The organism is Flagellimonas oceanensis (assembly GCF_003992595.1).
GTDB classification, from domain to species: domain Bacteria; phylum Bacteroidota; class Bacteroidia; order Flavobacteriales; family Flavobacteriaceae; genus Flagellimonas; species Flagellimonas oceanensis.
Map to the genome: position 1 here is coordinate 1 of NZ_RZNA01000022.1, position 115,343 is coordinate 115,343.

Annotated in this window: 97 protein-coding genes, 1 tRNA gene, 1 pseudogene and 1 riboswitch (1 of these 100 running past the window's edge); of the genes and pseudogenes, 38 read left to right on the forward strand and 61 right to left on the reverse strand. The window is 44.1% G+C overall.

What is annotated here, in order from left to right; all coding sequences use genetic code 11:
- From EO132_RS19200 to pnuC, 6 genes are all read left to right on the forward strand, one after another.
- A partial coding sequence (locus EO132_RS19200) for a beta strand repeat-containing protein (protein WP_164732290.1) occupies window positions 1-3,155 on the forward strand: 3,155 nt, incomplete at its 5' end.
- 13 nt (window positions 3,156-3,168) lie between these two features.
- Window positions 3,169-8,562: a DUF8202 domain-containing protein gene (locus tag EO132_RS06415; protein WP_127137092.1), complete on the forward strand. Its 5,394-nt coding sequence runs from the start codon at window positions 3,169-3,171 to the stop codon at window positions 8,560-8,562.
- Window positions 8,563-8,691: 129 nt separating this feature from the next.
- Window positions 8,692-9,933 carry a gliding motility-associated C-terminal domain-containing protein gene (locus EO132_RS06420; RefSeq protein ID WP_127137093.1) on the forward strand — a complete coding sequence of 414 codons (1,242 nt, stop codon included), beginning with the start codon at window positions 8,692-8,694 and terminating at the stop codon, window positions 9,931-9,933.
- 6 nt (window positions 9,934-9,939) lie between these two features.
- Entirely contained in the window at window positions 9,940-10,854 is a 915-nt protein-coding gene (locus EO132_RS06425) for a PorP/SprF family type IX secretion system membrane protein (RefSeq protein WP_127137094.1), read from the forward strand.
- 15 nt (window positions 10,855-10,869) lie between these two features.
- Complete coding sequence (locus EO132_RS06430) at window positions 10,870-13,086, forward strand: OmpA family protein (protein WP_127137095.1); 2,217 nt, start codon at window positions 10,870-10,872, stop codon at window positions 13,084-13,086.
- Window positions 13,087-13,206: 120 nt separating this feature from the next.
- Window positions 13,207-13,779, forward strand: coding sequence for a nicotinamide riboside transporter PnuC (gene pnuC / locus EO132_RS06435; protein WP_235856396.1), 573 nt, complete (start codon window positions 13,207-13,209; stop codon window positions 13,777-13,779).
- Window positions 13,780-14,075: 296 nt separating this feature from the next.
- Here pnuC and EO132_RS06440 read toward each other — a convergent pair whose 3' ends face one another.
- From EO132_RS06440 to EO132_RS06460, 5 genes are all read right to left on the reverse strand, one after another.
- Window positions 14,076-16,271 (reverse strand): PepSY domain-containing protein, encoded by a 2,196-nt coding sequence (locus EO132_RS06440; protein WP_127137097.1) that lies wholly within the window; start codon window positions 16,269-16,271, stop codon window positions 14,076-14,078.
- Window positions 16,272-16,283: 12 nt separating this feature from the next.
- Entirely contained in the window at window positions 16,284-16,781 is a 498-nt protein-coding gene (locus EO132_RS06445; RefSeq protein ID WP_127137098.1) for a DUF2271 domain-containing protein, read from the reverse strand.
- 10 nt (window positions 16,782-16,791) lie between these two features.
- Complete coding sequence (locus EO132_RS06450; RefSeq protein ID WP_205780326.1) at window positions 16,792-18,297, reverse strand: ankyrin repeat domain-containing protein; 1,506 nt, start codon at window positions 18,295-18,297, stop codon at window positions 16,792-16,794.
- Between the two features lie 109 nt (window positions 18,298-18,406).
- Window positions 18,407-19,765 carry a hypothetical protein gene (locus EO132_RS06455; protein WP_127137100.1) on the reverse strand — a complete coding sequence of 453 codons (1,359 nt, stop codon included), beginning with the start codon at window positions 19,763-19,765 and terminating at the stop codon, window positions 18,407-18,409.
- Window positions 19,766-19,786: 21 nt separating this feature from the next.
- Window positions 19,787-22,204, reverse strand: coding sequence for a TonB-dependent receptor (locus tag EO132_RS06460; RefSeq protein ID WP_127137101.1), 2,418 nt, complete (start codon window positions 22,202-22,204; stop codon window positions 19,787-19,789).
- A 121-nt stretch (window positions 22,205-22,325) separates the two neighbouring features.
- Here EO132_RS06460 and EO132_RS06465 point away from each other — a divergent pair, with 121 nt between their 5' ends.
- A complete protein-coding gene (locus tag EO132_RS06465) occupies window positions 22,326-23,312 on the forward strand; it encodes a helix-turn-helix domain-containing protein (RefSeq protein WP_205780327.1) in 987 nt (328 codons plus the stop codon).
- Window positions 23,313-23,427: 115 nt separating this feature from the next.
- On the opposite strand, the gene EO132_RS06470 is transcribed toward EO132_RS06465, so the two are convergent.
- Window positions 23,428-25,266: a S41 family peptidase gene (locus tag EO132_RS06470; RefSeq protein ID WP_127137103.1), complete on the reverse strand. Its 1,839-nt coding sequence runs from the start codon at window positions 25,264-25,266 to the stop codon at window positions 23,428-23,430.
- A gap of 160 nt (window positions 25,267-25,426) precedes the next feature.
- On the opposite strand from EO132_RS06470, the gene EO132_RS06475 reads away from it, so the two are divergent.
- Both EO132_RS06475 and EO132_RS06480 read left to right on the forward strand, forming a co-directional pair.
- Window positions 25,427-26,437: a sensor histidine kinase gene (locus EO132_RS06475; RefSeq protein WP_127137104.1), complete on the forward strand. Its 1,011-nt coding sequence runs from the start codon at window positions 25,427-25,429 to the stop codon at window positions 26,435-26,437.
- Window positions 26,438-27,139 (forward strand): LytR/AlgR family response regulator transcription factor, encoded by a 702-nt coding sequence (locus tag EO132_RS06480; protein WP_127137105.1) that lies wholly within the window; start codon window positions 26,438-26,440, stop codon window positions 27,137-27,139.
- A gap of 63 nt (window positions 27,140-27,202) precedes the next feature.
- Here EO132_RS06480 and EO132_RS06485 read toward each other — a convergent pair whose 3' ends face one another.
- From EO132_RS06485 to EO132_RS06495, 3 genes are read right to left on the reverse strand one after another with little or no spacing between them, the layout of a single operon-like run.
- Window positions 27,203-27,874 (reverse strand): DUF6624 domain-containing protein, encoded by a 672-nt coding sequence (locus EO132_RS06485; protein WP_235856394.1) that lies wholly within the window; start codon window positions 27,872-27,874, stop codon window positions 27,203-27,205.
- A gap of 28 nt (window positions 27,875-27,902) precedes the next feature.
- The gene (locus EO132_RS06490; RefSeq protein ID WP_127137106.1) at window positions 27,903-28,973 is read right to left on the reverse strand and encodes a serine hydrolase domain-containing protein; all 1,071 of its coding nucleotides are present in this window, start codon (window positions 28,971-28,973) and stop codon (window positions 27,903-27,905) included.
- 1 nt (window position 28,974) lies between these two features.
- The gene (locus tag EO132_RS06495; protein ID WP_127137107.1) at window positions 28,975-29,409 is read right to left on the reverse strand and encodes a MarR family winged helix-turn-helix transcriptional regulator; all 435 of its coding nucleotides are present in this window, start codon (window positions 29,407-29,409) and stop codon (window positions 28,975-28,977) included.
- 258 nt (window positions 29,410-29,667) lie between these two features.
- Between EO132_RS06495 and EO132_RS06500 the strand changes: the two genes are divergently transcribed.
- Entirely contained in the window at window positions 29,668-29,991 is a 324-nt protein-coding gene (locus EO132_RS06500; protein ID WP_127137108.1) for a hypothetical protein, read from the forward strand.
- A gap of 4 nt (window positions 29,992-29,995) precedes the next feature.
- Here the strand turns inward: EO132_RS06500 and EO132_RS06505 are convergent, their stop codons facing one another.
- Window positions 29,996-30,937: an NAD-dependent epimerase/dehydratase family protein gene (locus EO132_RS06505; protein WP_127137109.1), complete on the reverse strand. Its 942-nt coding sequence runs from the start codon at window positions 30,935-30,937 to the stop codon at window positions 29,996-29,998.
- A 64-nt stretch (window positions 30,938-31,001) separates the two neighbouring features.
- Between EO132_RS06505 and EO132_RS06510 the strand changes: the two genes are divergently transcribed.
- Both EO132_RS06510 and EO132_RS06515 read left to right on the forward strand, forming a co-directional pair.
- Entirely contained in the window at window positions 31,002-31,499 is a 498-nt protein-coding gene (locus EO132_RS06510) for a hypothetical protein (protein ID WP_127137110.1), read from the forward strand.
- A complete protein-coding gene (locus tag EO132_RS06515; RefSeq protein WP_127137111.1) occupies window positions 31,489-31,989 on the forward strand; it encodes a nuclear transport factor 2 family protein in 501 nt (166 codons plus the stop codon). The genes EO132_RS06510 and EO132_RS06515 overlap by 11 nt, the downstream gene beginning before the upstream one ends.
- 6 nt (window positions 31,990-31,995) lie before the next feature.
- Here the strand turns inward: EO132_RS06515 and EO132_RS06520 are convergent, their stop codons facing one another.
- The 3 genes from EO132_RS06520 to EO132_RS06530 form a co-directional block, all read right to left on the reverse strand.
- Window positions 31,996-32,706, reverse strand: coding sequence for a hypothetical protein (locus tag EO132_RS06520; RefSeq protein WP_127137112.1), 711 nt, complete (start codon window positions 32,704-32,706; stop codon window positions 31,996-31,998).
- A 70-nt stretch (window positions 32,707-32,776) separates the two neighbouring features.
- Entirely contained in the window at window positions 32,777-33,586 is an 810-nt protein-coding gene (locus tag EO132_RS06525) for an SDR family oxidoreductase (RefSeq protein WP_127137113.1), read from the reverse strand.
- Entirely contained in the window at window positions 33,579-35,849 is a 2,271-nt protein-coding gene (locus tag EO132_RS06530; protein WP_127137114.1) for a M28 family peptidase, read from the reverse strand. The genes EO132_RS06525 and EO132_RS06530 overlap by 8 nt, the downstream gene beginning before the upstream one ends.
- Window positions 35,850-35,971: 122 nt before the next feature.
- On the opposite strand from EO132_RS06530, the gene EO132_RS06535 reads away from it, so the two are divergent.
- Entirely contained in the window at window positions 35,972-36,442 is a 471-nt protein-coding gene (locus EO132_RS06535; protein ID WP_127137115.1) for a CBS domain-containing protein, read from the forward strand.
- A 1-nt stretch (window position 36,443) separates the two neighbouring features.
- Here the strand turns inward: EO132_RS06535 and EO132_RS06540 are convergent, their stop codons facing one another.
- The 4 genes from EO132_RS06540 to EO132_RS06555 are packed head-to-tail and all read right to left on the reverse strand — an operon-like array spanning window position 36,444 to window position 38,629.
- Window positions 36,444-36,797 carry a hypothetical protein gene (locus EO132_RS06540; RefSeq protein ID WP_127137116.1) on the reverse strand — a complete coding sequence of 118 codons (354 nt, stop codon included), beginning with the start codon at window positions 36,795-36,797 and terminating at the stop codon, window positions 36,444-36,446.
- A 9-nt stretch (window positions 36,798-36,806) separates the two neighbouring features.
- Window positions 36,807-37,379, reverse strand: coding sequence for a pentapeptide repeat-containing protein (locus EO132_RS06545; RefSeq protein WP_127137117.1), 573 nt, complete (start codon window positions 37,377-37,379; stop codon window positions 36,807-36,809).
- Between the two features lie 21 nt (window positions 37,380-37,400).
- Window positions 37,401-37,892 (reverse strand): DUF6265 family protein, encoded by a 492-nt coding sequence (locus EO132_RS06550; RefSeq protein ID WP_127137118.1) that lies wholly within the window; start codon window positions 37,890-37,892, stop codon window positions 37,401-37,403.
- A gap of 38 nt (window positions 37,893-37,930) precedes the next feature.
- Window positions 37,931-38,629: an SIMPL domain-containing protein gene (locus tag EO132_RS06555; RefSeq protein ID WP_127137119.1), complete on the reverse strand. Its 699-nt coding sequence runs from the start codon at window positions 38,627-38,629 to the stop codon at window positions 37,931-37,933.
- A gap of 123 nt (window positions 38,630-38,752) precedes the next feature.
- Here EO132_RS06555 and EO132_RS06560 point away from each other — a divergent pair, with 123 nt between their 5' ends.
- Window positions 38,753-39,889: a glycerate kinase gene (locus EO132_RS06560; protein WP_127137120.1), complete on the forward strand. Its 1,137-nt coding sequence runs from the start codon at window positions 38,753-38,755 to the stop codon at window positions 39,887-39,889.
- Here EO132_RS06560 and EO132_RS06565 read toward each other — a convergent pair.
- The 4 genes from EO132_RS06565 to EO132_RS06580 form a co-directional block, all read right to left on the reverse strand.
- Entirely contained in the window at window positions 39,886-40,488 is a 603-nt protein-coding gene (locus tag EO132_RS06565) for a GNAT family N-acetyltransferase (RefSeq protein WP_127137121.1), read from the reverse strand. The genes EO132_RS06560 and EO132_RS06565 overlap by 4 nt on opposite strands.
- 108 nt (window positions 40,489-40,596) lie before the next feature.
- Complete coding sequence (locus EO132_RS06570; protein ID WP_127137122.1) at window positions 40,597-41,067, reverse strand: hypothetical protein; 471 nt, start codon at window positions 41,065-41,067, stop codon at window positions 40,597-40,599.
- 53 nt (window positions 41,068-41,120) lie between these two features.
- Window positions 41,121-41,615 carry a Dps family protein gene (locus EO132_RS06575; protein ID WP_127137123.1) on the reverse strand — a complete coding sequence of 165 codons (495 nt, stop codon included), beginning with the start codon at window positions 41,613-41,615 and terminating at the stop codon, window positions 41,121-41,123.
- 231 nt (window positions 41,616-41,846) lie between these two features.
- Window positions 41,847-42,089 carry a hypothetical protein gene (locus tag EO132_RS06580; RefSeq protein ID WP_127137124.1) on the reverse strand — a complete coding sequence of 81 codons (243 nt, stop codon included), beginning with the start codon at window positions 42,087-42,089 and terminating at the stop codon, window positions 41,847-41,849.
- Window positions 42,090-42,288: 199 nt separating this feature from the next.
- Between EO132_RS06580 and EO132_RS06585 the strand changes: the two genes are divergently transcribed.
- Window positions 42,289-42,621, forward strand: a complete 333-nt coding sequence (locus EO132_RS06585; protein ID WP_127137125.1) for a single-stranded DNA-binding protein — start codon at window positions 42,289-42,291, stop codon at window positions 42,619-42,621.
- Window positions 42,622-42,764: 143 nt separating this feature from the next.
- A complete protein-coding gene (locus EO132_RS06590; RefSeq protein WP_127137126.1) occupies window positions 42,765-43,166 on the forward strand; it encodes a hypothetical protein in 402 nt (133 codons plus the stop codon).
- A 78-nt stretch (window positions 43,167-43,244) separates the two neighbouring features.
- Here the strand turns inward: EO132_RS06590 and EO132_RS06595 are convergent, their stop codons facing one another.
- The 7 genes from EO132_RS06595 to EO132_RS06625 all read right to left on the reverse strand — a co-directional run bounded on the left by EO132_RS06595 (window position 43,245) and on the right by EO132_RS06625 (window position 54,594).
- Window positions 43,245-44,798, reverse strand: a complete 1,554-nt coding sequence (locus EO132_RS06595) for a M20/M25/M40 family metallo-hydrolase (RefSeq protein ID WP_127137127.1) — start codon at window positions 44,796-44,798, stop codon at window positions 43,245-43,247.
- Window positions 44,799-45,127: 329 nt separating this feature from the next.
- Window positions 45,128-45,970: a phosphatase PAP2 family protein gene (locus tag EO132_RS06600; protein ID WP_127137128.1), complete on the reverse strand. Its 843-nt coding sequence runs from the start codon at window positions 45,968-45,970 to the stop codon at window positions 45,128-45,130.
- A 30-nt stretch (window positions 45,971-46,000) separates the two neighbouring features.
- A complete protein-coding gene (locus EO132_RS06605; RefSeq protein ID WP_127137129.1) occupies window positions 46,001-46,903 on the reverse strand; it encodes a histone deacetylase family protein in 903 nt (300 codons plus the stop codon).
- Window positions 46,904-49,036, reverse strand: coding sequence for a Tex family protein (locus EO132_RS06610; RefSeq protein ID WP_127137130.1), 2,133 nt, complete (start codon window positions 49,034-49,036; stop codon window positions 46,904-46,906).
- Window positions 49,037-49,149: 113 nt separating this feature from the next.
- Window positions 49,150-51,225 carry a methionine--tRNA ligase gene (gene metG / locus EO132_RS06615; RefSeq protein WP_127137131.1) on the reverse strand — a complete coding sequence of 692 codons (2,076 nt, stop codon included), beginning with the start codon at window positions 51,223-51,225 and terminating at the stop codon, window positions 49,150-49,152.
- Between the two features lie 143 nt (window positions 51,226-51,368).
- Complete coding sequence (locus EO132_RS06620; RefSeq protein ID WP_127137132.1) at window positions 51,369-53,087, reverse strand: DUF1501 domain-containing protein; 1,719 nt, start codon at window positions 53,085-53,087, stop codon at window positions 51,369-51,371.
- 10 nt (window positions 53,088-53,097) lie between these two features.
- A complete protein-coding gene (locus EO132_RS06625; RefSeq protein WP_127137133.1) occupies window positions 53,098-54,594 on the reverse strand; it encodes a DUF1800 domain-containing protein in 1,497 nt (498 codons plus the stop codon).
- 171 nt (window positions 54,595-54,765) lie between these two features.
- Here EO132_RS06625 and EO132_RS06630 point away from each other — a divergent pair, with 171 nt between their 5' ends.
- From EO132_RS06630 to EO132_RS06640, 3 genes are all read left to right on the forward strand, one after another.
- On the forward strand, window positions 54,766-55,125 hold the full coding sequence (locus tag EO132_RS06630; protein ID WP_127137134.1) for a YraN family protein: 360 nt from the start codon (window positions 54,766-54,768) through the stop codon (window positions 55,123-55,125).
- Between the two features lie 56 nt (window positions 55,126-55,181).
- Complete coding sequence (locus EO132_RS06635; protein WP_127137135.1) at window positions 55,182-55,841, forward strand: aspartate kinase; 660 nt, start codon at window positions 55,182-55,184, stop codon at window positions 55,839-55,841.
- Window positions 55,842-55,941: 100 nt separating this feature from the next.
- A complete protein-coding gene (locus tag EO132_RS06640) occupies window positions 55,942-57,897 on the forward strand; it encodes a DUF3352 domain-containing protein (protein ID WP_235856395.1) in 1,956 nt (651 codons plus the stop codon).
- A gap of 407 nt (window positions 57,898-58,304) precedes the next feature.
- Here EO132_RS06640 and EO132_RS06650 read toward each other — a convergent pair whose 3' ends face one another.
- The 4 genes from EO132_RS06650 to EO132_RS06665 all read right to left on the reverse strand — a co-directional run bounded on the left by EO132_RS06650 (window position 58,305) and on the right by EO132_RS06665 (window position 66,633).
- On the reverse strand, window positions 58,305-59,732 hold the full coding sequence (locus EO132_RS06650; protein ID WP_127137137.1) for a KAP family P-loop NTPase fold protein: 1,428 nt from the start codon (window positions 59,730-59,732) through the stop codon (window positions 58,305-58,307).
- Window positions 59,733-59,778: 46 nt separating this feature from the next.
- Entirely contained in the window at window positions 59,779-63,168 is a 3,390-nt protein-coding gene (mfd, locus tag EO132_RS06655; RefSeq protein ID WP_127137138.1) for a transcription-repair coupling factor, read from the reverse strand.
- A gap of 163 nt (window positions 63,169-63,331) precedes the next feature.
- Entirely contained in the window at window positions 63,332-63,964 is a 633-nt protein-coding gene (gene pdeM, locus EO132_RS06660; protein ID WP_127137139.1) for a ligase-associated DNA damage response endonuclease PdeM, read from the reverse strand.
- A gap of 206 nt (window positions 63,965-64,170) precedes the next feature.
- Window positions 64,171-66,633, reverse strand: a complete 2,463-nt coding sequence (locus tag EO132_RS06665; protein ID WP_127137140.1) for a ligase-associated DNA damage response DEXH box helicase — start codon at window positions 66,631-66,633, stop codon at window positions 64,171-64,173.
- A 98-nt stretch (window positions 66,634-66,731) separates the two neighbouring features.
- On the opposite strand from EO132_RS06665, the gene EO132_RS06670 reads away from it, so the two are divergent.
- Window positions 66,732-67,160, forward strand: a complete 429-nt coding sequence (locus tag EO132_RS06670) for a tellurite resistance TerB family protein (protein ID WP_127137141.1) — start codon at window positions 66,732-66,734, stop codon at window positions 67,158-67,160.
- Here EO132_RS06670 and fbp read toward each other — a convergent pair.
- Window positions 67,157-68,164, reverse strand: a complete 1,008-nt coding sequence (gene fbp, locus EO132_RS06675; protein WP_127137142.1) for a class 1 fructose-bisphosphatase — start codon at window positions 68,162-68,164, stop codon at window positions 67,157-67,159. The two genes, EO132_RS06670 and fbp, sit on opposite strands and share 4 nt — an antisense overlap.
- Before the next feature lie 113 nt (window positions 68,165-68,277).
- Here fbp and EO132_RS06680 point away from each other — a divergent pair, with 113 nt between their 5' ends.
- From EO132_RS06680 to EO132_RS06690, 3 genes are all read left to right on the forward strand, one after another.
- Complete coding sequence (locus tag EO132_RS06680) at window positions 68,278-68,760, forward strand: GNAT family N-acetyltransferase (protein WP_127137143.1); 483 nt, start codon at window positions 68,278-68,280, stop codon at window positions 68,758-68,760.
- Window positions 68,761-68,785: 25 nt separating this feature from the next.
- Window positions 68,786-70,036 carry an aspartate kinase gene (locus EO132_RS06685; protein ID WP_127137144.1) on the forward strand — a complete coding sequence of 417 codons (1,251 nt, stop codon included), beginning with the start codon at window positions 68,786-68,788 and terminating at the stop codon, window positions 70,034-70,036.
- Between the two features lie 78 nt (window positions 70,037-70,114).
- Window positions 70,115-71,935: a GNAT family N-acyltransferase gene (locus EO132_RS06690; RefSeq protein ID WP_127137145.1), complete on the forward strand. Its 1,821-nt coding sequence runs from the start codon at window positions 70,115-70,117 to the stop codon at window positions 71,933-71,935.
- On the opposite strand, the gene EO132_RS06695 is transcribed toward EO132_RS06690, so the two are convergent.
- The 13 genes and pseudogenes from EO132_RS06695 to EO132_RS06755 form a co-directional block, all read right to left on the reverse strand.
- Complete coding sequence (locus EO132_RS06695) at window positions 71,932-72,423, reverse strand: GNAT family N-acetyltransferase (RefSeq protein WP_127137146.1); 492 nt, start codon at window positions 72,421-72,423, stop codon at window positions 71,932-71,934. The genes EO132_RS06690 and EO132_RS06695 overlap by 4 nt on opposite strands.
- Before the next feature lie 83 nt (window positions 72,424-72,506).
- Window positions 72,507-72,893, reverse strand: coding sequence for a YtxH domain-containing protein (locus EO132_RS06700; protein WP_127137147.1), 387 nt, complete (start codon window positions 72,891-72,893; stop codon window positions 72,507-72,509).
- A 53-nt stretch (window positions 72,894-72,946) separates the two neighbouring features.
- Window positions 72,947-73,333, reverse strand: a complete 387-nt coding sequence (locus EO132_RS06705; protein WP_127137148.1) for a VOC family protein — start codon at window positions 73,331-73,333, stop codon at window positions 72,947-72,949.
- Complete coding sequence (locus EO132_RS06710; protein WP_127137149.1) at window positions 73,330-73,788, reverse strand: DUF1801 domain-containing protein; 459 nt, start codon at window positions 73,786-73,788, stop codon at window positions 73,330-73,332. The genes EO132_RS06705 and EO132_RS06710 overlap by 4 nt, the downstream gene beginning before the upstream one ends.
- Before the next feature lie 59 nt (window positions 73,789-73,847).
- Window positions 73,848-74,780 (reverse strand): 2-hydroxyacid dehydrogenase, encoded by a 933-nt coding sequence (locus EO132_RS06715; RefSeq protein WP_127137150.1) that lies wholly within the window; start codon window positions 74,778-74,780, stop codon window positions 73,848-73,850.
- A gap of 18 nt (window positions 74,781-74,798) precedes the next feature.
- Window positions 74,799-75,164: a cupin domain-containing protein gene (locus EO132_RS06720; protein ID WP_127137151.1), complete on the reverse strand. Its 366-nt coding sequence runs from the start codon at window positions 75,162-75,164 to the stop codon at window positions 74,799-74,801.
- Between the two features lie 13 nt (window positions 75,165-75,177).
- Window positions 75,178-75,543: a nuclear transport factor 2 family protein gene (locus tag EO132_RS06725; protein ID WP_127137152.1), complete on the reverse strand. Its 366-nt coding sequence runs from the start codon at window positions 75,541-75,543 to the stop codon at window positions 75,178-75,180.
- 23 nt (window positions 75,544-75,566) lie between these two features.
- Complete coding sequence (gene mgtE / locus EO132_RS06730; RefSeq protein WP_127137153.1) at window positions 75,567-76,919, reverse strand: magnesium transporter; 1,353 nt, start codon at window positions 76,917-76,919, stop codon at window positions 75,567-75,569.
- The gene (rsmA, locus tag EO132_RS06735) at window positions 76,906-77,775 is read right to left on the reverse strand and encodes a 16S rRNA (adenine(1518)-N(6)/adenine(1519)-N(6))-dimethyltransferase RsmA (RefSeq protein ID WP_127137154.1); all 870 of its coding nucleotides are present in this window, start codon (window positions 77,773-77,775) and stop codon (window positions 76,906-76,908) included. The genes mgtE and rsmA overlap by 14 nt, the downstream gene beginning before the upstream one ends.
- An 18-nt stretch (window positions 77,776-77,793) precedes the next feature.
- Window positions 77,794-78,102 carry a gamma-glutamylcyclotransferase family protein gene (locus tag EO132_RS06740; protein ID WP_127137155.1) on the reverse strand — a complete coding sequence of 103 codons (309 nt, stop codon included), beginning with the start codon at window positions 78,100-78,102 and terminating at the stop codon, window positions 77,794-77,796.
- A 3-nt stretch (window positions 78,103-78,105) separates the two neighbouring features.
- The gene (locus EO132_RS06745; RefSeq protein ID WP_127137156.1) at window positions 78,106-78,423 is read right to left on the reverse strand and encodes a DUF4286 family protein; all 318 of its coding nucleotides are present in this window, start codon (window positions 78,421-78,423) and stop codon (window positions 78,106-78,108) included.
- A gap of 90 nt (window positions 78,424-78,513) precedes the next feature.
- Window positions 78,514-80,271, reverse strand: coding sequence for a tetratricopeptide repeat protein (locus tag EO132_RS06750; protein ID WP_127137195.1), 1,758 nt, complete (start codon window positions 80,269-80,271; stop codon window positions 78,514-78,516).
- A gap of 104 nt (window positions 80,272-80,375) precedes the next feature.
- A pseudogene (locus tag EO132_RS06755) lies at window positions 80,376-80,522 on the reverse strand (serine--tRNA ligase); the annotation flags it as partial.
- A gap of 91 nt (window positions 80,523-80,613) precedes the next feature.
- Here EO132_RS06755 and EO132_RS06760 point away from each other — a divergent pair.
- The 3 genes from EO132_RS06760 (at window position 80,614) to EO132_RS06770 (ending at window position 82,039) form a co-directional block, all read left to right on the forward strand.
- The gene (locus EO132_RS06760; RefSeq protein WP_127137157.1) at window positions 80,614-80,805 is read left to right on the forward strand and encodes a hypothetical protein; all 192 of its coding nucleotides are present in this window, start codon (window positions 80,614-80,616) and stop codon (window positions 80,803-80,805) included.
- Window positions 80,806-80,895: 90 nt separating this feature from the next.
- Window positions 80,896-81,336 carry a hypothetical protein gene (locus tag EO132_RS06765; RefSeq protein WP_127137158.1) on the forward strand — a complete coding sequence of 147 codons (441 nt, stop codon included), beginning with the start codon at window positions 80,896-80,898 and terminating at the stop codon, window positions 81,334-81,336.
- Window positions 81,337-81,355: 19 nt separating this feature from the next.
- Complete coding sequence (locus EO132_RS06770; RefSeq protein WP_127137159.1) at window positions 81,356-82,039, forward strand: hypothetical protein; 684 nt, start codon at window positions 81,356-81,358, stop codon at window positions 82,037-82,039.
- Between the two features lie 192 nt (window positions 82,040-82,231).
- On the opposite strand, the gene EO132_RS19735 is transcribed toward EO132_RS06770, so the two are convergent.
- From EO132_RS19735 to EO132_RS06785, 4 genes are all read right to left on the reverse strand, one after another.
- On the reverse strand, window positions 82,232-82,420 hold the full coding sequence (locus tag EO132_RS19735; RefSeq protein WP_417935841.1) for an Arm DNA-binding domain-containing protein: 189 nt from the start codon (window positions 82,418-82,420) through the stop codon (window positions 82,232-82,234).
- A 395-nt stretch (window positions 82,421-82,815) separates the two neighbouring features.
- Window positions 82,816-84,087 carry a serine--tRNA ligase gene (serS, locus tag EO132_RS06775; protein ID WP_127137160.1) on the reverse strand — a complete coding sequence of 424 codons (1,272 nt, stop codon included), beginning with the start codon at window positions 84,085-84,087 and terminating at the stop codon, window positions 82,816-82,818.
- Between the two features lie 50 nt (window positions 84,088-84,137).
- Window positions 84,138-85,454 carry an HTTM domain-containing protein gene (locus EO132_RS06780; protein ID WP_127137161.1) on the reverse strand — a complete coding sequence of 439 codons (1,317 nt, stop codon included), beginning with the start codon at window positions 85,452-85,454 and terminating at the stop codon, window positions 84,138-84,140.
- Window positions 85,455-86,384: a bifunctional riboflavin kinase/FAD synthetase gene (locus EO132_RS06785; protein WP_127137162.1), complete on the reverse strand. Its 930-nt coding sequence runs from the start codon at window positions 86,382-86,384 to the stop codon at window positions 85,455-85,457.
- A 58-nt stretch (window positions 86,385-86,442) separates the two neighbouring features.
- Between EO132_RS06785 and EO132_RS06790 the strand changes: the two genes are divergently transcribed.
- Window positions 86,443-90,234 carry a zinc-dependent metalloprotease gene (locus EO132_RS06790; RefSeq protein WP_127137163.1) on the forward strand — a complete coding sequence of 1,264 codons (3,792 nt, stop codon included), beginning with the start codon at window positions 86,443-86,445 and terminating at the stop codon, window positions 90,232-90,234.
- Window positions 90,231-90,911 carry a hypothetical protein gene (locus EO132_RS06795; protein ID WP_127137164.1) on the forward strand — a complete coding sequence of 227 codons (681 nt, stop codon included), beginning with the start codon at window positions 90,231-90,233 and terminating at the stop codon, window positions 90,909-90,911. The genes EO132_RS06790 and EO132_RS06795 overlap by 4 nt, the downstream gene beginning before the upstream one ends.
- 3 nt (window positions 90,912-90,914) lie before the next feature.
- Here the strand turns inward: EO132_RS06795 and pth are convergent, their stop codons facing one another.
- The 3 genes from pth to EO132_RS06810 form a co-directional block, all read right to left on the reverse strand.
- Window positions 90,915-91,544 carry an aminoacyl-tRNA hydrolase gene (gene pth / locus EO132_RS06800; RefSeq protein WP_127137165.1) on the reverse strand — a complete coding sequence of 210 codons (630 nt, stop codon included), beginning with the start codon at window positions 91,542-91,544 and terminating at the stop codon, window positions 90,915-90,917.
- Window positions 91,545-91,630: 86 nt separating this feature from the next.
- Window positions 91,631-92,269, reverse strand: coding sequence for a 50S ribosomal protein L25/general stress protein Ctc (locus EO132_RS06805; RefSeq protein WP_127137166.1), 639 nt, complete (start codon window positions 92,267-92,269; stop codon window positions 91,631-91,633).
- A 19-nt stretch (window positions 92,270-92,288) separates the two neighbouring features.
- Window positions 92,289-93,230: a ribose-phosphate pyrophosphokinase gene (locus EO132_RS06810; RefSeq protein ID WP_127137167.1), complete on the reverse strand. Its 942-nt coding sequence runs from the start codon at window positions 93,228-93,230 to the stop codon at window positions 92,289-92,291.
- Window positions 93,231-93,390: 160 nt separating this feature from the next.
- Between EO132_RS06810 and EO132_RS06815 the strand changes: the two genes are divergently transcribed.
- Window positions 93,391-93,472, forward strand: a tRNA-Leu gene (locus EO132_RS06815).
- 55 nt (window positions 93,473-93,527) lie between these two features.
- Here the strand turns inward: EO132_RS06815 and EO132_RS06820 are convergent.
- Genes EO132_RS06820 through EO132_RS06830 form a run of 3 tightly spaced genes read right to left on the reverse strand, consistent with a single transcriptional unit; the run spans window position 93,528 to window position 97,581 of the window.
- Window positions 93,528-96,092 (reverse strand): TonB-dependent receptor plug domain-containing protein, encoded by a 2,565-nt coding sequence (locus EO132_RS06820; protein WP_127137168.1) that lies wholly within the window; start codon window positions 96,090-96,092, stop codon window positions 93,528-93,530.
- A 3-nt stretch (window positions 96,093-96,095) separates the two neighbouring features.
- Window positions 96,096-97,016 (reverse strand): FecR family protein, encoded by a 921-nt coding sequence (locus tag EO132_RS06825; protein WP_127137169.1) that lies wholly within the window; start codon window positions 97,014-97,016, stop codon window positions 96,096-96,098.
- A gap of 43 nt (window positions 97,017-97,059) precedes the next feature.
- Entirely contained in the window at window positions 97,060-97,581 is a 522-nt protein-coding gene (locus EO132_RS06830; RefSeq protein ID WP_127137170.1) for an RNA polymerase sigma factor, read from the reverse strand.
- 113 nt (window positions 97,582-97,694) lie between these two features.
- Here EO132_RS06830 and EO132_RS06835 point away from each other — a divergent pair, with 113 nt between their 5' ends.
- From EO132_RS06835 to EO132_RS06860, 6 genes are read left to right on the forward strand one after another with little or no spacing between them, the layout of a single operon-like run.
- Window positions 97,695-98,138, forward strand: coding sequence for a thioredoxin family protein (locus EO132_RS06835; RefSeq protein WP_127137171.1), 444 nt, complete (start codon window positions 97,695-97,697; stop codon window positions 98,136-98,138).
- 10 nt (window positions 98,139-98,148) lie between these two features.
- Window positions 98,149-99,192, forward strand: a complete 1,044-nt coding sequence (locus EO132_RS06840; protein WP_127137172.1) for an FAD:protein FMN transferase — start codon at window positions 98,149-98,151, stop codon at window positions 99,190-99,192.
- 8 nt (window positions 99,193-99,200) lie between these two features.
- A complete protein-coding gene (locus tag EO132_RS06845) occupies window positions 99,201-99,410 on the forward strand; it encodes a DUF4266 domain-containing protein (RefSeq protein ID WP_127137173.1) in 210 nt (69 codons plus the stop codon).
- Window positions 99,373-100,917 (forward strand): DUF3570 domain-containing protein, encoded by a 1,545-nt coding sequence (locus EO132_RS06850; RefSeq protein WP_417935839.1) that lies wholly within the window; start codon window positions 99,373-99,375, stop codon window positions 100,915-100,917. Before EO132_RS06845 ends, EO132_RS06850 begins: the two co-directional genes overlap by 38 nt.
- A 13-nt stretch (window positions 100,918-100,930) precedes the next feature.
- On the forward strand, window positions 100,931-102,898 hold the full coding sequence (locus EO132_RS06855) for an LTA synthase family protein (RefSeq protein WP_127137174.1): 1,968 nt from the start codon (window positions 100,931-100,933) through the stop codon (window positions 102,896-102,898).
- Window positions 102,895-103,782 (forward strand): diacylglycerol/lipid kinase family protein, encoded by an 888-nt coding sequence (locus EO132_RS06860; protein ID WP_127137175.1) that lies wholly within the window; start codon window positions 102,895-102,897, stop codon window positions 103,780-103,782. Before EO132_RS06855 ends, EO132_RS06860 begins: the two co-directional genes overlap by 4 nt.
- A gap of 23 nt (window positions 103,783-103,805) precedes the next feature.
- Here EO132_RS06860 and EO132_RS06865 read toward each other — a convergent pair whose 3' ends face one another.
- The 5 genes from EO132_RS06865 to EO132_RS06885 all read right to left on the reverse strand — a co-directional run bounded on the left by EO132_RS06865 (window position 103,806) and on the right by EO132_RS06885 (window position 109,651).
- Entirely contained in the window at window positions 103,806-104,333 is a 528-nt protein-coding gene (locus EO132_RS06865; RefSeq protein WP_127137176.1) for a PAS domain-containing protein, read from the reverse strand.
- Window positions 104,330-104,713 carry an acyl-CoA thioesterase gene (locus EO132_RS06870; protein ID WP_127137177.1) on the reverse strand — a complete coding sequence of 128 codons (384 nt, stop codon included), beginning with the start codon at window positions 104,711-104,713 and terminating at the stop codon, window positions 104,330-104,332. Before EO132_RS06870 ends, EO132_RS06865 begins: the two co-directional genes overlap by 4 nt.
- Window positions 104,700-105,083, reverse strand: coding sequence for a cysteine-rich CWC family protein (locus tag EO132_RS19740; protein WP_417935840.1), 384 nt, complete (start codon window positions 105,081-105,083; stop codon window positions 104,700-104,702). The genes EO132_RS06870 and EO132_RS19740 overlap by 14 nt, the downstream gene beginning before the upstream one ends.
- Window positions 105,005-107,320, reverse strand: a complete 2,316-nt coding sequence (metE, locus tag EO132_RS06880; protein ID WP_127137178.1) for a 5-methyltetrahydropteroyltriglutamate--homocysteine S-methyltransferase — start codon at window positions 107,318-107,320, stop codon at window positions 105,005-105,007. The genes EO132_RS19740 and metE overlap by 79 nt, the downstream gene beginning before the upstream one ends.
- A gap of 162 nt (window positions 107,321-107,482) precedes the next feature.
- Window positions 107,483-107,687, reverse strand: a riboswitch (cobalamin riboswitch).
- A 98-nt stretch (window positions 107,688-107,785) separates the two neighbouring features.
- A complete protein-coding gene (locus tag EO132_RS06885; RefSeq protein ID WP_127137179.1) occupies window positions 107,786-109,651 on the reverse strand; it encodes a hypothetical protein in 1,866 nt (621 codons plus the stop codon).
- Window positions 109,652-110,058: 407 nt separating this feature from the next.
- Here EO132_RS06885 and EO132_RS06890 point away from each other — a divergent pair, with 407 nt between their 5' ends.
- From EO132_RS06890 to EO132_RS06900, 3 genes are all read left to right on the forward strand, one after another.
- The gene (locus EO132_RS06890; RefSeq protein WP_127137180.1) at window positions 110,059-111,333 is read left to right on the forward strand and encodes a ribonucleotide-diphosphate reductase subunit beta; all 1,275 of its coding nucleotides are present in this window, start codon (window positions 110,059-110,061) and stop codon (window positions 111,331-111,333) included.
- A 3-nt stretch (window positions 111,334-111,336) separates the two neighbouring features.
- Entirely contained in the window at window positions 111,337-113,127 is a 1,791-nt protein-coding gene (locus EO132_RS06895) for a ribonucleoside-diphosphate reductase subunit alpha (RefSeq protein WP_127137181.1), read from the forward strand.
- A gap of 217 nt (window positions 113,128-113,344) precedes the next feature.
- On the forward strand, window positions 113,345-115,343 hold the 5' portion of the coding sequence (locus EO132_RS06900) for a T9SS type B sorting domain-containing protein (RefSeq protein WP_127137182.1). 1,343 nt of this gene lie beyond the right edge of the window; only the first 1,999 of its 3,342 coding nucleotides appear in the window; the start codon lies at window positions 113,345-113,347; the stop codon falls past the right edge of the window.

Consider the following 115,343-nt stretch of genomic DNA (forward strand, 5'->3'; position numbering starts at 1 on the left):
ACACGGCGGTGGTCCCATTGGCTGACATCGCTGCGGGGGTGGATACCAATACAACGAACAGTAGCTTTTCGATAGTGGGCACGGACCTGGTAATCGAGGACAGTGAGGGCAATACGGTGAGTGCTTCTTTGGCTGACATCGCAGCGGGTGTGGACACGGATAACCAAACGGTAACGGACTTCAGCATCGTCGGCACGGATTTGAGCATTACCCTTGAGAGCGGCAACACGGCAGTGGTCCCATTGGCTGACATCGCAGCGGGAGTGGACACCAATACAACGAACAGTACCTTTTCGATAGTGGGCACCGATCTAGTGATCGAGGACAGTGAGGGAAATACGGTGAGCGCCCCATTGGCCGACATAGTAGCGGGGGTGGATACCAATACGACCAACAGCACCTTTTCTATAGTGGGCGCTGACCTAGTGATCGAGGACAGTGAGGGCAATACGGTGAGCGCCCCATTGGCTGACATAGCAGCGGGAGTGGACACCAATACGACCAACAGCACCTTTTCGATAGTGGGCACTGACCTTGTGATCGAGGACAGTGAGGGAAATACGGTAAGTGCCCCATTGGCTGACATCGCAGCGGGTGTGGACACGGATAACCAAACGGTAACGGACTTCAGTATCGTCGGCACGGATTTGAGCATTACCCTTGAGAGCGGCAACACGGCGGTGGTCCCATTGGCTGACATCGCGGCAGGAGTGGATACCAACACGACCAACAGCACCTTTTCGATTGTTGGCACCGACCTTGTTATCGAGGACAGCGAGGGCAATACGGTAAGTGCCCCATTGGCTGACATCGCAGCGGGGGTCGATACCAATACAACGAACAGCACCTTTTTGATAGTGGGCACCGACCTAGTGATCGAGGACAGCGATAACAACGCATTGAGCGTTCCATTGGCTGACATCGCGGCAGGGGTGGATACCAACACGACCAACAGCACCTTTTCGATAGTGGGCACCGACCTGGTTATCGAGGACAGCGATAACAACACATTGAGCGTTCCATTGGCGGACATCGCGGCAGGAGTGGACACTGACAACCAAACGGTGACGGACTTCAGCATCGTCGGCACGGATTTGAGCATCGCACTTGAGAGAGGCAACACGGCGGTGGTCCCATTGGCGGACATCGCAGCGGGGGTGGATACCAATACAACTAACAGCACCTTTTCGATAGTGGGCACCGACCTAGTAATCGAGGACAGCGATAACAACGCATTGAGCGTTCCATTGGCGGACATCGCGGCGGGGGTCGATACCAATACGACGAACAGCACCTTTTCGATAGTGGGCACCGACCTTGTGATCGAGGACAGCGATAACAACGCATTGAGCGTTCCATTGGCGGACATCGCTACGCAGGAAACCCTTACGAAGTTGGTAGACAACGGAGATGGTACCATTACTTATACGGATGAGGAAGGTGTCGGTTCCAATATTGATTTAGCAACAATCGTTGGGACATTGGAGACCCTTACGGAGTTGGTAGACAACGGGGATGGCACCATTACCTATACAGATGAGTATAGTGTGCCAACGGATATAGACCTGAATAATATAGTTGCCTCCGTGGAGACCTTGACCCGCTTGGTGGATAATGGGGATGGAACCCTGACCTATACCGATGAGGACGGTGTCGGCACCAATATTGATTTAGCAACCATTGTTGGAACATTGGAGACCCTGACAACTTTGGTGGACAATGGGGACGGTACGATAACCTATAGAGGTGAGAATGGGTCTGTGACCGATATTGACCTTACAACGGCTGTAACTTCCTTGGAAACCGTAACCTCGATATCACAAGATGGGGGTGCGGGAACGATTACGTATAACGATGAGAATGGAAATCCCACGGAATTGGACTTGAACGCTATGGACATAGATAATCAAGATTTAAGTCTAAGCGGTGTCAATTTGAACATCACGGATGGTACAGGTGTGGACCTGACCCAAAAAATTACGCTTCCAATGCTGGCTAGTACAACAAACCCAAACTCTGGAATTTTTTGGGATGGTTCGCAATGGCTTTACCAAAGACGGGTGAAATCAGTAAACAATATTGCTCCGGATTCAGATGGTAATGTTGCAATACCCGTGGGCAATGTGTATACCGGCCCAACGACAACAACTGCAGATATTGATGTGAATGAAATAGGAGGTACACCTAATGAAGGTGATATTTACATAGTAAATAGCTCTGCTGCTGATGCAAGCCAAGTCGGCCGAACATATATATATGATAGTGACACAACAAGTTGGGTGGAAATTGACCCCTTCAATGCCGCTTTATATGATCCAAGATATGTGAATATTTCAGGTGATACTATGGCTGGAGACTTGAATATGGGTTCAAATGCAATCACAAACCTTACAGCTCCCGTGGCAGGATCGGATGCCACAAACAAATCCTATGTGGATGGTTTTGATATTACTGATTTGATAGTCGGAAATAAAGTGGCGACCGTAACAGAAGCTGATGGAACAAGTTATGATATCAATGAAACGATTACCATGGTTTCCCAGGATAATACAACAGGGATAATCACATTTACCGATGAGGCAGGGAATACTGATGATGTTGTCAATTCCGGGGAATTATTGAATGTAGTAAGTGAAGAACCTGTGAATGGTAATGCCATCAAGGTGGGATCGGATGGAGGAGCCTATATCAATCCATTGGTAAAAGAAGTATATAGTGCAGAGTATGCAGGAGCTACATTATATGCAGATGGAACGGACAATATTGGAGTTTTGACTTCCGACAATACTGGGGCTTCAGGTAACTATATGAATTACTATGAATGGTCAAGTTCAGAGGCCACGGTACAGGATTATGATGTCATATTTAGATTTACGTTGCCCAATGATTTTGCAAATTGGGGAACAACGCCCATTGAAATTGATTTTCAGGCCCAAGGAAGCACAACATTCTCAGCATCAATGTTCCTTGAGGACGGAACATCCGAAGGAACTATCGGACCAATATCTTCTACAAATTGGACAACGACATCGATTAGCCCCACCTCCATGGGGGCTGGACAAACTGCTGTCATAATACTAAAGATGACCAGTGCAGCCAATGATGGGGACCAAAAAGTAAGGATAGGCGATATAACCCTTAATTATCTCAAATAAAACATCACTGATCATGTGGAATATTATGGTGAAAATCGTGGTGGGAATGTATAAGGTGATTTTGTTGATCTTTATTTTGCTGATGCCCTTAATGGCGGATGCAGCCATATTTACAGTGACCAATGTAAATAATTCGGGTGCCGGTTCCTTGAGACAGGCTTTATTGGATGTCAATGCTTCCGGAGCGGGACCACATACGATCAATTTTGACCCCTCATTGAGTGGACAGACCATTTTATTATCCTCAAGCTTACCGCAATTGACGGTTTCCGATGTGACCATAGATGGGGATATCGATGGTGATGGCAACGGTGATATCATCATCGATGCAGGTTCTGGCGACAATACCAGAAATATATTTTGGGCCAATGGTGGAGGGGATAATGCTACTTTCAAAGGATTCATTTTGCAGGATACCGGTTATGAACCCTTTCGTTTTGATGGCGATCCTTCGGGTATTACCATCCAAGATATCGTCTCACGCCACAATGATGGGGACTATTTCAACCAAGCCATATATTTCGAGGGGAATGCAGTTGACTTGACTGTTTTGAACTTTACCCACAATAATCCACAATCTGGCCAGAACGGTATCCGAATTACAGGGACCGCTGAAAACATTCTGATCGATGGGTTCAATTATCAAAATGGTTCGGGGGGCAGTGCCATTGCCATTCGTTTTGTTGGTGCAGCTACCAATATCACTATCCGTAATTCCATCCTTGACCTTGATCGTTTTGAATCGGACAACGATGGGGACTATGGTATATATTTCCAAAATTCCGCATCGGGCGTAACACTGGAAAATGTGACCATCAATGAGGCCGATGTGGATGGGGTCAGAATATTGGATGCAGATAATCTTACAGTTGACGGCTGCTCGTTTGTCAATTGTTACGATGGTATTGAGTTTCAAAACAATTATGCCCGTACAAACAATATTATACGGAATAGCGTCTTTGATAATAATTCAAGGGGTGGCTTGGTAATCAATGTGGCCAATGCAACCACGGAGTTTTCGATTTCGGGAAACACCTTTTCCAACCATACGACCAATAATGGCCATGGTGTCTGGTTGTACAACAATGGGGGAACAAAGGATATTGGCATAACCGATAATACATTTTTCAATAATAATGTAGGTATTTACAATGAACAGGCGGATGATGTGCTTTATTCCCAAAACTCGTTTTATAACAACCGGGTCGGAATTGACAATGTAGCCAATAATGGCAACAATGATTATGAACTTGAGGACGGGGATGTGCCTATACTAACATCTTCTGTGGATGTTGGGGGAGGCAATTACGATGTAAGTTTTACACTCCCGGACTTTTGTACCGACTGCGATGTTGAACTCTATACCAATGAAGCATCGGACGGACCATATAATGGGCGCACTTATATACAAACTGTTGGTAATCTTGCGTCTGGAAGTCATATGGTTACGGTAAATAGCGGAGGGAATACTACCGGTTTTTGGACTGCCCTGTTGACTGATAATACAAACGGCTCAACATCGGAATTTAGCGATGTTTTTAATATTATTCCAATCGGACCAGGAGGTGTTTTTGCAGGACTTCGTTTATGGCTTCGTGCGGATATAGGGACTACACCCTCCACTACAGGAACATTAACAGAATGGGAAGATTTAGCGCTATCCAATAATGCCAGCCAATTTGGCTCAGTACCATTGCCCTCTGTTATTGATGGTAGTTCTACTCTATTTAATTTTAATAAAGCTGTTGAATTTACAGCAACCAATCAAAAAATAGGGAATATTACTTCTATTACTTTAGGCACGAGTAATTATGACATCTTTAGTCTCACTAAAGAGGGTATGACGGGAACTCGATTTTTTAATATTGGCCGAAACAATACTACAATCAACGGATATAACTGGGATTCTCCTGGGTTAAATACCAATAGCAGTATTACTATTAGAAATACTGGTGGTACACTACGATATAATAACAATCCTGGTGGTGGATTCAGTACAACTATTCCTTCTATTACCTATAACAAATTTACAGATGTGTCCATAACAAAAGGGTTCAATGGAGCAGACACGGGAGGTGTAGCTACCCATGCATCAACAGGGGCGCCTGTTGGAGGATATACCATTGGGAGCAATAGGGGTACGGGAACTGGAGGAGATGATTGGGGGTTTGTAGGAACAGTCGGTGAATATATAGCCTATAACAGAAATATTTCAGCAACAGAGCGAAGACAGGTTGATACTTATTTGGCAATTAAGTATGGTATTACGCTAGATTTTAACGCAACAATTAGTGATTATTTAACGAGTGACACTTCAATTATATGGAGTGCTACAACCAATGCTGGTTATAACAATGATATTGCAGGAATAGGCAGGGATGATGATTCTGCATTGTCTCAAAAACAGTCCAGATCCGTAAATGCCGATGCCATTGTAACCATAGGCTTGGGGGAAATTGCCGACAGTAATTCAGCCAATACCAACAGTTTTTCAGCTGACAAAAACTTTTTGCTATGGGGGAACAACAATGCCAGTACGGACATACAAGATACTGAAATGCCAATTACAGCCAATGCGCTTTACCGTATGGCCAGAACATGGAAAGTACAGGAGACGGGCAGTGTAAATAATTTGACCATTGCTTTTGACGGTATTTCTGAAAGTGCCCAGGATATTGAACTATTTGTAGATACGGACGGTGATGGGGATTTTACTAATGCCATGGTCATTTCAGGAGGTTCTATGCTAAATGGCAAAGCTACTTTTAATGGGATAGATTTGAATGATGGCGATATATTCACCATAGGGTATTCCGCTGCTGCACCGGGAGGTGTTATTTCAGGATTGAATGTTTGGCTTCGAGCAGATATGGGCGTTACAGGAACCACATCGGTTTCAATCTGGGAAGATCAAAGTCCGACAGATAAGTCTGCCGATATCCCTACGGGCGACCCGGCATTGTTGAGCAATACCTTAAACTTCAATCCTGTAATAGAATTTGATGGCAACGACTATTTTTATTTCTCTGCCAGTCCTTTTGTTACCAGTTACACAGCGGCCGAGGCCATAACTGTTGTCCAAGATGACAGTGGATCGGGCAACAATGGGCATCCCTATGATTTTGGAAGTAATTCTCGGCGATTTCACTACACCCAAGGTAACATCTTGTATCAAGGTTCCTTTACCAACAATAGGTTGGGATTTAACCCGGCCAATAATACGATTTCCGATGGCAAGACCGGCGTGTCAGGGATTGTAGGGGATTTTGTGCAAACCTCCGATTGGAACATATACGGTACCTACAGTGAAACCGATAATTGGGGCATCCAGTTTAATGGACAGTTCAAGGCAACTTCGGCCAGTAATGTGGTCAGCTTTAACCTAGCTGCCGGCAATGAGCATATTGGTGCGGTAAGCGGAGCAGTATTTCATGGGAAAATAGGTGAGGTGATTTTATATGACCAAGTGCTTACCGAAACGGAACGTTTAAGGGTAAACTCTTATTTGGCACTTAAGTATGGTATTACCATCAACCAAGCAACCCCAGCAAATTATGTGGCAAGCGATGGAACCACCGTCATATGGGATGCCTCGACCAATGCCACCTACAAAAATGATATTGCAGGTATAGGTCAAGACGATACTTCGGCTTTGAACCAAAAACAGTCCAAATCCATAAATGAAGATGCCATTGTAACCATAGGTTTGGGTGAAATTGCCGAAAGTAATTTGGCCAATACCAACAGTTTTTCAGCTGACAAAAACTTTTTGTTATGGGGGAATGACGATGGTGACACCTCATTACAGACCACGGACATGCCCCTTAGTGCCTCTGCGGTTTATCGTATGGGACGGGAATGGAGCGTACAAGAAACAGGAGCTATTTCCAACCTTAACATAACGTTTGACATCAACCCATCAGCAATTGACCCGGAGCTATATATAGATTCTGATGGGGATGGGGATTTCACTAATGCCACTGTTGTTGCCGGTACGGTTGTGGACGGAAAGGCTGTTTTTTCAGGCATAGATTTAAATGATGGGGATCTGTTTACGATAGGCTATTTTATTGCTTCTCCAGGAGGGGTAATCAATAATCTTGCGGCATGGTATAAGTTCAATGAAGGGGTTACGAGCGCTGGCGAAGGAACCGGAGTGTCCGGCATCATGGATATGAGCGGAAATGGGTATGACCTTTCTGAAGGGAGCGGAGGGTCTCAACCTACCTATGTGGAGAACAGCTTGAATTTCAACCCTGGAGGCAATTTTGATGGAGGGAATGACCGTTTGAACGGAAGACACCTTAATTTTGTAGAAGAAACCGACCCCGTAACCATGATTTCGGTTTCCGTACCTACCTCATTCGGAGGGGAAAGACGCACGATCAGTGTCGGTGGAGGTTATGATCGTCCTGGACTTGGGTATCAAGGAGCTGGAGGAAATATGCAAATACGGGTGACCGAGGGCAGTCCTGTCACGGTGGAACATTCAGTAGCTTTGACCCTGAACACCCCCTACATCTTACTTAGCTCCGTTACCAACGGTTCAAACCCTGGACAAGCGTTAATGTCATACAATGGATTGAACAATGAGGAAACTACCGTCATGTCAGATGGTATTTATCCATTGGCCAATGCTGCTTCCGAAGGTTATATAGCTTTAGGTAATGAACCTAATACATATTCAGATGATCATGTCGGCTTTATCAATGAGGCCATCATTTACAATCGGGTTCTTGAACCCTATGAAAAGGAACGCGTCTATTCCTATCTCGCCATCAAATATGGCATAACCCTGAACCAAGATTATTATGCAGGGAATTGGGATGGCTCAACGGGAACACGGCTTTGGGATATGACTTTCAATGCCTTGTACAACAATGATATCGCGGGTATTGGTAGTGATGATAGCTGGGCCTTGAATCAGAAACAGTCCCAATCGGTTAACGGGGATGCTTTGGTAACAATTGGTCTGGAAGGGATAGAAGCCGACAATGTTTCCAATGTCAATGCCTTTGATACAGAAAGTAGCTTTTTGGTCTGGGGGAATAACGATGGTAGTACAAGTGCGGTAAATGCAGGAATTCCGCCGGTTTTTGCCGAAAAGCTAACAAGGAACTGGTTGATTGTGGAAACAGGTTCGGTCGAGGAGGTCTTGGTCCGAATCCCAAGTGCACTGGCCAATGGTTTTGTAGATGCTTCAGATTTGGCCTTAGTGGTAGCGGATGATGAAAATTTCACCTTCAATGTACAAAGTGTTCCCTTAGTTCAAAACGGAAGCTATTTAGAAGCCTTTTTCAATTTTGAGGGGTCCAAGTATTTCACTTTTGGAATCATAAGTTCAGGTGACTACATGAGACATGGAAAATATTTTCAAGGAGGAGAAGAAAAACCAATGAAATTCTAGCATCAATGGTTCCTTAAATGTTGTTTGGTTGACAATAATTTGACTGTGGTTATACCAATGCTAGGCAAGAGAGGAGCAAGGGGGTAGGGAAACCTCCCTTCCCCATCCTCTCTTAAAAAACATTATAAAATGGACAAAAAGAGAAATTTGGTATTGCTCGTCGCACTATGTGTCGGCTCTTTTATTTGGGGGCAAACCTCCAATACAGGTTTGTTGACCATTTTGCCAGATACGGAGGTCAGTGTCCTGGACAATCTCGAGAACACTTCTTCGGCAATGCTTTACAATGATGGTCAACTCTATCTTTCGGGCAATACTTTAAATGAGGGGGATTGGACCTACTCTCTGGATACGGGCACAACGCATTTTGTTGGACAAGTGAATCAGCTTGCTACAGGGGGGCAGATGTATGAATTATACAATACCGCATTCGATATGATCGGTGATTCACCAGAGATTATTGTAGATGCTACCTGGAGTTTGAATGGGAACTCCAATTTCATCAACGGTGTAGTTCAAAACCGCTCAGAAGGTGGTGTTGTGGTTTTTGAAATCGGAGCAACCCACGAGGGCGCTTCCAATACCAGTTTCATAGATGGAACGGTTCTAAAATCGGGTGGAGAAGGATTTGATTACCCGATTGGACACCTTGGCCACCACCGTAATGGGGAAATTACAGGAACAGGCAATCCATCAGACCTGATATCGGCCATGTATTTCTTGGACAATAGTAATGATGTCCATCCCCATGATCTTGCTGTTGGGGTTATTGAATTTATTGATGACAAGGAATATTGGGTAATGGATCCATTGGAAGGAGCAGAGTTTGTTTTCTTGACCCTTGGATGGAATGAAGACACTACGGCACAAGAATTGCTTGAAGACCCTTCTTCAATACATATTGTTCGCTGGGATTCCGATTTGGGCCTTTGGGTGGACGAAGGTGGGGTGGTGGATGAAAACAGGGGAACCGTTACCACGATTTCCGAGATTTCAGGCTATGGCATGTTCACTTTGGCAAAGGTCAAAAAGGAGGAAGTCCTCGCAGAGGGATTGGTCGTGTACAATTCCGTTACACCCAATCAAGATGGGACCAATGATTTCTTTTTCATAGATGGTATTTCAAAATATCCAGATAATGAATTGGTGATTTTCAATCGTTGGGGCACCAAGGTATATGAGACGAAGGGATATAACGAAACAGACAACGTGTTTCAAGGCTACTCACAAGTGCCATCAACCTACCGGGTCGAAGATAAATTGCCCGCAGGAACTTATTTCTATGTCCTGCGCTATAGTTATGAAGGTGGAGAAGGAACCCCTAAAATGCAGAAAAGAGCTGGATATCTATATATAAACACGAATGATTAATTGATTATGAAGATAAGAGTAAGTCCTATCCTTTCCATTTTGTTTTTGTTGTTATCCGGAACGATATCCGCTCAACAGGAAATACAGTTCACACAATATATGTACAATACGGTCTTGGTCAACCCTGCTTACGCCGGAAGTCGGAACGCTCTGAATATAAGCGGAACTTACCGTTCGCAATGGGTTGGCTTGGAGGGTGCCCCCCGAACACTTTCTTTTTCTGCCCATGGACCGGTACGAAACCGGTTGGCACTTGGCATTTCAGTGCTCAGGGATGAGATAGGGCCCGCCATTGAATCTTCCTATGTGATGGATATGTCGTATACCTTGGATTTACGAAGGGTAAGGTTGGCATTCGGACTTAAAGCGGGTATGTCCAACTTGGATGTTGATTTCAATCGATTGAATACATATGATCCAACGGATGTGGACCTTTCCCAAAACATAAATCAGATTTCGCCCCAGTTCGGTGTGGGGGCATACCTTTATTCCCAACGCTGGTATTTGGGCATCTCCTCCCCAAATGTCCTGCAAACGGACCACTACGATCAGGTAGCGGTATCAACCGCTTCGGAGCGCTTGCATCTATATACCATAACCGGCTATGTTTTTGGGGTTGGCGATAATATAAAGATCAAGCCTGCCGCGCTATTGAAAATGGTTTCGGGATCTCCATTGTCATTGGATATTTCCGCTAATGTAATGCTGGATGAAAAACTGATATTGGGAACATCCTACCGCTGGAATGCCTCCATTAGTGCCATGGCAGGTTTTCAATTGAGCGATGATCTTATGTTGGGCTATGCCTACGACTTTGATACCACTGAAATTTCAACGTATAATTCGGGATCCCACGAAATATTTTTACGATTTATGATCTGGAACAGAAGAAGTGGTAAGGTTTCCCCTAGATTTTTCTAAAACCCATAAAGTCACATGAAAAAAATAATTCAAGCTATTCTTATTTTAAGCGCAACGCTTTCCATGGGTCAAGAACTTAAATTGGAGAAGGCCACGGCGGATTTTGATCAATTGAACTATATCGATGCAAAGGAAATCTATCTTCAAGTGGCGAAAAAGGGATATGGATCCGAGGAAATGTTCAAAAGACTTGGCGATATATATTATTTTAATGGCGACTATGGGGAGGCTGAAAATTGGTACCATAGACTTTTTGATGAATATGAGGTTTCAGACCCTCAGTATCTTCTTCGTTACTCTCAAACATTGAAATCCCGTGGCAATGATAGCTTGGCAGCTAAGACCTATGACACTTTTTTGGAGAAATCGGGTGTACTGGATGATGACCTGGCTTCCTCGGTGGACTACAGGCAAATCATAGCAAAAAATTCGGGCCGCGTCGATTTAATTCCAATTCCCTTTAATTCGGATGATATTGACTTTGGCACCTTTGTGCAAGGGGACAATCTTTATTTTTCATCTTCCAGGAGCAAAGGCCGTACAAAGGTCATAGACACATGGAGCAGCTATCCTTTTTTGGATATTTATGAGGTAAGAATAAAGAGCGGGGATTTCGAATTTGGAAGACCCAAACCAATCAAAGGAACCATAAACGAAAAGTTTCATGAGTCTACCCCGGCCCTTACCAAGGATGGGTTGTCCATGTATTTTACCAGAACCAATACATCCCCAAAAATTGAAAGGAAAAAGCGGGAAGTTGACCATTTGAAAATTTACAGGGCCACCCATGTCAATGGGAAATGGAAGCAAATAGAGGATCTTTCAATCAATGGAGACAATTATTCAACGGCACATCCAACACTATCTCCAGATGGCAATATGCTTTATTTTGTCAGTGATATGCCTGGAGGCATTGGGGAAACGGATATATATTCCGTGGTTATCAATGCAGATGGTAGTTTGGGAAAGCCGGTTAATCTTGGACCTTCCATCAATACCAAAGGAAGGGAGTCATTTCCTTTTATTACACAGGATTACGGTCTTTATTTTGCTTCTGACGGTCATTTTGGGCTAGGGGGCTACGATATTTTCTATGTAGACCTTAGGTCATCCAAAAAGGGACTGTACAATCTAGGAGAGCCTACCAATGGGCCTTTTGACGACTACGGTTTTTGGATGGACGATACGACAAAAAAAGGGTTCTTCAGTTCCAATAGGGATGGAGTGGACAATATCCATGGTTTTGTGGAAAAGCAGTCGGTAACAGCTGCTTTTGAACAAGAACTCTCGGGAATCATCTCCGATACCAAAACAGGAGAACCTATAGAAGGCGCAAAGATTACCTTATTGGAAGATAATCTCAATATCTTGGAAAGTGCCCGTACCAATGCCAAAGGAACCTATGATCTCATAAGAAATATCAGAGAGGACTATACCATCAGGGTGGATAAGGAAGGGTATGATAGTACTGACAAATATGTTCCCAAAGGACTTGGGTCCCCTCTTAACCTTATGATGAACAAGAGTTCATTCAAATCCATTTCAGGAGAGACCGATGCGGATTTATCGGATGTGCTCAATTTGAACAAGATTTACTTTGATTTCGATGACTACTCCTTAACGGATGATTCCATGGTTGAACTGGAGAAAATAGTTCAGGTACTGGAACTACACCCGGACATCAAAATTTCAATAAGATCCCATTCAGATAGCAGGGGAACGGCATCCTATAATCTGAAGTTGTCAGAGAAAAGAGCCAAAGCCACCTTTGATTACTTGGTGGAAAACGGTATTCCGGCATCTCGATTGAAATACGTGGGGCTTGGAGAAAAGTATTTGTTGAACGATTGCGGTAAGCGAGATGATTGCTCCGAGAAGCAACATCTCATCAATAGACGTACGGAATTCATAATTGGCCATGATGCCCATTTTGATCTTGAGGAAAACGGTTCTCAAAAAAGCAGTGATGATGAAGCAGATGAATGGCAACTGGAAGAAGATGTAAAGAAGGGATTCTATTTGATCGCAAATGCTTTTAAAACGGAAAAGTATTTCAAATCATTCATGGCTCAATTACAATACAAAGGATTGCGGCCAGGTGCTTTTAGAAAAGATTCTTTTCTGTATGTCCACTTGGGATACTTTGAAAATTTTGAAGAAGCAAAAAAAGAATTAAATCGATTGAAAGAAAATGTTTATCAGGAAAAGCTTTGGGTTTATGAAGTAGAATGAGTTGTGGTTAGGAATCCACTGATGGGTTCGTCAACATAATGGAGTCTTGATTTTCCAAGTGTGATAGCAGGTTTGGTCGGAAGTTTAATTAAAATGGAGCCATACGCTGAACTGTATTTGATGCCATTCCTTGGGTTCATCTTTTTTGTAATCCAAGCTTATTTGGCAAGGCAAGGCAATTACATTAATTACCTTTTTGGAATTTGTTCCATTTTAATCCATATGTGGCTTTTTTGGGAATCTCGATTGTATGGAGAGATTTTGATGACACTTGTTTTTTTGTGCGTAATCATTTACGGTTGGATTAGTTGGGTCAAAAGAAAAGGACAATGGGCATCTTCGATTACATATTCTACCTGCCATGAGCATAGGGTTTCTAACCTGATCGTTATGTGCTGTCTTTGTTTCTTTTCATATGTACTACGTCAGCATACTAACTCCGTGGAGCCCTATTGGTATGCGATGGTTTGCGCTTTTGCCTTTACGGGTATGTGGTTGATGGCCAAAAACAACATAGAGAGTTGGATTTATCTCAATATTGGCGGTTTGATGGCAGTCCCTCTTTTTGTGTACAGGGGTTTGTACATTTTTGCTGGCCTGACCGCCGTATTTTTGGCCATTGGTATTTCTGCATACGTCAGGTGGAAAAAAAGAATGAACAATAGCGGCGAGGACAAACTTGTGAAAACCTGAGAAATGGACTTGTTTGGATATTGACTTCCCACTGAGAATTCCATTGAGCAAACTACAATTGGTAAAGAATACTTTCATGACAAGGGAGGAGGACTACGGATATACCATAACATTAACTCTTATGATCAGCTTTATGTGCCGGTTTAAGGATATTTGCAATCATGAAGGATTAACCGCTTACAAAAGTTCACAAGTCGGCAATATTTTGAAATCAATAAGTGATAGCCCAAATAAAACCAAGGGCGGGAAAAAGGTTCGATTTTTTTTGCCACTTTTGATTTCCGAATCAATTAGTGTCAATAGCAGTCCATTTTGATCTGACCTTTGTTCTGATAGTAACTCAAATCCCTTGCCAAGTGGTATTTGCAAATGCTTTTCAGTTCGCTCATGACTTCACGCTGCATGGCGATAGAACCACAGATCATAGCATACCCCCCTTTGTTTAGGGTTCTGGCAACTTTGTCCCCATCTTTTTTTATCAAATGTTGTACATAGACCTTTTCGGTCTGTGCACGGGAATAAGCAGGGGAAAAGCTTTGAAGTCTTTTTCTGCGCTTTGCCTCATCAATATAAGGTCGGTAAAGCTCGAATGATTCAGGTGTTCTACCCCCCCAGTACAAGTGCATTTTCCGTTTGGGGGTATTGGTGGCGATCATCCCCAAAAAAGGTCCGATGCCCGTACCCGTTGCTATGAGCACGACATCCTTTGTGTTGTTGGGCAAGTGGAAATGTCTGTTTTTGGCCACTGCCGCGCTCAAAACCTGACCTTCCTCGAGCTGACCCAAAAGATTGGAACAAATCCCGTTGGGATGTTTTTTGACACTGATCGCCAATGTGTTCTTTCCAAAGTGGCCAATGGAGTAAAGACGCTCGCGCCCATCTTCTTTCGGCGTTATGGATAGGAGGTCGCCCGAGACCGCTCTTCTGCCTTTCACATCCCTTAGCGTGAGTAGAAAGGCGCTTCCCCCTTCGAGCTCAGACCTATGGATCACCTCAAAATCTGAGACCCGGTTTTTGGTAAGTGAAATCTTTGGTTTTTCAAGCTGGAGTGTCAAGCCCATTGTGGGAGCCCAACGGTTTGCCCAATTTGAAAAAGACTCGAAGGATTGGTCGTTCACGGTGTGAACCCCTTCCATGGCACTTGATTTTGGGAGGCTTTTCAAGGCCCCGAATGCTTCATGGGCAAATTGGCAATAATTAGGATAGGCCGTGGATCCAAATCCGACAATGGAATAGGTAAAGGGGCGGTTCTGTGGTGTTTTTTTCAATAATTCGAGAAACCGATTGGCGCTCGCGGGCGCTTCCCCCTGGCCATAGGTAGCGGTAAAAATCGTGAGGTGGCTCATTGTTTTGAACTCGCCATAGTCGTTCATCAAGCCCAGGAAACTCTTAGTTCCGGCCTTCAGCAATTGCCTGTGGAATTCTTGGGCGTATTGCAATGTGGTGCCCCCCTCTGTCCCGACCAATATAATATGGTCACAGTCATTTTTGGCATGGTTGTTCTTGATTCGGATTCTGGGCCTCTTAAAGTAAATGATAAAACCGGTGATGATCAAGAAGGGAACGGACAGGCTACCAAGGCCTAAAATGCCGCTCCAAACAATGCTGCCTTCCCCAGTGTGCAGAACCGTCGCCCAAGAGGAAGCAATGGCCGCGAATGGATATTTCTTTTCGGTAATGACCTCCCCATTGAATTGGTTCATTAGAATCTCCCTGTCCTTAAGGCGGAGGGTATAGTAGTCCTCCACAAATTCCGAAAATGGATATTCCAACTCCCTTAGCTCTCCCAGGTAGGTGTTGTTGAGCAGGGCATACTCTTGGAGGGATTTGTTCGGCATGTCCGTCAACGATTCATAATCCACCTTGTGCACCATTTGTTCCTGTGGTATCAGGTTGAAACGGAGCAGGGACAGGTAAACGCCAGATAGGGAGAGGATGACAATGGGCAATAAGGTTATACGGGAGAATACCACATGGTTGAACTGTGAAAAGTTTTCGTGTACCACAGGGGCGAAAAAGTACCTGATGCCCCCTTGTCTTTTGGCAATCAGAACAATGCCGGACACAGCGATCAGGACCAGCAATAGGGATGTCGATCCGATGAGCAGACGACCAGGTGTTTTGAGGAACAAGGAACGGTGTAAACTGGTACTGAACTGAAAGATAGGGGCCCTCTCAATAAGTGCTCCCAATCTTTCCCCGCTGAATGGGTCGACATAAAATCGTTCGTCATTACCATCAATAATGGCCGAGACGCTGACAAAACCATTACGATCACGTGAAATGGAAAGAATTTCATCGTATTCGGCATTAAGGTTAGTCAGTGTCTCGGTCAATGTAAGCCCGTCCGCACCATCAATACGGTATGGACGTGCTTTGTTCGATATGGGCTCTACCGCCAGGATAACCCCTGTAACCGATGCGACCAGCAAAAACAAAGAAGATACAATAGCCAGAATCAAATGGCAATAGCGCCATACCGAAAGAACCATAGGGGATTGATATCAATTTGGAACCATTCGTATATAACGGATGTACCCCTTTCCTTCTACCTTGTTCCTAATGGTTGATGAGTTGAGGGCTATCTCTGCATCCACGGTGTAGTATTCTTGGTTTTCTACTGCGGATTCAAATCGTATTTTGTGACCGTTGTCCACCTGGGATGAATCCACGGCCAAAGAGATGATGTTCCTTTCCCCATTGCCCACGGTAGCACCTGTGACGGCGTCTATGTTTTCATTGGCCCCATGGCTGAAAGCCCACCATTGCTTAAGGTCCGGGAACCATTCCGGATCGTCCCCCTGTACATACAAAGTCTTGACATAATTGCCTTGTTCATCGATCAGGGAAACCACGACATACGCTTTTTCGCCTGAATAGTTGGCCATTTGTATCATACACTTGTAGGATACCGTTGATGGTATTCGCACAAAGGAAGATGAACATAAAAAAATCAAGGCTATTGTAAAGAGTGAAGGTAATCTGTTTGTTTTTCTTTTCATGGTTGTTGGATTAATTGAGAAAGTCCAGGCTTGCGTTGTTGCTGGCCAACAATTCATTCTCTTGGGCCAAATCGTATGCGGTTTCTCCAAAATCGGTAGTGGCGGTGAGATCGGCGCCTTTGGCGATCAAATACTTTAGTATCTCGGTATTACTGGATTTCATGGCGGCATAATGCAAAACCGTGTTTCCTTGACCGTCTTTTGCATTGATGTCCGCACCAAAACCTTCGACCTTTTTCAGCAATCCCAAATTGTTTTTGGCGATGGCCAAATGCCAGATGGTACTCTTGTCCGCTTGACGCTCGTTAAAATCAAACCCCGTCTTGCGCATTGCCTCGACTTTCTCATCAAAATCGCGAGGGTTGCCGCGTGTGGCAAAAAGATAGTAGGCCAAATTGTATCCCTCGTTGTCCAATACATTGGTTTTGGCCCCTTTGGAGATCAAGTGGTTTACAACCTGCGCACTGTTGTTCTGTATGGCCAACGTTAATGCGGAGTGCCCTTCTTGGTTCGTATGGTTGATGTTATCCGTTTTTTCTGCCAGATATTCGATCACTTTCAAATTGTTTCGCACGGCAGCGTTCAATAAGGGGGTGTTTCCCTGGTTATCGGCTGCGTTGGGATCAACGCCCTTGTCGATGAAATGTGCGTAGATGGCCAGATTGTCTGAGGATCGGGAAAGGTTGTGCAAAGGTGTTGTGCCTTCCCGGGAAGTAATGTTGGCATCGAGTCCAAGCCCTTCGAGATATTTGAAAACCTCAATGCCATTACCGGTCCCTCGGCCGCCTCTACTGGCGAAAAGAATGGCGTTTTCATTGGTTTTTGTGTTTTTTTCGGTGGAAACCCCTCTGGATACAAGAGCTTTCAATACATCGATATTTCCACCTTGGGCGGCAATGTTGAATATGCCGTTTCCGTGATCATCCGTTGAATGAAGGCTAAGTCCTTTACGTACGAAATAGTCAATGAGATCAAGGTTTTTAGCCCTTGGAGCGGCCACCAACAGTACATTGCGGCCATCATGGTCTTTTTCATTCTTCAGGTCGGCCCCGTTTTCGATAAGGAAATCATAGATTTCCGGATCGGTTTGTCCCCCTGCGGCCGTAAATTGGGTCAAGGAGTATCCATGGGAATCTTTCAAATCCGTTCGGGCCCCTTTTTTGACCAAGTATTTCATGATCTTTAGGTCTCCTCTGGACGCTGCCCAAAAGATATAGGTCCTAGAATCGTGCGTGCGTTTGTTGACATCATTGCCGTTTTCAATAAGGTGATGGATTGTGGCCACCGGATTTCCGGAAAAAATGGCAAAGGTCGTTGGGTCGAACCCACCTCGGTTGGCTTCGGTAATGGAGTGTCCCTCGGCGATCTTGACGTCAATGTCGTCGATGCTTGGGTGTGAGGCCCAATATTCCCTATCCATGAATGGATTGTCATCAATTTCCTGGGCGGCACCGGTGGCGGAGGCCATCAGGACCATGGTTCCGAGAACGATGGATTGTATGGTATGTATTTTCATTTTTGATTCTTTTTGGATTTTTCGAATGGAATTGTTCCCGTAGTGGAAAAACTCTGTGGGGGTAATTACCCCCACAGAGCCTAAATCTTCAAAATGAAGCTGCAAAGGTTTAGAAGGTGCCGATAAAATGGCTTCCTTCCACATTGACCAATTCAGCACCTTGGATGACCTCACCGGTTTCGGTATCGATCACGTAAATGTTTCCGTTTTCCCCAACAGGTGCCTGGGTCACATAAATTTCCGTTCCATCGACCACGAAACCTTGATATTGGAACAGGTAAAAGTCCGGGTCATAAGGAATGGCATCGATCCTTTCAGCAGTTTGCGCCTCTAGATCGATCAATGCGAAAAACCCTTGTGCCCCTGCGACACCTTCAGCGGAACCTGCATGGCGGTACGCCAAGACTGCTTTTCCGTTTGAGGCTGGCCTCCAGGCCAGTATGTAGGCGTCTTCCACACCCAAGGCCTCGTCCAAATTGAAATCATAGGAGTCGTCGTATTGGTTGTCCGCATCTATTTTTAGGATGTGGGAGCCTTCTGGGTCCCCTTGGTTGGCCTGATAGACGCTTCCGTTGTAAAGAAATGCATTGATACTGCGGTATCCGTTCGTATTGCCATGTCCCACAGTGGATGTGATCACGGATGGGTTCAACAGTGATGGGTAGTCCAATACTATGGTCTTAGATCCCAAAATCTCATAATCACTGTCCCTTTCAGCAGTTTCAGGGTCCACCTTGCTCAATCGAGCGCCGATATAAAGTTTGTCCCCGGCATCGTTCAGTACGGGCATATCGATTCTCGATATATAGTAACCATTGGCCTCTTCTTCTGCGCTTAGGGCGATACTGTGCTCTTGGAACTCATTGATCTGTGAATTGGCCAAATCCAGGGTCAGAACACCCATGGTCGCTTCGGTACGAAGGTAATTGCCCTCTTCATCGAATTGATGTTCCGTGGAAACATATACGGCCGAGCCGGTCTGGTCGCCATCGAACAATTTGATCCATCTTGGGGCCGATCCCACGTAAGGGGCAATACTGATTTCCGTTCCCGTCTGTGCAAAATCCTGACCACCTTCCACAGTGTACTTGGTGTAATTGCCACCGGTATCCCCGGCATAGCTGATATTGAAGATGGTGTTCCCGTCCTCGGAGGACTGTAGTCTGGCTGTTCTGTTGGATGGAACGATGAACCCATTGTCAAAGGGCTCAACGGATATGGTTGGATCTTTTGCATCTTCGCTGTCAATGGCATAGATCAATGTTCCCCCGTTTCCGTCACCTGGGTTTTCCCCCATTCTGGCCGCGGCAACAGTGATCCACCTTGTTTCTTCCACTGGTTCGCCATCGCCATCGCCATCGCCGGGAGGTGTAGTGCCCCCGTTGTCGTCACTACTGCATGAGGCACAAAGCGCAACTATCATAAAAACAGATGCTAAAAATTTAATGTTCAAAAATTTACGTTTCATTTCAAATGATATTTTAAGTGATTAAATGGAATTGATTATATAGTTTAATTTCAGGTAGAAAGCCCTTCCCGGCTTTTGAACGGAAAGGTTGTCATATACAGGTTTGTCAAATATGTTTTTGATGTCAAAGCTCATAATGAACCTATTGTTGGGGAAGGTGTAGCTAAGCCCAATATCCTGAGCCAATTGTTCAGGTACTTTAAAAAAGTCATCCCCTACGGTATTGGAGCCCTGCGGGACCAAATAGGAAAACTCCCCCGTAAAGTACATGGTGTAGAACAGGTTGAGTCTTGAATTCTTTTGTATCACATCCCTGAAGGAATACCTGGCACTTCCGTTCATGGTGAAGAACGGGGTGTTGGGTACATCGATTTCCACACCCCTGTTCTCAACGGTCAAATCGAAACGGGAAAGATTGAAGTTGACCCCAAAATTGTTGTTGTGGGTATAATCGAATTGTACATCGAATCCCCTTGAGGTACCGCTCCCTTGATTCACATAGAGAATAAGCTCATCGTCCACGTTGAGGGATGTTTCAATGGGCAGACCGATCCTGTCCTTGATGTTTCTGGTAAAGAAGTTGGTGGAGACACTGAAATCGTGTTTTTTGATGGAAAAGGTCCCCAAGCGAAATCCAAGGTTGTAATTGTTGCTCTGTTCCGGATCAATGCTTGAATTGGCCACAACATTGTCCCCATCGTTACCGAATATTTCCGTTTCGTTGGGAAGGCGTACGGCTTTCTCGGCCGATGTCAAAAGTGTTATGTTGGGCAAAAGTGCATAGGACAGTGCAAAACCGTACCCATCATATTCCTTGTTGCTGCTCACCACTTCATCCACCACCTGGTTGTTTCCTTCCGCATCCGTTTCAATGGCAGGATCTGAACTGATCGTTTTTTGTTGATAGTGCTTGCCAAAGAGGCTTGTCTTCAATCGGTTCTCAAAGGCACTCAGTTCATATGTCAGGGAAAAGATGTTCTTTCGCAGGTCACGGGTTCCGGAAAATGTGTTTTCCAGAACGGACCGCAGTTCATCGCTGTCTTCCCTGTCGATACTACTGAATACATGGTTCAATAAAATTTTGTGGTTGTTGTTGATGGAGTAGGACAGCCCAGAGCGAATGGATGCCACATTGCGTTCGATCTTGGCCAGTGTGGGGCCTCCTTCTTGCTGTGACCCCCAAGAGTACCGGTATTCATCCCCCCTAAAGTCAATGGCCCTTTCCCCGTCCCAACCGTAGGCCCAGGCCACTGTATCGTTCACGGCCCTGTTGCGTTTTCCGTACAAACCGTGTACGTTCAGGTCCAGACCTTTGGTAAACAGATCGGTCTTGCGATAGGTAAGGTTGGCCAAGAGGGCATCGGATTCCATGAACCTGTCCTTGTAGGGGGTAATGGTCATGAATGCCCCATGCTGGACTTCTTTGTAGTCATCGGAACCGGTAATCCCGACAAAAAACTGATCGGCCCATGTTACATCGGTGAAACCAACCTGTGCCATACCACCGGTGGATCTATATGCATCGTTGAAACGCCTCGCGGTTATGGGTGTCTGAACCCCACCAATGCCGGTTACGACAACACTTCTGCCCGAAACTTTGTAATCATTGTCGGAATAATTGTGGAAAAGGGATGCCTTTACCGTGAAACCAGACCCATCAAAGCGGTATGTACCGTTTGCATTGGCCTGGAATGTGTTGAACGATCCATAGGAAACGGAGGCATTGAAGTTGTTTTTTGCCTCTTGATGCAATTGGATGTTGATGGCGCCCCCCAATGCGTCATCGGCAAGGTGACCTGGGACGACACCTTTGTATACCTCGATTTGTTTGATCATGGATGGCGGGATACTGTTCAAGTTGAACGAAGACCCATAGGTTGAGATGGGAATACCATCAATGAAGATGCGAACCGCATTCCCGGAGAGTCCATTCAAGGAGTATTCAACATTGGAACCCAACCCACCATTTTGACGTATTTTGACCCCCACAGTGGTATTCAACAATTCGTTGGCCTGTATGTTTCGTAAACCGGCTTCCTTGGTCTCCACGGCATTCACTGCAAACCCCTCGGTTTCCAGCACGGTTTTCCTGGACTTGCCGTTAACTGTCACCCCGTCCAGGGTTTCGGTGTTCTCTCGAAGGACAAAATTCAATTCTACCCTATTGTTCCCGGCACTTGTCTCAATGTTCCTGTAAGTTTTTTGATAACCGATGAAAGAAACGGCAACCTTATGTTGTCCATAGGGTGCAATGATCTCGAAATTGCCCTGTTCGTCGGTCAAGGAACCGAACTTTGTCCCCTCTATCAGTACCGTGGCGTATGCCAGCGGGCTGCCATCTTCTGCAGTGATTTTACCGAAAATAGCGCTGTCTTTTGTATTCTGTGCATGTGAGAGTAAGGCGCCAAAAAAGAAGATGATGAAAAAATTCCTGCCCATTCCTGTAATTAATTATTATTTTTATTAAGATTTAATCTAAATAAGTTAGGTTTGCAAATCTAGGGCGGAAGTTGGTTGGGCAATACCGCAAAAGGAAGTTTTAAGTACGCAAATGGAAGAAATGCAGTCGGTCTTAAAAAGTGATTTGTTCGAGGACAGTATTTATCAAAGGAAATACCCCAAAGACTTTTTTACCGGTAAGTTGATTGAGAACCGGATTGAAATCAATTCAAAGGGCGTTTCGGGGACGATCCATGAAACCCAATTGGATGGGATTTTCATGGTACATAAGGATATCATTGCCCCTAAAGGTTATCACATTGAGGTGTCCAATGATTTTTCCATGTTCGCCCTGCATTTTGAGATCACGGGCAGCTATACCTATACTCCCTTTGAAAGAAAAAGACCTCTGTTAAGGATAGGGGATTTTCAATATAACATGTTCTATCTGCCATTGACCAACGGTCTTCTCCAATATACGGGAACCCCCAGACGAACCTTGGAGCTTTTTTTCACCTCGGGCCTGATAGAAAAGTTGGTAGGTCAAAAGTACGGACAGGTTTTGCGAAAGATTGATGGTGCCATTGAACAGGGAAGACCATGTGTGTTCTGGAAACAGCCGAGACCGATAACACCGGAATTGGGCCGTACAATCGAGCAGATCATAGCCTGCCCGTTCAGTGGCCAATTAAAGAGGACCTATTTGGAATCGAAGATCACGACCCTATTGTTGGAACTTTTGCTCGATGCGAATGGTAAAAACAACCCGGGTCCAAGGATTGGTCTGCCCCAATCCGATTTGGACCGTTTGCATATGGTGGAGCTGTATATTGAAACCAACTTGAACAGGGGATTGAATATCCCTGAACTTACAGTTGTGGCAGGTTTCAATAGTTCAAAGTTGAAACGGGATTTCAAACGCGTATATGGTACCACCATTTTCAAATACATTACCAAACTACGAATGGAGACCGCCAGTGATCTGATCGTGAACAAATGTCTGACGATAGCGCAGGCCGCACATGAAGTAGGGTATTCAAACCCACAACATTTCACCAAGGCCTTTAAGCGGACACTGGGCTATTTGCCGAGTGAACTCAAAAGGTGATTTCCTGCTTACCTACTTTGATCAAAGGGCGGTAAGATGGATGGGCCCATTGATTTTCATCGTGATGTGCGGATTGATACGTTACCGACCATGAACATTTTAAAATGGACCGAACTCACATATCATTGATCGTTTCCATAAGTTGATGCAATTGGACATCGGTCCCATGCAAAGCTTGTTCGACTTTTACCGGGATAGGCATGTCCGGTTCTGTACCGTTGCCATCCAATGTTTTTCCATTTCTTTGAAAGGAAAGCATGGTTGAGACCCTGAGCCGTATGTTGGAATTTTTCAAATGGATCCTTTTTGAGTTTCCGCTGGAGCCATCCGTTGTCACACCCACAATGTTGACATTGGGCAAGCCCTTAAAGGCGCTGGCAAAAACGGAAGCGGCACTGAAACTGTGTTCGTTGACCAGTATGTAGATAGGATGCTTGTAATCTGGAGCTCCACTTTTCAGGACCATATAATGGGGCTGACTGAACTTTGAAGAGTCGAATCCCCTTTCCGTTGCAAAGCTCTTGGAAAATTCATCAATTGCCTTTCTGTCCAAATCATCGAAGTGGTTGGAGTCATATGTATATAATAATCGGTTGGACATTGAGCTATGAACGGTCTCTCTTTTGTTCGTTCTCAAGTAGGCCACATTGGCGACCCATGGGGAGTGGGATTCAGGAATGATATGCCCAGCAAATTTTTGTATCAGATCTCTGGTTCCCCCTGGATTGAACCGAAGGTCAACAATAAGGGCCTTGGTGTTGGGTAAATTGCCCAAGACAGAATCAAGGTGTGCTTCCAATCCGGGCACATCATCAAAACTGAACATTTGTGGGATTGAAAAGTAGCCTATGTCGCCTTTTAGCAATTTGAAGATGCCTTGAAAATTTCCCTTGGCTATGTCCATGCCATTGTGATGAATGTTCCGCTCAATATGGGATTCATATCCTAGCGGGGTGTTGACCAAATTGATCGTTTCCGTGATATCTGTCTGGCCATTGGTAAAAACAGTTTCAATTTTTGCCGGTGGTTCCAGGTTGTTTTTAAAATAAAGGTCTCCAAGCTGCTGCACCTCCAAAAGTCCCCTGGAAAGTTTAGCCTGTTTTGGGGCCTTTCTGGACCTATATGCCATGGAATCGATGAAAACCTCCATGGGGATTCCGTTGATCGACCTTACAAAGGGGAAATCCCCATGCAGATATTCATAATTGCCATCAACCTCTGTAGCCCGTAGAGCAATCGTTTTGTTGTTTAGCGGAGCCATGGAAAAAGGCAATTGCAGGTTATGGGTTGCATGGTTCTTCCTTTCAAACCATTCATTTTTCACACTGGAATGGCGATCTCCGATTTCGGCCATTATTTTTGCCAATTCATGTGTGAGGTAATTGATGCCCACGCTATCCATGGATGTTGAAATGATCCTGGCCTTCAGGGAATCAATGGCAGTTTTCATGTCGTAATCCGTTAAATGGATATAGGAGGATTTTCCTTGGAGAATTCCGTAAAACTGATCGATGTCCTCAACTGCTTGGGAATACGTCATATTTTTAAGTGCCTTCCTTTTTCTACGCTCTTGATTGTACAGATATACCTTTTGTCTGTTCTCCAGGGAATAGGTTCCCGTAACTTGGATTTGATTTGAGTCCTTTTCAAGGACGAGTGCTACTTTTTGGCTGGGCGGCGTACCCATTTTGGTCAAAACTTCGATCAAATCTTCCGAAAATCGTTTTTGCCATTTATCATCGAACTCCTTTTTGCAAAAATCCAAGAGCTCTTTGGTCGTATGGTTGTCCAATTTTACCAAAGTGAACCATTCATCCTTGAACTTTACCATAGGTTGATCTTCATCGGTCCATTTAACGGCTGTAAATGGAGAGGCTTTTTCCAAATTCAATGTTTGGCCTAATGAAACGGAAGTGAATAGCAAAAACATGAGCAGAGAGAAATAGGATTTCATTTTTTCAATCTTAAAATTTCCACAAACGTACCCGACCCTGACCTCCGATAAAAAAGTTATCGACCAAACCGGGTTGATTACAGACAGCCCCTATCCCATACTCGACTTTTCTGAATGGTATTTACCTATATTTACTTGGCGGACATGTACCGTTGATCTTATGAAGCAATTATCAGAAACCACGATTAACAAGATAAAGGCAGTTTTCAATACCGGGTTCATATCGGTCATGGCCATGTACCTTTCCAAAAGGGCTTTTGATCTTTTGCCCGATAATTGGCTGTTTTTTATCACTAGCGATGCCATGGAGAATTTTATTGCCGTCTGCATTGCTTACCTCGTTTATTTCCATGTGTTCCGTTTGGACTCCCTTTGGCAAAAGGTGGGGTATCTCATATTTTCAGCTTTGGTTCTTTTGGGATTGGCCCTGCTAAAGGACCTTAGGACCGATGATGTCATTTTCTTTGATGATACCTTTGGTCAATTTACTGGTTTTTTGGGACGGACATTGCTGTTTTATCTGCTATTGTACTTTATGGACAAATTGGACGATCTCTACAACTACAAAAAGTTGAGGGACGAACTGGACACGGCCAAGGCGCAATTGCTCAGAAATCAGATGCACCCACATTTTCTGTACAACGCGTTTAATTCCTTGTACAGCCTATCATTGAAAAATAACGAAGACGTATCCGAGTATATCATGAAGCTCTCCGGAATGATGCGCTATTTGACGGACGATACAGGAGAGGGCAAGGTGCCCATTGTAAAGGAGCTGGATTTCATCGAAAAGTACATAGCTATTGAGAAATTGCGATTTGGTAAGGATGCCGCTATTGAGTTTGAAAGTGACAAAGCTGTGATGGTAGATCGATTCATTGAGCCATTTCTTTTGATCCCTTTGGTGGAAAATGCCTTCAAACATGGGTTTTATACCAATTCCAAGGATGCTTTTGTGAACATCCAATGCGATCTTGATGGCAATGAACTTGAATTTTCAGTGAAAAACAGTGTTTTCAGGAAACAGCATTTTCAGCAAAATGACAGAACGGGAAAAGGGCTGAACAACTTAAAACAACGTTTGGACCTTTTATATAACGGCCATGCAAATTTGGCCTTGCATAGCGACTCCGATTCCTATACAGCCAAACTTAAAATAAAGTTAGACTAGATGAGCCTTTTCAAAACCGTGATAATCGATGATGAACCTTTGGCCATAGATGTTATCGGTCACTACCTGGAACGTTTCCCCGATTTTGAATTGGTGGGTTCATTTACCGATTCGGTCGAAGCATTCAATTACTTAAAAGAGGGTCATCGGGTGGACCTTGCTTTTACGGACATTGCCATGCCCGATATCTCTGGAATAGAGTTGGTCAAACTCTCAAAAGGCCCTACCAAGTTCATAATGACCACTTCTTACAGTGAATATGCCGTGGAAAGTTTTGATCTTGAAGTCGTAGATTATTTGATGAAGCCCATTGCGTTTGAACGATTTGCAAAAGCATTGGAGCGCTTTGAAAAATCAAGTAGTGCGGACAACGTGGAAAAGCTTACTCCCTCTCTTTTTGTGAAGGATGGTGAGGAATACATAAAAATACGGATAGATGACATCGATTATATCCAAGGGCTGAAGGATTACGCCAAGATTGTCACCGGGAACAATCACTGTTTGGCACTTAAGACCTTAAAGTCCATAGAAGATGGTCTAAGGGCCTATGATTTCATGAGGATTCACAAATCATATATTGTTCCGTTGAACAAGATCGTCCAGTACAATGGCAAACGTGTGTTGATCAATAATGTTGAGGTCCCTGTGGGAAGTAGCTACCGGGACAGACTCAAGCAATTCATTCAGGACAATGGATTTTGAGGTCCATCGCAATTGCAAAAGGAGTTGTCGGTCAGCGAGTGTTTCCCAATAGTTTGATGGGATTCAATGTTTTTTGGTTTCAAACTCCGCAGTTCTTTTTACCTGATCTTCCAAGTTCCATTCCAAGGGGAACCTTCTGTTTTTTAAATACTCGGCCATTGGTTCCAATCCGATTTCAGCACGTTTTTTGTCAACATTTTCCGGGTCTATGATGGGCCAAACGTCGAAGGATTCCGTTTCGGGATAATATTTGATCTGTCCCCCGTAAATTTGAAGCTGCCCACGATCCGTCGCGATTCTGTCTTCCGTTCTTGCCAATAACCAAGGGCTCAATTCTTTGTTTTTGACAGCTTGGCGCATTAAAGGAAGGTATTTCAAACGGGTTTCGGGGCTACTGTGCTGTAGCACATTGCAAATGGTCAAATTGCCCTGCTCCCCGATCTCATTCAAACTCGGCCATCCGTCCTTCAAGATCTTTGCTACTTTTTGTTCGTTGATCAGATGGTTCTTTTTATAGATGGACTGATATTCTTTATACATATTGGATTGGTCGCCATAGGCATGAAATGCCGAATCGCGCTTTCTGATGGGGATTTGTTCGGTTCGCCAAATCGTGTCCAATGTTGCCGCTAAATCAACTGTTTGTGGTTTCACTTGGACTTGTTGTTTTGGTTTGCTTTTTCTGTCACAGGCCATTGACATGGCCACAGCCAATAGGATCGCTATTCTCAACATCTTCATTTTGGGTTTGATGGGTTTGTATCTACTGGGCATCGAATATTTCAACCGCTTTTCTGACAAGCTTCATTTGGGTTTGAATGGAATTCCTTCTCCTATAAACGCTATTGGTTTTAAAGGCCAGAACAACATCGATATTTGGATAAACCGTGATGTTCTGGCCCATGGCACCTTGTGCCGAATAGGCATTTTCCAGCTTGGGGTCGTCGGTGTTTTCCAAGAGCCACCACATATAGCCATACCCCAAATCAATTCCGTCGTTCTTGAGTACCGGTACGCTTTTTTGTGCTTCGGCATAAGAGGTCCGTTGTTTTATGACCTCTTGCACCCAGTCCTTGGGGATTAGCTGTGTGTTTTTCCATTTCCCGTTGCGCAGCATTAGCAGTCCAATACGTGCCATGTCCCTTGTGGAAAACCACATATGGTATGCGGGAAACTTGGAGATATCGCTATTCCCGCTTTTTTCTTGGAGAGATCGGTCCCAATCTTGCATTTGCAATGGCGTGGCCAATTGTGATTCGATTTCGTCATAGATGTTTTTTTGGGTCTCTTGCTCAAATATGTGTCCCGCTACATTGAAATCCCAATTATTGTACAGCCAATGGCTTCCTGGCTCAACAGAACCCCTGTCAGGGGCAAATCTTCTGAAATCACCGCCATTGGAGCCCCTTAGATATACCCCTGAACGTGCCGAGATCAAATCCCTTACCGTTGCCTTTTTCTCCATGGGCAGAAGCTCGGTCACATCGGTGATGTCCAGTTCCCCCAATGTCCTGTCCAGGTCAATGGTACCGTTCTCCACATATTTCCCGTACAATAGGGCAAGCACACTTTTTCTGCAGGATGCGATATAACTGTTTTCTTTGATATCCCCATATTCAAATACAATTTCCCCTTTGTGGACCAGGACCAAACCGGTTATGCTGGTGCTATCGATAATATATCTCGTAAAATTCGACCTATCCGCATCCGGCCAACCCATTGCTTCGGGGTTTTCAGCTCTTGACCAAGTTTCATCGGGATATGTTTGTGCTATGCTCTCACAGCTTACTAAGATGTAAGTCAAACAGCATATGATCCACATCGTTCTTGCCATATCAATAGTTGTTTAAGTTTGATATTATTTTGTTGAGTGTTGCGTCCAGCTGCATCAATTCTTCTTGGGATATTCCGGCAAATGCCTTTTTTCTGTTTGAAACGATTACCGGGGCCAATTTTTCCAGTACTTCCTTCCCTTTGGGTGTAAGTTCAATCTTGAACCTTCTACGGTCATCAGGGTTGATCGACCTTTTGAGGAATCCCTTGCCGACCATAAGGTCAATCATCCGTGTTAAAGAGGCATTGTCTTTGAAGACCAGTTCGGCTATTTCGTTCTGACTTAGCTCAGGGTGGTCATTCAAGTATTGGAGAATCAATTTTTGATCGACTGTAATATCATCGACCACTTCCAAAAAATGCTGTTTGGAGAACTTCCTATACGTTTTAATGGTGCGTTCGATGGTATAGAAAACCGTTTTTGCAGGAATCTTCATGAAATTGTTTGATGCAAATATAATTGATATATCAATTAAATATATCAAAGTCGATTATTTTATTGTGGGTATGGGGAATTGTGTTTTTCGTAATTTTTGATGCTACCACTTGTTCCTTTACCCTTTTTTAATGCCCTTTTCAAGTTAACATCATTTTTGGTCGATAAAATTGCACCAATTTTGACAACCCAAGATTTTTTTTATAATTTTTCAATACAATTTTTATTCTAACTTAGAACAAGAAGTAACCACAACATCATGGATAACCTCAAACGTGTAATAGTTGATTATAAAAAACTCACATCGGAAGTGCTCAAACTTTTGGTGGAAAAATATCCCGATGGATACGGAGACGACGATGTGATCAACTTCAAAAACCTAAAAGGGGAATCCATAGAGGCGGTGGAAGTATCCACGGATGACACCAAATACCTTGTGAAAATCAGCTCCAAGCTGGAACGTACCATGGCCGACTTTGACGAGGACGATGATGAAGAGGGTTTTGATTCCGAGGATTACGAAAAAATCCCCGAGGACGATGATGACTTTTCGGACTCCGAAGAAGATGATGAGGATGAATAAACCCCTACCTCTTTAAATTTCCAAGCATTTCCTGGGTCGTTTGATCTAAATCAAACCTTGGTTCCCAGCCCCATTCTTTTCGTGCTGGGGCATCATCGATGCTGCTGGGCCAAGAGTCGGCGATTTCCTGCCTGAAATCTGGAGCATAGCTTATTTCAAACCCGGGAATGTGCTTGGCAATGCTCTCGGCCATTTGTTTGGGGGTAAAGTTCATGCCCGCCAAATTATAGGAAGACCGTACCTTTATTTTCTCCGAAGGACTGTCCATTAAGCTGATGGTGGCCCTAATGGCATCGTCCATGTACATCATCGGAAGTTCGGTGTCACTGTCCAAAAAGCATTCATACGAACCTTTTTCGAGGGCTTCGTGATAAATCTCCACGGCATAATCGGTAGTACCTCCTCCAGGCATGGTTTTCCAACTTATCAGCCCCGGATATCGAACACTTCTTACATCGACACCGTATTTTTTATGGTAGTACTCGCACCACCTTTCCCCGGATTGCTTGCTTATGCCATATACCGTGCTGGGCTCCATAATGGTACTCTGCGGCGTGTCGTTTTTTGGTGTGTTTGGGCCAAATACCGCTATACTGGATGGCCAAAACACTTTGGATATTTTCCTTTCCTTTGCCAAATTGAGCACGTTGAACAGGGAATTCATGTTCAAGTTCCAGGCACGCATCGGGAATTTCTCCGCAGTGGCGCTGAGCATGGCGGCCATTAAATACACTTCATCAATTTCGTAATGCATGACCACATCCTCGATCGCAGCATAGTTGGTCGCGTCCAAAAGTTCAAAAGGTCCCGATTGCATCAAAGCTTCGTTGCCTTCACGAATATCGCTGGCAATAATATTTTCAGCTCCGTATTTGCTACGTAGTTCAAGGGTAAGTTCAGTTCCAATTTGGCCACATGCGCCTATGATCAATATGGGTTTGTGCATTAAAATAGAAGTTAATTTAGTTTCGTGGCAAAGATACCCTTTATTAAAATTTGTACATTCGCTTATGCGAAAATTGTTAAGCATTCTTATAGTGATTTCGGTTTTGGGCGGATGCAAAAAAGCCGAGAAGACCACAGCTGAGGTGGACACGGAGGCATTGGAATTCAACTACCAAAAAATGCCCGATAAATCCGATATAAACCCCGATGCTACGGCCATTGTTGAAAACTGGCAGCAATTCAAGGATTTGAATGCCAGTGTGGATGTGCTGTACAAAGCAACCAACAATGAGGATTTGGCCTTGGCCATTGATGACCTTATTGAAAAAGAGAAGAACATGTCCAATGGAAGATATCCAGAGCCATTTGATACCTTCCAAGTAAAGAGCAGGCAAACGGTAATGCGAACCTTTCTATATAAAGTGAAGGCAAGTATTCTGGAAAACCAGCCGACCACGGAGCCAACGGTCAAAGTGTTGGAAGCCTACAACGATATGCGCAATCAATTGAATGTGATCATGAACAGTCAGTTGGACAAAAAATTGATTTTAGATGAAACATAGGATTTTTGCCTTGGTACTTTTCATGGTCTCCATGACCATCTTTGCCCAGGATACAGAAAAGGAAAAGATCAACAGGGTTTTGGATGGGTGGCACTTGGCTGCCGCCGAGGCAGATTTTGATGCATATTTCAGCAAAATGACCCAAGATGGGGTGTTTATAGGGACCGATGCCATGGAAAACTGGCAGAATGAAGAATTCAGGGCATTTTCCAAACCTTATTTCGATCAAGGGAAAGCATGGAGTTTTACCGCCGTGCAGCGTAACATCTATCTCGACGATGACGGTACTTTTGCTTGGTTTGATGAACTACTGGACACCCAAATGAAGATATGTCGAGGTTCTGGGGTGCTTAAAAAAGTAAATGGGCAATGGAAAATTGCCCATTATGTACTTTCAATTGCAGTGCCGAACGACAATGTGTCCGAACTTATCAAAATCAAGGAGGAAAAGGATGATCAATTGCTTCAAGAACTAAAAATGAAGCAATAGCCAACGCTAGTTTTCTTCTCCCTCTGTTGTTGAATTGGCTTGTGCCTTTCGGGATTCCAAAGCTTGTTTGCTCAAACTCGCCAAGTTGAAGTTGGGTGCGATTTTAAGCGCTTCGTCAATGGAGACAATGGCTGCATCAATGTTTTCCTTGTCCTTGTTGAATGATACCAAACCTTTTAAATGGTAAAAAGCGGCCTTCAAAGGAACTTCGTAGGGTTGTTGTCTCTCGTAAAAAGCATATTTCATTTCATCGGTGGCGTTCGCGATCCCGTATTCAATATTGGTCGAAGCACCATCCATATCCCCAGTTTGAATCTTGAGGTCGGCCATTTCATAGGCCAAGTAAGGAGAGGGTTTTCTTGTGTTGAGTTCTTCAAAATGCTCCAGAGCCCTTTTGGGTTGGTTCAAGGATTTCAACGAAAAAGCCTTTACCTGTACAGCAAGGTCGGAATCATCGGCATTTTTATCCACACCAATGGTGTTCAGGGCTTGCATGTGCTGCCCGTTGTTCATGTAAACAAAGGCAAGGGTGTCCCTTCGTTGTTTGGACGGATTCAGTACGTTCAAATGTGTCAATGCACTGATTACGCCGGTTACATCACCTTGCATGCGCATTTCATTGTAATAGGCCTTGTAATGTTTTACAAGAGCGTCGTTGGTTTGGGAAATACCACTAAAGCCCACCAATAGGAGCAATAAGAGTACAGTCTTTTTCATTGATCTTCAATTTAGTGCGCCAAATCTAACAAAATATTCCCAACCCGGCTGTTAAGAATTCGATAAGGAATCAGTAAATCACGGGCGTTTTGAATGAGTGCCCTTTGCTTGTGAGATTTTGGCTCACTACTATTTTGCCTTTTTTATCCGATAGCTCCGTTTGATAACTTGGGGCAGGGAGCCCTCTTTTCTGGGCTTCTTCAAAATAGTACACCTGTTTTTGGGGATGATGTGGGTATACCCCGTTAAAGATTTCTCCCCAATACCCATGCTTCAAAATGGTTTGAATCAGATGGATGCAGTCGTGAAGATGTATCAGGTTAATGGGATTGTTGCCTCCAGTTAGATGTTCCCTGCCGGAAAGAGTGGTCACTGGATGGCGGTCCGGGCCTATCAAACCTCCGAACCTGATGATGGTGGTTTTGAAATTGGCCTCATTCTGAAACATGGCTTCACATTCCACCAATTGTTTGCCTGATTCCGTTGTGGGGCGGGTAGGGGATTCCTCGGAAACCTCTCCCTCAGCATTTCCGTAAACGGCGGTACTGCTCACAAAAATGACGTTGGAAACGTGGCTTTTTTTGATTTCCGCAATCAGGAATTTCATCTTTTCCACAAAGCTCTCGGTATGCTTTCCCCTTAATTTTGGTGGTACATCGATGATCAAGGTGTCGATATGGGAAAGGAACCCTTCGATATTTCCTTGGATTCCCTTTTCGGATAAATTGACCTGGAAAGCAGTAATCCCTTCATTTTCCAAAACCTCCAATTTATCTGATGATGTGGTTGTTCCTGAAACTGTATACCCATCTTCAATTAATTTTTTGGCCAAGGGAAATCCCAGCCAACCACAACCTAAAATGCCTATGCTCTTATTCAAATCGCAACGTTTTTATCGTCAATATAGCATCATTTAGCACAAAAGGGGTGGGGATACTGTTTTTTGGTCGTTCCGGAATACTGAAATCGGGATGGGTCAAGAGGTCGTTCGAAGCCTCGTACAATGTCAGTTCCAGAACAGCGTCTTTTGGGAATTCCAATTGCAGTTCCGTGAAATCATTATTGGAGATGTAGTGTGTTACCAACTTACTGCTTCGGTTCTCCAAAAAATGGGAAGACAATTCGATGCGATTCACTTTGGCCTTGCTGAATTCAACGGGATTTGCGAATACCTCAAGACGGTTTACGTTCCTTTTGGGCGTAATGCAAAGTTCAATAACCCTGTTCGCACCGATGATGGTGTCCATAACGGTATCAACGTAAGGCATGGGTATGTCTTTTTTGGGTGCATCGGCCACACGGCTCAAATTCGTACGGTATTTACTGGAAATCGTCTTCGCTTCGGGCTTTTTACCATTATCCCCTAAAAACTGACCGTTCCAACTGATGAGTTCATGGTCATAAGTGGCCCATTGGGAGGAGTTTTCGTCGGCATTGTATACATACAGCAGACTGCTTGGTTTTGGTCTTTCCTCATTGAAATCGGATTGGATATGACTTGAGATTCCGAAAGCGAAGAAGAGGAACAAAAACAGATATGCCAATCTGCCCTTGCTTTTCAATTGACCGAAAAATGGAAGGACCAAGAAAAACAACAAAGTTGTAAATATTGTGGCGGCCACCATCATTTTTAACCCAAGGCCCACAGGAAACATTTTGATGAACGGGGAATAGATCAATACGGCGGGCAATGCCAAAAACACCATCAAAAATGGATTTGGTTTCTTTTGGCTGATGGTAACTAAAAGCCCCGCCAACAAACCGAATAGGGGAACTATGAAAAAGCTGGCTCCTTTTAGATACTGCGCCACCAATCCGCAAATGATCAGCCAAATAAAAATGGGGGCCACCAATAGATTGGGGGTGCTGGTTTTCCTAAATTTATGATAGGTGTAAAAACAGATGAACAGGGAAAACATTACATATACCACAATATATGTGTGACCATTGTAGGTAAACCCATGCAGCATATCCTTAAAGCTCGGATACCACCAAGTGATGATGGTCCAACAAAAATAACCGGCCAGCCCGTTAATGATCAGAGTAAGCAAAACAGGTACAAACCCCTTGAAAATATCCTTTACATTGAGCTTCCCTTTTTTGAACCCTGTAAACAGCAAGAGCATAAATGCCAGAACTGCAAGGCCGAACATGGGCCATATCCATTCAAAAGGGTAGGAGATAAGTTTAAAGAAGGGCATATTGAAATACACAAGGTCGTCCAAACTTTTTAGGTTGTCCAAATCAGCATCACTGAAATAGGAAAGCAACGGCATTAAATAGCTGCCTTGGTGAGCCAAGGTGTTTCGGTCCAATCTTTCATAATTGTCCAAAGCTGTGTGATAATCAAAATGATCATCGATAAAGGCAAAGTTGAAGCCTTCGATGTCACCATCTTCCCTAAAAACGGTCAGATCTGTATCGTTCGGGAGCATTTTGTAGATACTGTACATTAGGGAATTGGCCACGGGATATTTTGGATTGGCCTTTGTGAACTCCTTGATCAATGTGCCATTGCCCCGATTGGTTTCAATTAGCATGTAACTAGGGCCCCCGCTTCCCCGTGCTTCAAAATTAAGGGCAAGCCCCACATCTTTTGCCCACGGATGCTTGTTCACAAAAAGGTCGGCTCCGTTGAGGCCGAGTTCCTCGGCATCGGTAATGAGAATGATAATGTCATTTTTGGGTGTTCTGTTCTCGCTCAAGAATGCACGAACACCTTCCAGAATTGTGGCAACACCGCTTCCTGCATCGCTGGCCCCGTAGGAAGAGTGTGGATTGCTATCGTAATGTGAAAGTAAAAGGAGGGCTTTACCTTTCCCACTTCCCTGGATCCTGGCCAAAATATTGGTCGCCTTGCTCAGATTGCCCCAGTCACCGGCGGTATATCCTTCTTGGATAGTGGTTTCCAATCCCATGGTGTTCAGTTCCGAGATGATATAGTCCTTGGTCCTTTTATGGCCTGGAAAACCTACGGCATGGGGCTCTTTGGACAATTGTTTTACATGCTCCAATGCCCTGTCGGTGGAAAAGTCTTCCAGCGCAATATCCTCATTGGTTTTGTAGGAAGGCATTAGGGATTCAAAACTCCAATATGCAGCAAAAAACAGCAGAATCAGGGCAAGGGTTCGGGAAAATTTCATGGTGTAGCATTGTTGAATCTTAAATGTATGAAATTATGAAAGGTTCTCATATTATGATAGTTAAAATTAGGTTATTCGCTAAAAAAGTCTATATTTATTATTCAACTTTAAAATCTAACCTTATGGCAATCAAAAGTTTTCAAGGCGTACGATGCAAAGAGGAGGCTAAGAAGAAATACAATGCCCCGATTTTGGTGGAGGATTACATGACCAAAAAATTGATCACCTTTTCTCCAGACCAATCCATTTTGGAAGTGATGGAGACTTTTGCCAAGCACCATATCTCTGGTGGGCCCGTTGTGGATAACAGTGGTTTTTTGGTGGGAATCATCTCGGAGGCGGATTGTATGAAGCAAATTTCGGAAAGTAGATATTTCAACCAACCTATTTTGGACAAAGAGGTGGAGCGGTTCATGACCAAAAATGTGGAGACGATTCCGCACGATATGTCCATTTTTGATGCAGCAGGTGTTTTTGACAGACACAATAGGCGTAGGTTGCCCGTAATGAAGAACGATATTTTGGTCGGTCAGATCAGTCGAAAGGATATTGTTGTGGCTGCACTGAAACTGAACGCGCAAAGCTGGAAATAAGCTATTCTCTTTTCACGATCATAAAATAGTCGTTGTCGAGCGGTAAATAGCCAAGATCGTAAACGAAAAAGTAGGTGCTGCCCTTTTTGGTGGTGTAAAGGTTAGTGATGTACTCAAAATCAAAACCTTTGTCCAGCAACTGCATTTTCGTGGTCTTTGTTTTACCGTCCCTTAGCGGAAAGCTGTCGAGTATCCTGTAGTTCTTGCGAAGCTTGTTGTTGATATTGCGCACCAAGTTTTTGCTGTCCCGGTTCAACAGATTGTTGTAGGCGTTCCTACAATGATCGGAACAGTACTTTTGATCGATACGGCCCAGTAGCTTTTCACCGCATACCAAGCATTTTCTTTCAGGCATAGGATAGGATTAGGTAACCACAATATCATACTTTTTTAGCAAACCGATCAATCCATCTTTGCTGAAACGGGTTTTCTTTACTTGGTTGATGGATGGGTCTATATTGAAATGTATAGCAGAAGAAAAATCAGCTTGTTCCAAATTGGTATTGTCGAAAATGGCGTTTTCAAAATCACAGTTCGGGAACTTGGATTGTTTTAAATCCGCCTCGGAAAAGTCTGTTTGATGGAACTTGCAACCTTCAAAATCAGTGCGGGGCAAATCCATGCCATGGAAAGATGCCACGGAAAGATTGCATTCCATGAAATGGAGCGACAACAAAAGGTGGTTGCAGGTTTCAAACTGGACCCCCACCATTTTACAATTGTTGAAAGTCACATCATTGAAAGTGGTATGGGCTATATTGGCGTTGGTAAGGTCGCAACCTTCAAAAGTACATTCCACAAAATTTTGGTTGTCCAAAAAGCTCTCGGAGAACAAACAGTCCAGAAAATGGCAATTTTCGTAATTGCCCTTGGGCAGTGGATTTTGAGTATAATCCTTTTTTATGAATTCTTTGTTTTCCCAAAACGATGTGGACATTGCTCCTCGGTTGAATGATTCTTATTTGGCTTTTGTATAGGCAAATAGAACTTCATCCGTCTTGCCCTCATCTTCGATTAGGACCCAAATATTCATTTGGTCGTCACTTATTTTTTCCATCGTGAGTCCTTCAAAATACACCTTGTTCGGCTCCAATTTTACCAGTTTGAAATCTATGGTCTCGTTTTTTTCCTCCCAGCCTCTCATATTGCCATCAAAATGCTTGAGTTGGAGAATGAGGGATTCATCCAATTGCTGAATGTGTCCCGATTCGTAGAAGGATACTTTGTCATCATTGACCATTCGAAAGACGAACATCATGGAATTGCCCAAAGGCGCACTCCAGATTTCTTCGGCAATGCCACCGAAGGCCTCTCCGGTCCAGTGGCCCTCTATCCAAGAAACCTCTTCCAAATTTGCCTTTGGGGATGATTGGCCTTCCGCCAGTTGCAGGGTTTCTTGCGCGGAAACAAGTCCTGCGCTGAACATTAAAATAAGTGCGATCGATTTCATAATTGGTTTTGTTTGATTGATGATTGAAAGCCTTGCCATTAATTGGACAAGGCGAATTTTACGTTCACAGAGGTTTCTACCTTTATTTTTTCAAAGTCGATATCCAAGGGTTGTGCTTGGCCCATATCTGCGGAAACAGCTTTCATTTCCATTCTAGGGGCTTGATTGTATCTTGGGTAATACTGGGAATTGTCGGCAATATGGATGGCCATGCCCACTTTTTGTCCCAGTGGCTTTGTGAGTGCTTCGGCTTTTTTCATGGCTTTTTCAACTGCCCTTGTTTTAAGTTCCAATTCCAGTTCGTCCATTTTGGAGTATTCGGTTTTCTCGATACTGGTGTTGGCGATGTCCAATTGTTCCAGGGCCATCATTACCTCGCCCAATTCTTTACCGGAATAAACGAGAAGGGAGTACTGTTTGCTTTTGAGCACTTCTTTTTGCCGCAAAAAGTATTTTTTGAAGTTGCTACTGGCATCTTTTATGACCAGTTGCTTCTCTATGTCAATGCCCAAAGCCTTGAAACGCTGTGCCATTTGATTTTCCTGTTCCTCCACCGAAACGCGGCCCTTGGTGTCCTTTTCTTGAATAATGATGTTCAGGTAAATCTTATCAGGAGTGACCATGGTGTCCACTTGTGCTTGGGTTTCCAGATAAGGGGTGTCCAAAAAGTTTTTGGATTGGGCAGAAATTGTCATAGTAAATAAAACTGTTGCTATAAATAAGATTGCTTTTTTCATGATGTAATTTTATTAAAGGTAAATACTTCCCCGTTACATTCAAAACCTGTGCCGCATTGCATTTTATCCCCGTGTAGAGCAAATTATCTGGGTTAACTCGATTAACTTGAGTACATTGTAGGGATGAAATTTATTTTGGCACCCGATAAATATAAAGGTTCCCTTACAGGACGCGAATTTTGTGAAACCGTTGCCCGAGGTATCAAAAAAGTTTTTCCAAATTCGGAAATGATACATAGACCTTTGGCCGATGGTGGTGATGGCACCATTGATGTGGTCGCGGATTATCTCAATGCAACGAAGGTTTCCGTGACCGTATACGACCCACTTTTCCGGGAGATTACCACGCAATACCTGCTTTCAAAGGACAAACAGACCGCTTTTATAGAAATGTCCGAGGCATCCGGCTATAAGTTGCTGCAAAAGTCCGAAATGAACTGTATCAACACCACTACGTTAGGAACCGGTCAAATGATTTTGGATGCCCTTGAAAAAGGCGCAAAGAACATTGTGCTGGGTATTGGAGGCAGTGCCACAAATGATGGAGGCATGGGTATGGCAAAGGCCTTGGGATATTCGTTCTTGGATGCTAAGGGAGATGAACTGGAACCTATTGGAAAGAACTTGGGCATGGTAAAGGAAATACAAAGCAATCGTGTGACCTCTAAACTGTCCGAAGCCAAAATCCAAGTGGCCTGTGATGTGAACAACCCTTTTTATGGAGAAAATGGTGCTGCCAAAATCTATGGAGCGCAAAAAGGTGCGTCGGAAGAAGAAATAGCGTTTTTGGACAAAGGCTTGGAAAGCTTTGCATCAGTGTTGAAATCCACTTTTGATGTTGATGTGCAGGACATCGATGGGGCAGGAGCTGCAGGTGGAGTAGGTGGGGGTGCTGTGGTTTTTTTGAATGCTGAACTGGCTTCTGGTGTTGATTTGGTAATGGAATTGGCCAATTTTGATGAGGTGTTGGAAGGCGCTGATTGGGTGATTACGGGAGAAGGACAGCTGGATGGTCAGACTTTTTCGGGAAAAACCATCAATGGGGTAGTGCAATCCGCGAAAAAACATCATGTTCCCATTGCGGCATTCTGTGGTTCCATAGATGTATCCATCGAAGAAATGAAACGGATGGGATTGGATTATGCGGTTTCCATTCTGAATCAAATTGGGAGCTTGGACGATGCCAAAGCTAAGACGGTAGGGAACCTTGAGTTGGCCAGTTATAATTTTGCGAACTTATTGAAGCTGAGCAAGGGCTAGCCCAAATAGCTTTTGCCCATTTTAAATTCCAAAGACTTTTTTACGGTGTTCCATTCGCTGTCCAGAATGGAGAATACCACGGTGTCCCTTAGGTTTCCCGACTCATCAATTCGATGGTTTCTTAAAATACCGTCTTGTTTGGCCCCCAACCGGAGAATGGCATTTCTGGAGGGATGGTTGTGAAAGTGGGTACGGAACTCCACAGCTATGCAGTTGAGGTTTTCAAAAGCATACTTTAGCAAAAGGTACTTGCACTCCGTATTTATTCCTGTTCGCTGTACTTTTTTGGCATACCAGGTGGCGCCGATCTCCACACGTTTGTTTTTTGCGTCCACATTCAAAAAGCGGGTGCTTCCCACAATGGTGTTGGTTTTTTTGTTGATGATGGCAAAGGGCAATGCATTTCCAGATGCCTGCTGGGACAGGGCTGTGTCCAAATAGGAATCTATGGTTTTTGGGGAGGGCACGGAGGTGTACCACAGTTCCCAAAGCTTACCGTCCGATGCGGCAAACGCCAAGTCCACTTTTTGCGATTTCTGCAGGGGGACGAGCTTTACCAATTCGCCTTCCAATTGTATGGGACGTAACCAAGAATCCATAGGTTGAATTTAAAGTTCAAATATAAGTTTTAATCCTTCGATTCAAACAAAGAAAAAGCCAGGGAAAATCCCTGGCTTCTCATCAATCAAAAAACGAAATTATATCAACTATTTCGATTCAAATTCCTCGATAATAAAGAAGTTCTTATTCTTCTTGTTCACGAGATAGTTGTTCTCCAGCACATTGTAGTGCATGGATTTATCATCAACATTGATGTCAAATCCGTTATCGGTCTGTACAACTTCAAAGTCATTGTTTTCGGTACCTTTATATTTAAGTACCATGTAGTCATCATAGTTTGCGTCGGAATCACTGTCAATGGCTACCAACTTCGTTACAAAAGGCGAGGAGAGTTTTCTGTCTTGATTGACCATTCCTCTATCCTTTTGGTCCAACGCCATTCCGTATTTTCTGCGTTCCATAACTTTTACGCTGTACTCTTTTTCCACTCCGTTCTCGGATACGGTAAAGGTCTTCATCTGTGTAGTGGCCTTCATGACCCCGGAGTTTTCAGTTTGCCCATAACCGGCAAAGGCTGTTAAAGTTGCGAATGATAGTATTGTGAATAGCTTTTTCATAGTCTTATTTTTAATGGTTAATACATCAGTTTTCTGGATGGATTGCTTGATTCTTACTTTAAGTAAGAAGTAAACATCCAGTGTCTTTTCTCCAACTCGGTCATGAATTCGGTCAGCATGTTTTCTGTGACAACGTCACCGGTTTCGAGGGATGCATTTACGGCATCCAACATGTTATTGTGCAAGATTTCGTAATCGTGCAATACTTCTCGAACCATTTCCAGAGCGGAGAGATTTTTATCTTTCTCTTCAATTTTGGAGAGTTCCATGGTTTTTTTCAGGGTAAAATTGTTTTTTACACCAAAAACACGAATACGTTCTGCTACGATATCGATGTTTTCTTTTACCATGTTATATTCATTTTCAAACTCCTCGTGAAGTTCAAAAAAGTCTGGTCCTTCAATGTTCCAGTGAAAATTTCTTAGTTTATTGTAGAATACTTGATAATTGGCCAACAATGTGTTCAAACTGACCACGATCTCGGCGGTTTCCAAGTAAGTGAATCCCAATTTTTTGAATGTTTTATCTTTTGCTTTAATAGCTTCCATATAATAGATTTTTTGATTTGTTCACTGTAAATGTACAAGTCACTGCCCAAGAGGCTTGATGGTAATGATGTAATTTTTGATGCAATAGATTTTTGAGCTACCTAAAAGGGTTAATCGACCTTATTTATGCCCGTATAGCCATGATTTTTGTAGAAATCATCATCATAAAACACATATATAAGATATGTGTATATTGTTTGAAATCAAGTGTTTAACGTAATTTAACGCTAATTATGATTTGTTTTGGTTTGATGAATCACTATCGTCTCGAATGATGAATCCTTGGCAGAGCGCATCATAAACTTCAGATGAGATATCTGTCAAATATTCCTTCTCTTGACCAAATACCTTTTGGGGATCTCCGTGGGCAAGGTCTTGTTCCTGAATATATACAGTTTCGGCTATGTCGTACATTTTTTTACAGAAACTGAATCTTTTGATGACTTGATACTTATATATGGTTCTGATATGCATTAGGTCGACGGTTTTGGGTTATCCAATGGGACACAGGATTATCTTATAAGTCACTTTTAAGTAGTTGTAATTGATTACATACGTTTACAAACGAAAGCAAATGATTGCAAACCGAATATGGTTTTTGGGAGCCTCTAAGTTTGCCCTGTCGGACAATGAGAGTTCGATAGTTGAATGTTTAAACTTAAATCTTACTATTATGAATTCACTCAGAAACAAAGTTCAATTAATCGGTAATCTAGGGAACGATCCAGAAATCATCATGTTGGAAAATGGGACCAAACTGGCCAAGTTTTCCATAGCCACCAATGAATCATACAAAAACGCCAAAGGAGAAAAGGTAACGGATACGCAGTGGCATAATATCGTAGCTTGGGGCAAATTGGCTGAAATAACCGAGGGTTTCCTCTCCAAAGGCAAGGAAGTCATGATTGAGGGCAAACTCATGAACCGCTCCTATGAAACCAACGAAGGAGAAAAAAGATACATTACCGAGATAAAATGCAACGAATTGCTGATGCTTGGCAAGTAAGTTGACGAGATTAATTACGACAAAAAGGGGGTAATGTCCCCTTTTTTTGTTTTTTGGATTAGGGTAAATGCATTTTCGGTTGTTAGATAACCAAACGCCAGAACTTTAGTACATGAACAACGTATTGATTAAAACTCACACAAATGAGATTAAAAGCTCAGCTTACAGTTCTATTTACTTTGGCGTTGGCGGCCTCCGCCTCGGCTCAGGACAACCTGCCTTTTTATGAAGAACAAGCTCGAAAAGATGCCCAGCGCGAACAGTCTTCAACCTTTTCCAGTTTAGAGGACGAAAAAGACTTTTGGTACGACCAGGTTCGGTATGAAAAAGAATTAAAAAAGCAGCATAGCACTGCATATAGGGCCTATATGGAAGCAAAAAGGATTGCATATTCCAAGCATGCCGAAGAATGTAAAAATGACTGCACCCATAGTGACTATTACTATCAGCAAGCTAGTTTTTACTTTACAGATAAGAATGATGAAATCTTCCCTAAGGAAGCTATTGATGGAATAGTCCAAGTGGCTTCCCCACGAATTTTTTAAATGTGCATTTTAGTTGGTTAATTGAAAAGCGCCCCGATTTTGGGGCGCCTTTTCTATTATGTTAAGTAAGTTTCTCCATTAATTCTGACCACCATCACGTTCTGGAGAACGGGGTGTGGGCCATTCCAATTGTTCGCCTGTTCTGCCGCTTATGGGCAGTACAGCTTTTTCTCTGGATGTTTTTTCGGGATGCTCACTGGCCATGTAAGCCAGAATAGCTGTTAGAATCGCATTGTTCCGAACATCATCAAAAACGATTTTATCGTACGTGTCCCTGTTGGTGTGCCACGTATAGTTCCAGTAAGACCAGCTTAGGGAGCTCAAACTGAAAGCAGGGGCTCCAGCCGCTTGGAAAGAAGCATAATCCGATCCGCCTCGTGCAGGAGTTCCGGGAAAAGTCGTTTCGATTTCATCAGTGATTTCCCTTGGCACTTCGTGCAACCATTTTCCGAGATAATCATAGGAATCCAAAAATCCACCACCCGAAATACGGACCACTCTACCGGTTCCATTATCTTGGTTGAAAACAGCTTGTACGCCGTCAACGATTTCAGGGTTGTCCTCAACAAAGGCCCTGGATCCGTTCAACCCTTGTTCCTCACTTCCCCAATGTCCCACAAGGATGGTACGTTTTGGGTTGGGATAGGCTTTTTTCAAAATGCGCATGGCCTCCATCATGACCAAAGTTCCCGTTCCATTGTCCGTAGCTCCTGTTCCTCCGTCCCAAGAATCAAAATGTGCGGATAGGATAACGTATTCATCAGGTTTTTCGGAACCTTTAATTTCAGCGATGGTGTTGAATGTAGGTACCTTGCCCATTTCTTTGGATTCAGCTACGACATGAAGCTCTGGCTTTTGCCCTGATTCCACCAATCGATACAACATTCCATAGTCTTCCAGTTCCAAATCCACAGTTGGGATTTCCTTGGTATAGGCACCGAAGATTTTGTTCACACCAAATCCTCTGGACCAATAAGAGGCAACGATGCCAACTGCTCCTGCTTCTTCGAGGGCAATAGGAAGACTACGTCTGTTCAATCCAGTGTTTCGTATGTTTTGGTTCCAAGCATCATTTTGCTCGTCACGTTCCTTTTTCATTTTTTCAAAGGACTTTTCCGTAGCGAACTCTTCCCAATTATAATCAGGCCTTCCTGTGGGTTGTGGCATGGAAATCATGACCAGTTTACCTTTTACGTTAGGCAACCAGTTCACAAATTCCAAAGAGTCGGATACGGTCGGTAAAACCACCAACTCGGCAGTGACCCCTTTTTTTGAAGTGCTGGGACTCCAGGCCAATTGGGTACCCCTTAGGCTCTGTACCCTGGGGTGTACCATATCAATATGGGTAATTCCGCGTTCCCAACCTTTCCATTCGCCCCACTGTTCGTTGCGGGCTGGAATTCCCCAGCTTTCGTACTTGGCAACGGCCCAGTCATGGGCGTTTTTCATTTGTGGTGTACCTACCAGTCGGGGTCCAATACCATCCATTAATTGGTGGCCGAGTGTTTCCAGTTGAGAGTTTTGGTTGGCTTCTTCAATGATTGCTTCAATCACTGCATCCTTGTCCTGTGCCAGCAAAGAGATACTGGAAGCCAGAAAAAGTGTAATTAAAAGAGAGGTTTTTTTAATCATGGTTAAATTAGTTTGCCCTAAAAATAGTACAAATAAAGGAACCATGCTTGGTAAAGACCATAAATAAAGGGATATGCGAAGGTGTCTTACGCTACTTTTTTGAGAAGATCGAAGCAAGGACATTTTTTACAGCGCTTACTTTCACTTTTCTTGTATTTTTTGCAGCACTTGGATTTTACTTTACCAGTTGGCGGCAATTCTCGAAGCTTTGCCTTTTTGAGTTTCTTTTTGTCCTTTTTCTTTCCCATGGATAGAAGTGAAATAGGGGACGAAAATAATTATTTTAAATCAATCTAAATAATATTTAACACAATCGAGGCACCAAATCATTAAAAATGAAGGGAAACGCCCAAAGTGTTCGGTCCAAAGGAAAGATTCCAACTTACATTTTTAGGCTTTTGATCATTGTACTTTTCGTCGTATTTGGAATCCAGATATTTATCGATTGATTCCACAATGAAGATGCTGAGTACAGTACTGAAAGCCACATCGGAAACCCAATGAAAATCATCCATCACACGTACAAGTCCCGGAATCATCCCGATAGTGTAAAGACCGCCCTTCACCCAAGGATTCTTGAACTGCTTGGCAATTGCATAGGCATTACTGAAAGCCAACATGGCGTGGCCCGATGGGAATGAGTCGTAATCGTAGACCCGATCTAAGTGCAATGGATCAAAGGTCGCGGAACCAGCTCCGCTTTTGGGCCGGGCCCTACCAATGATACGTTTGCTCACTTGTTGAAGAAAGCCACCTGCCGTAGCTGAAGAGATCAAAAGCACACCGGTTCGTCTCAGCTTTTCATTTTTGGTAAACAAGCCTGCAAGGTAAACCCCACCGGTCAGCATGTAATTGTTTTCAGGACTCCCGTACTCATGACCGTAGTCCATGATGACATCCGGTATATCCTGATCGAAGCCGTTTTTCCATCTATTGAACTCATCGTCCACGGTAAAAAGGAGCAAGGTTCCCCCCGTTAAATAGCCAAAATTGGCCCAATCGTTCCCTTTCCAATGGAACGGGCGTGAATAGGAGTATCCCACTCCCCCGAACATATTCCCCACATCGTAGGTAAAGTTGTTCCAAAGGTTTTTCTCTTTTTTGGGTTGTAATTCTTGACCTGTCATACTAATGGTCACTAAAATAAAAGCGAGGTATCTAAAAAATCTCATGAGGCTATAAAACAAAAGTAGTCGGCAAAATTAGGCATAAATATCTTCTGCCAAGCGAAAAGTGTTGGCATGTGCCTCGACAATGATTCTAATCTCGGGCGAATAACCGCCACCCATACTGCATTGCACAGGGATTTTGGCATCATAACAGCTCTGAAGCACAAAACGGTCACGTTCCTTGCAACCATCCAATGCCATGGATAGGGTGCCCAATTTATCGGTTTCCAGCACGTCCACCCCACATAAATAGAAGATAAAATCAGGCTGAACCCGTTCCAGTAATGCTGGCAATGTCTTTTTAAGGATGCTCAGGTATTCTTGATCAGTGGTGCCTTTTTCCAAAGGAATGTCCAGATCAGAGACTTCCTTTTTAAAAGGATAATTGCCCTTGCCGTGCATGGAAAAGGTAAAAACCGAATGGTCGGTCTCAAAGATTTCGGCGGTGCCATTGCCTTGATGCACATCTAAATCCACAATCAATATCTTTTTGGCCAATTCATGGTTCAAAAGATACCGGGCACCAATGGCTTGGTCGTTGAGCATACAAAATGCCTCCCCTCTGTCCGAGTAGGCATGGTGGGTTCCTCCTGCAATGTTCATGGCAATGCCTTGTTCAAGGGCAAAATGACAACCTTTAATGGTGCCATCTGCGATGATGCGTTCGCGTTGAACAAGTTCGTCACTTAAAGGAAAACCAATTTTTCTGGCCTCTCTTTTGGACAGTTCCAAACTCATCAAATTTTGATAATAGATCTTATCGTGGGCTGCCAAGATATGATGGTCTTCAGGGAATGAGGGTTCAAAAAAATTATCCTCGGTACAGGTGCCCTCGTAAAGTAATTGCTGTGGCAGCAATTCGTATTTGATCATCGGAAAGCGATGTCCTTCGGGCAATGGGTGTTTGTAAATGGGATGATAGGCTATTTTGAGCATTTAGGAACCGTGTTTATGCAGTGCCAACTGTATCCGTTTTCGAGCTACATCCACATCCAAAACTTTCACCACAATCTGCTGATGAAGGCTCACGTGTTCATTGACATCCTTCACAAAAGTATCCGAGAGATTGGAAATATGAATCAATCCACTCTCTTTGATGCCGATATCCACAAAGCAGCCAAAATTGGTAATGTTATTGACAATGCCAGGTAACAGTTGACCCTGATGCAAATCGGTAATTTCCTTGATGTTCTGGTTAAAGGTGAACACTTTGGCCTTTTCCCGAAGGTCCAACCCAGGTTTTTCCAATTCTTTTACAATATCCTCAAGGGTCGGCATTCCAATGGAATCAGTGCAATAGGTTTTTAGGTCGATGCTTTTTAGGGCTGTTTGATTCCCAACGATTTCATGGAGGGAAATACCTTGCTCCTTTGCCATTTTTGATACCAGGCCATAACTTTCAGGGTGCACAGCGGAATCATCCAAAGGATTCTTGCCATTTTTGACGCGCAAAAAACCCGCACTCTGTTCAAAGGCCTTTCCGCCCAAGCGAGGCACATCTTTGATTTCTTCCCTGCTTTTGAAGGCTCCGTTTTCATTCCGATGACTGACAATATTCTCTGCCAGTTTCGGACCAATGCCCGAGACGTAGCTTAAAAGGGGCACACTTGCCGTGTTTATATTCACGCCGACGGAGTTTACACAGCTTTCCACCACCGTGTCCAAGGATGTCTTTAATTGGGTCTGGTCCACATCATGCTGGTATTGTCCGACTCCAATGGACTTAGCATCGATCTTGACCAATTCGGCCAAAGGATCGGCCAAACGCCGACCAATGGAAACCGCTCCTCTGACCGTAACATCGTAATTGGGGAATTCCTCCCGTGCAATTTTGGAAGCCGAGTAAATGGATGCCCCTGCTTCACTCACTACAAAAACATCGATATCCTTCTTAAACGGGACACGTTTCACCAATTGTTCTGTTTCGCGTGATGCTGTTCCGTTGCCAATGGCAATGGCCTCGATTTTATAGGCATCCACCAAGGAACTCAATTTTTTGATGGCCCCAGAACTATCCCGCTGTGGGGGGTGTGGATAAATGGTTTCGTTATGTTTAAGATCTCCCTGTTCATCCAAACAGACTACTTTACAGCCAGTTCTATAACCAGGGTCAATGGCCAAAATTCTTTTCTCCCCCAAGGGGGCACCGAGCAACAATTGCTTTAAATTTTTGGAAAAAACCTGAATGGCGGCAGCATCTGCTTTTTCCTTGGCCGTATTCAGAATTTCCTTCGACAATGATGGGAACAAGAGTCTTTTGTAGGCATCTGCAATGGCCAGTTCTATTTGTTCTGCACAGGTATTATTGGATTTGATCAAGCGTCTTTCCATGCTTTGAAGCGCACGTTCATCGTCAATTTCGACTTTAACCCTTATGAAACCTTCCTTTTCCGCTCGCATAATGGCCAAAAAACGGTGCGATGGACAGCGTTTCAAAGGTTCGCTCCAATCAAAATAGTCACGAAATTTTTGAGCTTTTTCATCCTCTTTTTTGGTTTTGACGACCTTGGTGGTAAACAAGGCGTGCCTTTCCAACTGACCCCGCAATTGGTTACGGATATCGGTGCGCTCATTGACCCATTCAGAGATAATATGTCGGGCTCCTTCGAGGGCATCATCTTCGTTAATGACATCCTTGCTGAGGTATTGGGAAGCAATGTATTCAATCTCATCGCTCCGTTGCGCCATAATGATTTTGGCCAAAGGCTCCAATCCATTCTTGCGTGCGGTCTCGGCTTTGGTCTTTTTACTTTTCTTGAACGGGAGGTAAAGATCTTCCAAGCTGGTCAGGTCGGTACAATGTGAAAATTTGGCTTCCAGTTCCGGGGTAAGCGCACCTTGTTCCTTAACAGCTTTGATGATGGCGGCTTTTCGCTTTTCCAATGCCTCGAACTGGTTTTTGAATTCGACAATGGAACCAATCTCGACTTCATCCAAATTTCCCGTTAGTTCTTTCCGGTATCTAGAGATAAAGGGAACGGTGCAATCTTGATTTAAAAGAGAAACGGTGTTCTCCACACTTCTCTCCGAAAGATTGGTGTGGCTTACGATATAGGGGACAAGTTGCATGATATTTGTTTAGTAGTTGTCACTTCGAGCGCAGTCGGGAAGTCTTTCCATCCAATTAATTTTTTAATATGGGTCTCGACTGCACTCGACCTGACAGTTTCTTTGGAAATGAATTAATTTATGGTTTCTCCGTTGCTCACACCATCTTCATCAGGATTTACAAAAACGAGTTTTCCGTCCTTGTTCTCCGTCATCAAGATCATGCCCTGGCTTTCCACACCACGTAGCTTTCTTGGGGCCAAGTTGGCAACAACGGTTACCTTTTTGCCCACAATATCCTCAGGTTTAAAACTGTTCGCAATACCCGATACAATGGTTCGTGTGTCCAATCCCGTATCCACTTTCAATACCAAAAGCTTATTGGCCTTGGGCATTTTTTCGGCTTCTATGATGGTTCCCACACGCATATCCAATTTGGAGAAATCATCAAAGGTAATAGTGTCTTTTTGTGGAATTACTTCTTTGTCCATTTGGGCATTTGCTTTTTTGGTGGCTTCCAATTTGTCGAGTTGTTGTTGAATTTCCTTGTCCTCGATTTTTCTAAAGAGCAATTCGCTTTTGTTGATGGTGTGTCCTGCCGGAAGTAAAGCTTCTGCCGTGGCAACGCCATCCCAGTCGGTTTCTACAGCGCTTGAACCTAGATTTAAGATTTTCTTCAATTTTTCTGAAGTAAACGGTAAAAAGGGCTCACTCAAAACCGCTAATCCCGTCGCGATCTGAAGTGCGACGTACATGATGGTCTTTACCTTCTCCTCGTCCGTTTTAATGAGCTTCCATGGCTCTTGATCCGCCAAATATTTGTTGCCCAATCGTGCCAAGTTCATCAATTGCTGGCTCGCCTCACGGAAACGGTAACGCTCCAAGGATTTGGATAGGGTATTTGGGAATTCCCTTAAGGCTTCCAAGGCTTCTTTATCAAAAGCTGTAAGTTCAGCGGGTGCCGGTACTTCGCCTCCATAGTATTTATGTGTCAAAACAGCCACTCGGTTCACGAAGTTCCCGAAAATTGCAACCAGTTCGTTGTTGTTCCTAGATTGAAAATCCTTCCAAGTAAAATCATTGTCCTTGGTCTCGGGCGCATTTGCGGTCAACGCATAACGGAGCACATCTTGCATGTCTGGAAATTCCTCCAAATATTCGTGCAACCAAACCGCCCAGTTTTTGGAGGTGGAAAGTTTGTTCCCCTCTAAGTTCAGAAATTCGTTGGCAGGCACGTTGTCCGGTAAAATGTAATCACCATTGGCCTCCAACATACTCGGGAAGATGATACAGTGGAACACAATGTTGTCCTTGCCGATAAAGTGTACCAGTTTTGTATCCTTGTCCTTCCAATAAGGTTCCCAGTCCTTTCCCTCACGTTCAGCCCATTCCTTTGTTGAGGAAATGTAGCCAATGGGCGCATCGAACCAAACGTACAATACTTTTCCTTCGCCTCCTTCTACGGGAACGGGAATCCCCCAATCCAAGTCACGGGTTACGGCGCGCGGTTTCAGCCCTTCATCTATCCACGATTTACATTGTCCGTACACATTGGGTTTCCAATCGGCTTTGTGCTCTTCGAGAATCCATTTTTTCAGGAAGCTCTCGTATCGGTCCAATGGCAAAAACCAATGTTTGGTCTTTTTCAAAGATGGAACGGTTCCGGTTATGGTGGACTTTGGATTGATAAGGTCAGTGGCATTCAGCGAGGACCCACAGTTTTCACATTGGTCGCCGTAGGCTTCTTCGTGACCACATTTGGGACATGTCCCGATAACGAATCGGTCCGCCAAAAACTGTTTGGCCTCATCATCATATAATTGTTCGGTCTCCTCTTCGATGAAGTCCCCTTGCTCGTACATTTTTTTGAAAAATTCCGAAGCGGTCTCATGGTGGACCTCTGCCGAAGTTCTAGAGTAGTTGTCAAAAGAAACACCAAAGTCAACAAACGATTTTTTGATGATGCTGTGGTACTTGTCTATGATTTCTTTTGGGGTAACGCCTTCTTTTTTGGCCTTCATGGAGATGGCCACACCATGCTCGTCACTGCCACACACAAAGGCAACATCGTTGCCCTTTAATCGTAAGTAACGGGAATAAATATCGGCAGGGACATATACGCCGGCCAAGTGGCCAATATGGATTGGGCCATTGGTGTAGGGCAATGCCGCGGTAATGGTATATCTAGAAGGAGATGTATTTTGAGCCATTTAAATCTAATTAGGCCCCAAAAATACTGATTTTAACGGGATACACATAAAAAACGAAACCCTCGAAAATGCGACCCGATTTGGGGTGTGGGGTACATTGTCGAAGGGTTCCGAAAAATGAATTGAAATGTGTACTGTTTTCTTTAGGTTATCATCACTGATTTGCTCATCTTTTTCTCTCCTACCGAGATGCGATAGATGTATTTTCCAGTGGATAGACTGTCACGCATGCGCTCGCGTATGTTGATGTCGACCTCGCCTTCCAACATCATTTCATTGAACAAGGTCCCTACACGTTGCCCCAAAATATTGAAGAGTTCGATATCCACGTGGGCGGCTACGGGCATTTCCAAATGGATGTGTGGGTTTCTCGGTGATGTGGGAGGGTATATGGCAGCGTGTTCTATACCGTCCAAAATATCAATGTTTGGATTGTTGGGGTCTTGACCTGGCGGTGTTTCGGGCAGTGTTGGAGGGGTGTTGTCCGATGCGATTTCATCAAATGTCTCACCACTACAGTTAAAGCCCAAATCGATGGCTTGATACGGGTGTCCCAATAAATGCTGTTCCACAGACTCCCTTGGAACGCAAAGCCATTCGGCCAATACGGTTCCGTAAAGGTTTCTGAAGTCCATGGTGTATTCCAGGTTCCCTCGGTTGTTGGGTTCGTCCAATGAAGGATGGTCGCCCACAAACGCACTTCCGCTCAATCCCGATCCAAAGAAAAGGGTGGGGGCGGCCTTACCGTGGTCTGTGCCATTGGAGCCATTTTCAAAGATCCTTCGACCAAACTCGGAAAAGGTCATGCTCAACACTTTGTCATCCTGTTCGGTAAAAGCAAGATCTTCGTAAAAGTTGTTGATGGCAACGGATAGATTGGACATCAACCGTTCATGCACTATGGGTTGATTTCCGTGGGTGTCAAATCCCCCCAAAGAGATCATATAGACTTTTGTGCCCAAATTTCCTTTGATCAAACGAGCCAAGAGCGCCAATTGCCTGGCAAAGCCATTATCCTGATATTCCACTTGATTTTGACCGGCCATATAGGCATCATGAATGGTGCCCGCATATTCGTAGGTAGTATTGGCAACGCCACGTAAAAAGCGTAATTGATCTCCGTACATACAATCACCAAATGGGGCATTTTCTATATCGTAAAAGGCACCAGTTTCCGCAATTTGCTCCAATTGATCCACATTATTGGTCACAAAGGCATAATTGGTTTCCTCTCCTTGAAAGATCATATTGGCCAAGTTCCCAATTTGAATGGCTGCCGGGGCTGCAGGTGGATGTATCAGGTAATCGGGGTAAAGTTCCTCGAAATGTCTTCCCATCCAACCGGTGTTCTCTCCAGAGAACCCGGTCGTGGTCAAATCGGTATTGGCAAAAATATCGGAGCCAGTAAAATGGGACAGACTCTGGTTTTCGTAACCAACGCCATGCACGGCTTTGAACTGTCCGTCTCCCCAAAGTGGTTCTAGGGCACTCATATAAGTGGGCACCCCAAAATCATCGGTAAGTTTCAGGACCTTGCTTTCCGGGATATAGATGTTGGGCCTTGCATTGGCATAGGTGTCATATTGTTGAATGGGGATCACGGTACTGAGACCATCGTTCCCTCCCGATAAACGAATCAGGATTAAAATATTGTCGGTTTCCGCAGCTGCGACTGCAGCAGTTAACGGCGATGGAGAGGAAGCCGAAATCATATGGCTTCCCAAAAACATGGAACCCGATCCTGCAATGCCCAAAGCTTGGACAAAGGAACGTCTGCTCCATTTTTTGTGTTCCAAATCGTGGCCTTCGTGTTCGAGACCTTTGTGAGGGGATTTATCGTGGGTATGGTGATTATCGCACATGATGATGGGGTTATTTGAGTTGAAATTCGGGTTCACGGGACAAATGACGTAATAAAAGGTACACTTGTGATGGTCCGGTTTCCCAGGCAAGTAAAGTCCATGAAGGTGTTGTGCCTCCTTCATAATAATTAATGTCAACATCGCTCCTGAAAGCGAGGTATGCTCTCTCGTAGTCGGCGTCGGTCAACAAACCCTTAGGTACAAATTTTTCGATAATGGGTTTGGCCACTTCGTCCGGATTATTGCTGTTAAGTCCAGCATTACCGGAAAGCTCTAGGCCTAAGTCCCTGAATTGTTCAGGGTTATCCTCATAAAACCGCTGCAAATAAAATTCTGCGGTCAACCATCGCCCAATGATAAAGTTGGTGTTGATCCACGTTCGATTTCGTTGCCATCCTTCCACTTCCGGTGGTTGAAAAAATTCTTGGCCAATCAGGGCACAGGAATCGATCATGTTCAAAATCGTTATATCATCGTAGGTGAAGCCGGTTTCTTTCAATAGATTGAAATAAAGATCGGCTGGACTTTTAATAATGACCCCAATGGCGGTTTCATCAAAAAAGTGCTGACTTTTGAAAAGTTGGCGGAGTACGGGAGCTATCTCAAACCCGCTGCTGATAAAAGTCTGGGCCAGACCATCAATGATTTGAGGAGCTATTCCCCCATCATCATTTGTGGAATCAGGATGGACGAAGTACTCGTATAATTTTTTACAGATGAACCATCCTATTTCGTCAGGTCTTTGGTCGAAAAGGATATCAATGACATCATCATACCCCCAATTTCCAGTCTGACCAAATATGGTTTTGTTATCGGTATTGAATTCTGTTGGGTCAAAAGTGACTTGGGTACATCCTTCTTCTCCCCGCTCGGTATATCCGGATATGGCAGCAGCGGTTTGAATGATATCTTCTTCGGTATAATTGTTTCCTTCGCCCAATGTGAAAAGTTCATAAAGTTCACGCGCGTAGTTCTCGTTGGGATTGTCCCCACGGTTGCGAACACCATCCAAATAATAGAGCATGGCACTGGTAAGCCCAATTTCACTGGTAAAGGTTTTAAAATTACCCAAGGCATTTCGTTGTAGGCAATTGATGTAATAATAGAGAAATCCGGGACAGTTATAAGTGCTCAATTGAGTTACAAAATGGTTGCTCCAGAAAAAACTCATTCGGTCCAATAACTCATTGTCGACAATGGCGTTTCCGTAGGTGGCGGTAAAATCTTCAATTTGTGCCCTCCGCATTTGTCTGGCCAAGTCATCATCAGCGGGATAGTTGGTATTGTTCCAATCCGCCCATTCAGGAGCTGGAATGGTTGGCGCGGCAAGCGCTTGATCCACTAAATTATCGACGAGGGCTCCCGCTGTCTGTCCAACAGCGTCACTTATAGTCTGTGCTGAAGCACTAAAACCAAGCCTTCGGTACAAGTGGGCCGCACGTACCTCGTCCAATGGAGTAGTGTACGGCGCCAAGGTTGAGGAATTACAATTGATAAAGTACTCCATAGCAGTGTCTGGCGTTAATATGGTACATAGTTTTTGGGGTAACTATATGCTTATGCTAGTGTTGGATGTGGTTCAATTGAGCCAACAAATTACAATCTTAACGCTCCAAAGTCCATGAACAACCAAATTTTTCGATGAAATGCATAAATTTTTTAGAATTTTACAAATTGTATGGCCAAGCACAACACATTTGGAAAATTGGGAGAGCAAAAAGCAGTCGACTTTTTGAAGGCTTCAGGTTACGAGATCAGAGCACTCAACTATCGGTACCTCAATGCCGAAGTGGGTATTGTTGCCGAGAAGGATGGCTTCTTGATCATCGTGGAGGTAAAGTCAAGGAATATAGGCTTTCTGGAAGATATATCCCATGCGATCACATCCAAAAAAGTAAAACTTTTAACCATGGCAGCGAACCATTATGTGGAAGAATTGGATAGGGATTTGGAGGTTAGGTTTGATGTGATTACCGTAGTAAAAAATGTAGATAAATTTGACATTGAGCACTTTGAAAATGCATTTTATCATTTTTAACCATTTGTTTGTTTTATAACAATATGTTAGTTTTGTTCAAAACCAACTGGAAAAAAATGAAAACAATATCCGCGGTAGTGGAGCACTACATCAAGAAAAAGCCCTTTTTACAAACGGCTTTGGCACAAGGAATTATCAATTTAACTTCTTTGTCCAGACAGATAAAACCTGAAATCGCCGAGGAATTGGGTAAAGATGTGAAAGATGGTGCCATTGTGATGGCGCTCAAGCGTCTTTCCGATGATCTGGAATTCAGGGCGACCCATAAGATCGTAAAAGTGCTCAAGAACATCGGCGAAATTACCGTGCGTTCCAATCTAACGGATTATACCTTTTTGGCCTCGGATACCATATTGGGGCAGCAGGCAAGACTTCTGGAGGAAGTGAATGCCAATCAGGATGTATTTTATACTTCTTCGCGTGGGGTGAACGAAATCAATATTGTGATCAGTAATGTGATGGACGGGGTAGTGGAAAAGTACTTTAAAATGGAGCGCTGCACCCAAAAGGCAGAGGGCCTTTCCTCCATTACCGTAAAGTTGCCAGCGGAGAACGTTTCAGTACCCGGAATCTACTATTTCATCTTTCAGCGATTGGCCTGGGAGGGCATTGTGCTTTATGAGGTAATTTCCACCACCAACGAGTTTACGATTTTGGTAAACGATGAGCAAGTGGACGTTGCTTTCAAAACAATAAAAGACCTGAAATCACTGTAAATCGGTTTTCCTTTTTAGGACCTAAACTAAAAAGTCATCTTCTTCGTTGTAGAAAGAGACACTTTTTGGAAAAATGACCAAAAAAAGGATTCTTTTCGGTATGCTGGGCCTATTAGCGCTGTACCTGTGCTACTTGGCCTATATTTTTATACTTTCTCCCAAGACCAATCTCCAATCCATTTACCTGATTCCGAAGGATGCGGTTTTCATCATTGAATCGGAACAGCCCGTGGAAAGTTGGGAAAAAATCAGCCAGAGCGAAGGATGGCGCCATCTTAAAAAGAACGACTATTTTTCAGAGCTTACCGAGAACATTCAAAAAGTGGACACGGTTTTCAACGACAATCATAAACTCTTCGAGTTTTTTGACAACCGTTCCCTGTTCATTTCCATCCACATGATTTCCCCTAAGGATTATGGGATATTCTATGTGCTGGATTTAAAGCGCATTGCCAAATTGCAACTGCTCAAAACTTATTTGAACACCTTACTGGATGATGGTTATGTATTGAGCAAACGGACCTATCACGATCACGAGATTTTGGAAGTCCACGATCGGGAGAGCAAGGAAACGATGTATTTGTCCTTCATCAAAAACCAATTGGTGGCTTCGTATACCCATACCTTGGTCGAAGCTTCCATAGATCAGTACATGGAACCTGTATTGGGTCGTAATCTTAATTTTTTGGAAATCAATCAAAAGGTGGGGCATGAGGATTTGTTCCGAATGTACGTCCAGTACCATTATTTTGATGATTACATTAAAATGTATTCCGATAGACCTTCCGATTGGGTAAAGCGCGTGAGCGAGAACTTTTTGTTCTCTGGTTTTTATTTTGATTTGGACGAAAACAGCACTTTAACGGCCAACGGATATACCAACATCAGCGCCGTGAACGAATACTATTTGGAAGCGTTGCAAAAATCGGGTAAGGCAGAACGTTCCATTCCCGAAGTAGCTCCCAACAGTACAGCACTCTACATCAGTTATGGGTTTGATAGCTTCGCTGAGTTCTATAAGAATTTTGAAATGGTCCAGCAGAACGACCCAGAGCAGTTCGAGAATTATCAAGCGGGAATTGCCAAAGTGGAGAAGTTCCTTAAGATTGATGTAAAGGAACATTTTGTGAGTTGGATAGGGGACGAAATTGCCGTACTCCAAATCCAATCCCACATTACCAAAGGTAAGAATGATGTTGCACTCGTCCTCAAGGCTAATGATGCCGAGGATGCCAAGACCAATCTGGATTTTGTTGTGGAACAGATTCGCAAAAAAACACCCGTAAAATTCAAAGCGGTAAATTATAAGGACTACGAAATCAATTTCCTGTCCATCAAAGGTTTCTTTAAGATGCTCTTGGGTGGAAGGTTTGATGAGTTTGACAAACCCTATTTTACCCAGATTGATGACTTTGTGATTTTCAGTGATAGCCCCAATACCCTAAAGGGTATCATTGATAAAGTGTCGGAGGGGGATATTTTGGCGACTTCGGAGGAGTTCAAAAATTTTGATGGAAAGTTCGATTCCGAGTCTACCGTGTTCGTGTACAGTAATGTGCCTTTGCTATTTGATAATATGTATGCCCTGGCCGATACGCCCACCAAACAAAAAATGCGCAAGAACAAGGATTTCATCATTTGTTTCCCTCAGGTGGGATTGCAGTTGACGCCCGAAGAAGACCTGTTCGAAAGTAGATTGGTGCTCAATTATCAGGATGTGGAAGAAGTGAAAAAAGCGATCGGTCTTCCGAAAAGCACCAATACAACGACTCCCAAAAATCAAAAGACGGCCTCATTGGAAATCACAGACGCCGTTTTTAACCTGAGCCCCATTTATCCAACGGATTTGAATGCCAAATCCTTCAGTAAAGAATATGCCAACGGAAACACACGGTTTGAAGTGGACCTGAAAGACGGTCTAAAACATGGTCGCTACGAAGAATTCTACACCGACGGCACCCGAAAAATCCGAGGCCGCTTCCGTAATGACGAGCAGGTAGGCACCTGGCGCTACTATGATAAAGAAGGGGAACAAGTGCACAAGAAACGGTTTTAACTAGTACTGTCATTCCTTGCGGATGCTGAGCAAAGTTGACACAGAATCTCATCCAAATAGGTGTTTGCTGAAAACTATCCTTGATGTTGTGGTGGATACTTTGGAGTTGGATTTTTTATTTCCAAGGAGGATATGGCCCGATTCGGTATTCTTTTCCTGAACAATGGGAAATGGCAAGATGAACAGATTATCAGTGAGCATTTGATCAAAAAAGCTACAATCCCATTAGTTCCGAACGTAAACTAGGGCTATATGTGGTGGACCAAAAAAGTGGATTGGTCATCGTGGCCCGATGGTTGGAGCCTTCAAAAATTGGGGGCGTAAAGCAGGTGTACAAGGCTTTTTAAAATATTTTTATGTCAAGTTCTTGATTGAACAAGATTCAATATTAATAAGTTGCATATTTGTCATAATAGGAACCTCTTTGTTAAATCTATACTTTCAATAATTATATTCAAATGGTAAAATCTTTCTTCACGAGAGTAGTCTCGAGTGATTGCATTGATGTTTGCACTCAGGTTATTAGGGTCCAAGTTTTTATTCAGTTCTGAATTTATCTTTAAGGTTATATTATCATTTAAGTCTTCAGTTTTTTCAAAAAGTTTTTCATTGTTAGATCTTGGAAGATATTGCCAATAATTATATAACAATTCGCTTTCGAAAAAGGATAAAATGTGATATTTATCTTGAGGCCAACCCTCAAGAAACAAGTCTTCAAAAAAGTCATTTAACTCTTGTAAGCTTGCGGTTTTGTTTTTCATTTTGCGATAAAAATTATTGTCTGATAATTTTAAGGTTACCATAAAAATCAAACTTATTGGCAAAATCATACTTCTTTTGTCTAAAGATTTCAAGCTAACAGAAATATGGCCTAAAATTTTTTCCATTTTTCTCAATGAAATGTTTAAGGAATTCTGAATACTTTCTAAAAATAGAATAGTATAGTCCAAGTCATATTGATACCCATGGATCCCTTTTCGGTTGCCAAAAAAGTCCTTTAATCCATAATTATCTACAAGAAACTTTATGTATCTCTTATTATCAGGTTTAGGTATTGAATACTCTAAGTCTATAAATCGTCTTAGATATTCGTTGGAATCTATATTTTCACTACCATAAGCACCACAAATAGCATGTCCAAGTTGTTCCTTATCAATGGATAGGACAAAAACTATCCCATTTACATTGAAAAGATGTTTTATCTTTTCAAGTACTTTTACTGAATAATCAGGTCTACACCTGTCTAATTCATCTATGAAAAAGATTAATGGCTTATCATTATCTATTTCCTCTAAATATTCTTTAAGTGAACTCCGGAATGCTTCTATTCCTTTTTTCTTTTCTTCATATTGTTCTAGATTCTTATGTAATGAATCCAGGGAATAATCTCCAAAAGCTCCTATCATTAGTTCAACTGCTTTATCACCGGTAGCTTTGCCAACAGCATGCTTTAGAAGCTCAATTCCAGCCCCTTTTAATACGGGAAGTGCATTTTTTAAAACTTTCTTAAATTTTTCTCTACCCTGACTTTCAAATTGTCTTAATTCTGATAGTAATGCAATAATAACCTCTTCCTGAAAATCATTATTCCAAGCATTAAAGTAAATTGTCTCAAACCCTTCGTTTTTCAAAGACTGTTTCCACATTTTTAAAAATGTGGTTTTACCAGTTCCCCATTCATTATTGATTGCAAGAACAAAACCGTCACTATAGTTTGAAACAACATTAGTAAGTACAGAGGCGTATTTCCCTCTTTCTAGAAGGCAATTTAAGAAAGGGTCTGTTGTTCCATCTTTTGGGATGTCAATTTCCCTACTTTTTAAAGAATTTGCCATTTAAGATTAGTGTTAGTCTTTTAAAGATATGAATCTCTTAACTAAACTATAAAGAAAGGACAGAATTATTGAAAGGCTCCAAAGCCTTCAGCGCCTTATCCACACTAGTGATTTTATCAAAAACCAACAATAATCGAAGCCCGTTCCGCGTCTGTTTTTCCTTGAGTTTTACCAGTTGCGGATGTGTTTGCGCATATTGCAATATTTGAGTAAACACCGCACTTTGGTAAAAGCTGGATTGCTGGTCGGCAATAAAGTAACCGATGAACTTATCCTTTTTCATAATGACTTTTTCCAAACCAATATGCGTGGCGATCCATTTAATACGAACGGAATTCATCAAATCCAGGGCAGGTTCTGGTAACTCCCCAAAACGGTCCACCAGTTGTGCTTCAAACTTTTGAAGGCCTTCCTCATCCTCTACATCGTTCAATTGGGTATAGAGGTTCAGGCGCTCGGTAATATTGTTGATGTAATCATCTGGGAACAACAATTCAAAATCCGTGTCGAGTTGCATCTCCTTAACGTATACTTTTTCCTTGTCGCCTTCCACTTCATCATATAATTCCTTGAACTCATTTTCCTTAAGTTCATCAATCGCCTCGGACAGTATTTTTTGATAGGTCTCAAACCCGATTTCATTGATGAAACCACTCTGCTCCCCTCCCAACAGGTCTCCCGCTCCACGAATTTCCAAATCCTTCATTGCAATATTGAAACCACTTCCCAAATCCGTGAATTGTTCCAGGGCCTCGATACGTTTGCGAGCTTCGGTGGTCATCACTTCGTACGGAGGGGTAATGAAGTAACAGAATGCTTTTTTGTTGCTTCGGCCCACACGACCGCGCATCTGGTGGAGATCGCTCAGCCCAAAATTATTGGCATTGTGAATGAAAATGGTATTGGCGTTGGTCACATCCAGGCCACTTTCAATAATGGTGGTGGAAACCAATACATCAAACTCCCCGTTCATAAAGGAAAGCATCAAGGACTCCAATTTTTTTCCTTCCATTTGTCCGTGGCCGATTCCAATTTTGGCATCGGGCACCAAACGTTGGATCATCCCTGCCACCTCCTTGATGTTCTCAATACGGTTATGGATAAAGAACACCTGTCCACCTCTTTGGATTTCGTAGGACACCGCATCGCGGATAATATCTTCGTTCAACCGAATGACCTGACTTTCGATAGGGTATCGATTGGGTGGCGGTGTGTTGATGACCGAAAGGTCCCGAGCGGCCATCAAACTGAATTGGAGGGTCCTCGGGATAGGGGTGGCCGTTAAGGTAAGCACATCCACATTTTCTTTGATGGAACGCAGTTTTTCCTTGACCGAAACCCCGAATTTTTGCTCTTCGTCCACAATCAGTAGTCCCAAATCCTTGAACTGAACGTTTTTGTTCACCAGTTGATGGGTACCGATGATGATGTCGATTTTACCAGCGCCTAAGCGCTCCAATACATCCTTTTTCTCTTTGGCGGTACGGAAACGGTTGAGGTAATCCACCGTTACGGGCATTTCCTTTAAACGTTCCCTGAACGTTCTGTTGTGCTGAAAGGCCAAAATGGTGGTCGGTACCAAAACAGCGACTTGTTTACCGTTGTCCACGGCCTTGAATGCGGCCCGAATGGCAACCTCTGTTTTTCCGAAACCAACATCGCCGCAGATCAAGCGGTCCATTGGGCGTTCACTCTCCATATCCTTCTTGACCTCTTGGGTGCTCTTTTCTTGGTCAGGGGTGTCCTCGTAGATAAATGAAGCCTCCAGTTCGTGTTGTAGGTAGCTGTCGGGAGCGTACTGAAACCCTTTTTCCAATCGACGCTTGGCGTAGACTTTGATAAGGTCGAAGGCAATTTTTTTGACCCTTGCCTTGGTTTTTTGCTTCAGTTTTTTCCAGGCAGCGGAACCCAACTTGAAGATTTTCGGGGGGGCACCGTCCTTGCCATTGTATTTGGATATTTTGTGCAGCGAGTGGATGCTGACGTAGAGAATATCCCGGTCGCCATAGATCAGTTTGATGGCTTCCTGTTTTTTGCCCTCCACATCGATTTTTTGCAGTCCGCCGAACTTACCGATACCATGATCAATGTGCGTCACATAGTCCCCAATTTCCAGTTTGTTGAGATCCTTCAGTGTGATGGCCTGCTTTTTGGCATAGCCATTCTTTAAATGGAACTTGTGGTAACGTTCAAAAATTTGATGATCTGAGTAGCAGGCAATTTTTAAATCTTGATCTACAAACCCTTGGAACAACGGAAAAATGATGGTTTGGTAGTGCACCGTCTGATCCACTTCATCAAAAATGTCGTGAAAACGCTTGGCCTGCTGCTCTGTGGAACAGAAAATATAGTTGCTGTAACCCGCATCCCGATTTTCGTTGAGGTTTTCAATGAGCAGGTCAAACTTTTTATTGAAGGAAGGTTGTGGTCTGGTGTTGAATTGGATTTCGTTACCCTGAACTTGTTTCAGGGTCTCACTCGAAACTCCGATGTGAATACACAAATAATCATTCAACTGCTCTTTCAGCAAAGCCGAATCCAAAAACAATTCCTTGGGTTGGGCGTGTTTGATTTCTTTGCTCAACTTATCAAAACTTTCCTTTGCTTTTTCAAAAAAGGAATCGATGCGGTCGTAAATCAGCGCAGGATTTTTGGCAAAGACCACCGTTTTATCTGAAATATATTTTAAGAAACTTTCCCGTATTTCCTCCGTGAACTTATTTTCCACGTTCGGAATAATCGTGATTTTCTTCACTTTATCCGTGGAGAGTTGTGTTTCCACATCAAAAGTTCGAATACTTTCCACTTCATCCCCAAAAAACTCGATCCGGTAAGGCTCATCGTGCGAGAAGGAGAAAACATCCACAATACCGCCTCGAACCGAAAATTCTCCAGGCTCGGTCACAAAGTCCACTCGCTTGAACTGATATTCAAATAACACTTCGTTCAAAAAGTCCAACGAAATTTCGTCGCCGATCTTTATCTTTTGCGTGTTCTTGTCCAGTTCCTTTCGCGTGACCACTTTTTCAAAAAGCGCATCGGGATAGGTAACAATTACGGCAGGTTTTTTTCTGGAATTGATGCGGTTGAGCACTTCGGCACGTAGCAACACGTTGGCATTGTCCGTTTCTTCAATTTGATAGGGCCTACGATAACTTCCAGGGTAAAAAAGCACATCTTTTTCTCCGATTAACTGCTCCAGATCGTTCAAGTGATAGGCAGCTTCCTCTTTGTCGTTCAGAATCAATAGAAATGGAGATTCAGCTGATTTGAAAGCTTCTGAAATCACAAAGGAAAGTGAAGAGCCCACAAGTCCTTTGATGTTGATTTTACGTGAGGCTTGGGCGTCGTTGTGTTGAGTTTGGGCAATCCTGTCCCTCAGTTTCCCAAGTTGGGGAGACTGTTCAAAAAGTTGGGAAATCGGGGTTTTGGTCAATCCAAAAAACTTTGCGGCAAAGATAGACCGCGAAAAGTTTTACTAAAAATGTTTTTTGGGGTTTCTTTTCGTCATACCGAACTTGTTTCAGCATCCCACTTATAGGTAATCGTGTTAATCGGCAGTGTCATTTCGAGCGGAGTCGAGGGGGCAGTCGAGACATCTAAACCTTAATAACACTGTTCTCCACAATGGCATATACCTCGTCTGAATCCTTAGGGTCGAGGGAATGGGTTCCTGTAAATTGACCGAATGCGGGAAGAATCATTTGATTTACAGATTTGAAAAAACAGGGCAACTTGATGCGTTCCCGGCCAAAACCTCTCAGTTTTATGGACGGATGTATGTGTCCGCAAAAGGTAAAATACCCTTTGCGTTCCTCGGGATGATGAGTCAATAGGAAAGAATCAATGACCAACTCTGAAAATATGGAAACCACTAGTTTCTCAAATTTTTCTGGGGCAATGATGTCGTGGTTGCCCGCTACCAAAAGTATTTCGGCAGGTGTCTTTGCCACCCAATTTTCAAACAATTCCCACTCCTTGTTCAACGATGAATGAAAGAGGTCGCCCAAAAAACAGATTTGAAAAGGTTGAAAATCGGACACGATTTTATCGAGTAGCAAAAAGTTTTGGTGAATGGCCTTTCTCGGAACGGCCGCTCCGAACTTTCTGAAGTGGGATACCTTGCCCAAATGTACATCACTGATCAGCAAGAGTGATTTCTCTTCCCAAAATAACCCGCCCAAAGGGTGGAGTTGAAATTTTTGGTTGTGTATTTGAATATTTTGCACCATTAATATCAGATACCGCAAAGGTAGTTCAATTGTTATTTCGAACCGAGCGAAGCAAGTGTGAGAAATCAAGTTTTAGATTTCTCAATCGTCGTTACCCTCCTCATATCGAAATGACCTTCTTGCGTCATGCTGAACCTGTTTCAGTATCCCTGTCGGATGAGATTCCGTGGCGGGGCACGGAATGACAAGAGGCTTGGGTTCGATGGTTATTTGGTCAACTTGGCCATCATTCGTTGAATACGGTCCGCCAATTTTTCGTTGGACAGTTTTTCCCGTAACCTATCGGTGATAATGGGGAAGGAGAGGGGCGTGGGTTGCGAACATTGTTTCCATACGATTTCTTGTTGTGCGATTCGCTCCAAGGCCAAACGCATACGACCTTCTTCCAATTGGTGCTCAAAGGTTTCGGTGTAGGCTTGCTGATAGAGTAAATTATCATCCTCAAAATCACGAAAAACATCAAATAACAATTCCGAACTGCTTTGCAGGTGTTTCATTTTGATGCCTTTTTCGGGATAGCCCGTAAAAACCATACCGCTGATAACGGCAATATCACGGAATTTTCTACGTGCCATTTCGTTGGAGTTTAAACTTTTTTGAAGGTCGGACAACATATATTCGGGTGTAAAAAGGTTGTTGTCCAAAATTTCCTGAATGTCAATTTCCCTGTCTGATAGCAATTCAAAACCATAATCGTTGAATGCAAGGGAACAGGTTATTGGTGCCAGCAAGCTGATACGATAGGCCAACAGGCTGCTCATTCCCTCATGGATGGCCCTGCCCTCGAAGGGGTAGAACATATGGTGGTAGCCATCGCGGGTCTTGAAGGTTTCAATCAAAAATTGATGGGGCTGTGGCACAATGCTTTCTTCTCGTTGTTTGGCAAACATGGGATTCAATGCCTGGATTTCTTCCGACTGTTCCGAAAACTCCAACTCGGCGGTATACAGCTCTTGACGCAACAGTTCCGACATCTTTGCGGAGAAGCTCAAACGTCCACCCATCCAACTGGGCACTTTATTGGTCCTTTTTTTGGAGTTGCGTACATGGGCCGCCATTCCCTTGATCCTTATAAATTCCAGGTTTCGACCAGCGAAGGTAAAAACATCGCCCGGACTTAACTTGGAGATGAAGTATTCCTCGATACTGCCAATGTATCCTCCTTTTTGATAGCGCACAGAAATAGTGGCGTCGCCCACTATGGTGCCAATCTGAAAACGATGCCGCATGGCCACCGCCCTGCTGTTCACTTTAAATTTGCCATCTTCTTCGACCTCTACTTTTTTGTATTCGTCGTAGCTCTTCAGACTTTGACTGCCCATCACCAAAAAATTAAGCAGCCATTGCCATTGTTCCTCGGTCAAGGTTTGGTAGCAAAATGTTTGTTTGATCTCGGGGTAGATCTCATCAGGATAAAACCCATCGGAAACGGCCAAGGTGGTCAAATATTGGATAAGTACGTCAAAGCTGTTCAAATAGGGGATGCGGTCTTCCACAGCGCTGTTCAACACCGCTTTTTGCATGGCCGAAGCTTCGACCAATTCTATGGCATGGGTGGGTAAAAAATGAATCACACTTTCCTTGCCCGGTCTGTGGCCACTGCGCCCAGCTCTTTGTAAAAAACGGGCTACGCCTTTTGGACCGCCGATTTGGATTACCGTTTCCACAGGTGCAAAATCCACTCCCAGGTCTAGGCTCGATGTGCAGACCACTGCTTTTAGACTTTCGTTACGGATGGCCTGTTCCACCCAAAGACGGGTTTCTTTGTTGATGCTTCCATGGTGCATGGCCATTTCCCCGGCAAATTCCGGATACTTCTCCAGTATTTTCTGAAACCAAATCTCACATTGGCTTCGGGTGTTGGTAAAGAGCAAGGTGGTTTTACTGTTATTGATGATGGGTACCACCTGATCCAAAAGGTGCAGCCCCAAATGTCCGCGCCAAGGAAAGGTTTCCATTTCCTTAGGAACAATACTTTTTACCGTGATTTTTTTATTGAGGTTGGCCTTGACCAAAACCGAATTTTCCAGTTCCGGCGATGTTGGGCCCAACAAGACTTCCCGGGCTTGTTCCAGATTCCCAATGGTGGCCGATATGCCCCAAATTCGTAACTCCTTGCAGATGGTTTTTAATCGGGAAAGCCCCAATTCCATTTGAACGCCCCGCTTGGTACCCAAAAGTTCGTGCCACTCATCCACAACAACGGCGGAACAGTCCTTGAAGGTTTTTTCGTAACCTTTGGAGGATAGCAACAACTGTAAACTCTCTGGAGTTGTGATCAATAGGTCGGGCATATGGGTACGCATTTTTGCCCGTTCTTTTGCCGAGGTATCCCCTGTACGAATTCCAACGGTCATTTGTGTTTCCAAATCTTGGGTGATGCGCTCCGCCGATTGTTTTATTTCTTGTGAAAGCGCTCGCAATGGGGTAATCCAGATCGCTTTCAGCCCTTTTTTGTGTTTAATCTTATAATCGGGATGGTTTTTGATGTAATTGAGCACGATCGGAAACCAAAGCGCATAGGTTTTTCCGCTTCCCGTGGGGGCATTCAAAAGGCCGTGTTTGCCATCCAAAAAGGCGTTCCAACTCTCTTCCTGAAAGGGAAAGGGTTTCCAATTTTGTTCTTTGAACCAATTTTCGGCAATATGAAACAATTCAGAATCTTGCAGGGCTGTAGTGCTTTGGATTGAAAAATACGAATTTCTTTATTGGGTTTGTACCCACTATTTTGTGATAAGATTTATATTTGTGCCACAAAATTTGAGATATGCCGATTTTAGATCTATACGAGCACGGAGACCATAAGAAGAATTTGGCCCATTTTGCCACATTGGCAAGTTTGGCTGCGGTGGATGGGGAAATCAATCCGAAGGAGATGGCCGTTTTGGAAAAATTTGCCTTCAAACTCAATATCAGCGAGGATGAATTCAAGGTGGTCATGAAGAAGGAGAACAAATATCCCATCGAGACTCCGCACAGTGGCGAGAAAAGATACAAAAGGCTATTTGAATTTTTCCAGATTATCTTCTCTGACCACGATATCGATGATGAAGAGCGTAAGATTGTGGAAAAGTATGCCGTGGGCCTTGGTTTTTCCCCAAAGTCGGCTGCAGAGATCATCGATAAATCCATAAAGATCTTTACGGGTAACATCCCATTTGAGGATTACCATGAATTGGTAAAGCGGGAAGGCTAGGACCTCGCCATAAATTCTTCCGCTTTTTCCACCATTTTTTTACTTCCGCAGAAAAAAGGAACACGTTCGTGCAACTCGGTTGGTTGTATGTCCATAATGCGCTGGTAGCCATCACTTGCCTTGCCATTGGCCTGTTCGGCCAAAAAGGCCATTGGATTGCACTCGTACAATAGGCGAAGTTTACCATTTTGGGCTTTGCTACTTTTGGGATACATATAAATACCTCCCTTGATCATATTACGATGAAAATCGGAGACCAATGAACCGATATATCTTGAGGTGTACGGTCTGTCCCCTTCTTCCATTTGGCAGTACTTGATGTAATCCTTCACTCCTTGCGGAAAATGGATATAGTTTCCTTCATTTACAGAGTAGATTTGACCTGTTTCTGGAAATTGCATATTGGGATGGGATAGGTAAAAGGTCCCCAAAGCGGGATTCAGTGTAAAGCCATTTACCCCATGTCCCGTGGTGTACACGTACATCGTGGAAGTGCCATAAATGATGTAGCCCGCGGCAATCTGGTTTTTGCCCGGTTGCAGGAAATCTTCCAAAGTTACCGGTGTTCCAACAGGCGTAACCCTTCTGTAGATGGAAAAAATGGTGCCCACCGACACGTTCACATCAATATTGGATGAACCATCCAGAGGATCTATCAAAACCACATATTTGTTTTGATGCTGCTTGTCAAAACTGTTGATACTGATAAAATCGTCTTCCTCTTCCGAAGCGATTCCACAAACGATCTCACGGTTCTTCAAAGTTTGAATGAACTTTTCATTGGCCAGAACATCCAATTTTTGTTGGTTTTCCCCTTGAATATTGGTTTCGCCTGCGGCGCCAATGATGTCCACAAGCCCGGCTTTGTTCACTTCGTGATTCACTACTTTTGCGGCCAAACGGATACCGTTAAGCAATCTTGAAAGTTCCCCGGAAGTGTATTGAAATGATTCTTGGTTGGCGATGATGAACTCGCCCATGGTTAGTCGTTGTTTGTCAAACATTGGGAAAGACTGTTTTATTTGAGGACAAATATCGGGCATTTTGTGAAACTACAACGTTTTCGAAGGACTTTAATTGTGTAATTTTATAACTTTGAGTTTTATTTGTAACAATTATGGAATATACGATCAGAGAGGCCCAACAAGAAGATATGGAACAAGTGTTGAACTTGGTTCAAGAACTGGCCAATTATGAGAAAGAACCCGATGCTGTTGAAATTACCAAGGACGATTTGGTAAAACACGGATTTGGCGAAGAGAGGATGTTCCATTGTTTTGTTGCCGATACTCCAGACGGCATCGCGGGCATAGCCTTGGTCTATTCAAGGTATTCCACATGGAAAGGTCCGGCGATCCATTTGGAGGATTTGATCGTGTCCGAAAGAATGAGGGGAAGTGGCTTGGGAACAGCTTTGCTGGATGAGGTGGTCAAGTACGGAGCTGGTTTGGGCGTAAAGCGTATTTGCTGGGAAGTATTGGATTGGAACGAACCCGCCATCGAGTTTTATGAAAAGAAAGGGGCCAACGTTCTAAGGGATTGGGATGTGGTTCAATTGGATGAAAAAGGAATTAAAAATTATATGGAGAGCCTCAACTAGGCATCCAAAAGAATAGCATACATACATGAGGGTATTTAAGTTTGGAGGAGCATCGGTCAAAGATGCAGATGCGGTCAAAAATGTAGTGAACGTTTTACAGGAGGTGGGTTACCAAGATACTTTGGTAGTGATTTCCGCCATGGGCAAAACCACCAATGCCATGGAAAAGGTGGTGGAATCCTATTTTAACGATAAAGATGAGGTAAATGCCTCAATTCAAGAGGTAATTGATTATCACCATGGGATATTGTCCGATCTTTTCCCAAACCAAAATCACCCCGTTTATGCAAAAGTGAAGGTCCTTTTTGAAGAGGTCAAAGGTTTTTTGGCTTGGAACAAATCGCCCAAATATGCTTTTGTATATGACCAAGTGGTCTGTTATGGAGAATTATTGTCCACCACCATCGTAAGTGCCTATCTGAATGAAATTGGCATCTCCAACGAGTGGTTGGATGTCAGGACACTTATTAAAACGGATAATACCAACCGAGACGCCCAAGTGAATTGGGAGCGTACACAGCAAGAAGTTGTTTCCCTAGTGGACGTGTCGAAATTGAACATTACCCAAGGATTTTTGGGTAGTGACGACAATAACTTTACCACGACATTGGGTAGGGAGGGCTCCGACTATTCCGCTGCGATTTTGGCCTATTGCCTCAATGCGGAATCCGTAACCATTTGGAAAGACGTCCCCGGGGTATTGAATGCCGACCCCAGAAACTTTGAAAATGCCCAATTGTTGGATAAGATATCATACCGTGAGGCCATTGAACTTGCGTTTTACGGAGCTTCGGTAATTCACCCTAAGACACTACAGCCATTGCAACGTAAGGAAATACCTTTGAAAGTAAAGTCGTTCGTCAATCCCAGGGACAAAGGGACCACGGTGGGCAAAGGGAATGGCATTGAGCCGAAAGTCCCCTGTTTTATCGTGAAGAAGAACCAGGTGTTGCTAAAATTGTCTTCTCTTGACTTTTCTTTTATCGTGGAGGATAACATCAGTGAAATCTTCAAGCTGTTCCATGATCATCGATTAAAAGTGGACCTTATACAGAATTCGGCCATTAGTTTTTCGGTTTGTTTGGATAATAAGTTCCGTGGATTACCACCTTTGTTGGATGAACTCAAAAGAAAGTTCAAAGTGGTGTGCCATGAGGATGTTTCCTTGTACACTATCCGCCATTTTAACGATGAATCGGTCAAAACCCTTCAAAACGGAAAGTCCGTGTTGGTCGAGCAAAGAGGTAAGGAAACGGTTCAATTGGTTGTAAAATAAGGCCTTAGTCTTAATATTTAGGTAAAAGGACCTCTTGGGTTTATTTTCTATCTTTACAGGTACCTAAACACAATTTCTATGGGCTTGGTTTCTGCTAAGGAGGTGGCGAAAGTCATCCATCTGGACAAATATGGCTTTTTGGGCACTTTTGTAGGATGGCTTTTAATGGTAGCCACTAGAATTAGTACCATCAATAGATTTTACGATAAAAATAAAGACCTTTCAGGTCCCGAATTCCTCGATTCCATACTTGATCATTACGAGATCAACTTCGAAATACCTGAGGAGGATATCAAACGCTTGCCCAAATCCGGACCTTACATTACCATCAGTAATCATCCATTGGGGGGTATAGACGGTGTTCTGTTGCTAAAATTATTGCTGAACGAACGACCCGATTATAAAATAATCGCCAACTTTCTATTGCATCGTATTGAGCCGTTAAAGCCTTATATAATGCCCGTGAACCCTTTTGAAAACCATAAGGATGCCAAGAGCAGCATTGTTGGTTTTAAAAATGCGTTGCAACATTTAAGGGATGGTCATCCCTTGGGTATTTTTCCTGCAGGCGAAGTTTCTACCTATCGCGATGGAAAACTGGTGGTGGACCGCCCTTGGGAAGAAGCGGCCATAAAATTGATTCGTAAGGCGGAAGTTCCCGTTGTGCCCATATATTTTCACGCCCGCAATAGCAGGTTGTTTTACCGTTTATCCAAAATAGATGATGTGTTCCGAACGGCCAAGTTGCCTTCTGAGCTTACTTCGCAGAGCCGCCGACCGATTAAGGTTCGAATCGGTCAGCCTATTTCGGTCGCTACACAAAACGAGGAACAATCTTTAGAAGGTTTTGCGGAACTGCTTCGTAAAAAAACTTATTTATTGGCCAATGCGTTTGAGAAGGAACGTTTTTTGGATAAGGTGCCCACTTCGCTCAAGATTCCGAAGCCACCGAAAAAGATAGCCACTGCCATCAGCAAAGAAGTGTTGAACGGGGAAATTGAAAAGCTCCGGGAAAAGGACTGCAGGATGTTGCAAAGCAAGAACTACGAAGTGTTTTTGGCCCAGGCCAAGGACATGCCGTTTTGCTTGAACGAAATCGGTCGTCAACGCGAGCTTACTTTTAGGGAAGTAGGAGAGGGGACCAATAACGCCATTGACTTGGATAAGTTCGATTCCTATTATCATCATTTGTTCTTGTGGGATGACGATTCCAAGGCCATCGTAGGTGCCTATCGGATGGGATTGGGTTCTGAAATCTTCAAAAAATATGGTATCGATGGTTTTTACCTGCAGGATCTGTTCCGATTTGAGCCCGAGCTTTACGGCATGATGGAGAAATCCATTGAAATGGGCAGGGCATATATTGTGAAGGAATATCAGCAAAAACCCATGCCATTGTTCCTGCTTTGGAAGGGCATTGTACATACCACTTTAAGGCATCCCGAACACCGATATTTGATTGGGGGAGTGAGCATCAGTAATCAATTCTCCAATTTTTCCAAGTCACTGATGATTGAGTTCATGAAGTCCAATTATTGGGATCCTTACGTGGCGCAATACATTCGACCCAAAAAAGAGTTTAAGGTAAAGCTTAAGGACGGCGACAAAGAGTTTGTATTCGATGAAACACAGGCCGACTTGAACAAATTCGATAAACTGATAAGCGAAGTGGAACCCGGAAGCTTACGATTGCCTGTTTTAATTAAAAAATACATCAAACAAAACGCCAAAGTGGTGGCTTTCAATGTAGATCCTCTATTCAACAACTCTGTGGACGGGTTAATGTATATCCGAATTGCGGACCTGCCTGAAAGTACTGTCAAACCTGTTATGGAAGAATTCCAGGCAGAGTTGGAACGTAAAGTGGCGGAGGGTAACGGAGCTACAGAATCGGATTAATCGATGCCGACCTTGCTGCTTCGTTTTTCAAAGAGGAGATTGTCTTTCCAAACGCCATGGATTTTGCCCACACGCTCTCGTTTGCCAATGTAGCGGAAGCCCATTTTTTCATGCAGTTTAATGCTCCCCATATTTTCTGGGAAGATACCCGATTGTATGGTCCAAAAACCAGCCTTTTCACTTTTATCGATTAAATGCCGCATCAATAGTTTGCCAACGCCTTTGCCACGACTTTTATCTGAAATGTAAACGCTGACTTCACCGACACCACCATATACACAACGACTGGATACTGGGGACAATGCTGCCCACCCCATGATTTCCCCATCGTTTTCCGCGATCAACCGACACTCCTTGGTATGTGCTTTGTCCCAATGTTCGTAGGTGGGTGCTTTGGTCTCAAAAGTGGCAAAACCCGTAGCGATTCCTTCCAAATAGATGCGGGCTACTTCTTCCCAATCGGATGGTTTCATGTCTCTGATAACCATTCTTGAAGTTTTATTTATTGTAATATTACGATTAATATGCATCAAAAAAAGCCAGAGATATCCTCTGGCTTTTTAAGTAGGTTTTATAGACTTTTGAACCAATTCTGGAAATATTCGCCCACTAGGAAAACGGGTTTTTTATTCCCATTTATGGCTCCCACTAAACTTACAATCCATAAAATAAGCGGGAAAATCCATGCAATGAAGTTAATTATCGGAATAATTCCTAATACGATGCCAAGCAAACCGATTCCTAAGGTTTGCCTTATGTAAAAGGAACCTATTTCCGTTTTATTACTGCTGTTCATTATCAAAGCGATAATCCAGCCGATTATGGTTAGGTGAGCTACAATGGCAACTGTTTTACCGCTATCTGGGTTTGCAGGGTCAAATGCTTTGTTCACATCCTCTTTAAAATCTTTGGCTGCTTCTTCAGCTTTATCGCCAAAGTCCTTTTTCTCTTCTGACATGTTTATTTAATGTGTTGGTTAATGAGCGTTAAAAGTAACAAATAAATCAATACCTATAGAAAGGCTTTATCAACAGGTTCCCATAGTTCCAATTTGTTTCCTTCAGGGTCCAATATCCAACCAAATTTCCCGTATTCGTACTCTTCTATTTCTCCCACCACAGTGACCCCCTCCTTTTTTAGGACCTCGAGCAATTCCACCAAGTTTTCCACTCTAAAGTTCATCATGAACTGCTTTTCGCTAGGTTTGAAGTACTCCGTTTTCTCATCCATGGGGCTCCATTGGGTGGAGCAATCGTTTCCATCCTTGTCCTTCCACCAAAAGGTACAGCCATATTGGTCGGTATTCAATCCCAAATGGTTTTTGTACCATTCCTTAATGCCATTTGGGTCTTTGGTCTTAAAGAAAAAACCTCCCAGCCCTGTTACTCTGTTCTTCATGATTTTTTGGTGTTTTTTTCATACAGTGCAACCCACTCCTGTGGTGTCATTTTTTGACATAGCGCTGCAATCAGTTCATAAGGTATTGTATTGATATTCTTAAAGCGGATGCAGCTTTTGCCCATATCCAGTTTGGTGCTTACATGTTTGGGATATTCGACCACGAACCAATCCAGTAATTCGGGATTGGCATAAATGCCCATATGGTAAAGTGCCACAAAATTTTTCTGTGAAGCTATATTGATGAAGGGCAATGGCAATTTTGGGTCGCAATGGTATCCGTTGGGATATATGGAATGAGGCACTACATAACCCAACATTTTATAGTTGATGCATTCCTCAAACCCTTTGGGCAAATTGTTTTTTACGGTCTCCCGAAGCTTTGAAATGACTTCTTTTCGTTCCTTGGGCAGTTTTTCTAAGTACTCATCAGGTGTTTTGGCCTCTATGGTCATATCTGGTCAGGTTTTACCCAATGCCAGAGCCAAAGTCAGGATGGAATTGGTGCCTAAAGTTAGGAAAATCTTTCTTTGACCTTGTCAACAATGGTCTGAGCCAGCTTCTCCTTGCTCTCCACGGTCCAACCTGCTACATGGGGGGTAAGCAACACATTCTTAGCCTTGCGGAGATATTTAAAAGCTTTGGGTTTTTGCACGAACATGTTTTCGAAGGATTTTTTCTCGTATTCCAATACGTCCAATCCTGCTCCAAGTACTTTTCCGGCTTTTAAGGCTTTAACCAAATCCTTGGTCACAACACATTTTCCACGGGCGGTGTTCAAAAGCCAGAATGGTTTATGGAACCCATTTATGAATTCAAGATTGATCATGCCCATGGTTTGTTCGGTCTGTGGTACGTGCAAACTGACGACATCCGAGCGTTGTTGAAATTCCATGATACCCACTTGACGGGCATTGTCATCCCCAACACCACCAACAATATCGTAACAGATGACCTCTACATCAAATCCTCTTAATTTTTTGGCGAATGCCTTGCCCATGTTGCCATAACCAATGATTCCCACTGTCTTGCCATCCAATTCAACACCACGATTGGCTTCCCGTTTCCATTTGCCTTTTTTTACTTGGCGGTTGGCCTTGCACATGTTGTTCATCAGGGAAAGCAACATGCCCAGGGTATGCTCGCCCACGGCATTTCGGTTACCTTCTGGGGCCGATGCCAAAAACACTTCTTTGAACTTTGCGTGCTCCACATCTATGTTCTCCAATCCAGCGCCCACTCTTCCAATGAATTTCAGGTTCGTGGCCTTGTCCAAAAATTGCTGGTCTATGGTAAACCTGCTTCGGATGATGATTCCATCGTATAAATGGATTTTTTCCTCTACCTCTTCTTTGGTCGAGGTATAGTCTTCATGGTTTTCGAACCCAAGCTCTGCGAACTGATCTAGGAGTAGGGGATGGTTGGTATCGAGGTGGAGAACTTTCATGGGGCAAATATACAACTCCTAGATTTTTGGGTAGTGGGTCTGTGTTTTTTCGTGAAGCACATTACCTGTATGTGCTGTGCTCAATTTTTCAAATAACAAAACATGGACCTCTTCCCCGTTTTTGGTCATGGGATTGTGTTCCACTCCTTTGGGCACCACGATGATCTCGCCTTCTTTCACTACCTCGGTTCTGTCACGAAATTGCATGTAAAGCGTACCCTTGATGACCTGAAACAATTCATCTTCGTTCTCATGGGCGTGCCAAACAAATTCGCCCTGTAGTTTGGCCAACAGTACCTGCATATCATCCACAATGGCAATTTGATGTGGATGCCATTGTTCGGTAAATTCGGCGTGCTTTTGTTTTAGGTTGATGGATTTCATGTCTGATAGGGATCTATTTAGTGGGAAGGGGCAGATTGTGCATGCGCAAAAAGGACAATTTGTCCCAGTAACCTCGCTGGAATTTGATTTTTCCATCAACAATATGAAAGAATCCGCATCCACGAAGGCCCAATGGATCTTTCCATTCCAGAATGGCCCATTCCCCATCTTCAAAAATATGCTCAACGATACAGACCATGTCGGCAGCTTCAAACTCATTTTTGAACATTTCTTGGATGGCATCCTTGCCGACCACGGGCTCATTGGTCACCTGATGGTTCACGGCATCTGTGTGGTATAGCTCAGCTATTTTTGCTGCATTGCCCTGGTTGAAAAGGTCGACCCAATGCTCAACGAGTTGTTTTGGACTTTTGTACACTGTACTTCAAATATTAGGTTTGATTATATGCCCAAGATCATCTTGGCTATCCAAAAATAGATCAAGATACCGAAGATGTCATTGCTTGTGGTGATAAATGGTCCTGTGGCAATGGCTGGGTCGATATTTCTTTTGTGAAGAAACAACGGGATGAAAGTACCGATCAATCCAGCTACCACGATTACGACTACCAAGGATAGTGAAATGGCCAATGCAGTGGCAAAAGCACCTTTCCAGATCCAAGTGAAAATCAATAGTAGAACGGCCAAAATGAACCCGTTCAAAAGGGCCAATAGCATTTCTTTCATTAAATGCGTGCTCACGCTTCCTTTCAGGTCATCATTGGCCAGACCCTGTACCACAATGGCGCTGGACTGTACCCCAACGTTACCTGCCATCGCTGCGATCAGCGGTGTAAAAAAGAACAAAACGGCATGTTTGGAGATCATATCCTCGAAAGTTCCCATAATGGCCGCTGCGCTGAGTCCACCCAAAAGGCCTAGAATCAACCAGGGCAATCGGGCACGGGTCAATATCCAAATGCTGTCGTTTACTTCTACATCTTGCGAGATACCGGCCGCCATTTGGTAATCCTTATCAGCTTCTTCACGGATTACATCAACAATATCATCAATGGTGATACGTCCTACCAATCTTCCAATTTCATCTACCACGGGAATGGCTTCCAAATCGTATTTGGACATGATTTTGGCAACCTCTTCGCCTTTTTCATTGACGTTCACGGCATCCACTTTGGCAATGTATACATCCTTGATGTGTGTTTTGGTCGAGGCGGTCAACAAATCCTTCAGGGACAGTCTTCCTTTTAACCTCCCTTCATCATCCACCACATAAATGGAATGAACCCGTGTCACATTCTCTGCCTGGGCCCGCATTTCCTTGACACAAGTGGTCACGGTCCAATTCTCATTGACCTTTACCAACTCTTTGGCCATAAGACCCCCGGCGGAATCCTCTTCGTAGCGTAACAGGTCCACGATGTCCTTCGCGTGTTCACGGTCCTCGATTTCGGAGATTACTTCTTGAACGAGTTCTTTGGGCAGTTCGTTGATGATATCCGCGGCATCATCCGTGTCCAGTTCCGATAGCTCGCCCGCAATTTCTTTGGCAGTAAGGTTCTTTAGTACTGCTTCCCGGATATCCTCGTGCATTTCGGCAAGGATGTCCGAGGTTTTTTCACTGTCCAGTAACTTGATCAAGTAGGTGGCCTCTTCAACCTCCATTTCGTCCGCTATCTCCGCAATATCGGCATAGTGGAACTCCTTCATCATGGATTGAAGTTCGGCGTTTTTGCCATCGGCAATCAGTTGCCTGATTTCTTCTAAAAGTTCGTCTGTGAGTTTAAACGGGGTCATCGGCTATCTTTTGAGTCAACGTTACAAAGTCAGCTACACTTAGCTGTTCTGGGCGTTGATCAAAGATAGTATCTTCTTTTAGATTATCGGAAAGGTTGAAGGTTTTAAGACTGTTACGAATGGTTTTTCGCCTTTGGTTGAAAGCCGTTTTCACCACTTTAAAGAAGAGTCGCTCATCGCAAGGGAGGTTCAGTTCTTTTTTGCGTGTTAACCGGAGAACGCCGGAATCCACCTTTGGTGGTGGGTCAAAAACACCGGGTGGGACAGTGAATAGATATTCGGCCTCATAATACGCTTGGACCAATACGGAAAGGATCCCGTAGGTTTTGCTCCCTGGTCCTTCGCAAATACGTTTGGCCACCTCTTTTTGAAACATCCCTGAAAATTCAGGTACCTGATCCCTTATGTCCAGCATTTTAAAAACGATCTGACTGGAAATGTTGTACGGGAAGTTGCCCGTGATGGCGAATTGTTCTTCGCCATAAAGTTCCGAGAGGTCAAATTTGAGAAAATCCGCCTCTATGACATTCAAACGGTTGTTCTGTTTCAGAATCGCGGCATGTTCCAATGGAAAACTGTGGTTAAGGTATACGATGGATTCTTCATCCAAATCCATGGCCACTAGGTCCAGATCACGCTGAAGCAAATGTTTGGTAAGCACTCCCATACCTGGGCCTATCTCCAACACATTTTTATAACCATCCAACGATAGGGTCTGTGCAATTTTTTGGGCCACGGACTCATCTTTGAGGAAATGCTGGCCTAAATGCTTTTTTGCCTTTACCGTACCGTCATCTTGGTGTTTTTGATTGTGATGGGTATGGTTGGAATATTTTTTTCGCTTCTTTTTGGACACGGAAGGTTTTTTTGCAAGTTAGTTGGAATTTTCGATATAGATCCATGCCTCGTCCCCAGATTCCAAAGGAAATTTTTGACGTTTGTAGGCGCTTGTTTCGTAAATGTCCGCTTTTTTCAAATCGGCTTCATCCACTTCGTAGGCAACACCTGCAACTTTATCTTCAGGGTTGTTCGTGTTGATGACCAAAGGATAACGCCCATAAACGGCATTTTCCATTTTCTTGAACCCCAATGCCGAATCCCTTTTCCCCTTGAGCAAACGACCAAAAATATGTTCCTGCACTTGCAGGTCCTGAAGCGTTCCGTAGGAAAAAAGATATTCCAAAGGTTAAGGTATTTGTTGACTGATGACTTCCAGTTCGGTTCGAAAAGCGACAAATTTATTGGGAAACATTTTCTGTGCATCGGCACGTAAGCGCTCGGCATCCTCTTTGTAATAGGCCTCCAAAGTATCCCTGCTTTGGGTGGTGTATTGTATGGAGTACGTGATGCCGCCCATATCTTCCTCCACCAAGACCTTGACCATTTTGGCATGGGAAAATTTACCTGTTGCCAGCATATCGGGCAGGTGCTTATCCTTCATCCAATCCAGCCATTGGTCGTGTACACTTTCATCTATATTGATGGTAACGTTGTAAATGAGCATTAGCTTTGTCTGTTTTAGCGTGGACGAAGTTAGTGTAATTCTGAGAAACCTCTTAAAGAGATTCCCGCGAAGGCGGGAATGTCAAGTTGATTAGTTAATGGCGTCCCCTCGCAACCTCCTGAAATTCTTGCGGGCCTGGGGAAAATAATAACTGTCCTGATAATTATATATGATCTTCTCGTAATGTCCCTTGGCTTTTTCTGGCTCGTTCAGGGTGTTTTCGTATAGTTCTCCGAGGGCAAAGTGCGCATCATCGGCCAAAATCCCATCGGAATAGAATTCCACAATTTTTTGATAGTTGAACTCGGCACTTTCGTATTTTTTCTGCTCTACCAATAGTTCGGCTTGTTTTAGCAAGGCTTCGTCCTCAATTTTTTCTCCTTTGTGATTTTGTAAAATATCTTCAAGTGCGGCAATGGCTTCAGTATTTTTATTTTGATAAGCCAAAAGGTCTGCCTTGGCATATTTTTTCAAAGCGGTTTGGGTGGAATCTTCCAATGAGTTGTCGGAGATCAGTAAACTCAATTGCATGGCATCGTTTGCAATCAGTTGTGATGTGGAACTGCGAAGTACTTTCAATTGGGTAAGGGCCCAATCAAAATCCCCTTTGTAAAAACTGGTCTGTGCCACTTTGAACCGTGCGTCTTGACCCACCACGTCGTTTTTGACGCTCTTTTGAACTTGTGTGAAAAGAATCAGGGCTTCGTTGAATCTTTGGTCGAATACCAAAATGTCTCCAAGCGCCAGTTTAATATAAGCCATGGTCATCCTGCCCATTGGGAGTTCCATGCTTTCCTTGAGCATTGCAATGGCGGGTTCGGGTGTTTCTTTTTTGAAAGTAAGGAAGTTGGCATAGGCAACTTGAAGTTGGAGGGTTTGACTTTCGATTCCGTATGTTTCCACCAAGCGCTCAAATTTCTTTTCCACATCCTCCAGAACTTTCTCCGTTGGGTTTTCCAGCGCAATATCAATCAGGTTGAGTTCTGCATTGAGCCTGGTCCGTGGATTTTCTGTGTTGTCCACGATGTATTCGTAAATCTCTGTTGAGGTTTCCCAGTCTTTGTCTTCCAAAGCTATATTTCCCAAATTTTCCAATCGGTCCACGGACTGCCCCTCGCTACGTTTATATATGGCCTTTTCCTGACTGAAGGCACTATTGTATTGTTTTTGCTGGACAAAAAGCCAACTCAAAAGCTCGTTCCAAAGCACATCTGGGGTATTCTGAGCATTTTGTAACAGTACTTTTCGCAATAGGATATTGTTTTCGTCAGACGGGTCCTCGGAGATAAAATCATCTATGTTGCGCAACACATTGGAACGTGAGGTGCGCCCTTCCCAAATCAGGTTGAGGTAGGATTGGTACATTTTTGCGATATCGCCCTGTTCCCCATAAATGCGTGCCAATTGAAAATCGTAATTAAGATCCGGCTTTAGTTCCATGGCCTTGGTGTAGGCTTGGATGGCATAATCCAGCAAAGCATATTTTTGAAAGCGATATCCAACACTGTAGCCGTAGTTGGGGTTGTCCTCTATTTTATTGATGGCCTTGTCATAATAGGCAGTGGCCTCTTCAGCTTCATTCTTGAGGGTGAAGTTGTATCCCAGCTCAATATAAAAAGTGGGGAAAGCGTAGCTGTCCTCTATTTTTTGAAGTAAAAACGCTTCGGCATCATCATAGCGTTCCAATTGCTGGTAACAAGCCACCAATCCCTCGGCATAGTCAGTGCGCCTTGGGTTGGTCTCGACCAATTTCTCATAAAAAACCACGGCTTTCTCATAATCACCATCCTGAAAGTATTGTTTGGCCAAGAAATCCTCTTGGGCCATTCCAATGGCGCCGGATAGCATCAATATGAGAAATAAAAGACGTCGCAATAGCTTGTTTTATTTCAAATATAACGTAGAAATGTGGGAGATTCTGTTAAGCGAGTCCAAATTAATGGTAGAAAACCTTAATCGATGGTGTCAAAACCGCAATAGGGTACCAATACTTCGGGTATTTTTATTCCTTCTTCGGTCTGGTGGTTCTCCAAGATTCCCGCCAGTACCCTCGGCAATGCCAATGAACTGCCGTTCAAGTTGTGGGCCAATTGGCTCTTGATTTTTTGGAATTGAAGAAAATGATATTATGTAAGAAAATACACTTTTATTTCAAATCAAGAAGCCATAGACCCCTTTAGCACGGCATTTATGATTAAATGTGCAGTGTTGCGAGCCGTCAACCCTGAAATTTGTGATGGGCTTTCCATATGGGATTGCAATGCCAAGGTCATGTGGTTGGCCTCCAAGGAAGGAATTCACATAGTCCTTGACGTTTTCGGATTGGTTCCCGTGGTCGGGGAAGTGGCCGATTTGACCAACGGGGCGTTGTATCTGATCTAAGGGGATGGGGTAAATGCCACATTAAGTTTTGTCGCGGCCGTTCCTGTGGCGGGATGGGTAGCTGCTGGAGCAAAAGGAGCCGTAAGGATTGTGGAGGCAAGCAACATTGCCTCCAAAGTGAAACTGACTTGGAAGGTGGACACCTTCTCAGGGAAAATTTTGTGGCCGAGCGACAATTACAGCCGCAAACAGTTGCGAAAAGTGTTGGGCTTGACCTCCTCATCGACCCATGCTCGTCATATCATGCCATTGGCCTTTAAAGGAACGGATCTGGTCCAAAGGGCCGCCAAATCTTCTAACGCCTTTCTTATGAACGAGTTTTTAAATGGCTTCCCCTTGCCTTCTTCTAGTCATTTAACTGGGCACTCGACCTATAACAATAAAATTCAAAGTATATTAACAACAAATAACGTTGCGATTAGTAATATGAGCCCTGATCAAGCTTTTACGTTTTTAAATGGTTTAATTGTTCATATTGATGATTTATTAACTGCCAACCCAAGCAAGATTTGGAAGAGATATCGAATTTAATCAGTTACCCATAGATGGAATGAAGTACTATAAATTGGAATACAACTCCATGAATATTAAAGAAACAGGAACACAATTTCAGTCTATTGATGGAAACTTTGGTGATATTCAAAGCATCAATTTTCCCATTGAAGGTAAAATTGATTTTAATTTTGCGCTCCCTGAACCATTTATGGAGAGAAAAGCCATACCAACTACATTACTAAATGCTGTTTTTATTTCTAATGGATTTTTAATTTTCAAAGACTATTTCATTGACTTTTTGAAAAATTTTAGTATCGACGAATACCAGACTTGGAAAATTAAAGTACACTACAAAAACAACGTTTTAACGGATTATAGTCTATTCAACATAAGTTATCCAAAACAAAGAGAATTGATTGATTTTAAAAACAGTTCTTTCTATTTGGGAAAATTTTCAGACCATAAGCATGTTGGAGAGGATATTAATATTTCCGATTATGACAATTATTTAAGCACTTTGGAGGTGTTGAAAAACAGTAAAGACAGTTTTTTAAAGCAAAAAAAAGTAATCTTGGATTTGAGGTTTGTGAAAGTTGACATGTTTAAATTGTGGATTGACCCCCTCGGAGGCTTTTATGTTTCAGAAGAATTAAAAACCTCTATAGAAGAGCAACGGTTTACAGGCATGGCTTTTAGGGAAGTAACCGAGATGGACAAAAGGATAGAGGTAGTTTATTAGTGTAAAAGGCCATCAAATCTTCCAACGCCTTTCATAAACGGGTTCTTAAATGGCTTTCCCTTGCCTTGTTCAAGTAATTTAACTAGGCACTCGACCTATAAAAACATAACCTAAAAGTTTAAATAAACGTCAGAGTATAAACTATTTATTTAGTAAGGGAAAAATGAACTCTAACAAACCAGTGAACACGTTTTACAACGTAAGTTCACTATGGGAAGTAATGTGCTTACCCTCTATGCATAATTGTTGAAATGAATGGAAGAGACCAGAGTAGAACTCATCAAGGTATTGGTTGGTTGATTTAGTATGAATAGAAGAAGTTTTTACACGGTGCTTGTTTGAATCCCACTCATTGGTTTGGATTCTTCGCTTTAAAATAATGTTGAGCTTTTTTCAATTTACAGAAATCCTGGCATAAATGGGGGCTTTGCCATTTTTAGACCTACTGGAATAAAGCCAAAGGAAGTGGAATAGACATTTTGCCTGTTTTTGTAATGAAAGGGGAAAGTTGGTTTGATTAGGGGTGCAAATGTTTCATAAAACAGGTGGATATCATCTAAGTGAATAGTTATGGTGTAGTTTCAAAAAGATTAAAAGAAGAAATAGAACACCAGAAAATGACAGATATTGAATTAAACCTGAGGTTAGTATAAACGATTTGTAGACTTCCCTTGGCTCACGCCAAAGGCCATTTTGTGTTTGTACGAGGTGTATATCCGAAAATATCCCTATACTTGTTCCGCTGCTACGTTTATGATCAGCGATGAGGGAAAATCCTAGTCAATCACCGTAAACCCACAATAGGGGGCCAGCACTTCGGGGATGTTGATGCCGTTTTTGGTCTGGTAATTTTCCAAGATGCCCGCCAAGACCCTGGGCAATGCCAAAGCGCTGCCGTTCAAGGTGTGGGCCAATTGGCTTTTTCCGTTTTCGTCTTTGTAACGCAACTTTAGGCGATTGGCCTGATAGGTCTCAAAATTGGATACGGAACTGATTTCCAACCAACGGTCTTGTGCAGTCGAGAACACTTCAAAATCAAAGGTCAGGGCAGAAGTGAAACCTAAATCCCCTCCACAAAGACGCAAAATACGATAAGGCAATTTGAGTTCACGTAGAATAGTTTTTACGTGCTCTACCATGTCATCCAAAGCTTGGTATGAATTGTTCGGATGTTCCATTCGTACGATCTCGACTTTGTCGAACTGGTGCAAACGGTTCAAGCCGCGAACGTGTGCCCCGTAACTTCCTGCTTCACGACGGAAACAAGGCGTGTAGCCCGTGTATTTGATAGGGAAATCACTTTCTGCCAAAATATCTCCTCGGTGCAAGTTGGTCACGGGGACTTCAGCCGTTGGAATGAGGTACAGATCATCAGCCTGTACATGGTACATTTGCCCCTCCTTGTCGGGCAACTGACCTGTTCCATAACCAGAGTCTTCATTGACCATAAGTGGCACCTGCATTTCGGTATAGCCCGCTTCGGCGTTTTTGTCCAAGAAGTAGGCAATCAAGGCACGTTGCAATCGTGCGCCTTTTCCTTTGTACACTGGAAAACCTGCTCCAGTGATCTTAACACCGAGCTCAAAATCGATGATGTCGTATTTTTTGGCCAATTCCCAGTGCGGAAGTGCACCTTCCGATAAAGTTGGAATGTCGCCCTCCTTGAAAATCTCTTCATTGTCCTCCTCGGAATTACCCGCGGGAACGGATTGGTGGGGAACATTGGGGATCAAATACAGTTGCTGCTGAAGTTCATCGGCAGTAGTGTTGAGGTCTTCCCCTAATTTTTTGGATGCTTCTTTGAGTCCTGCCGTTTTTTCTTTCAGGACATTGGCCTCCTGTGCCTTTCCTGTTTTGAAAAGCAGGCCGATTTCTTTGGAAAGTTTGTTGGATTCGGCCAGAGTGGCGTCCAGTTCAGTTTGGATGGAACGTCTTTTTTCATCGAGTTCCAAAACCTTTGATAGCATAGGTTCGGCATCGATGTTTCGCTTTTTTAAAGCGGTGATGATACTTTCCTTGTTTTCCCTGATGTTCTGTATTTGAAGCATGGCCTTGTTTTGAGCCGCAAATTTAATTCAATCTGGAGAAGTGCCCAACTTTATTCCTTAGGAGAGGGGAGAATCCAATCATTATGGGCAAAATGTTTCCACGGAACGTTGGCCAAATCCACTTTTGGGTCGATAAATTGCTGATAAGGTCTTTGATTGATTTTGACCTTGTTCTCCACAAACACCTGGATGTCCTTGCCATCTTTGGCGTATTCTTTTTTGAGGTGATGTGCAAATTGCCAGATAAAATCGGGATAGCAGGCTACTCTGCGTTGTTGTTTTTTTGTGAGATAATCGTTCAGGTTGATGTTGGTGGTGTCCTTGGTTTGGATGTTCACGGCCTTAAATGTGATTCTTCCCCCACGGCTGCGTAGCATCATTCGCCAGCTCAAACGATGCCCTTCCTCGGTCCACAATACATCATCCTGAAAGAAGTGGTGCCGTATTGGCAAAACCAGTTGGAATAGAAAGTAGATGCCCAAAACCGTCAATGTGATTTTTTTTGTCTTTGGAATGATGGTTTTGGTCTCTGGAATAATCTTTTTAGTCTTTAAAAAGATATTGCGGATGGTCTGTGGTTCAAAAAAGAAGACCGTAAAGGCAAGTGACAGGTAGGGGAATATCCCAATTTGGAATACAATGCTGTTGAACAGATGAAAAAAGATGGCCAATACAAAGGCTGTTTTCCGCGTCGGCCTCCAGAGGAGTGCGGGTACAATGAGCAAATCAAAGAAAATTCCGAAGAATGCCACTATTTTATGGACCCATTGCTGTTGAAGAAAGTCCCCTATCAAATAATAGTCTTTTTTATGGGACATCAATACCTCGATCATGCTGAAATCCAACCAATCGGCGTATAACTTGGCGACCGATGCATAGGTGTACACGATGAACAATTGTAGGATAATAATCCATCGGACCCAGTTGTACATGGTCTGTGAACGCAGCTTCGGATGCAGTTTTGCATCCAGGGATGCATCTCGGTTCGCTGGTAGAAATGCCATGATGTAGGCGAGGAGCATCAGTAGATAATAGTGGTTGTTGTAGGACGTTTTCTGCATCAAATACACCCCGGACCACAATACGGCAAAAGCCAATGCGCTAAAACGATATTTATATCCAAGGGCTATCAGCAGACCCAAAGTGCCCATCACGGCAAAATAAATGTACATGCCGTTTCCGGGTAACGGTTGCAACCATTCAAACCCAATAAAGGAAAAAGTAAATTCGGGTTCCACCAGTGTTCTGCGCACCCAACCTGTGGCTATGGCGCCATAGCATTCGGCACCGACCAATAATCCATAGAACACTCGAAAAACAACAAGTTGCGCATTGTCAATTTTCTTAAAAAGAAATTGGTCGAGCATTTACTTGGAGATTAGGTCCAGAGAATGGTTTTTGTCTTTCTTCAATTGTTCTTTAAGTTCTTCAACTGAATTGAACTTATGCTCGTCCCGGATGCGGTGCAAGAGTTCCACCTGAATCTTTTTGTCGTAGAGGTTGCCTTCAAAATCGAAGAAATTGACTTCTATGCTTTTTTTGGAACCGTCCACGGTGGGGTTGAAGCCGATGTTCATCATCCCAAAGTATTCTTTTCCATCAATGTCACTTCGGACCACGTACGCACCATTTTTTGGGATGAGTTTGTACGCTTCGGCAATATGTAGGTTGGCCGTAGGGAAACCGAATTCCTTGCCCAAACCTTTGCCCTTTTTTACGGTTCCCGTGAGCATATAGGCGTAGCTCAAGTAACTGTTAGCGGTTTCAACATCGCCCTTCAATAGTGCTTTTCTGATTTTTGTGGAGCTTACGGAAACATCATCTATTTCCTGGGCGGGAATTTCCTCTACCTCAAAATCAAAGGTGTTTCCAAAGGAAATAAGGTCTTGGATGTTGGCATTCCGGTTGCGTCCGAATCGATGGTCGTACCCAATGATTATTCTTTTGCTTTTGATGTTGTTCACAAGAATATCGCGTACAAAATCTATTGCCGAAAGTCTGGAGAATTGTTTGGTGAAGGGGTGAATGATCAAATAGTCCAGCCCCAAAGTCTCTAAAATCTGTTTTTTTTCTTCGAGCGTGTTCAATAATTTGATGTCCACATCCTTTTGCAATACCATCCGTGGATGTGGGAAAAAAGTAAGCACTGTGGACTTCAATCCGGTATTTTTGGCATTATTTGTGAGGCGTTCCAATATCTTGCGGTGCCCCAAGTGTACACCATCAAAAGTGCCAATGGTCACCACGGTGCGGTGCGAGATATCTTTGAAATCAGAAATGTTATGGATTGTTTCCAACGCAATAAAGAAATAAAAAAAGGCTTACATTTGAAATTATACTATGCCCTAACCGTGTATGAAAGCTAAATTACATCTTGTTTTTTCAATAACCATATTTTTTAGCTGCTTTTGCATTTACGGGCAGCAAGGTTATTGGAAAACAGCGCCCAAACAGTCCAACCTACGAAGTGCTTCCCTGAGTGATATATCGGGGGCTACAAAGGTTTTGTCCTTGGACAAAGCAAGTTTTTCCAAGGAAATGAATTCTTTTTCCACTTCCAAAGGGAATCAACGTATGGTTTATCTGCCCAACAGCGATGGAGACGTTGTTCCTTTCCATTTAAAGGAGACTCCCGTATTCCACCCTGATCTTGCCAAAAAATACCCGAATATTAAATCGTATACAGGTATAAGTTCTGATGGAAAATACAGAGTAAAACTCAGTAGTTCGCACAAAGGTCTTCAAACCATGATCGTGGATTTGCAGAACAACAAAACCGCTTTTATGGAACCTGTTTCCAATAAACCGAACACGTACGTTTTGTATGAGGACCCGGGGCTTTCATCAAAAATGAATTTTATTTGTGAAACCAGTAAGGACTTGTTCGGTGCTGGCGATAAATCTTCGGGCACTACGGCAAAGACCATTGTTCCATTGGTGGATGACCAGTTGTTGCGCACGTATAGAATCGCAGTTTCCGCATCGGGAGAATATACCCAGGAAATGGGTGGCACCGTGGAAGATGCACTTGCGGGAATCAATGCGACGATAACCCGTGTCAACGAAGTTTTTGAAACGGATTTGGGAGTAAGATTGGAATTGATAGCCAACAATGACGAAATTATTTATACCAATGCCACCACAGATCCTTATGATGATAGTTTGAATTCGGAGGTGCAAAGCACGATTACTTCAATGATTGGCGAGGAGAATTACGACGTGGGGCATCTTTTTCATCAGGTTGGCGAAGGTTTGGATAACGGTAATGCAGGGTTTATTGCCGCAGTTTGTGTGGACAATAAAAAGGGAAGTGCTTTTTCTGCGGCCAACGTTCCACAGGGTGATGTTTTTGACATTGATTATGTAGCACACGAGCTAGGGCATCAATTTGGGGCCAATCATACGTGGTCGTTCGAATCCGAGGGAACGGGCGTCCAGGCAGAACCTGGAAGCGGCAGTACCATAATGGGCTACGCAGGAATCGTTCCAGGTAACAACGTGGCATCCCAAGGTGATGATTACTTTCATTATAATAGCATATTTCAGATTTCGACCTATTTGGCGACCACTTCATGTGCCCAAACCGAAGTTTTGGCCAATTCACCGCCTGTATTGACCCCGGTCGAAGATTTTATTATCCCAAGAGGGACCGCTTTTGTATTGGAAGGTAATGCAACCGATCCAGACGTTGGCGATGTACTTACCTATGCATGGGAACAAATAAATGATGGTCTGGTAACCAGCGCTTCTTTCGGCCCCATAAATCCAAATGGTGCCAACTTTAGATCGCTGCCACCTTCAACAGAACCAAGACGATATTTTCCAAGACTATCCCGTGTGGCTCAAGGAGATCTTACCCAAACAAATCCCTTAACAGGAGGTGCATGGGAGAGCGTTTCGGATATAGAGCGAACCCTTAGCTTTGCCTGCACTGTTCGAGACAATGCAGAAGGAGGTGGGCAGGTGGTTTCCGATGTGTTGGATGTAATGGTCATCAAAGCTGCAGGTCCTTTTGTGGTGACTTCGCAAGCAGCGAATGAGGTTTATCAGGCAGGTTCTGTACAAGAAATCAACTGGGATGTGGCAAACACAGATATCGTCCCCATAGAAGCCCAAAATGTAGATGTCCTTCTTTCTTTGGATGGTGGGCTTACTTTTCCCATTACCCTATTGGAAGACACCCCGAATGATGGTTCCGAAGAAATGCTTTTACCGGGAAATGTGACAGGCACGGCTAGAATAATGGTCAAGGCCAGTGATAATATCTTCTTTGCGGTCAATAGTACTGACTTTACCATTGAGGAATCTGAGGTGGTGCTGAATTTTGAAAGTTTGGATTATGAAGTATGCCAGCCAGATGATTTGGTAATCCCTTTTGTATATGAAAGCTATGGAGGATTCAATGAGAATTCCACATTTTCTGCTGATGTCCCCGTAGGATTATCGGCAAATTTTTCGCCAGTCGATGCAAATTCCGATCAAACCGCGGTTGAATTGACCTTGTCCAATACCAATAGTGTTGCTCCGGGTGTTTATGATGTTGTTGTAAACGCTACTTCGGCATCTGTGACCAAAAGCGTCACCCTTACGTTGACCATTCAAGATGGGACCTTCTCAGATGTAGCTTTGTTATCTCCAGCCGATGGGGAAATCGGGGTTTCTTTAGGTGCTGAACTGAGCTGGGAAGCTAATCCGTTGTATTCAAATTATGATGTAGAGGTAGCTACCGATGCTGGGTTCACTGATATTGTGGAATCTGCTTCCACTCCATTTACAAATTACAAAACTACCGGGTTAGATCCGGAAACCGAATATTTTTGGCGAGTACGTCCATCCAATGGCTGTGGAACCGGTACTTTTGGAACCGAACAGAGTTTTGTGACATCCTCCGTGGATTGCAAAAGTAAAGAGGCCAATGATTTGCCATTATTGATTTCCTCTTCAGGGACGCCCACGGTAACCTCATCCATTCTGTTTGTGGAAGACCTACCGATATCCGATGTGAATATAAACTTAGAGTTGGAGCACACCTACTTGGAGGATCTTATCATTACATTGATATCCCCATCAGGAACGCGGGTGGCCTTGATTTCAAATACATGTGGTAATACCGATAATATCAATGCAACTTTTGATGATGACGGGACCGCAATTGTGTGCGGGGACGATCCTGCGATTTCTGGAACGGTTGCCCCATTGGGGTCGCTGGCTTCGCTAAAGGGAGAGTCTATTTTAGGGGAGTGGGTTTTGGAAATACAGGACACGGCAGCAAATGATGGAGGGAATTTGATTGATTTTTCTCTGGATATTTGTATTGAGGGAAGTTATCGTCCCGATGATGATGAGGACGGTGTTTTTGATGATGGGGACGATTTATGCTTGGGTACGCCCAAAGGAGTGGAGGTGAATACGAACGGTTGTGCCATATATCGATTTGCGTCGGACAATTTTGAGGTTGAAATAGAAAGCGAAACATGCAGAAGCAGTAACAATGGGTCGATAACAATCACTCCTTTTGATACATCCATTACCTATACTGCGGTTTTGAATGGTGGAAGCGACCCTGAGTCATTTGATTTTACGGATTCCCAAACCTTTTCCAATTTGACCGCAGGGGAATATTCCCTTTGCATTACGGGAACCAATGGATTGATAACCTATCAGGAGGTCTGTTTTGAAGCTGTAATCACACAGCCCGATATATTGGACATTGAGGCCGTAACAGATTCCGGTACCTTAAGTGTGGATATGAGCGGTGCTTCATTTTACAATGTGGAGCTCAATGGATTGGTCACGCAAACAGAAGCATCAAAAATCGAGCTTGATTTGAAGGAAGGTGTGAATACCTTGAGAGTGTATTCCAACCTGCCTTGTCAAGGTGTGGTTGAAAAGACCTTGTTTTATTCTTCAAGGCCTATTATCTCCCCAAACCCTGTGGATACGGTAACCGAAGTTTATCTAGGTGGTTTTGAGGGAACTGTTGGTATTCAAATATTCACTGTTAATGGTAGGTTGGTCAGAACGGAGAACCGAAGGGTTTCAGGAGAAGACCTGCAATTGGATTTGTCCAATCTTCCCAAGGGGATTTATTATCTAGGAGTTGAGAAAGCAGGTGTAAAAGAAATGTTTAAACTTATTAAAAGATGATTCGGAATATAATCTGGCTATCCATATTGGTTTTATTGGTCTCATGTGGAGGGGATGATGGTCCGCCACCTGCCCCTGAAGGAGCGGAATTGATTTTTCCCGAAGAAAATTCAGAGTGCACTACTGGAGTGGAAATCAATCAGAACTCTACACAGATCACTTTTCAATGGAGGGCATCCAATCATACCGAAAGTTATAGATTGAGTGTTTTGAATTTAGAGACCAATGTTACTCAAACCATAAATACAGCGTCAACTTCCGCAAGTGTCACGGTTTCCAAAGGAACCCCGTATGCATGGTCGGTAACGTCCCTTAATACCACATCCGATCAAGTGGCTTCAAGCCAAACATGGTTGTTCTATAATGCGGGATCCCAAACCACTTATGCTCCATTTCCCGCGCAATTGGTAAGTCCTTTGTCCGGTTCAACAGTGCAAAGGGATATTGCCAACGAAGTGCTCTTGGAATGGTCAGGAGGAGATGTGGATAACGATATCGACACTTTTGAGGTCTTTTTATCGGACACGAATCCACCAACGACATCAATTGGAGAAACATCCAATATGGAGATGCCGGTAAGTGTTGAATCGGGAACCGTTTATTATTGGAGGGTGGTCACTACGGATTTGGAGGGGAACACCTCAATATCCGGGGTATTCGACTTTAAAGTGCTTTAGTGATTATGTGCCGTTGAATTGGTTCATGGTGTTCTTTGCACCGGCAAACACAAAGGAACGGATTAAGTCCGTGGATTTTTCCAGACGCTCGGGCATGGCCTTTTGTTGATCATCGTCCCATTTGCCCAAGACATAGTCCACTTGTTTGCCTTTGCTGAAATCGGCACCGACACCAAACCTAAAACGGTTGTATTTTGTGGTCTGTAGAACATTTTGGATATCCTTGAGCCCATTGTGTCCGCCATCACTTCCCTTGCCCTTCAATCTGATGGACCCAAAGGGTAGGTTGATGTCGTCGGTTATGACCAAAACATTGTCCAGAGGTATGTTTTCCTTTTCCATCCAATACTTTACCGCTTTTCCGCTCAAATTCATGTAAGTGGATGGCTTAAGGCAGACCACGCTCTTTCCTTTGTGCTTAAATGTGGCCACGGCACCCAATTTGGCACTTTCAAAGGTAAAGGCCTCTTGTTCCGCCAAAAAATCAAGGACTTTGAACCCGATGTTATGACGGGTTTCGTCATATTCGGTTCCAATGTTTCCTAGACCAACGATCAAAAATTTCTTCATGGGGTCGGTTTCTTGCAATAGTTGTTTTGATGAGCCAAAAAGTTGCTTTATAAAATGGAGCATCGGCTGTGTAATGATTTGTCTAAAAATACAAAAGCATCCCAAATACCTAAGTAAAAAGGGATGCTCTTGTTACATTTTAGAAAGTGTTATTCCGCAGCTTCCGCCTCTGGAGCTTCGCCACCTTCGGTAGCTTCTCCTTCTGCACCTTCTTCGTCTTCATCTTCAAGCTCTTCGTCAACAGAAGTCCTGGAAGCTTTAACCTGAACGATAGCGGTGCTATCAGGGTGCAAGAATGTGTAATCGTCGTTTAGAACGGTTTCCACAGCAATGGTCTGACCGATTCTCAACTTGGAAATATCGATGGTGATAAAATCCGGAAGCAAATCGGGCAATGCACGAATGGAAAGCTTTCTTTTTCTGAAAAGCAGACGTCCACCGTTTTTAACACCTGGAGAGTTTCCTTCCAAACGTACTGGAATTCTCATGGTGATTGGCTTGTCTTCGAACAATTGATAGAAATCTATGTGAAGAATGTTGTCCGTGACAGGGTGGAATTGGATATCCTGCATTACGGCGGCAAACTTTTCATCTTCCAATTCAATTACCACGGTGTGCGCATTTGGGGTGTACACCAAGTCTTTGAACGCGATTTCATCAGCTGAAAAATGCACTGGTTTATCCCCTCCGTAAAGCACGCAAGGGACCTTTCCAGCATTACGTAAGGCTTTGGTAGAAACCTTGCCCACGCTTTCTCTTTGGGATCCTTTGATTGTAATTGACTTCATTGTTATATATTAAATTGATTTACATTAAAAATTTTGAAGATATTGATGTGTTGTGGTGGACCCTGTGCATTACATCTGCAAAAAGGTCGGCACACGACAATACCTGTATCTTGTTTTTGTCTTTATCTATCGGGATGGAATCGGTCACGATCAATTCCGATAATTTTGATTCTTCAATCCTTTCGTATGCTTTTCCGGACAGCAATCCATGTGTTGTGACGGCACGTACACTTGCTGCTCCTCTTTCCATCATCAAATCCGCAGCTTTGGTAAGGGTTCCAGCGGTATCGACCATGTCGTCCACCAAAACCACATTCTTGCCTTCTACATCACCAATGAGTTCCATGTGGGAAATTACATTGGCCTTGGCCCTTTGTTTGTAACAGATGACCACATCGCACTCCAGTGCTTTGGAGTAGGCATATGCTCTTTTGGAACCACCCATATCGGGGGATGCTATACAAAGATTGTCCAAATTCAAGCCTTTTAGATAGGGTAAGAAAAGGGTGGAGGCGAACAGGTGGTCCACGGGTTTCTCGAAGAAGCCTTGGATTTGATCTGCGTGCAGGTCCATGGTTATGATCCTTGTGGCCCCTGCGGTTTCCAACATTTTGGCCACCAATTTAGCGGCTATGGGAACACGGGGCTTGTCCTTTCTATCCTGTCTGGCCCAACCAAAGTAGGGCATAACAGCGGTAATGTGTCTTGCAGAGGCTCTCTTGGCGGCATCCAACATCAACAACATTTCCATCAAGTTTTCCGAACTTGGATTGGTGGAACCGATGATGAAAATGCGTGCTCCCCGGATGGATTCCTCGAAAGAAGGTTGAAACTCGCCGTCGCTATAGCGTGAGAATTGGACTTTTCCCAATTCCGCGCCATAGGAAGCAGCGATTTTCTTGCCCAGCTCAACACTTTGGGTACAAGCAAAGATTTTAGGTTCCGGAACTTGATAGGCCATTACAATCTCTTGTTAACTAGCGTTTTAAAGTACTTATAATTAAGGAGGTGCAAATTTAAGAATTAAATCGGGTTGCTAAAGGATAAATCGAAGTATTTTTTGGTGTTATATAAAATTATTTTTTTAGCTTTGCACTCGCATTTGAAAATGTGGTACCGATGCCTTGGTGGCGGAACTGGTAGACGCGCTGGATTCAAAATCCAGTTCCTTCGGGAGTGAGGGTTCGATTCCCTCCCAAGGTACGAGAAAGACCTCGACAGGATTGTCGGGGTTTTTTTATGCCCCTCTCCTCTGTATCTAGAAAAACAATCTAAGGGCAAGATTCGGGGTAAAGCCCAAGGATTTTCTTTGAATGACCTGCTCCAAGAGCAGTCCGTCGTTTTGTTGGGTGGTCCTGTGGATAATGGCAAGTGGCACGATACGGTCATAGATGTTCAGGGCGGAAAGGCGCAATTGGACTTTGGTGGATTTGCGCTGGATTGCAAAATCATAGGTCAAAGAGGCATCCAGTCTATGGAAATTGGGCAAACGGCCGCTGTTCAAAGGTTCAAATGTAACCGTGTGGGTTTCCTCGCTATAATTTTTTATCGGGGTAAATGGTGTTCCGCTGCGATATTGCCATCCCAAGGAAAGCTTGAGGTTTTTGATGGTCAGACTATTGGATACCCTAAAACTATGGGGTATGTCATTGTTCCCGGAAAAGCTTTCCTCTTGGATCCCATCAAAGGTGAAATCCACATTGTTCAAGGCGTAGCCAATCCAAAACCGGTAATTTCGGATGCGTTTTTTCAAAAGGATGTCCAAGCCCATGATATGGCTTCTGCCTTTTGCAAGGACGGGTTGGGGCAGATGGAAACCTTGGCTATGGGAGGTAAGCCCAGACAGGTTTTTATAGTATGCTTCAGCATCAAAGGTCCAGCCATTTCCGTCCAAAAGGATACCTGTCGAAAACTGGTTGCTCTGCAGTATGGGGTAATCGGCATTGTCGGAGAGTCTCCAAAGATTGTTCTCCAACCTGAGCTCGGTCTGGTTGAACTCGATCAATTGCGAAATGGGCTGGTTTCTTCTTTCCAGTCCCATTCGTGCCCGGAGGGATCTGCTGAGAGGTATCTCTATATTCAATCTAGGCTCAAGGTACAGTTTGGCCAAACTCCCATAATGGACCGCCCGGAGCCCCATTTTGACCAGGGCACCATTATCTTTTCGCATGCTGTATTCCCCAAAGAGCGCATTCTTCAAGTTACTGTCCTGTACGGGAAGGTCGATGTTTTCAGAGGGATTGGAATTGGATACATGGCCCAGGTCGATTTCCAAATTGGTGTTGGAGAGTTGATATCCAAAACTCAACAGGTCGTTGTTCCTTAAAGTTCTATCCGATTTGAGCTCCAGTCCAAAATCACTGATTCTGTTGCCCCTGGTATTGGTTTCCTCCAATTCCCTGCCATATAGCTCCAAATTTCGGTAGTACGAATCGTAGGATGAAAAGTAAGTGGTGATCTGATCGGTCTGTCTAGGGGAGGTTTGGTGTTTCCAGTTGATACTCACACCTCCATTTCCCGTGGTCAGGGAATCCCTTTTTGTCTCACCATCGTTATGGAAGGAAAACAGGGTGCGGTTTCTGGTCATCAATGCGCTTACAGAAAGTTTGTTCTTCCCCGAGGGCCGGTAGACATATTTTGCATTGATGTCGTAAAACCGAAACTCACTGTTACTGGTGTCATAGGTGTAGCTGTCATCGGATCTCACGTTCAACGGGTTCCCGTTGCTATCGGAAATCGGGCCCGAATTGCTGAAGATTTTCTTTGAATAGGCCTCATAGGTCTGGGTCTTGAAAATGTCCAGATAGGCATTCCTGGCATAAAGCGACAAAGATGATTTTTTGGACACAGGGACCTTGATGTACCCATCCACGCTCAGTCCATCGATTCCAATCCCCCCGGATGGTCTTTGGGCGACCTTGTCATCGGTGTTGATATTGATGATTCCAGAAACCCGGTCGCCATAAACAGCACTGGTGGCTGTTTTGAAAATGGTCGCTTCTTTCGTGGCATAGGGGTTGAACCTGGACAACATACCATACAGGTACCCCGTGTTGAATACCCGGATATGGTCGAACAGCACCAAATTCTGGTCCGATGTCCCCCCATGTATCTGTATGCCAGAGGCCGATTCGTCCAATGAGGCCACACCTGGAATCATTTGTATGCTCTGCAGGATATCCGGCGAGGTCAGCCCCGGTATTGGTCCCAATGGTTTTTGGGAAAGGGTAAGGGATCCATCGCGATTTCTGTCGATCCCCGTGGTAATGTATGATGTTACCACGACCTCCTTGAGCTCGCGGTAAACGGCCTTAAGGTATACGGAGGCGCTTGTGCCTTTTGCCGATATCAGGGCTGGATGGTATCCGGTGGCTTCCAAGCGATATTCCGGTCTGCCGATATCCTTGAGCTGGATCCGGCCCCTTTTATCGCTTTCCATGGTCAAACTGGAGTCCACCACCACTTGTTCTTCGGATATGGGCAGTCGTGTGTCGTGGTCCAAAAGGTAGATGGAGATTCCATTCTCCTGGGAAACGGGCACAATGATGACCTGGGGTCGTCCCTTTATCTTTTCAAAACGCAATCCCGATTGTGCTTCAAGAATACCGAGAACCTCGTCCAAGGTCAAACCCTCCACCAATGCGGTGATGTTCTTGTCCCCAACGAGGTCCTCGGCGTAGGAGAAACTGGTTCCCGTTTCACTTTCTAGTTGCTGAATGACCTTTTTCAAAGGGGTATCCCCAAACTCGTAGAATAGGTTTTCTTGGGCATGTGACAAAGGCATGCCCAATAGGAACAGCAATACGGTTATAAAACACCTCATTTCTTATTCGGACAAGGTAATGATTCTTTTGTCCTTAGAAATATGATATTTGATGCCCATGGGTTCCAAAGTGGTCTTCAGGGCGTTTTCAAGGTTATCGTGGGTGAATTTCCCCGTGAATTTCCGATTGACATCAATAGCACCTGAATTGAATCCAATGGGATATTGCAGGGCAAGTTCGTCCAGTACCTCGGAGAGCGGTCGCCCTGAAAAGGAAGAGAATCCATTTTTCCAATCAGGGGAACTGTGGGGAATTTCCCTTTGAAGGATTTCCCCATCGATCAATTGGATTTCCGTTCCTTGGGTAAGCTCTGTATCCGTTCGGTTTTCGCTCAATGGCACATACACTATGGTTCCTTCATAGCATTCAACCTTGAAATCCCCACGGTTCCTGATGTTGAATCGGGTTCCCAAAACGGTAATGGTCCCCCTGGGTGTCCTTACCGTGAAATCCTTACCTGATCTAATATCAAAAAAAGCCTCGCCGTCAAAATCCACGGCCCGGTCTTCTTGCCAATTGAATCTCCTGTGGGACAATGTCGAATTGGCATTTAACTCAATAATGGACCCATCTGCGAGAAGAACAGTCTCTTTTTCGCCAATGCCGGTGGAATAGGTTTTGGTGCCATAAAAATAGATGTAGCCCCCAAAAAGTATCGCAATGCAGGCTGCTGCTGCAGTAAATGCCCATAAACGTTTTACTTTGGGTTTATTCTGTGCCTTTTGATTTTTTGAAGTAACGAGGGAGAGTGCCTTTTCCACATCGATCTTAGGGCCGGAAAGAGATCTGGCGGCTTTGTCGATGGCCATGATCTCCCTATGGACATCGGATGCCCTGAACCCAGCCAGCTCCTCATCGCTCAATTCCCCCGCCAGCCATCGGGCCAAAAATTCCTCATTGGCGTATTTTTCTTTCATAGGCATTCGCTCTCCTATTTAATTGACAGTTAAACAATCGTTTACCCTATTAAAATTTCAATTCTTTTCCAAGATTGTCCCTTAGAATCAACAAAGCCTTGCCCATCCTTCGTTCAATGGCCTTGACACCAAGTCCCAAGATCTCCGCGATTTCCGCATAGGTCTTCTTCTCTACCCTGCTCATGAGGTAGACTTCCCTTTCCCTTTGTGGCAATGAAGCCATGGCCTGTTTCAGTTTTTCATGAAATTGATCCATCTGCAACAAATATTCGGGACTTTCATTGTCAACCGAAGGAGCCGTGCTTTTCAGGTGTTTCAAAACAACTTTTTCATGCGCCCTTTCATTCAGGAAGGCGTTATTGGCCGCTCTGAACAAGTAGGCCTTTACCTTGGAAAAAGTGACGGTGGAACACAATTTCCAAAGTTTCAAAAACACATCCTGAACGATATCCTCGGCTTGTTGAAGGTCTCCACATTTAAAATACACGAATCGCGTCACGCCCTCATAGTGGGTGCGGAATATTCGATCATAGTTTTTTTGTTCACAAATGGATGGCTCTTCCTCTTTCATGGTCTGTTTTGGGCGAAACTACTTTGTGTGAATCACAAAAATAATTAGAAAAAAATAGGGTGCTCCGTCTTTTGGCTGTCTAAGTAATGGAAAAAGAAATTAATATCAAGATTATGGATAACAAAAAATGGTTTGCGTTCTTGGTCATCTGTTGCCTCTTTGCCTTTCAGGAAATTATGGCCCAAGATTGGCTGACAAGTATTGACAAGGCCAAGGAAATGGCCCGAAAAAACGATAGGAACATTGTTCTGGTCTTCCAAGGTTCCGATTGGTGTGCGCCGTGCATCAAGTTGGATCGTGAGATTTGGGGTTCCAGTGAATTCCAAGCCTTGGCAAAGGACCATTTTGTGATGCTCAAGGCCGATTTCCCCAGAAGGAAAAAGAACCAATTGTCCGAAGCACAGGAATCGCACAATAAATCCTTGGCGTCAAAATACAATCCCAATGGTTATTTCCCGTATGTGGTGGTCTTGGATCCATCTGGAAAAGTTTTGGGACAATCCGGTTACGAAAAAACGAGTCCAAAGGCCTATTTCAACAAGTTGAACTCTTTCTAAGAATACCCTTATGTTGAGATCAAGGCTAATTTTATCCGTAGTGTTCCTCTCCATTTCGACCTTAGGGCATCCGGGAAGGTTGGAGCCCACCTTGGGCGGTACGATACAGGAAGTGAAAATATACCAGCGAACCCTGAAATTGATGGGAAGTCGGTTCGATCTGACCGTGGTCGCCGATGATCGGGAAAAGGCCGATGGGTACCTTGATCTGGCCATAGATGAGATCACAAGAATCGAAAGGCTCATTTCGTCCTGGGACCCAAACTCACAAACTTCTGTCATTAATGAAAATGCGGGGGTGCATCCGGTAAAAGTGGACCCGGAACTGTTTCAGCTCATCGAAAGGGCCCTAAAGGTTTCCAAGTTGACACAAGGTGCTTTTGATATCAGTTATGCCTCCATGGACCGAATCTGGAAATTTGACGGTTCCGTAACGGAGATGCCTCCCAAGGCAAAGATAAAAGAGTCTGTCTCCAAGGTAGGGTACCAAAATATTGTGTTGGACCGCGATGAACAAACGGTTTTTTTGAAGAATGAAGGCATGAAAATCGGTTTTGGCGCCATAGGCAAGGGATATGCCGCCGACAAGGCCAAGCAATTGTTGATAAAGCATGGTGTAAAGGCGGGGATCATCAATGCATCTGGGGACTTGAACGCGTGGGGGTGCCGACCCAATGGCAAGGATTGGATGGTGGCCATTGTAAACCCACTGGACAAAAGCAAGGTTTTTTCCTGGTTGCCCGTAAAGGACCAGGCCGTGGTCACATCCGGCAATTATGAAAAATATATCATCCTTGACTCTCAACGCTATGCCCATATCATCGATCCAAGGACAGGTTACCCCAGCAAGGGGATTTTAAGTGCCACCGTATTTACCCGGAATGCCGAGCTCGCAGATGCCCTGGCCACATCGATTTTTGTGATGGGGGTCGATGCGGGTCTTGATTTTATCGACCAATTGAAAGGAGTGGAGTGCATTATCGTGGATGAGGACAATAAAATCATTGCCTCAAAGAACATAGACCTCAAAGAAATTAAAACGCAAAGTAGATAAACCCAAATATGAAAAAGATTTTAATTGCATTGTGCGGTTTGTTCAGTATGTCGTCCTGCATGGTACTGCATGAATATGACAAAGTGAACATCAATGACCCGGATATGGTGCTTGCCGATAAAAAGCTCACAAAATTTGAAACCAATTATCAAGTCTATCGTGAAGGGGCATCTGGAGGGAATGGAGGAAAAACAGGAGGTGGTTGTGGATGTAACTAGGGGAATCATGCAAATAGGTGTTTGGTTGGTGCTATTTTGTCCTTTGGTGGGATTGGCCCAACAGGGGAATACAGGAGGGTATACCAAACGGGTATTGGAATCCACTGAAGTGGACATTCTCTCCAGTTACTATGAACAAACGGGAAACAATGCTTCGGTGAGCGGCGGAGTCGGTACGGAAAAATTGACCGACGTGGCACCGTCCATTGTCATTAGCATTCCCTTGAATGATGATGATGTGTTGACAGCGGATGTCGGGATCTCCACCTACACTTCAGCGTCCTCAAGTAATTTGAACCCATTTGACCTGACCAAAACGGGTTCCGGTGTGTCAGGGGCCTCTGGTACCATGGGGATTGGTGGCGGTGGCGATGACGATGATGGATTTGATGACGATGATATGGGCAATGGTGGCTATTCCGGTGTTATCGGAAGTCCGTGGGTGGCCTCTTCCGGCGCTTCGCGTCAGGATACCTGGGGAAGTGTGAGTGTGGCATACTCCCATAGTTCCGACGATAGAGATCAGATCTGGAGTGCCAATGCATCCTTTGCCACGGAATATGATTACCTGTCTTTTGGTTTCGGGGGTGGAATCACAAAGCTGTTCAACGAGAAAAATACCGAAGTGGGTTTGAAGGGGAGTGTGTTTTTGGATTCCTGGCTGCCGAGATACCCAACGGAATTGGATAGTTACCTTGAGGCCGGAAACAATTTGAACAGCGGTTTTTTCAATGGGGTTGACATTTTGGACGGTAACGGGAGCGTCACTGATAAAAATGGATCGAATACGTGGAGACCTATGGATGGGTTTGGTTTGATTTCGGACAAGAAAAGAAACAGCTTTGCGGTTTCGGTATCCTTTTCGCAAATTCTGGGCAAGAATACGCAAATGTCCATTTTTGCCGATGTGGTCCATCAACAGGGGTGGTTGTCAAACCCCATGCAGCGGGTTTATTTTGCCGATGTCCCCAACTATTTCATCGGCAATCCTGCCAGTATACCCAACTATACTTCATCCCGGAACAAGGATGTGTTCATGTTGGCTGATGATATGGAGCGACTGCCGCATACCAGAATGAAATTTCCAATTGGTCTTCGACTGAACCATTATTTCAATGAGATGCTCACAGTTAGGACCTATTACCGGTATTATTTTGATGATTGGGGACTGCGTGCCCATACAGCAAGTATTGAACTGCCGATAAAAATTTCGCAGAACTTCACGTTCTATCCATCGTACAGGTACTATACCCAGAACCGCATAGATTATTTTGCCCCCTTCGATACGCACTTGTCTTCAGAGCAATTTTACACATCTGACTTTGACTTGTCCGCCTACGATGCCCATCAGGTTGGATTTGGAATTAGTTACACGGATATATTCACACAATTCAGGACATTGGGTTTCGGACTAAAGGGCATTGATCTGAAGTATAACAACTATTCCAGGACCACAGGTCTCAAAGCCAACTATTTCGGTCTGGGGTTCAAGTTTGTAATGGATTAAAGAAACCATGGTTATGGTCAAGAACTTATTTCCATCTCGTTTTTCGGTTCTCAATGCTTTTTCGGTGTTGTTTCTCCTTGTTTCATTCGCAGTGCGATTGATTTTCCTTTTATTGGATTTTCCACAGCTTGAAAATTCCTTTTTCGGATTGATAAAGATTTTCGTTGTGGGCCTGTTCTTTGATTTGGGGACACTGTCCTTTTTCTATGTAGTGGCATCCTTTTATTTCCTGCTTTTGCCAAAGCGGGTCTATGGGTCGGTTTTTGACCGGATAGTATGTTATTTTGGTTTGGCCGTATGTTTATTGGTGGTTTATTTTTCCTTTTTCGCTGAGATCACCTTTTGGGATGAGTTCCAAAGACGGTTCAATTTCATTGCCGTGGACTACCTTATATACACCTACGAGGTGGTCAAGAACATCAACGAATCCTACCCATTGCCCCTTCTTATAGGGGGCATGTTGTTTTTGGTGGTGCTCACGATATGGTACTTTGACCGGAAAGGGGTTTTCAGGATAGCATTTGAATCAACCTCTGATTTTGGACAGAAATCGGTGCCTACCGTTTTGGCAATTGCCGTTGTGCTTTTTTACACCGGTATGGTGGAGAATGAACAGGCGGAACTTTCGAACAACCGATACAACAATGAGCTGTCCAAGGCCGGTATTTATTCGTTTTTTGCAGCATTCAGGAACAATGAGCTCAGCTATACCGAATTTTACAGGACCATACCGGAACAAAGGGCCCTTTATATGGTGGAGGAGAGCCTTAAGAATTCTTCAGACAGTCTTCTGTCCCCTGAAAAGGGCATTCAAAGGCTTGTGAGGGGAGATATGGGGCAAAGGCCAAATGTAGTGTTGATATGTGTGGAGAGTTTGAGCGCTGATTATCTGGGCATCTTCGGGAACAGGGAGGGGCTCACGCCCAATTTGGACTCCATTGCCGGCGCAGAGGCCTATTTCACCAATTTATTCGCCACAGGGACAAGGACGGTGCGGGGCATGGAGGCCATTACCTTGGCGATCCCGCCAACCCCGGGAAGGAGCATTGTGAAAAGGGAGCGCAACCAAAACCTCTATACCATAGGGGAGGTCTTCAAAAGCAAAGGGTATTCTCGGACCTTCTTTTATGGTGGCGATGGTTATTTTGACAATATGGATAGGTTCTTCAGCGGGAATGGTTTCGATATCGTCGATAGGGGACGGGGTTTTTTACCATCTGGGGATATTGTGACGAATCGACGGAACATTGAGGATGGTGAGGTAACCTTCGAGAATGCATGGGGTGTCTGCGATGAGGATATTTTCAACAAGGTTTTGAAAGAGGCCGATATGGCATCGAAACGGGGGAGGCCGTTCTTTGATTTTATCATGACGACTTCGAACCACAAGCCCTATACCTATCCGGAAGGCAAGATCGATATTCCCTCCGGCACGGGAAGGAGCGGGGCGGTCAAGTACACCGACCATGCCATCGGTCAATTCCTCAAGCAGGCCAAAACCAGGCCATGGTACGATGATACCGTGTTCGTGATCATGGCCGACCACTGTGCCAGTAGTGCGGGCAAATGGGAATTGGACGTGGCCAACTACCGTATTCCCGCTTTGATTGTGAACTTGAAAGGCTTCCAGGGAAAACGGATTGTCCAGCAGTGTTCCCAAATAGATGTGGTGCCCACCCTGTTTTCCCTTTTGGGATGGGAGTATAAAAACAACTTTTTTGGACGGGATGTCCTCAGTGTAGCACCTGAAGGGCAAAGGGCCTTTATCGGAAACTATAGAAAACTAGGGCTCTTGAAGTCAAATGATTTGATGGTGCTCGGGGATGGCAAGACCGCCAATCAATACAAATGGGACCAACAGGACAACAGTTTGAAAAAGCGACCCATGGACACGATTTTTTTGAATGAGACCATTTCCTTCTATCAATTGGCCGATTATCTCTATAACCATGATGGCTTGAACGTTGATGCGGCACCATGATCGATATACATTTCATCATAAACCCAATCTCCGGTAGGGGGTCTCATGTTTTGGATCTGGAAACTTTGTCCGACCACTTCGATCCGTTGCATTACAGGATGACCGTGAAGATCTCGGACTATGCCGGACATGCGTCCAAATTGGCAGAGGAATCCCTTGGTCAAGGAGCGGGGATAGTGGTGGCTTGCGGTGGGGATGGGACCATCAATGAAGTGTCATCCTGTTTGGTCCGAACCAATGTGCCATTGGGCATTTTACCAATGGGATCAGGGAACGGTTTGGCCGAAAGTCTCGGGATTCCGCGAAGGCTTCATCGGGCGATCGAGATCATCAAAGGGGGCAGAACCAAGGCCATTGACGTTGCCATGGTAAATGGAAGGCCTTTTTTCAGTAACATGGGCATCGGGTTCGATGCCAGGGTAATATCCAACTACAACCAATCCAATGGCCGCAGATTTTGGGCCTATCTAAGGGCGGTTTTCAAATCCTTGAGGGAATTCAGCGCAGTTGAGAGGATCAAGGTGGAACTCAATGGGAAAACATTCCATGCAAACCCGTTCATGTTCTTTGTTTCCAACTCCAGGGTCATGGGCTATGATATTTCCCTGACTCGAATGGCCTCCATGGAAGATGGCCTGTTGGATGTGGTGATCATAGAAAACCTGAACAGGGGGGAGGTGCTTTTATTGGGCCTATTGATGGTCCTCAAGTTGAACCGGTACCTCAAAAAGGTAAGTTATTATAAGGTAAAGGAGTTGAAATTGGGATTCGATGGGAAACCTGCCGACCGTTTGATGCAAGCCGATGGAGAGCTTCACCGCATGGAAGTTGACGAATTGTCGGTCTCCATTGAGGAAAGGGCATTGGCCGTTCTAGTGCCGTGAATCCAACTCCCCGTTCTTGCTTTTTATGCCGCTTTGGATTCCTTCTCCAATGCCATGAAGTGGGTCAGTTCCTTCTTTGTGTTGTAAAGGGGGACTATTTTGATCTGGCATGTATAGGTTTCCCCATTTTTGCGGTAATTCAGGATGGAGAAGGTGGAGGTGCGCTCCATCTCCAATGACTCCCGGATTTCCTGTTTCGTTTTTTTCGAGGTCAGGGCCCCTTGGAGAAAACCGGGTCTTTTCCCGATGGCGAAGCTCTTGGGGTACCCTGTCATTTCCTGAAACCCGTCATTTACCCAGACAATGTGTTGGTCGGGCCGGGTAAGTACCAATGCGTCATATGCCCCATGGAGTATCAAGTCCCGGATATGGGTCGTGATATCTGATTTTAGTATCGATCTCAGTTGCCTTACATCAGCTTCTTTCTTTAATTGTTTCATCAATTTGTGGTAATTCTCCAGATATATGTCAAAACTGGTCAATGGTGAGACATAGGGTTTTGCCTCTTCATTCACGATTATCCTTTTGGTGGATGGCTTTACATTGCTCATAAGACTGAAACAGGTTTTTTGTTTTCATCCAAGGCCACAAAGGTAAACTCCCCGCATATGGCTTTTCCCCGATGATCGCAATACATTTGCTCCACAAAAATATCAACCTGGACCTTAAGGCTTTTGTTGCCCACTTTCACTACTGTGCCCACAAGCTCTATAATGGTCCCGGCTTGGATGGGGTGGTCAAAATCGATGCGGTCGGTACTGACGGTGACCATTGGTTTTCTGCTGAAACGCGTGGCGGTGATAAAGGCCACCTCGTCCATAAGGCTGAGGGCGGTTCCTCCGAAAAGGGTGTCGTAGTGGTTGACCGTATTGGGGAAGACCGCTTTGAATATGTTGGTTTTGGATCGCTCTATCCTTTCATTTATTTCCATGGTTCTCTTTATAGTAGATCCCTAAGATCTTTTTAAGGGATCGTTGGTGTTTGGCATTTTTGTGTTCGGTTCTCAATACCTTGAGACAATTGGCGCAAAGGCAGTCATCATATTTTTGCTCGATGTGCCCCCGTTCTTCTTTACTCAATGTTACGGTGCTACATTGGCAAATGGCAATGGTCCCTACCTTGCATTCAAATTGGGTGTCACATCGTTGACAATATTTGCTTTCGTGATGCGCCATTGGTTCAGAGGGGCCGATACCGGTACCGGCCCCGTTCATATTATTTTTCAAGGCTGGCCTACAGCTTTCCTCATTTGTTGGGCGGCAGAGACCATTACCTTTAAGGCGTTCTTGGTTTCCTCCCATCCCCTTGTCTTCAAGCCGCAATCCGGGTTGACCCACAATTTGGACGGGGGCAGCACCTTCCCGGCCTTTTGTAATAGCTTCAGGATCTCTTCCTCTGATGGGACCCTTGGCGAATGGATATCGTACACCCCGGGTCCGATATCATTGGGATAATCAAACTCGTGAAAGGCGTCCAATAGCTCCATTTGGGATCGTGAGCACTCAATGGTGATCACATCGGCATCCATTTCCGCAATGCCCTTGATGATGTCATTGAACTCGGAATAGCACATATGGGTATGTATCTGAGTGGAGTCCTTGGCCCCACTTGTGGACAGCCTAAAGGCACCGATGGCCCAGTCCAGGTAATGGCCCCAATCTTCTTTGCGCAGGGGCAGGCCCTCGCGTATGGCGGGCTCATCCACTTGAATGATACCGATGCCCTCTTTTTCCAGATCTAGGACTTCATCCAAAATGGCCAATGCAATTTGTTCGCAAGTGGAGGAACGGGGCTGGTCATCCCGAACAAAGGACCATTGCAAAATGGTCACGGGTCCCGTGAGCATTCCTTTTACGGGTTTTTCGGTCAATGATTGTGCAAATGAGCTCCAGAAAACCGTGATGGGCCTTGGTCTTGATACATCCCCGTAGATGATGGGGGGCTTTACACAGCGAGATCCATAGCTCTGCACCCATCCATTTTGGGTAAAGGTGAAGCCTTCCAACTGTTCCCCGAAATACTCCACCATATCGTTTCTTTCAAATTCCCCATGTACGGGCACGTCCAGACCGATCTCATTTTGGAGCGATATTGCCTTTTTGGTCTCATTTTTCAGGTATTCCACATATTGCCCTTCATTGAGGTCCCCTTTTTTGAACAACGACCTGTTTCGTCTCACTTCTTTGGTCTGAGGGAACGACCCTATGGTTGTGGTCGGAAAAAGAGGGAGTCTTAACTCTGATTCCTGCAAGACCTTCCTTTTTTCAAAAGGGGATTTCCTGTGGTAATCCGTTTTGTCCAACTGTCCCACCCTTTGTTTTACCATGGATCTGTGGATCAGCCCTGAACTTCGTCTCCGTTGCATGGAGGCCACATTGTCCAAAAACAGTTGATGTGATTCAAAATCAGGGGATAGGGCCAGTTTTTTCAGGCTGCGGAGCTCTTCCAGTTTCTCTTTGGCAAAGGCCATCCAGTCCTTGATTTCCTTTGATAGCACTTTTTCGTTCTTTTCAAGTCCCAAATCATAAGGGACGTGCAAGAGCGAACAGGATGGGGAGATGATGGTACGTTCCTGGCCCAATTGCCGTTTTGCCTGTTGGATGAGACGCAAAGAGGATGCAAAATCGTTTTTCCAGATATTCCTGCCATCGATCACGCCCAATGATAGGGATAGCCTTTCATTCAACTTGCTGGATGACAAAACCCTGTCCAACTGATCCGGTCCCTTTTTCAGGTCCAGGTGCAAAGCGCATATGGGCAGTTCGATCACGGTGTCAAGATTGTTCCCGTAATCACCGAAATAACCGGCCAATAATGTTTTCAGGTTTGGGAAGGTCTCGGCAATTCCCCGGTAAACTTGGCTGATGGCCCGTTTCCCCTTATCGGAAAGGTCCGTTGCGAGCACGGGTTCGTCAAATTGCACCCATGTGGCCCCTGCATCCGACAGCCTTTCCAAAATGGAATGATAGACGGGAAGCAGTTTGGGCAAGAGATCGAGTCGATGGAAGCCCTCTTCTTTTTCCTTTCCCAAAAGTAGGTAGGTAACAGGGCCCAATAGCACCGGTTTTGTATGTATGCCAAGGGATTTTGCCTCCTTGAACTCCTCCACTGCCTTAAGTGACAATAACCCAAATTCCTGGTCTTTGGTAAATTCCGGTACAATGTAATGATAGTTGGTGTCGAACCATTTGGTCATTTCCATGGCGATCACATCCACCCCTTGTTTTTGCAGGCCCCGGGCCATAGCGAAATATAGGTCCAAAAGACTGTTGTCCGATGTTTGCAGGTTTGTGTAGCGTTCGGGAACGGCCCCGACCATCAGCGTGGTGTCCAGTACTTGGTCGTAAAACGAGAAATCATTGGATGGGATAAGGTCGATGCCTTTCCCTTGTTGAAGTTTCCAGTTCTCCTTTCGGATGCTCTTTCCCATCTCGATAAGGTCCTCCAAAGGGGTCCTGTCGGACCAATACTTTTCGCAAGCTCTTTTCAGCTCGCGGTGGGCCCCGATCCTTGGGTGGCCCAGATTGCTTGTTTTCATTGCTAAAGCTTTTATAAAATTGAACAATTTGATAAAAGCTCCTTAGCTCAACTTCGCAATGCCTTGAAACAAGAGGAACGTGGATGGGGTCTGCCCGGGGTTTCGGGCAAAGTTCAAACGTTCGACCCGCCCTTTTACGCGAAGGCACCGTCAAAATCCCACGGAGTGGGAACGATATGGGCAGGTATCCTGGCTTGTCCGATTTTTGCCGCCTTCTCATCCATTCACTGGTGGACAATGGCACTTCTGGCAAAAACACGCTATTCCGAAATGGAATCGAACTTACAGTTGCGCGTCAGCTCGTGATTTACACACGATTCCCTATTAATCCCGACATCCGTCGGAAACCCTTATCGTTTTGATAAAGAAATTAAGTAAAGAACTTATTCGATGTAAATGTATGGAATATTGGATTGATTTCACATAAAATTTGGGTGCTGGGTCCCCCAGTGGGCCAAAGTCGCTTCATTGCTGTTGGTTGACCCTAAAGGTTATTTTTCTGTTGGAGATAACGGTCCTTACGCGCACATCCAAGGTTATGCTATTGGATGTAGTGGAAGGTGAGCAAACATAGGCGTCGTTATACAATTCCACACGATACTGGTATCCATCCATATCCATATCCGGGTTGTTTATGGTCAAGGTGTCGGTGTCCGTTCCGGAATATGGGCCCATGTCAAAAATGTCCACGAAGGTCGTGCCCCCGTCCGTACTTATCTGCCATTGGTATTGTGTGGTGTGGTTTGTAGTGAGCGATATATTTCCGGAATGACCATCAAAGACAACGGCACTTGCTGGGATTGTTGAGATGGTAGGGGTGTTGCCTGCTTCGGTGTAATCATACACTGAGTTGCCATCCCCGTCCAAAGGAGTGTTGTACCCACCTTGTCCCATGACAATTCCTGTTGAATTTATGGTTACCGGGGAGTTGCCCAAAAAACCATCCCCGTCCGGATCGGCATGGCCAGCTTCCAGAACATCGTTGCATCCGTCGGAATCGCTGTCCGTGGAAGCGTAGTCCAAAATATTATCGCTGTTGGAGTCGGCTATGCTGTAGTTGATGGTTCCATTGTTGTATTGCGACGGGGCCTGTACCGCATCCGGGATGCCATCGGTGCCCACCGGTCCGGGAATGCGCCCGTTGATGGTGGCAACACCATGGCCGGCTTCGACCGCATCCAAGATACCGTCATTGTCGCTGTCCAGATCCAGGCCATTGGCGAGTCCATCCCCATCGCTGTCCGTAGGGGAACAGCCGGTTATGAAACTGTCGTCGTTCACAGCAAAGAAGACCGGGTCCGCATTGGCGGAAATCTCCAAGCGGAAGATTACAGCCTGGGCCCTTTCCGCCGGGCTAAGTCCGAATTCCGAAAGTTCCACTGCGGCCAAACGGATGTTCTTCTTTACATTTTTATTGTTGGGAGTGTCGTTCACGTTGTATTGATCGATCATGGAATTACCGACAATGGGTGTGCTGTTCCAATTGACTTCAACACCATTTCCCAGGTAATTCCCGTTCTCGTCGAGTAAATGCAATCTGTTGTAGTTGGATCCTCCGGATAGTTGGGCGCCCTGGGTCAGTAGGATGTCCATGATCCCGTCCCCATAGGCCGGTGTGTTGGTGCCTCCCAATCGAAAATACCAGGCATTTCCGATGTTGGCTATCGCATAGGTCATGTCCAATCCGCGTTCACCTTGATATAGGTAGGGATTGAAGGGAATACCGCCCGTGGTCAACAAAGGTCCGTCCGCCTGTCCATTGTTGCCATCCACTGACCTACCTTCCAAACGGATTCCAGACTGTATTTTGGTTACCGGTTTCAAGGCGCTCCATGAAGTTTCTTCGACGCCCAGGTCTCCTGTTCCGTTTCCATCGGTATCCATTTGATCGAAATAGCCATTGCTGTCGTTGTCCATCATACGGGGAGAGGTGACCCCTGTTGCGTAAGTGCTGCTCCCGACCGTGAAGCCCAGAAGGGTGGAGACATCGTCGTAGGCTTTCGGGTTCAGACTTCCGACCGATGAGGACCAAAAGCCACGGTAATCGGTATAAATGGAGGTGACATAATTTGTCGTCGTATTCGATGGGGGAGGAGACCCGAAACCAACATTGGTCTCACAGCCATCCTCATAAATATCGGGTATGCCGTCGTTGTCGTCATCTTGATCGATATCGTCGGGGATACCGTCCCCGTCAGTGTCCGGATTGACATAGTTGATGGGAACAGCGTCTTTGTGGGTCAAGGATGAACCCTTGGTAAGATCAAGGTCACTGTTCAGTAAAATGACTCCCAATAAGAAGATGCCAAAAAAAAGTTTTGTGGTGGACAAGATGTTCGTTATGCTTTAGGTTGTTATTGGTGTCGTTTTTCGATTGAATCAGAAATTCCCGGGCAAAGTACCGGATTACATCTTTTTGATGAATTTTTTGTTGTTAAAGGGCCTTCAAGTAGAGTGTAAAGGGGATTGAGGGTGGTTTCCACGAGGATTGAAAGCCCTGATATGAAGTGATCTGCCCAATTGTTAAAAAACTGTGAAAAAAAATTTGGTGAAAATGAGTTTTGTCGGCTTTTATTCGGAGCCCTTGTTCTACGTTTGCTCCCACGGATTTTTTTTGTTTCAAAACACGAATGTTGATAAAAGTGTTAAGAACCTAATGGGGGTGACTTAAAATCCAACAGAAGAAAATATGAATTTTACAGTCAAGCTATTTTTTACAACTCCAAACCCGTTTCTTCATGCAGATTACTCAGATAACTAAGAGGGATTTTAGTACGCAAGAATTTGATTTACACAAGATTACGAATGCAATCTTGAAGGCCATGACAGCTGTGGAGCATGGCCAGATCACCGATGCGCAGACCATTGCCGACAACGTTAACAAGGTGTTGTTGGAGAGAAAAAGTCAAGATGAACATTATTTGCCGACCGTTGAGGAAGTTCAAGATGTTGTGGAGAACGAACTAATGGATAGTGAGTTCCACGATGCGGCAAAAGCCTACATTATTTACAGAAACAAAAGGGCTCAGATGCGTGAGTCGGATATCTTCGAAAAACGTATTAACCTGAAGCCTTATGAGTATCCACAATTGTATGAGTACGTGCCGGCGATTCGCCATTCGTATTGGATCCACACGGAGTTCAACTTTACCAGCGATATCCAGGATTTTAAATCCGGGTTGAACGAGGTTGAGCGCAGTGCCATTAAAAACACCATGTTGGCCATTTCCCAAATTGAGGTGGCGGTAAAAACGTTTTGGGGCGATATCTACCATAGAATGCCCAAGCCAGAGATTGGTTCTGTGGGTGCTACGTTTGCGGAAAGTGAAGTGCGCCACCATGATGCCTATTCGCACCTATTGGAGATTTTGGGCTTGAACCAGGAGTTTGAGAACCTAAAGAAGAAGCCGGTCATCATGAAGCGTGTGCAGTATTTGGAGACTGCGCTTAAAAATGCCAAAAGTGAGAACAACAAGGACTATGCGGAATCCATCTTGCTCTTTTCTCTTTTTATTGAGCATGTGTCCCTATTCTCCCAGTTTTTGATCATCATGGCGTTCAACAAGCACAAAAATGTGTTGAAAGGAATTTCCAATGTAGTGGAGGCTACTTCCAAAGAGGAACAGATTCATGGGGATTTTGGTATCGATGTGATCAATATCATCAAAAAAGAACACCCAGAGTGGTTCGATGATGAATATAAGGCGATGATTCAAGATATCTGTGAGAAAGCATTTGAAGCAGAAAGTAAAATAGTGGATTGGATCTTTGAAGCGGGTGAATTGGATTTCTTGCCAAAGAACTTGGTAAACGAATTCATCAAAAACAGATTCAACAATTCATTGGAGAGCATCGGCATCTCCAAAATATTCGATGTGGACCAAAAACTATTGGAGCAGACCGAATGGTTCGATGACGAGATCATCGGAACAAAACACGGAGACTTTTTTGTAAAAAGATCCATCAACTATAGCAAAAGAACACAAAGTATAACAAGCGACGACCTTTTTTAAATTATGGAGAAGAGAACACAAATAACCCCGACCACTGACCAAAAGCAAGACAATAGAACACAGGAACTTGTAAATGCGAGAAAGGATACCTTGTCCAAGCTCAAGAGCGAGGAAGACAAGGGATTTGAATGGTTGAACGAGTATAGCCGACAATTCTTGGCATCAGGATACCTTACCGAAGGCGTTAGCCCTGAGGAACGTATCCGTGAGATAGGGGATAGGGCAGAGGAGATTCTGCAGATTCCGGGGTATTCGGACAAATTCTACGGCTATATGTCCGAAGGGTTCTTCTCATTGGCTTCTCCAGTATGGTCCAATTTTGGTAAAAAGCGAGGGCTTCCCATCAGTTGCTTCGGCTCCCATATCGATGATGATATGGGGAACATCCTTTACACGCAATCAGAAGTGGGGATGATGTCGAAACTTGGTGGGGGAACATCCGGTTATTTTGGTAAAATCAGACATAGGGGAGCACCTGTGAAAAATAATGGACAAGCTTCGGGAGCGGTTCATATTATGCAGTTGTTCGAATCCATGGTGGATGTAGTAAGCCAAGGATCGGTTCGTCGCGGTCGTTTTTCTCCTTACTTGCCCATTGATCACAAGGACATCATGGAATTCTTGGAAATCGGTACCGAAGGGAATCCAATCCAACAATTGACCCACGGTGTAACGGTGACCAACCAATGGATGCAGGAAATGATCGAAGGGGATACGGACAAGAGAACGGTCTGGGCCAAAGTATTGCAGCGAAGGGGAGAAATGGGATACCCATATGTGTTCTTTACCGACAATGCAAACGATGGTGCTGCGGATGTTTATAAAGACAAAAACCACCGTATCCATGCCAGTAACCTGTGCACAGAGATCATGTTGCCATCCAATGATGACTGGTCGTTTGTATGTGTACTTTCCAGTATCAATTTGATGCATTACGACAAATGGAAGAAGACCGATGCCGTAGAGACCATGGTTCACTTCTTGGATGCCGTGATTACCGAGTTCATTGAAAAATTGGAGACGTACAGGGATTCTTCCGACAGGGATGACCAACAGACGTTCCTATTTATGGAAAGAGCTTACAACTTTGCCAAACAAAACCGTTCATTGGGTCTGGGTGCATTGGGGTGGCACTCTCTTTTGCAGTCCAAGAGATTGGCGTTCAACAGCCAGGAAGCTTATAACCTGAACAGCGAGATCTTCAAGGAAATCAAGGAACGCTCGTACAAAGCCTCTGAACAATTGGCAGAACGTTTTGGTGAACCAGACGTATTGAAAGGTTACGGAAGGCGAAACGCCACATTGAACGCGATTGCACCGACTACTTCTTCCGCCTTTATTTTGGGACAGGTATCTCAAGGAATTGAGCCCATCTGGTCCAATTGCTATGTGAAGGATATTGCCAAAATCAAGACCACCATCAAAAACCCATTTTTAATGGAGTTGTTGGAAGAGAAGGGTCAAAATACGCCCGAAGTCTGGAAGAGTATCCGAGATATGGATGGTTCGGTACAACATTTGGAATTTTTGACCGAAGAGGAGAAAGCGGTATTTAAAACGTATTCCGAGTTAGATCAGTTGGATATTGTTTATCAAGCGGCCAACAGACAAAACCATATTGACCAAGGGCAATCGGTAAACATCATCGTACACCCTGATATGCCTACCAAGGATATCAACAAAATCCACGTTACCGCATGGAAACTGGGCCTAAAATCCTTGTACTACCAGCACAGTATGAATGCTGCACAAAAATTCAAGCAAAAGAAGGATTGTGTGAGCTGCGAAGCATAGGAAAGCAAACAACCAATTCTAAAATAAGAGAGGCTCTGATAAATCGGGGCCTCTTTTTTGTTTTAACATATTTTTAAAGTGGGATGTTTCTTTCATCAGTTATGTGCTATTTCACAACAAAAGCATCTTGCCATACAACATAACTTATCATTTTCACCATGTTCTTGATAAGTTTGAGTACGTCTTACTTTGTAAGAATAACCTCATCAACCCAACTATGACCAAACCCCAATCCAACCCTTTCTTCAGGTGTTTTCTATTGATGGTTTCCTTTGTGTTCGCTTCGTTTCAAGTGATATACTCACAAGATTGTTTGGTTGAAGCAGGTTCGGACCGAATTCTATCGCAAGCTTCGCCTTTTTTTTTGAATGCGGACACTCCATTGGTGGGCACAGGGGAATGGACACAGTTATCAGGCCCCAATTTGGTACTTTTTGATGATGATACCGATCCCAATACAGAGGTGTCCAATGTGACCTATGGAACCTACATTTTTCAATGGACGGTTTCGGATACCTCTTGCGATGCAGCTTCGGATGTTGTTGAGATTACGATAGAGGGAATTGACCTGTCCTTGACAAAAGTGATCGATACATCCCCACCATTGGTAAGTGACAATGTGAGGTTTACCCTTACCGTTACCAATGATGGCCCCAGTGACGCCACAGGTGTGGAAGTAACCGATCTGTTGCCTTCAGGGTATAACTATGTGACGGATAATGGAGGTGGTACATATAATGAGGTAACAGGGGTATGGAATGTAGGGGCATTGGCCAATGGAAATTCTGCAAGCCTTGAGATCCTGGCCAAAGTGAATGCTTCGGGCGATTACGATAATATAGCTGAGATAACCGGACACGACCAAACGGACATTGATTCCACTCCGAACAATAATGTTCCAGGGGAAGATGATCAAGATGGGGTTTCTGTTGTTCCGGAGCCTTTGGTGGATATTTCCGTGACCAAAACGGTGGACGAACTGATTGCCGAAGTGGGAGAGGAGCTGGTCTTTACCATAACGGTCCAAAATGATGGGCCAAGTGATGCGACCAACGTAGTGGTCACCGATGTTTTGGCATCGGGATACGAATTGATCAATGGAGTCCCGTCGTCCGGGACCTATAATGTTGCCAATGGATCTTGGGTAGTGGGCGATTTGGCCAATGGAGCTTCAGAAACCTTGGAAATCGCAGTAGAGGTATTGTCCACTGGGAATTATACCAATACAGCTGAGCTGACCAATGTTTCCGAGCAGGATGCTGACTCAACACCCAACAATAACAATGAATCCGAGGATGACCAACAGAGTGTGGAACCGACCGTGATACCCGTGGCCGACCTTTTATTGCGCAAATCCGTCAATGTATTGAGTCCCTATGTGGGTCAAGAAGTGATTTTTACAATCAATGTGACCAATTTGGGTCCAAGCGAAGCTTCAGGTGTGGAAATATTGGATTTGTTGCCCGATGGTTATACCTATATTTCCCACAGTGCCACGGCAGGGATTTACAATGCTGCTTCAGGACTGTGGGTGCTCAATGGCGATATGGCCGACGCCAGCACTGAAACCCTTACCATTTTGGCCACGGTAAACAATACCGGCAATTATTTCAATGTTACCGAGGTGTTCGCTTCTGACCAATACGACCCCAACTCCATACCGAACAACAACAATATTTTTGAAAACGACCAGGACAACGCGGGAACCACGCCCATACCATCCGCTGATTTGAATTTGGACGTACATATGGACAATGAAACTCCGGATGTTGGGACCCAAGTTATTTTTACCGTCACTTTGGTCAATGAGGGACCAAGTGATGCCATTCGTGTTGAAGTTGAAAATACATTGCCCGATGGTTTCACCTATGTATCGGATGATTCGGGTGGGCTTTTCAATCCGTCGAATGGAATTTGGGATGTGGAAGTCATTGCCGTGGAATCACAGAGGGAATTGAACATTGTGGCCGAGGTAAATCCGGCAGGTGATTATACCTTTGGTACAGAGGTGGTGGATGCAACCTTTTACGATGTGGATTCCACCCCGAACAATAACATACTATCGGAAGATGACCAAGACGAACTAACTGTCATACCACGACATGTAACTGATATTTCAATATCAAAAACGGTCAATGATATGAATCCCGAAGCAGGGGATGAGGTTGTTTTTACTATCGAAGTAAACAATGACGGACCCAATGATGCTTCCGGAT

Bases quoted from the DNA above. Each gene is read 5' to 3' on its own strand.
- EO132_RS06415 (WP_127137092.1), top strand. From the start codon at position 3,169: ATGTGGAATATTATGGTGAAAATCGTGGTGGGAATGTATAAGGTGATT.
- EO132_RS06420 (WP_127137093.1), top strand. From the start codon at position 8,692: ATGGACAAAAAGAGAAATTTGGTATTGCTCGTCGCACTATGTGTCGGC.
- EO132_RS06425 (WP_127137094.1), top strand. From the start codon at position 9,940: ATGAAGATAAGAGTAAGTCCTATCCTTTCCATTTTGTTTTTGTTGTTA.
- EO132_RS06430 (WP_127137095.1), top strand. From the start codon at position 10,870: ATGAAAAAAATAATTCAAGCTATTCTTATTTTAAGCGCAACGCTTTCC.
- pnuC (WP_235856396.1), top strand. From the start codon at position 13,207: ATGCCATTCCTTGGGTTCATCTTTTTTGTAATCCAAGCTTATTTGGCA.
- EO132_RS06440 (WP_127137097.1), bottom strand. From the start codon at position 16,271: ATGGTTCTTTCGGTATGGCGCTATTGCCATTTGATTCTGGCTATTGTA.
- EO132_RS06445 (WP_127137098.1), bottom strand. From the start codon at position 16,781: ATGAAAAGAAAAACAAACAGATTACCTTCACTCTTTACAATAGCCTTG.
- EO132_RS06450 (WP_205780326.1), bottom strand. From the start codon at position 18,297: ATGAAAATACATACCATACAATCCATCGTTCTCGGAACCATGGTCCTG.
- EO132_RS06455 (WP_127137100.1), bottom strand. From the start codon at position 19,765: ATGAAACGTAAATTTTTGAACATTAAATTTTTAGCATCTGTTTTTATG.
- EO132_RS06460 (WP_127137101.1), bottom strand. From the start codon at position 22,204: ATGGGCAGGAATTTTTTCATCATCTTCTTTTTTGGCGCCTTACTCTCA.
- EO132_RS06465 (WP_205780327.1), top strand. From the start codon at position 22,326: ATGCAGTCGGTCTTAAAAAGTGATTTGTTCGAGGACAGTATTTATCAA.
- EO132_RS06470 (WP_127137103.1), bottom strand. From the start codon at position 25,266: ATGAAATCCTATTTCTCTCTGCTCATGTTTTTGCTATTCACTTCCGTT.
- EO132_RS06475 (WP_127137104.1), top strand. From the start codon at position 25,427: ATGAAGCAATTATCAGAAACCACGATTAACAAGATAAAGGCAGTTTTC.
- EO132_RS06480 (WP_127137105.1), top strand. From the start codon at position 26,438: ATGAGCCTTTTCAAAACCGTGATAATCGATGATGAACCTTTGGCCATA.
- EO132_RS06485 (WP_235856394.1), bottom strand. From the start codon at position 27,874: ATGTTGAGAATAGCGATCCTATTGGCTGTGGCCATGTCAATGGCCTGT.
- EO132_RS06490 (WP_127137106.1), bottom strand. From the start codon at position 28,973: ATGGCAAGAACGATGTGGATCATATGCTGTTTGACTTACATCTTAGTA.
- EO132_RS06495 (WP_127137107.1), bottom strand. From the start codon at position 29,409: ATGAAGATTCCTGCAAAAACGGTTTTCTATACCATCGAACGCACCATT.
- EO132_RS06500 (WP_127137108.1), top strand. From the start codon at position 29,668: ATGGATAACCTCAAACGTGTAATAGTTGATTATAAAAAACTCACATCG.
- EO132_RS06505 (WP_127137109.1), bottom strand. From the start codon at position 30,937: ATGCACAAACCCATATTGATCATAGGCGCATGTGGCCAAATTGGAACT.
- EO132_RS06510 (WP_127137110.1), top strand. From the start codon at position 31,002: ATGCGAAAATTGTTAAGCATTCTTATAGTGATTTCGGTTTTGGGCGGA.
- EO132_RS06515 (WP_127137111.1), top strand. From the start codon at position 31,489: ATGAAACATAGGATTTTTGCCTTGGTACTTTTCATGGTCTCCATGACC.
- EO132_RS06520 (WP_127137112.1), bottom strand. From the start codon at position 32,706: ATGAAAAAGACTGTACTCTTATTGCTCCTATTGGTGGGCTTTAGTGGT.
- EO132_RS06530 (WP_127137114.1), bottom strand. From the start codon at position 35,849: ATGAAATTTTCCCGAACCCTTGCCCTGATTCTGCTGTTTTTTGCTGCA.
- EO132_RS06535 (WP_127137115.1), top strand. From the start codon at position 35,972: ATGGCAATCAAAAGTTTTCAAGGCGTACGATGCAAAGAGGAGGCTAAG.
- EO132_RS06540 (WP_127137116.1), bottom strand. From the start codon at position 36,797: ATGCCTGAAAGAAAATGCTTGGTATGCGGTGAAAAGCTACTGGGCCGT.
- EO132_RS06545 (WP_127137117.1), bottom strand. From the start codon at position 37,379: ATGTCCACATCGTTTTGGGAAAACAAAGAATTCATAAAAAAGGATTAT.
- EO132_RS06550 (WP_127137118.1), bottom strand. From the start codon at position 37,892: ATGAAATCGATCGCACTTATTTTAATGTTCAGCGCAGGACTTGTTTCC.
- EO132_RS06555 (WP_127137119.1), bottom strand. From the start codon at position 38,629: ATGAAAAAAGCAATCTTATTTATAGCAACAGTTTTATTTACTATGACA.
- EO132_RS06560 (WP_127137120.1), top strand. From the start codon at position 38,753: ATGAAATTTATTTTGGCACCCGATAAATATAAAGGTTCCCTTACAGGA.
- EO132_RS06565 (WP_127137121.1), bottom strand. From the start codon at position 40,488: ATGGATTCTTGGTTACGTCCCATACAATTGGAAGGCGAATTGGTAAAG.
- EO132_RS06570 (WP_127137122.1), bottom strand. From the start codon at position 41,067: ATGAAAAAGCTATTCACAATACTATCATTCGCAACTTTAACAGCCTTT.
- EO132_RS06575 (WP_127137123.1), bottom strand. From the start codon at position 41,615: ATGGAAGCTATTAAAGCAAAAGATAAAACATTCAAAAAATTGGGATTC.
- EO132_RS06580 (WP_127137124.1), bottom strand. From the start codon at position 42,089: ATGCATATCAGAACCATATATAAGTATCAAGTCATCAAAAGATTCAGT.
- EO132_RS06585 (WP_127137125.1), top strand. From the start codon at position 42,289: ATGAATTCACTCAGAAACAAAGTTCAATTAATCGGTAATCTAGGGAAC.
- EO132_RS06590 (WP_127137126.1), top strand. From the start codon at position 42,765: ATGAGATTAAAAGCTCAGCTTACAGTTCTATTTACTTTGGCGTTGGCG.
- EO132_RS06595 (WP_127137127.1), bottom strand. From the start codon at position 44,798: ATGATTAAAAAAACCTCTCTTTTAATTACACTTTTTCTGGCTTCCAGT.
- EO132_RS06600 (WP_127137128.1), bottom strand. From the start codon at position 45,970: ATGAGATTTTTTAGATACCTCGCTTTTATTTTAGTGACCATTAGTATG.
- EO132_RS06605 (WP_127137129.1), bottom strand. From the start codon at position 46,903: ATGCTCAAAATAGCCTATCATCCCATTTACAAACACCCATTGCCCGAA.
- EO132_RS06610 (WP_127137130.1), bottom strand. From the start codon at position 49,036: ATGCAACTTGTCCCCTATATCGTAAGCCACACCAATCTTTCGGAGAGA.
- metG (WP_127137131.1), bottom strand. From the start codon at position 51,225: ATGGCTCAAAATACATCTCCTTCTAGATATACCATTACCGCGGCATTG.
- EO132_RS06620 (WP_127137132.1), bottom strand. From the start codon at position 53,087: ATGTGCGATAATCACCATACCCACGATAAATCCCCTCACAAAGGTCTC.
- EO132_RS06625 (WP_127137133.1), bottom strand. From the start codon at position 54,594: ATGGAGTACTTTATCAATTGTAATTCCTCAACCTTGGCGCCGTACACT.
- EO132_RS06630 (WP_127137134.1), top strand. From the start codon at position 54,766: ATGGCCAAGCACAACACATTTGGAAAATTGGGAGAGCAAAAAGCAGTC.
- EO132_RS06635 (WP_127137135.1), top strand. From the start codon at position 55,182: ATGAAAACAATATCCGCGGTAGTGGAGCACTACATCAAGAAAAAGCCC.
- EO132_RS06640 (WP_235856395.1), top strand. From the start codon at position 55,942: ATGCTGGGCCTATTAGCGCTGTACCTGTGCTACTTGGCCTATATTTTT.
- EO132_RS06650 (WP_127137137.1), bottom strand. From the start codon at position 59,732: ATGGCAAATTCTTTAAAAAGTAGGGAAATTGACATCCCAAAAGATGGA.
- pdeM (WP_127137139.1), bottom strand. From the start codon at position 63,964: ATGGTGCAAAATATTCAAATACACAACCAAAAATTTCAACTCCACCCT.
- EO132_RS06670 (WP_127137141.1), top strand. From the start codon at position 66,732: ATGCCGATTTTAGATCTATACGAGCACGGAGACCATAAGAAGAATTTG.
- fbp (WP_127137142.1), bottom strand. From the start codon at position 68,164: ATGTTTGACAAACAACGACTAACCATGGGCGAGTTCATCATCGCCAAC.
- EO132_RS06680 (WP_127137143.1), top strand. From the start codon at position 68,278: ATGGAATATACGATCAGAGAGGCCCAACAAGAAGATATGGAACAAGTG.
- EO132_RS06685 (WP_127137144.1), top strand. From the start codon at position 68,786: ATGAGGGTATTTAAGTTTGGAGGAGCATCGGTCAAAGATGCAGATGCG.
- EO132_RS06690 (WP_127137145.1), top strand. From the start codon at position 70,115: ATGGGCTTGGTTTCTGCTAAGGAGGTGGCGAAAGTCATCCATCTGGAC.
- EO132_RS06695 (WP_127137146.1), bottom strand. From the start codon at position 72,423: ATGGTTATCAGAGACATGAAACCATCCGATTGGGAAGAAGTAGCCCGC.
- EO132_RS06700 (WP_127137147.1), bottom strand. From the start codon at position 72,893: ATGTCAGAAGAGAAAAAGGACTTTGGCGATAAAGCTGAAGAAGCAGCC.
- EO132_RS06705 (WP_127137148.1), bottom strand. From the start codon at position 73,333: ATGAAGAACAGAGTAACAGGGCTGGGAGGTTTTTTCTTTAAGACCAAA.
- EO132_RS06710 (WP_127137149.1), bottom strand. From the start codon at position 73,788: ATGACCATAGAGGCCAAAACACCTGATGAGTACTTAGAAAAACTGCCC.
- EO132_RS06715 (WP_127137150.1), bottom strand. From the start codon at position 74,780: ATGAAAGTTCTCCACCTCGATACCAACCATCCCCTACTCCTAGATCAG.
- EO132_RS06720 (WP_127137151.1), bottom strand. From the start codon at position 75,164: ATGAAATCCATCAACCTAAAACAAAAGCACGCCGAATTTACCGAACAA.
- mgtE (WP_127137153.1), bottom strand. From the start codon at position 76,919: ATGACCCCGTTTAAACTCACAGACGAACTTTTAGAAGAAATCAGGCAA.
- EO132_RS06745 (WP_127137156.1), bottom strand. From the start codon at position 78,423: ATGCTCATTTACAACGTTACCATCAATATAGATGAAAGTGTACACGAC.
- EO132_RS06750 (WP_127137195.1), bottom strand. From the start codon at position 80,271: ATGCTATCCGGCGCCATTGGAATGGCCCAAGAGGATTTCTTGGCCAAA.
- EO132_RS06760 (WP_127137157.1), top strand. From the start codon at position 80,614: ATGATTAAATGTGCAGTGTTGCGAGCCGTCAACCCTGAAATTTGTGAT.
- EO132_RS06770 (WP_127137159.1), top strand. From the start codon at position 81,356: ATGAAGTACTATAAATTGGAATACAACTCCATGAATATTAAAGAAACA.
- serS (WP_127137160.1), bottom strand. From the start codon at position 84,087: ATGCTTCAAATACAGAACATCAGGGAAAACAAGGAAAGTATCATCACC.
- EO132_RS06780 (WP_127137161.1), bottom strand. From the start codon at position 85,454: ATGCTCGACCAATTTCTTTTTAAGAAAATTGACAATGCGCAACTTGTT.
- EO132_RS06790 (WP_127137163.1), top strand. From the start codon at position 86,443: ATGAAAGCTAAATTACATCTTGTTTTTTCAATAACCATATTTTTTAGC.
- EO132_RS06795 (WP_127137164.1), top strand. From the start codon at position 90,231: ATGATTCGGAATATAATCTGGCTATCCATATTGGTTTTATTGGTCTCA.
- pth (WP_127137165.1), bottom strand. From the start codon at position 91,544: ATGCTCCATTTTATAAAGCAACTTTTTGGCTCATCAAAACAACTATTG.
- EO132_RS06805 (WP_127137166.1), bottom strand. From the start codon at position 92,269: ATGAAGTCAATTACAATCAAAGGATCCCAAAGAGAAAGCGTGGGCAAG.
- EO132_RS06810 (WP_127137167.1), bottom strand. From the start codon at position 93,230: ATGGCCTATCAAGTTCCGGAACCTAAAATCTTTGCTTGTACCCAAAGT.
- EO132_RS06820 (WP_127137168.1), bottom strand. From the start codon at position 96,092: ATGAGGTGTTTTATAACCGTATTGCTGTTCCTATTGGGCATGCCTTTG.
- EO132_RS06825 (WP_127137169.1), bottom strand. From the start codon at position 97,016: ATGCCTATGAAAGAAAAATACGCCAATGAGGAATTTTTGGCCCGATGG.
- EO132_RS06830 (WP_127137170.1), bottom strand. From the start codon at position 97,581: ATGAAAGAGGAAGAGCCATCCATTTGTGAACAAAAAAACTATGATCGA.
- EO132_RS06835 (WP_127137171.1), top strand. From the start codon at position 97,695: ATGGATAACAAAAAATGGTTTGCGTTCTTGGTCATCTGTTGCCTCTTT.
- EO132_RS06840 (WP_127137172.1), top strand. From the start codon at position 98,149: ATGTTGAGATCAAGGCTAATTTTATCCGTAGTGTTCCTCTCCATTTCG.
- EO132_RS06845 (WP_127137173.1), top strand. From the start codon at position 99,201: ATGAAAAAGATTTTAATTGCATTGTGCGGTTTGTTCAGTATGTCGTCC.
- EO132_RS06850 (WP_417935839.1), top strand. From the start codon at position 99,373: ATGGAGGAAAAACAGGAGGTGGTTGTGGATGTAACTAGGGGAATCATG.
- EO132_RS06855 (WP_127137174.1), top strand. From the start codon at position 100,931: ATGGTCAAGAACTTATTTCCATCTCGTTTTTCGGTTCTCAATGCTTTT.
- EO132_RS06860 (WP_127137175.1), top strand. From the start codon at position 102,895: ATGATCGATATACATTTCATCATAAACCCAATCTCCGGTAGGGGGTCT.
- EO132_RS06865 (WP_127137176.1), bottom strand. From the start codon at position 104,333: ATGAGCAATGTAAAGCCATCCACCAAAAGGATAATCGTGAATGAAGAG.
- EO132_RS06870 (WP_127137177.1), bottom strand. From the start codon at position 104,713: ATGGAAATAAATGAAAGGATAGAGCGATCCAAAACCAACATATTCAAA.
- EO132_RS19740 (WP_417935840.1), bottom strand. From the start codon at position 105,083: ATGGGAGGAAACCAAGAACGCCTTAAAGGTAATGGTCTCTGCCGCCCA.
- metE (WP_127137178.1), bottom strand. From the start codon at position 107,320: ATGAAAACAAGCAATCTGGGCCACCCAAGGATCGGGGCCCACCGCGAG.
- EO132_RS06890 (WP_127137180.1), top strand. From the start codon at position 110,059: ATGCAGATTACTCAGATAACTAAGAGGGATTTTAGTACGCAAGAATTT.
- EO132_RS06895 (WP_127137181.1), top strand. From the start codon at position 111,337: ATGGAGAAGAGAACACAAATAACCCCGACCACTGACCAAAAGCAAGAC.